Origin of the sequence: Diplocloster hominis (assembly GCF_032380655.1) — a bacterium.
Classification (GTDB): domain Bacteria; phylum Bacillota; class Clostridia; order Lachnospirales; family Lachnospiraceae; genus Diplocloster; species Diplocloster hominis.
On record NZ_JAWDIY010000013.1, the window covers coordinates 1 to 115,343 of the forward strand.

Below are 115,343 nucleotides of genomic sequence, written 5' to 3' on the forward strand. Positions count from 1 at the left end.
TACGCAGAAGGCTGGAGAACCTCGCAGGGCCTGGAACACTGTCCGAGCCGTCCTCTGGCGAGTTTGTTCCGGGCCCTGCCAATAAGAGGTTCTCCAGCCTTCGGAGTTAGCCATTCTTATGTCCGGCCGAAGTGATTTGGCCCCACGGGATTCGCCGCCCGGTTCCAAAGGCCGGACCGCCTCCCTCCCTTCCCGGACCTTCGTCCACAAAATCCCCATTTACCAAAGTTGGCCGTAAATCGTAAAAAATTTACCAAAAAAATAAAAAAATACTTGCAATCCTCAGATCTTTCCTATATACTTAAACGTGCTGTGACATTGATAGCGTTGAAGCGTGAGGTTGCTGCCCAAATGTGGCAGGTTTTCCGTGGAGCGAATGTCAAGTTAGGAAACTGGCGACAAGTCACTGTACCGAATAAGATCCGGATCAGCAGGATCGAGTATCTGAACGGTTTTCGAGCCGGGCAGAGCACACCGTGTAAGAATGTAGCAAACGCGACACACACGGAAGAGTGTACAGTCACCGCTTGTCGTACTGGTATGAAAAGTACGAAAAGGAGGCGACTTTTTTTATGGCAAGTCAAGTAATGAGAATCACATTGAAAGCGTATGATCATCAATTGGTGGATGCATCCGCGAAAAAAATCATCGAAACTGTGAAGAAGAATGGTGCTCAGGTGAGCGGACCGGTGCCGCTGCCCACGAAGAAAGAGGTAGTTACCATCTTGAGAGCGGTACACAAGTACAAAGACTCCAGAGAGCAGTTCGAGCAGAGAACTCATAAAAGACTGATCGACATTATCACACCTACCCCGAAGACGGTAGATGCATTGTCCAGACTGGAAATGCCCGCAGGTGTGTACATCGACATCAAAATGAAACAAAAATAAACAGCAATCGATACGGTATCCCCGTGTCGTTAAGGAAACTTGTTTTCCCGAACTAGTATGAACGCAGCTAAATAAGCATGGCCGCGTTCCGCTGTAGATTTAGGAGGTAAAGGAAAGAATGAAAAAAGCGATCTTAGCTACAAAGGTTGGAATGACCCAGATCTTCAACGAAGATGGCACGTTAGTTCCGGTAACCGTATTACAGGCTGGTCCCTGTGTGGTTACACAGGTGAAAACCGCTGACAATGACGGATATGACGCCGTACAGGTCGGATTCATGGACAAACGTGAGAATTTGGTGAACAAGCCTATGAAGGGCCAGTTCGACAAAGCAGGCGTATCCTGCAAGAGATTCGTAAAAGAATTCAAGTTTGAAAATGCAAGTGAATATCAGCTGGCACAGGAAATCAAAGCAGATGTTTTTGAGAGCGGCGAGAAAGTTGATGTTACTGCCATTTCCAAAGGAAAAGGATTCCAGGGCGCGATCAAGAGACATGGCCAGCACAGAGGACCCATGACCCACGGTTCCAAATATCACCGCCATGCCGGATCCAATGGTTCCGCATCCGATCCCAGTAAAGTATTCAAAGGCAAGAAGATGCCCGGACACATGGGAGCGAAGAAAGTTACGGTACAGAACCTGGAAGTTGTCCGCGCAGACGCAGAGAAGAACCTGCTGCTGGTAAAAGGCGCAGTACCCGGACCCAGGAAAGCATTGGTTATTATCAAAGAAACCGTGAAGACGGCGAAATAAGAGGCTTTGAGAAAGGAGGAACTTACAGATGGCAAACGTATCTGTTTATAATATGGAAGGCAAAGAAGTTGGTACGATGGAATTAAACGATGCCGTATTCGGTGTGGAAGTAAACGAGCACCTGGTACACATGGCAGTCGTAAACCAGCTTGCAAATAAGCGTCAGGGAACTCAGAAAGCGAAAACCCGTTCTGAAGTATCCGGCGGTGGAAAGAAACCCTGGAGACAGAAAGGAACCGGTCACGCGAGACAGGGTTCGATCAGAGCTCCTCAGTGGACGGGCGGCGGAGTTGTATTCGCACCGGTACCGAGAGACTACTCCTTTAAGATGAACAAAAAGGAAAAGAGAGCGGCACTTAAGTCTGCTTTGACTTCCAGAGTAATGGAAAGCAAATTCATCGTGCTGGATGATCTGAAATTCGATGAAATCAAAACCAAGAAGTTCCAGGAAGTTCTGAACAACTTAAAAGTGAACAAAGCTTTGGTTGTACTGAATGACAATGATGAGAAAGTGGTATTATCCGCGAGAAACATTCCGGAAGTCCGGACGGTTCTTACCAACACCATCAATGTATACGACATCTTAAAATACAACACAGTCATCACAACGAAGGCAGCTGTTGCAACCATCGAGGAGGTGTATGCATAATGGCAAGCATTCAATACTATGATGTAATCTTAAAACCGATTATCACGGAAAAAAGTATGAACGCGATGAGCGAGAAGAAATACACATTCTTAGTCCATCCGGAAGCAAACAAGACGATGATCAAGGAAGCGGTTGAGAAAATGTTCTCCGGAACAAAAGTAGCCAGTGTCAATACCATGAATCTGGAAGGCAAGACGAAGAGACGTGGAATGACCTACGGAAAAACCGCAAAGACCAAGAAGGCCATCGTAAAACTGACCGAGGACAGTGCAGAAATCGAAATTTTCGAAGGGCTGTAGGGCTGGCTGTGAACACTTGGCGATGAGGAGCTTGCGACGAAGAGCCTAGTGAGAACGCCGTTACCGAGACTCAGCGAGAGCGCGCCTTTTGCGGTCGAGCGCTAGTCGAGCGTAACAGTCCAGCTGCAAACCTACTCATACCGGCAGAGTACTCTGCCAACAACAGCCAAGCAAGAACGCCACTCCCAAACCCATCGAGAATACACATTTTTCAATTAAAGCACTAACCTCAGCTTCATATTAACGCAGCAACAAACAATAACCAGAACTTGAAAGGAGTGAAAAAAATGGGTATCAAAACCTATAACCCATATACACCTTCCAGAAGACATATGACCGGTTCTGATTTCTCCGAAATCACAAAAACTACCCCGGAAAAATCCCTGGTAGTATCTCTGAGCAAAAACTCCGGCCGTAATAATCAGGGAAAGATCACAGTCAGACACCGCGGAGGCGGTTCCAGACGAAAATACAGAATCGTGGATTTCAAGAGAAAGAAAGACGGAATCCCGGCAAAAGTAATCGGTATCGAGTACGATCCGAACAGAAGCGCCAATATCGCGCTGATCTGCTACGCAGACGGCGAGAAAGCATATATCCTGGCTCCGGAAGGCTTAAAGGACGGCATGAAGATCATGAACGGACCGGAAGCCGAAGTGAGAATCGGAAACTGCCTGCCGTTATCTGATATCCCGGTAGGTACCCAGGTACACAACATCGAGCTGTATCCCGGCCGCGGCGGCCAGATGGTCCGTTCCGCAGGAACCAGCGCACAGCTGATGGCTAAAGAAGGAAAATACGCAACCTTACGTCTTCCCTCCGGTGAAATGAGAATGGTTCCCATCATCTGCCGTGCTTCCGTAGGTGTGGTGGGAAACGGTGAGCACAACCTGATCAACGTAGGTAAGGCAGGACGGAAACGTCACATGGGTATCCGCCCGACCGTACGTGGTTCCGTCATGAACCCCAACGACCATCCCCACGGTGGTGGTGAAGGTAAAACTGGTATCGGACGTCCCGGTCCTTGCACCCCTTGGGGCAAGCCTGCTCTGGGCCTGAAGACCAGAAAGAAGAACAAACAGTCCAATAAGCTGATTGTAAGAAGAAGAGACGGAAAGGCTATGAAATAAGGAGGTTAGAACCTATGGCTCGTTCATTAAAAAAAGGACCGTTCGCAGATGAGAGTTTATTAAAAAAGATCGACTCCATGAACGCATCCGGTGATAAATCGGTCATCAAGACCTGGTCCCGCCGTTCTACGATTTTCCCGCAGATGGTCGGACATACAATTGCAGTTCATGATGGAAGAAAACATGTTCCGGTATATGTAACGGAAGACATGGTAGGCCACAAGCTGGGTGAGTTTGTCGCCACCAGAACCTATCGTGGACATGGCAAAGATGAGAAGAAATCGAAAGTAAGATAGGAGGTATTCTAAACCATGGCAAAAGGACATAGAAGCCAGATAAAAAGAGAGAGAAATGCCAATAAAGATACCAGACCTTCCGCAAAGTTATCTTATGCCAGAATGTCTGTCCAGAAGGCATGCTTCGTATTAGATGCCATCAGAGGGAAAGACGTGACTGCGGCTCTTGGTATTTTAGCTTATAACCCCAGATATGCTTCCGGCGTGATCGAAAAATTATTGAAATCCGCTATTGCAAACGCAGAAAACAATAATGGAATGAATCCGGAGAATCTTTACATTGCAGAGTGCTATGCAAACAAGGGACCTACAATGAAGAGAATCAGACCGAGAGCTCAGGGAAGAGCTTACCGGATTGAAAAAAGAATCAGTCACATTACCATTGTGTTGGATGAAAGATAAGGAGGGCAATCATGGGACAAAAAGTTAATCCGCATGGCTTAAGAGTCGGTATCATCAAAGATTGGGACTCTAAGTGGTATGCAGAAGATGAATTTGCTGATTATCTGGTAGAAGACTACAAAATCAGAAAATTCCTGAAAAATAAATTATTCAGTGCCGGGATTTCCAAAATCGAAATCGAACGTACTGCAGACCGTGTGAAAATCGTGATCTACACCGCAAAACCGGGCGTAGTCATCGGTAAAGGCGGATCTGAAATCGAAAAAGTAAAAGCAGAGCTTCAAAGATTTACTGACAAGAAATTGGTAGTAGATATCAAAGAAGTGAAAAGACCTGATAAAGATGCACAGTTAGTGGCTGAAAATATTGCGCAGCAGTTAGTGAACCGTATTTCCTTCCGCCGTGCGATGAAATCCTCCATGGGCAGAAGCTTAAAAGCAGGTGCTCTTGGAATCAAAACTTCCGTATCCGGCCGTTTAGGCGGTGCTGATATGGCCCGTACCGAGTTCTACAGCGAGGGTACGATTCCGCTTCAGACACTTCGTGCTGATATTGATTATGGATTCGCTGAGGCAGATACCACCTACGGCAAAGTCGGAGTTAAGGTGTGGATCTACAAAGGCGAAATACTTCCAACGAAAGCTGATAAGGAAGGGAGCGATAAATAATGTTAATGCCGAAAAGAGTAAAACGTCGGAAACAGTTCCGTGGCTCCATGAAAGGGAAAGCTTTAAGGGGCAATACCATCAGCAATGGTGAGTATGGTATCATTGCCATGGAACCCGGATGGATCAAATCGAACCAGATCGAGGCAGCCCGTGTTGCTATGACCCGTTACATCAAGCGTGGTGGCCAGGTTTGGATTAAAATATTCCCCGATAAACCAGTAACCACGAAACCGGCAGAAACACGTATGGGTTCCGGTAAAGGTTCCTTAGAGTACTGGGTAGCCGTAGTAAAACCCGGCCGTGTGATGTTCGAGATCTCAGGTGTACCGGAGGAAACGGCGAAAGAGGCACTGCGTCTTGCAACCCATAAGTTGCCTGTGAAATGTAAAGTCGTTTCTCGCGCAGACTTAGAAGGCGGTGATAAACAGTGAAAACGAATAAATTTGTAGAAGAATTAAAATCGAAATCTGTTGTGGAATTAAAGGAAGAGTTAGTAGCTGCGAAAAAAGAGCTTTTTAACTTAAGATTCCAGAATGCGACAAATCAGTTGGATAACACAAGCAGAATCAAAGAAGTTCGCAAAAACATTGCCAGAATCCAGACCGTTCTGACTGAAGCTGCGAAAGCTGCTGAGTAATAGAGAGGAGCTACACAGATGGAAAGAAATCTGAGAAAAACCCGTACGGGCAAAGTTGTCAGCAATAAAATGGATAAAACCATCGTTGTTGCCGTAGAAGACCATGTAAGACATCCTCTTTACAAAAAGATCGTAAAGAGAACGTATAAATTGAAAGCTCATGATGAGAACAACGTGTGCAATATCGGCGATACCGTAAAAGTTATGGAAACAAGACCCATTTCCAAAGACAAGAGATGGAGACTTGTGGAAGTCGTAGAAAAAGTGAAATAATTTCTTCGGGTTAAATTTTAAGGAGGTTAAAGGCATGATACAACAAGAAACAAGGCTTAAAGTTGCCGACAATACCGGTGCCAAAGAATTACTTTGTATCAGAGTTATGGGCGGTTCCACCAGAAGATATGCCAATATCGGTGACATCATTACAGCCACGGTCAAAGATGCAACGCCAGGCGGTGTTGTTAAAAAAGGCGATGTTGTAAAAGCTGTCGTGGTACGTACCGTAAAAGGCGCTCGTCGTAAAGACGGCTCTTATATAAAATTTGATGAAAATGCAGCAGTCATCATCAAAGATGACAAGACTCCCAGAGGAACACGTATTTTTGGGCCGGTAGCCAGAGAGCTTCGTGAGAAACAGTTTATGAAGATCGTATCCTTGGCTCCGGAAGTATTATAAGGAGGTGTTCTAAGAAGATGTCAGCGATCAAAATTAAAAAAGGCGACACGGTAAAAGTGATTGCCGGTAAAGATAAAGACAAAGAAGGAAAAGTCCTTTCCGTAGATCAGAAAAACGGCAGAGTCCTGGTAGAAGGCGTAAACATGGTAACCAAACATGCGAAACCCTCCGCAGCAAACCAGAACGGCGGTATTATGCATAAAGAAGGACCGATCGATGTTTCCAACGTCATGTACCTGCACAAAGGTAAAGTAACCAGAATCGGATACAAAATGGATGGAGACAAAAAAGTACGTGTAGCCAAAGCTACCGGCGATGTAATTGATTAATTCTAAGGAAGGAGGTCCGGAAAGTTGAGTAGATTAAAAGAGATTTACAAAAGTGAAATCGTGGAAGCGATGACGAAAAAGTTTGGATATAAAAACGTGATGGAAGTACCGAAACTTGACAAGGTAGTTATCAACATGGGTGTTGGTGAAGCCAAGGAAAACGCAAAGCTTTTGGAAGCGGCGGTCAAGGATATGGAAACAATCACCGGCCAGAAGGCAGTGATCACCAGAGCGAAGAATTCCATCGCTAACTTCAAGATCAGAGAAGGAATGCCGATCGGATGTAAAGTAACACTTCGGGGCGAAAGAATGTATGATTTCGTAGACCGCCTCATCAACCTGGCACTTCCCCGTGTGCGTGACTTCAGAGGTGTGAACCCGAACGCATTTGACGGAAGAGGAAACTACGCGCTGGGTATTAAAGAACAGTTGATTTTCCCGGAAATCGAATATGATAAGGTTGACAAAGTACGAGGCATGGATGTCATTTTCGTTACAACCGCGAAAACCGACGAAGAAGCCCGTGAATTATTGACACAGTTCAATATGCCGTTTACCAAATAATTAGGAGGGAAAATTTCATGGCTAAGACATCAATGAAAATTAAGCAACAGCGTCCGGCGAAGTATTCTACCAGAGAATACAACCGTTGCAGAATCTGTGGCCGTCCGCATGCTTATTTGAGAAAATACGGAATTTGCAGAATCTGCTTCCGTGAATTAGCTTATAAAGGTCAGATACCGGGCGTTAAAAAGGCTAGCTGGTGAGGCTGTGAACACTTGGTGATGAGGAGCTTGCGACGAAGAGCCTAGTGAGAACGCCGTTACCGAGACTTAAGCGAGAGCGCGCCTTTTGCGGTCGAGCGCTAGTCGAGCGTAACAGTCCAGCTGCAAACCAGCCCCGCAGATTCTAAAAAAAAGGAGGTAAAACCCAAATGACAATGAGCGATCCGATTGCAGATATGCTTACAAGAATCCGTAATGCAAATACTGCAAAACATGATACCGTAGATGTACCCGCTTCAAAGATGAAAATCGCGATAGCTAATATCCTGGTAAACGAAGGATATATCGCAAAATACGATCTTGTAGAAGACGGCAGCTTTAAAACAATCCGTATTACTCTGAAATACGGTAAAGATAAAAATGAGAAAATCATTACCGGACTTAAGAGGATTTCCAAACCCGGACTTCGCGTATACGCAGGAAAAGATGAATTACCGAAGGTTTTAGGAGGACTTGGAATCGCAATTATTTCCACCAATAGTGGTGTTGTAACTGATAAAGAAGCGCGTAAACTTCAGGTAGGCGGAGAAGTTTTAGCGTTTGTATGGTAAGGAGGTACGGGCATGTCACGTATAGGAAGAATGCCAATCGCGGTACCCGCAGGCGTAACTGTGGATATTGCAGAAAATAATAAAGTGACTGTAAAAGGGCCGAAAGGTACTCTCGAGAGAGTATTGCCCTCTGAGATGGAAATCAAGATGGAAGATGGTCAGGTAGTTGTTACCAGACCCAACGACCTGAAGAAGATGAAATCCCTGCATGGTCTGACCAGAACGTTGATCAACAACATGGTTGTTGGTGTAACCAATGGATATGAAAAGGTACTGGAAATCAACGGTGTTGGTTACCGTGCCGCAAAATCCGGTAAGAAATTAACCCTCTCTTTGGGATATTCTCATCCGGTTGAGATGGAAGATCCGGAAGGACTGGAATCCAAGGTAGATGGTAACAAGATTACCGTCTCCGGTATTGATAAAGAAAAAGTTGGCCAATACGCTGCTGAGATCAGAGATAAGAGAAGACCGGAACCTTACAAGGGCAAAGGTATCAAATATGCTGACGAAGTCATCAGACGTAAAGTTGGTAAGACTGGTAAGAAATAATAAAGGAGGGTTAGAGAAATGGTTAGTAAGAAATCAAGAGCCGAAGTCCGGCAGAATAAACATAGAAGAATGCGCAACCGTTTCAGTGGCACAGCTGCTCGTCCGCGTCTGGCTGTGTTTCGGAGCAACAATCATATGTATGCGCAGATCATCGACGATACCGTGGGAAACACTTTAGTTTCTGCATCAACCCTTCAGAAGGATGTAAAAGCAGAGCTTAAGAAAACCAACGACGTTGAAGCAGCTGCATATCTTGGTACGGTTATCGCGAAGAAAGCCCTGGAAAAGGGTATTGATGAGGTAGTCTTTGACCGCGGCGGCTTCATATATCAAGGAAAGATCCAGGCACTGGCTGACGCAGCCAGAGAAGCCGGATTAAAATTCTAGGCAGGAAGGAGAAGAACACATGAAACGTACAATCGTTGACGCTAGTCAGTTAGAATTAACCGAAAAAGTAGTTTCCATCAAGCGTGTAACTAAGGTTGTTAAAGGTGGTCGTAACTTCCGCTTCACAGCTTTAGTCGTAGTAGGCGATGGCAATGGCCATGTCGGCGCAGGTCTTGGAAAAGCAACCGAAATTCCGGAAGCGATCCGCAAAGGAAAAGAAGACGCAGCCAAGAAGCTGATCACCGTTGCAATGGATGAAAATAACAGTATTACTCATGATTTCATCGGAAAATTCGGAAGTGCTTCCGTGCTGTTAAAGAGAGCTCCTGATGGTACTGGTATCATCGCAGGCGGCCCGGCCCGTAGCGTGCTGGAGCTTGCAGGTATCAAAAATATCCGTACCAAATCCCTGGGCTCCAACAACAAGCAGAACGTGGTAATCGCTACCATCGAAGGCTTGAGACAGTTGAAAACTCCGGAAGAAGTAGCTAAGAATCGCGGCAAAGCCGTCGAAGAAATTCTGGCTTAATTAAGGAGGCAATGAAAATGGCAGAGAAATTAAAAATCACATTGGTGAAATCCACCATCGGCGCGGTTCCGAAGCATAAAAAAACAGTTGAGGCCCTTGGCCTTCGCAAGTTAAACAAAACTGTGGAAATGCCGGATAACGCAGCGGTTCGTGGCATGATCCAGCAGGTGAAACACTTAGTGAAAGTAGAAGAAATCTAATAGAAACAGCAGTTAAGGAGGTGTAACGATGGACTTATCGACGTTAAGACCAGCAGAAGGATCCAAACACAGCGATAACTTCAGAAGAGGCCGCGGCCATGCATCTGGTAACGGTAAAACTGCAGGTAAAGGACACAAGGGGCAGAAAGCCCGTTCCGGAGCTCCAAGAGCCGGATTTGAAGGTGGACAGATGCCTTTATACAGACGTATCCCTAAGAGGGGATTCACCTGCAGAAACTCAAAAGAAATCGTAGCAATAAATCTCGACGCTCTTGAAGTGTTTGACAATGATGCAGTAGTTTCCATTGAAGCTTTGTTGGAAAAAGGTATTATCAAAAACCCCAGAGATGGTGTTAAAATTCTTGGAAATGGAGAATTAACTAAGAAGCTTACCGTACAGGCAAATGCTTTCAGTGCAAATGCTGCAGCTAAAATCGAAGCTCTTGGTGGAAAAACAGAGGTGATCTAATTGCTCGAAACACTTCGTAATGCATTTAGAATAAAAGACATAAGAAATAAGCTCTTATTCACATTTGCCATGTTGGTAGTCGTACGTATCGGTTCCCAGCTCCCGATTCCGGGAGTGAACCGGTTGTACTTCCAGCAGTGGTTCCAGCAGCATTCCGGAGATGCCTTCAATTTCTTTGACGCATTTACCGGCGGTTCTTTTACTTCGATGTCGATCTTCGCCCTTAGTATTACCCCGTACATCACATCTTCCATTATCATGCAGTTGCTGACCATCGCGATTCCGAAGCTGGAAGAGATGCACAAGGAAGAGGACGGCAGAAAGAAAATCGTGGCCATCACCCGTTATGTAACGGTAGCTCTTGCGCTGATCGAATCGATCGCAATGGCAGTTGGCTTTGGACGTCAGGGATTATTACTGGACTACAATTTCGTAAGCGTGGCAATGACAGTTGTTACGATGACGGCAGGTAGTGCATTCCTTATGTGGATTGGTGAACGTATTACGGAAAACGGTGTGGGAAATGGTATCTCTATCGTATTGTTGATCAACATTATTTCCCGGCTTCCTCAGGATATCGGTACTTTATTCCAGCGGTTTGTACAGGGAAAAAGTGTTGCGAAAGCCGGCTTAGCGATAGTCATTATCCTGGCAGTTATCCTGTTTACAGTAGTATTTGTTATCGTGTTGCAGAATGGAGAACGCAGAATTCCAGTGCAGTATGCCAAAAAGATGCAGGGGCGTAAGATGGTAGGCGGACAGTCTACGCATATTCCGCTGAGAGTGAATACAGCCGGTGTTATTCCGGTTATCTTCGCATCCTCCCTGATGCAGTTTCCGATCGTGATTGCAACTTTTATCGGAAAAGGGCAGGACAGTACGATTTTGGCAGTACTGAATTCCGGAAATTGGTGTAATCCTCAAAAACCGGCGTATTCCGTAGGTTTGCTGGTATATATTATATTAATCGTATTCTTTGCATATTTCTATACTTCCATCACCTTCAATCCGATGGAAATTGCGAACAACATGAAAAAACAGGGTGGATTCGTACCTGGTATCCGTCCCGGAAAACCTACTACGGAGTATTTGACAAGAATTCTGAACTATATTATCTTTATCGGAGCTGTCGGCCTGACGGTTGTATCTGTCATCCCGATTATCTTCAGCGGAGTATTCGGAGCACATGTTTCCTTTGGAGGAACATCACTGATTATTATCGTCGGTGTAATTCTGGAGACATTAAAGCAAATCGAATCACAGATGCTGGTTCGCTCCTACAAAGGTTTCCTGAACGACTAATGCGATTGACCCGATAAGGGGCGGACTTTGATTGGTTCGCCCTTTTAGGGCATAAGCATGGTAACACCCTTCGGGTATACCTGTATGCCGTTAAAAACACGGCATAAACATGGTAAATACTGGTAATACTTCATAATGGAGGAGGAATCACTATGAAAATAATTATGCTTGGAGCACCCGGCGCTGGTAAAGGAACACAGGCGGAAAAGATTGCAGAGAAATATCAGATTCCCCACATCTCCACCGGAGACATTTTCAGAGCTAATATAAAAAATGGTACGGAATTAGGAAAGAAAGCAAAAACCTATATGGACCAGGGACTTCTGGTTCCCGACGAACTGGTTGTAGATCTGGTTGTAGACCGTGTACAGCAGGAAGACTGCAAAAAGGGTTATATTCTGGATGGATTTCCCAGAACGATTCCCCAGGCAGAGGCGCTGGATGCCGCGTTATCTGCAAACGGTGAAAAAATAGACTACGCCGTCAACGTAGAAGTAGCAGATGAAAACATCATCAATCGTATGGCCGGCAGAAGAGCCTGCTTAAACTGCGGAGCTACATATCATGTAGTTACAATTCCTCCGAAGGAAGAAGGCGTCTGCGACAAGTGCGGAAATGAACTCGTATTAAGAGAAGATGATAAACCGGAAACGGTAAAGAAGCGTCTGGATGTGTATCATGACCAGACACAGCCCTTGATTGAATATTATACCGCGGAGAAAATTCTCGTGGAAGTAGACGGAACCAAGGACATGGCTGAAGTTTTCGGTGACATTGTAAAGGTTTTGGGAGCGTAAAAATATGGCTGTGACAATAAAATCTGCCAGAGAAATTGAGCTGATGAGAGAAGCTGGCAAGATACTTGAAAAAGTACACAATGAAATGGAGAAAGCGGTTCGTCCCGGTATCTCAACAAAGGATATCGATCTATTCGGCGAGGAGCTGATCCGAAGCTTTGGTTGTATCCCGTCCTTTTTGGGATATAACGGGTATCCGGCTTCTATCTGTGTTTCCGTAAATGATGAGGTGGTGCATGGGATTCCCGATCGGCATCACATAATCCAGGAGGGCGATATCGTGAGCCTGGATGCAGGAGTCATTTACAAGGGGTATCAATCCGATGCAGCTAGAACACATGCGGTCGGGGAGATCAGCCAGGAGGCCAGGCAGCTCATTGACGTGACAAAACAGAGTTTCTTTGAAGGAATCAAGTTTGCCAGAGCAGGACATCATCTCCATGAGATATCCGCTGCGATTGCCGATTATGCCGAGAGCTTTGGCTATGGTGTAGTTCGGGATCTGGTAGGCCACGGCATAGGGAAAGAAATGCATGAGGACCCTCAGATACCTAATTTCCGGCAGAAGAGAAGAGGATTACTCCTGCAACCCGGTATGACACTTGCTATTGAGCCTATGATCAATGCAGGCCGTTATGATGTGGCTTGGCTTGACGATGACTGGACAGTAGTAACAGATGACGGTTCTTTGTCCGCCCATTACGAAAATACGGTTCTGATCACAGATGGGGATCCGGAAATTTTCACCCTTTCGAAGTAGAGGTTTTGCTATGGAAGAATGGAAAGCAGGAATGCTGGCGAAGGCAAAGGCAGGTCATGATAAAGACCAGTTATATGTCATAATAAAAGTAGAACCGGAATATGTATATCTGGCGGACGGTAAAAAAAGGACGCTGGACCGGCCCAAAAAGAAGAACCGGAGACATGTCCAGATCATCAAGCGGGCATCCGGTGAGCTGCAGACGAAATTTGAAAACGGAAGTAAAATCATAGACGAAGAAATCAAATATATATTGAAAGCCTATCAGGCGACAATGGTGAGTGAGGAGGTCTAAACTATGTCAAAAGCCGATGTTATCGAGATCGAAGGAACAGTCGTAGAGAAGTTGCCGAATGCCATGTTTCAGGTGGAATTGGAAAACGGCCATAAGGTACTGGCCCATATCAGCGGAAAGCTGCGTATGAATTTTATCCGTATTCTGCCGGGCGATAAAGTAACGATTGAACTGTCTCCCTACGATTTATCCAAAGGCAGAATCATCTGGAGAGATAAATAGACATAATTAGTCAGAAATGTCCATAAAACGCAGAGAATTTATGGAAGATTTGTCTTGCATTATAATATGGTTGATGTTATAATATAAAACGGACGTTTTTTGGGGCCCTTTTGTAGTTATGCCCTGAAAATAGATAAGAAAAGCCCGCGGACATACCGAGATGTCCGGGTTTCATGGGCAAAAATAAGGAATCGCCTTATGGCAGGAAAGGAGGGTTTTCCGTGAAGGTAAGATCATCTGTAAAACCTATTTGCGAAAAGTGCAAAGTTATCAAGAGAAAAGGAAGTATCAGAGTTATCTGTGAAAATCCGAAACACAAACAGAGACAGGGCTGATTTGTCTTGTCAGGTTCCATTCTATTCGTGCGGCTGCAGTATGAACCACGAGGCTGCGTTGTTCATGCTGGTTTAAATAATTCAATAGATTCTGTTTTTCAATACCGAGGGAAAACGGAATTGACTTTTGAAACGTAATATGTCTTAAAAGACAGACAAGAACAATGAAATGTAGTGATTAACTAATGGAGGTGTAATGCGCACATGGCTCGTATCGCTGGTGTAGACTTACCGAGAGAAAAACGTGTAGAGATTGGCTTGACTTACATCTACGGAATTGGAAGAACGAGTTCCAACCGTATTTTGGCAGAAGCGAAAGTAAACCCTGACACCCGTGTCCGGGATTTGACGGATGAAGAAGTTGGTAGAATCCGTGACGTCATCGATGCAACCCAGATGGTTGAAGGTGATTTGAGACGTGAAATTGCCATGAATATCAAGAGATTACAGGAAATCGGCTGCTATCGTGGTATCCGTCATAGAAAAGGACTCCCGGTTCGCGGTCAGAAGACTAAGACAAACGCAAGAACCAGAAAAGGTCCGAAGAGAACAGTAGCGAATAAGAAGAAATAATCTTCTGCTGTAAATCTTGATAAAAACTATTATTTGTCTTTAAAAGACGGGTATACCTAAATGTCTTTAAAAGACAGACAAATTTAATGAAAGGAAAATAGTTTAAAATGGCTAAAAAAGTTACCAAAAAAGTGACAAAAAAGCGTGTAAAGAAGAACATTGAGCGCGGACAAGCGCATATCCAGTCTTCTTTTAACAATACGATTGTAACCTTGACGGATACGGAAGGGAATGCAATTTCCTGGGCAAGTGCGGGAGGATTAGGTTTCCGCGGTTCCAGAAAATCCACTCCTTATGCAGCACAGATGGCAGCAGAGACTGCAACGAAGGCAGCATTAGTACACGGCCTTAAGACTGTAGACGTTATGGTAAAGGGTCCCGGATCAGGTAGAGAAGCAGCGATCCGCGCGCTTCAGGCCTGTGGTTTGGAAGTTACCAGTATCAGGGATTGCACTCCGGTTCCTCATAACGGATGTCGTCCGCCAAAACGTAGAAGAGTCTAATAGGAGGTGTAGTTGACATGGCAGTTAATAGAGTACCCGTCCTGAAAAGATGCAGATCCCTTGGACTGGATCCGATCTACTTAGGATATGATAAAAAATCCAGAAGAGAATTAAAAAGAGCAAACCGGAAAATGAGTGAGTATGCTCTGCAGCTTCGCGAAAAACAGAAAGCGAAATTTATTTACGGAGTATTGGAAAAACCTTTCCGTAACTACTATGCAAAAGCGGATAAAATGCGCGGCATGACCGGTGAAAACCTGATGATCTTATTAGAGAGACGTCTGGACAGCGTGATCTACCGTATGGGCTTTGCCAGAACCAGAAGAGAGGCCAGACAGGTCGTGGATCACAAGCACATCACCGTAAACGGAAAGTGTGTAAACATTCCTTCCTACTTAATCAAAGCCGGGGATGTTATTGAAATCAAAGAAAAATGCAAAGGATACCAAAGATATAAAGATATCTTGGAAGTAGCAGGCGGAAGACTGGTTCCCGAATGGCTGGATGTGGATCAGGAGAATCTGAAAGGTACCGTAAAGGAACTCCCGAACAGAGAAGCAATCGATGTTCCGGTAGATGAGATGCTTATCGTCGAATTATATTCCAAATAATCCTTAAAGGCTTGTGGTATATAATCACCCTCAGAACAATGATAACCCAAAAGGAGGGGCTTTGTAGTGTTCGATTTTAATAAACCCAAAATTGATATTACGGAAATCTCAGAAGATAAAAAGTATGGCAGATTTGTCGTAGAGCCTTTGGAGCGAGGATATGGAACAACTCTTGGTAATTCCCTCAGAAGAATTATGCTTTCATCTCTTCCCGGCGCAGCAGTAAGCCAGGTAAAGATCGAAGGTGTTCTGCATGAATTCAGCACGATACCTGGTGTTAAGGAAGATGTGACAGAAGTCATCATGAACATCAAGAGCTTGGCCATCAAGAACAACAGTGATACCAATGAGCCTAAAGTGGCCTATATCGAGTTCGAAGGTGAAGGGGTTGTAACAGCGGCAGATATCCAGGTTGATCCGGATATTGAAATCATGAATCCTGATCTGGTAATCGCGACCTTGAACGGCGGAGCGGACAGCAAGCTGTATATGGAGCTGACCATAACCAAAGGCAGAGGTTACGTAAGCGCTGACAAGAATAAGGATGAAGAACTTCCCATTGGCGTGATCGCCGTGGACTCCATCTATACTCCGGTTGAGCGTGTGAACATGGCGGTAGAAAATACCCGTGTCGGCCAGGTGACGGACTTTGACAAACTGACGCTGGATGTATATACGAACGGAACATTAGCTCCGGACGAGGCAGTAAGTCTGGCTGCTAAGGTACTGAGTGAGCATCTGAGTTTATTTATAGATTTGTCCGAAAATGCAAAGACAGCAGAGGTAATGATCGAAAAAGAGGACAATGAAAAAGAAAAAGTACTGGAAATGAACATTGATGAACTGGAATTATCCGTTCGTTCCTACAATTGTCTGAAGAGAGCCGGTATCAATACGGTCGAAGAGCTGTGTAACCGGACTTCCGAGGATATGATGAAGGTCCGTAACCTGGGACGCAAATCCCTGGAAGAGGTACTGGCGAAATTAAAAGAACTTGGTTTAGAGTTAAACCATACGGAAGAATAGTAGTAGGAGGTAAGGCGTAAAATGGCAGGATATAGAAAGCTTGGCAGAACATCAAGCCAGAGAAAAGCTTTGATCAGAAACCAGGTGACCAGCCTGATCAATAACGGCAAGATCATCACCACGGAAGCGAAAGCAAAAGAAATCCGCAAAGTGGCTGAAGGCTTGATCGCCATGGCAGTAAAAGAAAAAGATAATTACGAAACCGTTACGGTAACCGCTAAGGTTCCCCGTAAGGATAAAGACGGCAAGAGAATCAAAGAAGTACAGGATGGCAAGAAAGTACAGCTCTTCGACGAAGTGGAGAAGACGGTTACCAAAGACGCTCCGTCCAGACTTCATGCCAGAAGACAGATGTTAAAAGTTCTCTACCCCGTAAAAGAAGTACCTGCAAAAGCTGCAGGGAAAAAGAAAAACACCAAGAATGTGGATCTCACTGAGAAGTTATTCAAAGAGATCGCTCCCAAGTATGAGAACCGCAACGGCGGCTACACCAGAATCGTGAAAATCGGCCCGAGAAAAGGTGATGCAGCGATGGAGGTTGTACTGGAGTTAGTATAATTCATTGGGAATCAGGATTTAAGTAGTTGGATTTAAAATAGTCAGAATCAGGCTGTACGTTTGACCGATGAGGATCGGTGAAGGGTGCAGCCTTTTTTCTCTTATATAAGTCATGGTTAGAGGAAGTTTTAAATAACAATATTTCAACAATTATTAACGTACGTATAAACGTAGGTTATAATGAAAGCATAAGAACGGCGATAAATGTAACAAAAGCCAGGGATAATATATATCAAATATTAGCGGATGTTAATTTGAATAGTCAACCTATCACCATTCAAGGAATAATTCAGTAGTCTGCATTATAATAGTTGTTAACCGGCAGGATATGGTCTATAATTAATTCCAAAAAGCAAAATTCGGAAGGAGCCTTACATTGGATAAAGCGGTTGGGGGATCAATGAGTATGGTACTGGACGCCTTCTATAGGCCGTCAGGATTTCAGGTGGAACTGCTGGAAGTGCCCGGCAGGCGCGGCAGAAAAAAAGAAGCGGCGGACAGCATGGGCCCTGCGGACAGGAAAAGGGCGGGCGCGGAAAAAACGGGTCAGGAAGAGGCCGGCTTGGAGACATCGGGTCTGCATATTGAGAATCAATACTTGGGAGAACCGCAGGTCTGGTTTGACCGGCTGAGGGAGGATCCGTGGAAGGGGCTGTACCATCTGGGGTTCCTGCTGCCGGAGAGCTGGATGAGGCCCTCCGTGTGGTATTTGCACCGTATAGCAGCGTATTTGATCCGGCGGCTCTCCACAAGTCCGGAACTGGAATTGGAACGGGACGGGCTGGAGGCGGAGCTGTCTTCGGGGGAGGCAGGAACACTTCTGGAGGCGCTGCCTTTTGTAAATGGGGCGGAGTTCGTGGATGAGGCCTGGATCGGGAACATCTGGCAGAAGCTTTTGGAGTGTTTCAGAAGTGAGATTCGTGAATATGACGGCACGGCGGCCGCCTATTTTGCGGAATACAATTCCAGGATCAGTGTGGCGGGCAGAGTCTTTTTCCATCTGGTGGAGAGCCATCAGGAGGATTATCCCTTTGCTTTTATGGCTACTTATTCCACTAAGCCGGTGAAAAGTAAGAAGGCCATCCATACGCCATTAAAGAATGCTCTGCTCGAATTCAAGGATGACCAGAAGAAACTGCTCTCCCTTCTGTCCGCTGTGGCGAAGGCGGCGGATGCCAGTCCTCTGATCGGGGATCTGATGGAGAGCGGCGAGCTGTTTTCCCCTCTGCGGTTCACCGCGCAGGAAGCCTATACATTTTTGTCGGAAATACCCATCTATGAGGAAGCGGGGATCATGTGCCGGGTTCCGGATTGGTGGAGACGGCATACCAACGCGGTCAGCTTGTCTCTCACCGTGGGGAACAAGAAACAGTCGCTGGTGGGACTGGACGCTATCGTGGATTTTTCCCCGTCTTTGATGATCGACGGGGAGAAGCTTACGGAAAAGCAGCTGAAGGAATTCCTGGCGATGGCGGAGGGGCTGGCGCTGTACAAAGGGAAATGGGTAGAAATCAATAAAAAGAAGCTGGAAGCTGCGCTCACGGCACTGCAGAAGGCCAAGGAGCTGGCCAAAGACGGGAATTTCACTCTGGCGGAAGCTATGAGGCTGGAATTAAGCGCGGCGCCACAGAGCACGGAGGGAGAAGAGATCTCTGTCACAGTATCGAATGGTAAATGGATGAAGAAGATCCGGGAAATGATGGTCAAGCCGGCATCCATTGACCCGGTGCCTCTGGAGCCCACGTTCCATGCCGATCTGCGAACCTACCAGGAGGAGGGATACCGATGGCTCAATCTGATGGCCGAGCTGGGACTTGGAGCCTGCCTGGCGGATGACATGGGGCTGGGCAAGACAGTGCAGGTGATCGCGTGGCTGGAACATTACCGGCAGACTCACGCAGGACAAGAGCTGCAAGGAGAGCAAGCACGGTATGGCGGACAGGCACTGCTGGTGATCCCGGCGTCCCTGATCGGCAACTGGCAGAAGGAGATAGACCGTTTCGCCCCTGAGATGCCCTATGAGATCCTGCACGGGAGCCAGGCCGGGGCGGCTCTGGAGACGGAGGAAACGAAATCAGAGCATACTTTCTTATACATTACCACTTATGGGATGGTGCAAAGACTGGAAGGGCTGCTGGTCAAAAGCTGGGATATCGTGATTCTGGATGAAGCCCAGGCTGTAAAAAATGCAGGTACAAAGCAGACGAAAGCGGTAAAAGCGATCCCGTCGCGTCTTCGGATCGCTATGACCGGAACGCCGATCGAAAATAATCTGGGCGACCTGTGGTCTCTCTTTGATTTTCTGAACAAAGGCCTGCTGGGCAGCGCGAAAGAATTCCAGGGCCTTGTGAAGGAGATGGAGTCCGAAGAAGTTGGTTTTCTGCCGCTGAAAAAAATGGTTACGCCTTTTATTCTGCGCCGGCTTAAAACAGATCGCTCCATTATCTCCGATCTGCCCGATAAGGTGGAAGTGAAGGAGTATGCGGGGCTTTCCAAAAAGCAGATCGGACTCTACACGAAGCTGGTAAAAGAGATCGAGAGAAAGCTGGCGGAATCAGAAGGGATCGAGCGCAAAGGCCTGGTACTGGCCGGCATCATGAAGTTCAAGCAGATCTGCAATCATCCGGACCAATATCTGGGGCTGGAAGATTATAAGAAGGAGAACAGCGGGAAATTCGAGTGCCTGGAACAGATTTGCCAGACTATTTATGAAAAGCGGGAACGGGTGCTGGTATTTACCCAGTTTAAGGAAATGACAGAGCCGTTGGCGGAATTTTTGGAATCGATTTTCAACAGAAAAGGATTGATCCTCCATGGGGGAACCCCGGTAAAAAAGAGAAGTGAGTTGGTGGAACAGTTCAATGGGGAGGAGTATGTACCCTATATGGTATTATCTCTAAAGGCCGGTGGTGTTGGACTGAATCTGACCGCTGCCAATCATGTGGTACATTTTGACCGGTGGTGGAATCCGGCGGTGGAGAACCAGGCCACGGACCGGGCCTTCCGGATCGGACAGACAAAGAATGTGATCGTGCATAAGTTCGTCACACAGGGGACCATAGAGGAAAAGATCGACGCGATGATCGAAGAAAAACAGAAGCTGGCCGGCGATATCCTGGGATCGGCCGGGGAACAGTGGATCACGGAGCTCAATAATGAGGAGCTGATGAATCTGTTCCGGCTGGGAGGTGTGAAAGCATGAGCTATTACGGATTTGCGCCCTATGTATCCGTGGCGGAAAAGAGGGCGAAGGCTGACCGGCAGATCGCGAAGCTGAGAAAGAAAAACCCGGATCTGGCGCCGGTTCTGATCGAGGGCAACACCATCGCCCGGAGCTGGTGGGGCAAGGCCTGGAATAAGAACCTGGAGAGCTACGCCGATTATGCCAACCGGATCTCCCGGGGAAAGAGTTATGTGCGAAATCACGCGGTCCTGGACTTACAGATCAGGGAGGGAAGCGTGGAGGCCTTGGTACAGGGTACCGGATCCAAGCCGTATGTGATAGAGGTGGACATCGATGTGCTGGGAGACGAGCGCTGGCGGCAGGTGGTGAAGCTGTGTAATCACCGGATCGATTCCGTGGAAAAACTGGTGGAGGGAAAGTTTCCCAGGGAGCTGGAAGTGATTTTCACGGAGAAGGAGTACGGGATGTTTCCTTCCCCGAAGGAGATACATTTTTCCTGTTCCTGCCCGGACTATGCTTATATGTGTAAGCATGTGGCCGCCGTTCTCTATGGTGTGGGCGCCAGGCTGGATGAAGACCCGATGCTGTTTTTCACACTGCGCAGGGTGGATATCCAGGATCTGATCCGACGTTCGGTGGAAAGCCGGATGGATGCTATGCTGAAAAACGCGGGGAAGAAGAGCGGCCGGGCGATGTCTGAGACGGAGATGCATGATGTGTTTGGGATATAGAGAACTGTGTTTATATGTGAATTACATATAGACTATATTTTTAGTATGAGTTTTTCTGATATGGACGTATAAAGAAGAATATGCATTTAGGTGTAATCAAATTATTTGTATGAAAATAGCACTGCTCAATAACTGATATCCAGTTATTGAGCAGTGCTATTAATTAATCGAGAATATATCCCGAATGTTGTTATTTTTTAAATCCACAGAGAATTAATTTCTGACCTCAAAAGTATATCAAGAAAAAATTAGAAAAGCAATAATTCTATTAAAAAATAATAATCAAATAATAAGTTGATTAAAGTCAATAAATAACTTCAATAAAAAAATGCGGGAACATATTATAGATTATACTATAAAAAACTTGACATAGATGGGCTAGTATGATAGTCTTTACTTGTGAATAAAAAACGCATCTGATATTTTTACCATAATATACCGGTATTCTACCAGATGCGTAATAGTTGACAAATCTACTTTTAAAGTAGATAATGCCCAGACAACATTATTTTAATTTATAAGTAGCATTCTGTCAACTGTTCTGTCAATCTGTGTAGGCGAAGGAGATATAAGAAATATGATTTTAAAGCTGACCGACAGGTTTTATTCCGTAAAATATTGCAGAACAGAAAGGAATAAAAAACATGTATGCTACAAAAATCAAAATGAAATCAGGCTGTAATGGTTCAATGAGTTTAACAGAAATCGATGAGATCTACATTATGGGAAATGCATTAACCGGATATTACAAGAAAGAATATCTACATAGTTATTTACAAATGTATCCGAATTCCATCCAGGTTTATATTTATCCATATCCCTATCTGGTACCAGCTGAAAGTAAGTATGAGGAAAAGTATGTTCGTTCACAGCCGAATAATATCCAAAATGACAATCTTTTAAATTTACCAAGAGAATAACTCTAAATGACAGAAGAAACCTCAAAATAAGGTTTCTTCTGTTACAAATACAATAAATTCAGTTTCCTTAGTAGGGATAGCTTGACGATACATGAGATAAGGAGAGCATATGATAGCTCATATAAACAAGGATACTAAAGAAGAACAAAGTGTATCCGCACATCTGAAAGAAACCGGTGAGTTGGCCTGGAAAATAGGAATTCCCTTACGTATTCCTCATCTCGCAAAATTAACGGCATATTTCCACGATATGGGGAAATGGCGCATTCGGTTTGAAAATTATTTGCGTACCGTGATAGAAAATCCACAATCAATCAAAAAGGGCAGCGTCAATCACAGCTCGGCCGGAGCGATCTATATTTATCGACGCTTTTATAAGAAGGGAGAACATGAAAAGTTAACTGCGCAGTTAATCTGTACCGCGATCATGTCACATCATGGCTTAGCTGATTGTCTATCTGTGGATGGCAAGGATATCTTTCACCGAAGGTTGGAGGAAAACACGGATGAACTAGAATACGAGGAGGTCCTGGATAATTTTGAAAATGATGATATATCAGAATTGCCTTTTGATGATTGGTTTCAGGAATCGGTAAATGAAGTAAGACTCTATTTAAAAGAAAGGGAAATAGCAAACATATCCAAAGATTTTGCACTGGCAATGCTTGAGCGTATCCTGTTATCCGTTTTAATAGATGTTGACAGGCTGAATACAGCGATTTTCGCCGGAAATCGTCAGGAAAAAGAGATCAGGGACGATGTTCCGAATTGGAAGGATCCCCTTCATAATCTGGATCTCTATATGAAAAGCCTGCCTAAATCCGGGAAGATTAATATTTACCGGAATCTGATTTCAGATGAGTGTTATAGTTTCGCAGAAAACGGAACAGGCATTTATACCTTACAGGTACCCACCGGCGGGGGAAAGACACTCAGCAGTATGCGGTATGCTCTGAAACATGCCCAGGAGACCCGCAAGAAAAGGATATTTTATATCGCACCGTATATATCTGTGTTGGAACAAAACAGTAAGGAATATAGAGATATCCTGAAAAAAAAGGAGTGGATACTGGAACATCATTCCAATGTGATTCCTGAAAATAGAGAACAAGAAAAAAAGACGGAATTAAACATTTATAAACATATGACAGAAAATTGGGATCAAAAGATTGTATTAACCACCTTTATCCAATTTCTGAACACACTGTTTTCAGGAAGTACCCAGGCGGTACGGCGCTTCCATAATTTATCCGACGCGGTCATTATTATTGATGAGATTCAGTCACTTCCACTGCACATGACAGCTCTATTTAACATGGCTATGAATGTACTAAATCAGCTATTTCACACAACGATCGTTCTGTGTTCTGCTACTCAGCCTTTATTAGGCAAAGTCAGTAATCCGATCCATCTGAGTGATCCGGCTTCTATCATCTCATCTTCGGAAACTTTATTCCGGGATCTGAAACGTACCGTGATCGAACCGAAAAAGGGACCATATGACGCTGAACGTACAGCAGAATTGGTGGAAGAGATCTTACAAAGAAAAAGAAATGTGCTGGTCATTCTGAATACAAAGGCGGCGGTCAGACGTGTTTATCAGGCAGTATGCGCCAGGTGCAAGACTTCAGATTGTCCGATTGCGGTTATGCATTTGAGTAACAATATGGTGCCGGAACATCGTATTGATTCTATTCAGAAAATGAAAAAGAAACTTCTGAGTGAAGAGCTTTTTGTCTGTATCAGTACTTCGCTGATTGAGGCGGGGGTGGATGTCTCATTTCAAAGTGTCGTCCGCTCTTACGCCGGTCTTGATAGTATCGCACAGGCGGCGGGACGCTGTAACCGCAATGCTGAGGATGAAGACGGCGCAGGAATCGTATACGTGATCCGGTGTACAGAAGAGAACTTAGGACGGATGGAGGAGATAGAGGCGGGAGGTAATATCAGCAAAGTACTTATCCCTGAATTTGTGAAGAGAGAGATAGAGCCGCTGGCTCCCCAGGCTATGGATGAATACTATATCCGGTATTTTGGCAGAACCGATGCCGCACGGAAAATGAACTATCCTATTGAGGAGTGTGGAACGAACCTGGTAGAATTATTGGAAGGGAATCCGCAGGGCTGCAGGGCTTACAGTACAAAGCAGGGGGTAATTCCAGACTTGGTTATGAAACAGGCATTTGGGACAGCAGGTGATAAATTCGAGGCGATTAAAAGCAACACTACAGGTGTATTAGTACCCTACAAAAAGGGAGAGGAACTAATCAAAACACTAGATAAAGAGGTATCTCCGAATCAGCTGCCGGGCTTATTAAAGGATGCTCAGCGTTATACGGTAAATCTGTTTCCGCATCAGATAGATAAGCTAATGAAAGAGAAGGCTCTAATGATACTAAAAAATGGAAATATACTTGCACTCAAAGAAAAATTTTATGACCTGTCACTTGGTATCGTTACGGATGGGAGGTGCGAATTATCGGAAGAGTAGGTATATGTAGCAGAGACAATCAGAGAGAGATTCCAATGAGTAGAGAGAGGAAACAGAACGAGCAGAGGGGATAGGAGGGAACAGCATGGAAAAAGAAAATAGTATTGAGTTCAAAGTGTATGGCAGGAGGGCGTTGTTTTCTGACCCGCTTACCAGGATCGGCGGAGAAAAATTTACTTATCCGATACCAACTTATCAGGCAATAAAGGGGATCACGGAGAGCATCTATTGGAAGCCGACCTTTATCTGGTATATTGACAGCGTGCGGGTTATGAAACAGATACAGACGGAATCTCAGGGAGTCAGACCGATCGACTACGGCGGTGGTAATACCCTTTCCATATATACCTATCTGAAAGATGTGGAATATCGGGTCAGAGCCCATTTCGAGTGGAATGAGAATCGGCCGGATATGGCGGATGACAGAAATGAAAATAAACACTATTTTATTGCACAGAGAATGCTGAAGCGGGGAGGCCGTAGGGATATCTTCCTGGGAACCAGAGAGTGCCAGGGATATGTGGAACCCTGCAGTTTCGAGGAAGGGGGAGGAGCTTATGATAATATTTCGGAGTTGGCTTTTGGTCTGATGGTTCATGGATTTACTTATCCGGATGAAGTGGTCAGAGAGGAAGAAAAGGGGAGTCTGACGGCGCGATTCTGGAGTCCTGTGATGAAAAGGGGAGTCATCCAATTCGTAAGGCCGGAACAGTGCCTGAAACAACGGATTCTTCGGCAAATGGATATGAAGCAATTCGACGACGGTCATTTTTCAAGCGTGGAGGAACTGTATGAGGAGGTGAGATAGTTGGGATGGATACAGGAACTATATGAGACATATGAGAACAGCAGAGAACTCGTCGGACTTGTGGATGATACCGGAAATGTACTTCTGCCGATCGGGCATTCCACACAAAACGCGCAGGTGGAAGTGGCGATTGACCTGGACGGAGAATTCCAGGAAGCAGGAAAGATAGAAGATAAAAGCAAAGCTGTGACTATTATTCCGGTGACGGAGAATTCCGGAGCCAGGTCCAGCGGTATCGCACCGCATCCTCTGTGCGATAAATTGTGTTATGTGGCAGGAGATTTCGCCGATCATTCTGATAAGAAAAAGGCAGCGGAGTACTATGAGGCTTATATTGAACAACTGGCCCGGTGGTGTGAAACAGAGAATTGTCACAGATATGTGACGGCAGTTTATCAATATCTCAGGAAAAAAACACTGATCGATGATCTGGTCGAAGAAGGGATACTGAGTCTGGATGAAAATGGATTCGTTCAGGATAAGAACCGGATTCAGCAGATATCCCCTTCTGAATATTTTATCCGATTCAGAATACAGGATTTTAATGCGCCATTAGGAGGCGAACTTTGGAACAATAAAGAAGTGTATGAATGTTATGTGAACTACTATCTGAGTACATTGAAAAAGAGGGAAATAGATTATGTCACTGGGGAAATTCTTCCGTGCACAGACAAACATCCCGCGAAGATACGGAACAGCGCGGACAAAGCAAAGCTGATTTCAGCCAATGATGAGACAGGTTTTACTTATCGGGGACGGTTTAAAAAGAAAGAGGAAGCCTTGTCTATTGGTTACGCGCAGTCGCAGGAAGCCCACAATGTGCTGCGCTGGTTGCTCCAACGCCAGGGATATCGTAAGTTTGGAACCGCCATTGTAGCCTGGAACGTGGAGGGCAGAAAGGTTCCGGATTTCCTTTCTGATACGGAGGAGGTTGCCGGTGTAATTCCCGGAGATATCGGGTATTCCTATGCGGTGGAATTAAGAAAAGCTATCTTGGGATTATATGGTAATCTGAATAATCATAATTCCCATATGGTGATTATGGCTATGGATGCAGCCACCAAGGGGAGATTATCGATTACTTATTATCAGTCCACCAGCGGCTCAGATTTTCTGGAGCGTCTGGCTTTCTGGCACACTTCCTGCGCCTGGAAGATAGCCTATAAAAAGGACAATATGGATAAATACTTCGTATTCATAGGGGCCCCCAGGCCGGAAGATATGGTTTTGGCAGCATACGGAGCTGAAAGAAACGGGAACGTTAGCGTGGACGATAAATTGATGAAAGCCTCAATAGAACGGCTGCTTCCATGCATACTGGACAAGCATCCGCTGCCCAGGGATATGGTAAGGGCTGCGGTTGCCAATGCTTCCAGACCATTGGCTTACAACCGCGCAAACAGACGGAAATATCTGGAGATTACCTGCGCTATGATCAGTAAACAGCATATTGATGAATCCCAGGATGAGAAGGAGGAAGCAAAATTGGCTTTAGAGAAAGATAACAAAAAGGGTGATTATCTGTATGGAAGGCTGCTGGCAGTAGCTCACGCTATGGAGGCGATCACCTTTGCTCCCGGAGAAAACCGGGAGACGAATGCCACCAGATATACAAATATGTTTGCCAAACGGCCATTTAAGACCTGGCAGATCATTTGGGAGAAAACATTACCATATAAACGGAAATTGACCATTGGACAGAGGATCTATTTTGACCAGCTGCTGTCAGAGATTGAAGGTATGTTCCCGGATGAAGCTTCCAGACATTTGAGCAGACTGGATGGAGATTACATTCATGGTTACTATCACCAATTACAGGAGATTTATCAAAAAAATAAGAATGCTAAAGGAGAGGAATAAGAATGGGAGAATTTACAAGTAAAATTGATTTTGCGGTGTTGGCTACTGTAAGAAATGCGAATCCCAATGGGGATCCTCTGAATGGAAATCGGCCCAGAGAAGATTATGACGGCTTCGGGGAAATATCAGATGTGTGTGTTAAAAGAAAAATCAGGAACCGTCTGCAGGATATGGGGGAAGAGATATTTGTCCAAGCGAATGATCGGATTCAGGATGGTTTTAAAAGCTTAAGCGAACGTGCGAAGAATTGTGCAGAACTTGCAGCCGCCTTAAAAGAAAAAAACAGTGATAGTTATGCGCAGGCCGCATGCAAAAAATGGATCGATGTCCGCAGCTTTGGACAGGTATTTGCATTTAAAGACAACAATGTGTCGATCGGAGTAAGAGGACCTGTTTCTATACATCCTGGAATCAGTATATCTCCTGTAGATATCGTTGATCTGCAGATTACGAAGAGTACCAACAGTGAACCAAGCGCTGAGGGAAAGAAATCTTCCGATACGATGGGAATGAAGCATCGGGTAGAGTTTGGTCTGTATGTGATTAAAGGAAGTATCAATCACCAGCTGGCGGAAAAGACCGGATTTTCCGATGAAGATGCGGAAAAGATTAAAGAAGCGTTAAAGACCTTGTTTGAGAATGATTGTTCTTCAGCCAGACCCGATGGCAGTATGGAAGTTTATCGGCTGTATTGGTGGAAGCATAATTGTCCTGGCGGTCAGTATTCGTCGGCTAAGGTTCACCGGTCGCTGAAGATTCAGCAGAAAGATACGGAAAGCAGTCCGAGGAATATAGAGGATTATGAGATTACACTGGAATCCTTGCAGGGGCTGGAGCCGGAGGTTTATGAAGGCTTATAAGGAAAATTATAGACATTAAATAGTAGTTCCTGTATATTCGAGAAGACGTGACGGAGTTTTTGGTGGAATTTAGAGTTATGAGTCAGAGGTAAAAAACACTTGTAATGAACTTGTCGCTGACAGCAGGTTTCTATTTTTTATATAGGAAATGCCAGTGCTTCATCCGACCCGAAATGTTGTAAAAGTGCTGATACGATTATTTCTGGCTGGATGGAGCCTGGGGCTAGATAGAAACAATGAAGGATTTTGGACACTTAAGGAAGAGGTCTAATGGTCATTTGAATATAAGAGAGCATTTGTAGGTGCGAACATGAAGTGAACATGAAAATACAGGGGGATTCGCACCAAAATTTTTGGGTAAAAATAGCCAAATAGCAAAATAAAGAAATTTATTATGATCTTGATTAAGAATTTGTTGTTGGTTGTGTATAATGAAACATGAAATTGTGGACAAAATATGGCTATTTTTGCAGTTGCCAAGCCCACGCGGCTTGCGGATATAAATTATCCTCCTGGTTTCCTTTTCTGTTGACAGCAAAGTTGCCAAGCCCACGCGGCTTGCGGATATAAATTGCATCGTCAGTTGTCCACCACTCCTTTTTACTGTTGCCAAGCCCACGCGGCTTGCGGATATAAATTATTTTCCCTATGTCCCTGACACCCTTGCAGAAGTTGCCAAGCCCACGCGGCTTGCGGATATAAATTTCTGGACTTTTTATGGCATACAGAACGGCATGGTTGCCAAGCCCACGCGGCTTGCGGATATAAATCTGTCACCGATCAAGGCCCTGACAATCCCGCTTAAGTTGCCAAGCCCACGCGGCTTGCGGATATAAATTAATATAAATGATTCAGACAGTTGTTGGTGTATTGTTGCCAAGCCCACGCGGCTTGCGGATATAAATCTTATATTCCTGTTTTGCCGAATATGGTAACGGCGTTGCCAAGCCCACGCGGCTTGCGGATATAAATCTGAGTACAAAAGAATATGATGCGGAGCGGAAGCGTTGCCAAGCCCACGCGGCTTGCGGATATAAATAATGCGCCACTGGACGGATCCAGTATACCCTTAAGTTGCCAAGCCCACGCGGCTTGCGGATATAAATTGGTACGGGCTGTAAAGAGAGCGACCATAATTACGGTTGCCAAGCCCACGCGGCTTGCGGATATAAATGAATGCGACCCGGATCCGTGCCGGTAAGGTGGTGAATCTGATCCCACGCGGCTTGCGGATATAAATGAATGCGACGGTGATCGGTTACAACACACAGGAAAGTTGCCAAGCCCACGCGGCTTGCGGATATAAATCGGTACCGGTCACAATGTGGAGATCTGGACACCGAGTTGCCAAGCCCACGCGGCTTGCGGATATAAATTAAATCCATTGTGATCTTTCTTTTTTTGTCCTACGTTGCCAAGCCCACGCGGCTTGCGGATATAAATATTGTCTACCGCAATACGAGTTAGACAATTTATCGTTGCCAAGCCCACGCGGCTTGCGGATATAAATGTCTGCATATGTTCAAATCCGCTGTAGAGTGTGTTGCCAAGCCCACGCGGCTTGCGGATATAAATCTGCAGCTCCCTTAACTCCGCCTTGAGACTTAAAGTTGCCAAGCCCACGCGGCTTGCGGATATAAATTTTTAATTTATATATATAAAACCATCGAGGATATCGTTGCCAAGCCCACGCGGCTTGCGGATATAAATAGGTCCATACCCAAAGTCTTTCTAAGCTTATGCGGTTGCCAAGCCCACGCGGCTTGCGGATATAAATATCTATCTTTGTATCAAAATTCAGGCTGCCATCTGGTTGCCAAGCCCACGCGGCTTGCGGATATAAATTTACCAGATTATGACTGAATGAATTGTAGTTTACGTTGCCAAGCCCACGCGGCTTGTGGATATAAATACTGACAGATATAATACGATATAATATTGCTTACCCGACAAACTCATTCCTCTCGAATTCAAGGATAGGAAACAGGCAGGAGCAAATAATTTGCAGAAGGGTTACAGGAGAATAGAGGTAGTTGAAAATAGCCAATTATCATTGAGTTTAAATAGATAAATATCTAAATTACATAATATATATACGGAGGAATATCATGCCCAAAAAGACATATGAAATAACGTTTCATAGTTCAGCAGCAGAATACTTGACTTATGTTGCAGCAGTTGGTGACAATGCTGATAGTATTGAAATGCGCTATGAAGATGAAAATATATGGCTCACACAAATAATGATGGCACAGCTTTAGAATGTATCGGTTCAAAACATAGGACAACATATTAAAAAATATATGGAGACGGTGAATTGATTCAGGAAGCAACTATAAAGAAATTTTTTATAATTCAAAACGAGGGCGGCGTAAAGTCTCGCGGGAAATGGTTCACTATAATCTCCAGATGATCATTGCTATCGGTTTTAAGGTCAATAATGATCGCGCAGTTCATTTTCGTAAATGGTCCGGTCAAATAGTCAAAGATTACACCATCCAAGGCTGGTCGATGGACAAGGAACGTCTCAAAAAAGGGTATATGGGATTGAACACATGGGAATCAGCTTCTAACGGAAAAATTGTAAAGACAGATGTGTCGATTGCAAAGAACAATCTGAGCGACAAAGAAATGTCTTACATGGAAAGAATTGTATCTCTTTATCTTGATTATGCAGAACTACAGACAGAATGACAAATTTCTATGAGTATGGAAGACTGGGCAAAACGGCTGGATAGCTTTCTGGAATTCAATGGAAATGAGATACTGCCTGGTGCTGGTAAGATTAGTGCAGAACAGGCAAAACTTCATGCAGAGACAAAATTTAAACAGTATCGAATTGTACAGGATAGGATATTTATGTCCGACTATGATAGATTTTTATTAGACTGGAAGAAGAAATTAAGAATAAATCCGATTAATCACTAACGATGAAGAAAATAGTTATTTAAGGAGTTCATATATAAAATCTTTATCCCTCCACAAGTAGAAAGAGGTACGATTTTAGTTGACAGATAAGGAAGAGAATTGTTGTAAAAAGCAAGTTAAGCTGCCGCACTTTTGATTTTAAATCTTTGTGCGGCAGCTCCGGTTAAAATTCGAATAATGTAAAAGGTGCAGCCTACTGCCGTGTCTCATATTCCCGGATGCGGTCGATCTTGGGCTGGGAGGAACATCCGTCCTCGAATTCGGAGGAGAGATAGATATCGGCCAGCTTCTCGACATTCCGGATTCCCAGAGTGAAAGCTCCGAAACAGGCAATATTTGCCTTATTGCTTTTACGGGCCCGTTCCGCGGAATAGGCGTCCGTAATCAGGGCGGCATAAGCCCCTTTGACCTTGTTAGCGGCGATGGAGACGCCGATGCCTGTACCGCAGAGCAGGATACCCCGGTCAAATTCCCGGCGGGCGATGGCATCTGCCAGACGGAAGGCAGTATTGGCATATATGGGATCATCGGAGCCATAATCGGTGACCGGATATCCTTTTCTTTGCAGATAGGCGGTCAGCTGTATTTTCATCCCGCGGGCATTAGGGTCGCAGGCAATCACGATACGGTGCATAGGCTCAATCCTCCTTTAGCATTACTTCCAACATTCCGTCAGCCATGGCGGACAGAAGAATACAGCAGGATACGGCGCCTGCGTCCAGGACTCCCCGGGAACGCTCGCCCAGCCGGGAGGCACGGCCATATTTTGCGGTCAGATTCCGGGTCAAAACCATACCGGATGCCGCTGCGGCTTTCATGGCGTCCAGGGCGGCGGTGAAACTCAACTGCTGGTCGGAGGATTCCTTGATAGAGCGGCAGGCCGGATACAGAGTATCTACCAGCGTTTTATCTCCCGGGCGGGCATCCACGATATCGTACAGACTGCGCAGGCCATTTTCCATCATGGAGGAAAAGGTCTGCAGGGTGATTTCATCCGCATTGTCGGCGGATTCGGACATACTGAGAAAAATCGTGCCGTAGATCGGTCCCATAGAGCCTCCGATCTGGTTTAAGAGCAGCAGACCGAGATCTGCCAGGCCGTCCGTGAATCGTACCGGCTTCTCTGCAAGCTGCTCCTGGTACATCGTAAAGCCTTTGTTCATATTTATTCCATGATCCCCATCTCCGATCATTCCGTCTATTTCACTGAGATAATCTTTGTTTTCCTGGATGGCCCGGACCATTTTCAATAAAATGACCCGTCCATCCTGATTTTTTATCAGCATGAGATACTCCCTTTCTATGCTCTCTTATCAGTTGGCTTTTAATTCCTTATGGGCTGGCCTATCATTTGTTTTTGGCTGGCTTATAATTTCTTAGTTGTTGGCATAGCCTATCATTTCTTGTCGGTTCTTTTATGTACTCTTATGCGTTCCACGGTTTACTGCCGGAACCCGGCACAGTCGGCTTCCATATCAATGAGAGTGCGGAGCTCTTCATCCGTATTCATGATAGTCAGGGTGGCTCCTTTCATATCCAGCGAAGTAAAATAATTTCCTACATATGCCCGGTGGATCATAAGACCCTTTTGGGACAGCAGATTCTCAATCTCATGAAACAGGATGTAGAGTTCCATGAGAGGCGTAGCACCGAGACCGGATAACAGGACAACAACCTGATCCTCCTGGCGGAACGGCTCATCCGGTAGAACGGCGCTTACCATACGCTTTGCCATGCCAGCCGCGTCTTCCAGCGGACAGACTTCGATTCCCGGTTCTCCATGATGGCCGATTCCCACCTCCATGGTTTTGTCCTGAATCGTAAAATTGGGGTGATTGGAGCCGGGCAGGGTACAGGGGGTCAGTCCGATCCCGATGCTGTGCGTGTGGCGAAGCGCCTTTTGGGCAGTCTGAATTACCTCGTCCAGGCTGGCGCCTGCTGCCGCTTTGGCGCCGGCACATTTCCACATCAATATTTCGCCGGCGACTCCCCGCCTTTTATCCGCCTGATTACGGGGGGCGCTGGCTACGTCATCGTTGGCCACTACGGTCTTGACCTGGATGCCTTCGCGCTGTGCCGCCCGCACCGCCATTTTGACATTCATATTGTCACCGGAGTAATTTCCATAGAGACAGGCTACGCCGGCTCCCCCGTCGGCCGCACGGAATGCTTCCAGGAAGGCCAGAGCGGTGGGGGAAGAGAAAATCTCGCCTACCGCGGCGGCGTCGCACATATTTTTTCCCACGTAGCCGATGAAGGCCGGTTTATGGCCGGACCCTCCTCCGGTAACGATTCCCACCTTGCCCGGGATCGGAGCGTATTTGGCGGCGACGACTCCGCGGGTGTTTGCTGATTCGTATGTGACCCGCTTCACCAGATGACTGTTTGCCTTAACAAAGCCGTCCAGCATATCGTCGATCATTGTGTCCGGGTTGCTGATTATTCTCTGCATGAATATACCTCCTACTATTTGTTTCTATGATGATCTGACGGTCTCCTTTCACCATGTACATGAAAACGGTCCGCCTGCTATAGGGCTGATTACGGATCTTCTTCCAAGGTATAGTTCATGATACGGATTTCACTTGCCTCAGCGTGATCCAGGATACCCCGGAGCCGGCCGTGATGCATGACCAGGATCCGGTCGCATAAGCCCAGTACCTCATACATTTCCGAAGACAGCAGTATAATGGAATAGCCCTGGGAAGCCAGTGAACGAATCAGTTTATAGATCTCGGATTTGGTTCCGATGTCTATGCCATGGGTGGGCTCATCCAGAAACAAAATTCTGGGATTGTTAGCCAGCCAGCGGGCAATGATACATTTTTGCTGGTTTCCGCCCGAGAGATTAGAGATGAGCTGTCTGCCCGACGGAGTCTTGATACTTAGCATACCACAATATTTTTGGCCCAGACTGCGGCTTTTATTGGGACGGATAATGCCCAGGCGGTTTGCCAGCGCCTTGATGTGTACGGCTGTGATATTATCGTCCACTGACATTTTGGGATAGATCCCCTGAGTCTTACGGTCCTCTGCCACGAAGCCGATCCCGTAACGGATGGCGTCCTCCGGCTTCCGGATATTGACCGGTTCTCCATACAGGAGGATCTCTCCGCTCTCTTTTCGCATACTTCCGAAAATGCCGTGAAGGAGTTCACTGCGTCCGGCGCCTACCAGTCCGGTGAGCCCCAGAACTTCCCCCTCATAGAGAGAAAAGCTGACATCTGAGACATAGTTTTTTACAGTGAGGTTCCGGACTTCCAGTGCTTTTGCCCGCGTGCTATAGTCCTGCAGGAAATCCGAACGTTCCTCCAGCTTAAAGTCCCTGCCGACCATGTAGGAGATCAGCTGCTTCAAAGAAATCTCTTCTGTGTTGTCCAGGGTGATAACCTTGCATCCGTCCTTTAGGACAGTGATCCGGTCCGCCGTCTCCTTTACCTCTTCCAATTTATGAGTGATGAAAAGGATGGAGACGCCGTCATCCCGGAGTCCCTGCATAATTTTCAGAACTTCCCTGATTTCCCCTTTTGTCAGCGCTGCGGTGGGTTCGTCCATGATCAGGACTTTTGGATCCTCCGAAATGGCTTTTGCGATTTCGACCAGCTGTCTTTGCGATACGTTGATGTCCCGGATCAGATCGTTGGGATGGATACTGGACACATGCAGCCGGTCCAGAAGTTTCTGGGCGTTTCGGTTCATGGCGGACCGGTTGGTGATACCCAAGCGATTGGATATAAGCCGGCCGGCATGGATATTTTCGGCTACGGTCAGGGCAGGTGCCAGAGACAGCTCCTGGTGCACCATGGCGATTCCGCGGCTCCGGGCTTCCAGAGGACTATGCAGGTGTACCGGCTGATCCTGGATGAGATAGTCTCCGGATGTAGGGGGGAATACGCCGTCCAGGATATTCATTAGAGTGGATTTGCCGGCGCCGTTTTCTCCGATCACTGCGTGGATCTCACCAGGACGGATATCAAGCGATACATCCTGCAGGGCTTTGACACCGCCAAAATGTTTACAGATATGATTTAAACTGCAAATAGTATTCATAGCGTTTCTCCATTTTTGTTTCCTTTACACCGATTTACATTAGTTTCAGTCCGCTATTTTATTGATCCGATTTCATTTTTCTGGCGCAGTCCAGGGCTACGGAGCAGATGATGACGATACCCAGACAGAAGGTCTGCCAATAGGCGGGGATTCTCAACAGCGTGAAGGCGTTGTTCAATACCCCCATAATGGCGGCGCCGACGATGATACCGATGATATTACCTTCGCCGCCTGCCATACTGATTCCGCCGATGACAGCCGCAGCGATAGCATCCAGCTCGTTACCGTCACCGTAGCCGGCATCCGCGGTGGACATCTGGCCCAGCAGGATCAGTCCCACCACTGCGGCCAGAAGTCCGTTCATAATATAAGGGATGACTCGGGTGAATTTTACATTAATCCCTGATAATTTGGCGGCTTTCTCACTATTGCCGATGATATAGATATTGCGTCCATATACGGTATATTTGGATATCAGAAATCCCACTATGATGATGAGCAGCATGATCAGAATAGAGAGGGGAATATTTCCCAGCTTACCTCCGCCAAAGACCGTGATCCATGATTTATCCACACGAATCGGCATACCCAGCGAGATCATCAGCGCGATCCCGTAACTGACATTGGACATTCCAAGGGTGGCGATAAACGGCGGAATACCCAGTCTGGTCACCAATAGACCGTTAACCAGTCCGCAGGCGCATCCGGCCAGCAGCATTCCAAGGAAGCCGAGGATGGGACTTAAGCCCAGGCCGGTTCCGGAGACGATAAATGCACCAATGACAGCCGTCATTCCGACCAGGCGTCCTATGGAGAGGTCGATCCCGCCGGAGATAATTGTAAAGGACATAGCTACGGCAAGAATCGCGATTCTGGAGATCTGTCGCAGGATATTAATCATATTGGCGGTAGTCAGAAAAATATTGGAACCGAAACTGATGCCGATACATAGGACGATCAGAAAAATAAAGGCGCTGACCTCCGGTTTTTTTAACAATTCTTTCAGATTAGACTTCATATTATGTATTCCTCCAGTACCGCTTCGGGGCGGCAGTATTAGAACGCAGGTTCCGACAAGGATCAGGCCGACCGGGACGTTATGTACAGTCGGATCCTTCCGGGCCGGCCAGTCCTCCGGCTCAGACGAGCCGGCCTGCCAGATCACAGATTAATCGGGATAGTACTCGGTCACATTATCCGGTGTCAGAATCTCACCGCTGAAGTAATTCACGTCCTTGATCGGTTCGCCGGCGACCAAATAGTTGTAAGTGCAGATCAGCGGAGCCGCGCCCTGGTTAAAGGGATCCTGGTCCAGACAGCCGTAGACCTCTCCGGATTTTGTGTAACGGACGGTCTCGGCGGTCCAGTCGTGGCAGAATAATTTGACCTGCCCGGTTTTCCCGGTATCCTGGATTGCCTTGGCGGCACCTTCCGGACCACCGGCAGATACATAGATGAATTTTAAATCGGGATAGGCCAGGATCGCATTCGATGCCTGATCATAGGCCAGATCTGTCTTGTCGTCATTCTCCGTCTCGGCGACGCACTCGAAAGCGGCATTGTCTTTTAAGGCATCTTTGAAACCATTCCGGCGCTGTTCGTGGCTGTATACACTGAAGGAGCCTGTGATAACCGCGTATTCCCCGCCGTCCTCGCCGATCACCACACGGGCGTACTGGCCCAGACGGTTGGCCCCCGCGTAACCGTCCTCTCCGAAGAAGCCCATCCTGGCGGAATCCTCCCCAGCGTCGGTATTCCAGGTGGTAACTATGATACCGGCGTCCACCGCTTCCTGGATAACCGGCTGAAGTGTCTCGGAGAAACCGAAAGTGGCGATGCCGTCATAGCCCATGGTGATACAGTCCCGGATCGCTTCTTCCACTTTTACAGTATTGAACTCCGTCAAGGCTACGAAGTCTACCTGGCAGTTCCGGTCCTTCAGTGCTTCGGTAGCCCACAGAACGCCGTCTTTTACCAGGAGGGAGAACTCATTCAGCTCCAGTCCGATGGCAGCCAGGCGGAGCGGTTTTTCAGATACCTGGTCCACAGGCAGTGCATAGGCTTTTTTTCCCAGGGGAAGTTCGATCTCAGCGGCGGGTGTGAAGGATGCGTTATCTGAAGCGGCGTCCGAATTGCCGTTGTCGTCTGAAGGGGCTGCAGCATCTGGAGCTGCGGTGGAAGCCGGGCTGCCGGAAGCATTTTCCGGGCTGCCGCCGGTATCGGCAGCTTTCTGACCGCAGCCTGAAGCGGCGGCAATAAGGAAAGAGAGGGCCAGGAACAAACAGAATATCTTTTTCATACGAAATACCTCCATAATTTCATACTATCAGGCTCTTTATTTGGTTGATTGATGGCTGTGTCAGGTGTCCAGCAGGGAATAGACAGTGTTACGAAGTCTGGGATGGCAGTATTCCTGCAGATTAGCCGCAGACGGCATGAGCTGGTGTGTATAACAGGCGCACAGCTTACGGTCCGGATCGATCATTGTCCAGGAACCGGCAGCGCCGCTCCACCCGAACTCTCCTGCGGAGCTGCTGCTGCCTCCCGCAGCCGGATCTACCATCGTGCGTACGCCCAGGCCGTATCCATATCCAAGCATATTGGGCCAGGTAAGGCGCTGTACTTTCTGAAAATCTGCCATTTGACAGGGTTCCAGATGATTCCGGCGTATCAGGTCGATGGTCCGGGGGCTCAGAATGCGGGCATCCCGGTAAGTTCCCCCCAGCGACAGCATTGTGGTGAAGACGGACATGTCCTCCAGAGTAGATAAAAGGCCGCCTCCGCCGCTCTCATACAGATATTCCGTTCGGTAGAGATGCTCCGCCTCCGTAAACAGGGCTTTCGTCCCTTCCCGGATCGTAATCACATCTGCCAGCCTATTTGCCTTATCTGCGCGCAGGACAAAGGAAGTGTCTTCCATTCCCAGAGGTTTAAAGAGTTTTTCGGTTAAAAATTCCCCCAGAGTCCGTCCGGACCAAACCTCGATCAGAGCGCCCAGCACGTCCATGCCGTAACCATAGCTCCAGTGTGTGCCAGGATCATAAGCCAGAGGAACTCGAGCCAGTTTTTTCACAAAATCCTGGAGCGTGATCGGTTCTTCGGGCCAGAAGGAGCCAAATGCGGCGATGTCTCTTCCCGTAAGGCTGGATTCGCCGCCGTAAGGGATACCAGAAGTCATCCGCATAAGATCCTGAATGGTGACAGGATGGCTGACCGGCAGAATGTGCGGCGTATCGCTGCCGTCATTCTGGTAATAGGTTCCACCGGAAAAACACGGAAGATATTCCTCTACAGGATCAGTTAGCAGGAAGCATCCCTGTTCGAACAGCATCATGGCGGCAGTGACCGTAAACAGTTTAGTGTCGGAAAAGATCCGGTAAATCGTCCGGGAGTCAAAGGGAACACTGGCATTCAGATCGGCATATCCTGCACATTCCTGAAATAGCAGTTCTCCCTGATAGGACACGGATAATCCGCATCCGATGGGGCCGTCGGGTCGGAGAAAATGGTTAAGCAAGTGTTTGAGCGGGCCGGTATCTGCCGAAATGGTGTGTGTCGGGGCAATGTCTGTCCTCATAAGGCCTCACATTCCTTTCTCAGCCAATTTTTTCTTCATGAAAGCGACGCTGGGCGCCAGTTCTTCCTCATTATGAGCGCCATGAAGGATGATACCGTCATGGTATCCGAGTTTTTTCAGTTCATCCAGCATCAGGTCAAAATCAACGATCCCGTTTCCCGCATAGGTAAAGTCCAGCCCCTCCCCCTCTTTGATGTCTTTACCGTGGACCATCATAACATCATTGCCAAGCAGATCAAACGCATGTTTCATGATTTCTGAGGCATTTTTCCGATAAGCATTGCCCCTGGAAAACAGATTCGCTCCATCCAGTACAACCTTCAGCCAGGGCGACTGCATGTCGTCGATCAGCCTGCGGGCCTTTTCCGGACTGTTGATTACGTTGGTATATTCCACTTCCAGTCCCAGATATACCTGATAGTGTTCGGCGATGGTAAGGGCCTGTTCCACAGCCCGGCAGATATCGTTCCAGGCCATGACTGTGTCATTTTCTTCGTGGCGGTCCCACATGGCTTTATGGGAACGGCTTCCGGTGCAGAGATTAATCTTATTGCAGCCGAGTATCGGGCAGACGGCCGCCAGCTTTTCCAGGCGGTACAGGGCATCATGCCGCTGGTCCGCGATGGGGGAGATCAGGTTGACGAAACCGTTGGCGATGGGGATCTCGATCCCATGCCGGTCCGCCGCTTCCCGGGTTTGTTTTGCCAGCTCGGGAGTAAAGTTATCCGGAAGGGTACCCCAATTGTCATTTTCATATCCTTCGCACCAGGGATGGAAGGCAAACTGTGCCTGATCGAAGCCGATCTCTGCCGCGGCGGCAAACATTTCATCCAGGGTGTGGCGTGTCAGTTCCCAGGTTATCAAACCTATTTTCATTGCGATCACCTCATATTCATATGATTTATTCAACCTATCATTTATCACTAATCAATCTTATCCATTCCAAGTCCGACCGGGACGGCGGCAGGACGGTCACAGGTACTCTGGAGCTTATATACGGAACCGGAGGAGGAAGCCTTCTCAAATGCCAGCAGGATCTCCAGCACATGATAGAGGAACGTATGGGAAATACGGGGAGCTCGGCCGCTTCGAATGGCGTGAGCAAGATCCAGTATTCCCAGTCCTCTGGTCTTTTTCAGGGGATCGTGGTGCCGCAGTGGCATTTCCCTGACGAATCCGGAGAAATCAAAAATATTCCCTTTTGACCCCATATCTTCCGTATCCAGATCCGCCACGGAATCCAGGATACTCTCTTTTCTCAGCACGGATACCGGGCCGCAGAACAGATCCGGGTTCGGACAGAACAGGGAACCTTCAGTTCCGTAAATCTCCATATCGGGCAGATGAGCGTGCCAGACGTCAAAGCTGAAATTAACGCTCAGAACCGTTCCGTTTACGAACTCCATAGCTCCGCAGTAGTGGGTGGGAACTTCAACATCCATGGTTTTTCCCCGAAGAGGTTTGCTGTGGATGACCCGCTGCCTGGTGGTAGTCTTGGCAAAACAGGTGATTTTGGAAACCGGTCCCAGTATACTCACCAGAGAGGATATGTAATAGGGGCCCATATCCATCATTGGCCCGCCGCCATACTTATAGTAGAATTCCGGGGACGGATGCCAGATCTCATGTCCCGGCCATACAAAATTAGCCGATCCGCCCAGCGGTTTCCCGATCCATCCCTCATCCAGCAGCTGCCGGCAGGTCTGGATACCGGCTCCCAGAAACGTATCCGGCGCGCAGGCACAGTACAGTCCCTTTTCTTCCGCCTTCTGAAGCACTTTGGCCGCACTGTCCAGATCCAGTGCGAAAGGCTTTTCGCAGTAGACATGTTTACCGGCGTCCAGAATATCCAGATTGACCTGTGTGTGGGCGCCGGGCACAGTGAGATTCACCACAATGGCGATCTCAGGATCTTGCAGCAGCTCCTCCGCGCTCAGATGCCGTGGAATACCAAACTTTTCGGCAGAAGCCTTTGCCTTTTCCGGGAGGATGTCAGCTACGGCAGTTACCTCCAGTTCCTTGCCATAGCGCTGCGTCAGATTGGTCAGATACAGATCACTGATATTCCCGCAGCCAATGACGCCAACTTTTACTCGATCCATTTGCATTACCTCCTTTTTTGTGTTTTTTATATTAAAAATGGATGAATAGGAAGCGATTTCTATGTGAAAATATATTTTTGAAAAAGTTTAGGTTGCTTTAATTGTAAAAAATAGATAAAATAATTAATAATTTTGAAAAATAATTATGCTTTTTTCTAAATATATCATATAGGACTGCTACAATGTTTTCACGCCAAAAGGGTTCTGATGCTGGTCACTTTTTGTCCTGATCAGAAAATGGCTGAACGGAAAGGAGAGTATGGACAGCAAAACCATAAGTATCAGTATGCCGTGATAGGATCCGGTTTGTGTACGGATCATACCCGCAGCTCCGGGGCCCAACAGGGAGGAGGGGATGGCGGTGGTTAGGATCACTGACAGATTCACGGAATAATGTCTGGCACCGTAACGTTCCCGTATGAATGTGGCGGAGCACATGAGTGTGAGTCCGTAAGTGATACCCATACACAGGAAGGTTATGACCAGGAATATTACACTATTAAGATACAGAGCGGCGGCCATAGTGATGCAGGAACTAAAAAAAAGAACGTCTGTGATCCAAAGGATCCTGCGGTATCCGAGCTTGTCGTAGAGAAAGCCTCCTCCGACGCGGCCGAAAGCATTGGCCAGGGCCAGGAAGCTGGTGAGAAAACCTGCCAGTGCCGTGCCGGTTCCCATAGATAAGGCGATCGGAGCCGCATTGCTCAAAGCGACCATACCACCGGTCATGAGAAGTGCTGCCCATATAAATAAAAACCAAAAAGAGCGTGTCCGAAGCATCCTGTCCGTTGGGAGATCGCTGTCATTTTCATTAGCCAAATCAGCCTGAGATGGTGGAGGATTGAGGAGAAAGGACAGAGTCACTGAGATGCAGCCAAACAAAATACCAAAAGTGAAAAAGAGGAAACGCCAGCCGACCTGATCCAGTCCGAAGGAGATAATCAGACCCAGAACAAAAGAGCCGACTCCGAAAAACGCAAGCATGGTACCGTTGGCGAATCCCGGCTTGTCCGGAAACCATTTGGAACCGTTTGAAAGCACCGTGTTATTCATCACACCGGATCCCAGCCCCCAGATTATACCGTAAGACAGGAAAAGAAACAGCAGATTGCTGCACAGTGAGGTCAGGAGAAGTCCGCCGCTGACGGCTGCTGCGCTGGCCAGCAGCATTCGGCGCAGTCTGGTTCTTTGGTTCAGCCAACCGCCCAGCAGATTACCCAGGCTGTAGCAGACAGACTGGAGCGAGAAAATAAGGGAAGTCTCCCGGCGTGTACACTGCAAAGCCAGCTCGATTGGTACTGAAAAATTGGACCAGCAATAAGTAAAGCCCAGTTGAAAAATCATAAGACAGGAACCGAAAAGAATAAGATTCCGTTTCCTATGAAGCATAATGACCACTCCTTTCTTTTGTCCATATTTTACTCGCACGGACACGGTACTTGCTCGCCAAAATCACTCTGGAGATAGACAGTATTTGTGGCAGTGTCGGAATATCCGAAAATAGAGACACCGATCCGGCAGAACCGGAAAAAAGTGGAAGCGAAATTTTAAAGGATCACGAAACAATGAATATAGGTATGTAATAGGAGGAACCGTATGGCTTACTTTGAAGAACGTTCGGATCTGCTGATCAATGGAATAAAATGTAGTGCCGGCATAAGAAAAGATTACAATTACAGCGCCCACTGGCATAGGGAATGCGAGATCACCTGCGTGGTAAACGGCCAGATCGACCTGTGGATCAATTCTTATCTATATCACTTACAGCCTGGGGATATTGTTTTTTGCCCCGGCGGTTACATCCATTATGGGCATTCGATTTCAGAAAAGAGCACTATGCTCATTATGCTATTTCATCCCGACCTGATCGAACCTCTTTATAAAAGTGATGAACTCAGGACCATGTATATCGATGCGGGTATGCGATTAAACTCTAAGGAAAATCAGAATGCGGTCAATGAAATCGAGAGCTGCATCTTTTTAATATTAAATGAGCTGATCGGGAAGAAGGCGGAGTATATCGGGGTAATACAGGGAAAGGTATTGGTGATGACCAGCCTGCTCAAAAGGCTGTTTCCGGTGGCAGTGCGTAAAGAGGGCAGCGAACTGCCCTACACTTCATTGGTGATGATGCAGAAGGCGCTGTCCTATATCGATTCCCGCTTTCGGGATGATATCTCCTTGGAAGAGGTGGCAGGGCGCCTGGCTGTAAGCTCTTGTTATCTGTCCAGAATGTTTCCGAGGATCACAGGGCAGACCTTCAAGGATTATCTGGCCCAGAAGAGAATCGAATACGCGGTTAATCTCATACACAATACGGATATGACGATCCTGGATATCGCGCTGGACAGCGGGTTCAACAGCATTCGGACGTTCAACCGCTGTTTCAAAGCGGTAACCGGGGAGATTCCCACAGCAGAGCGCAGGCATGGAAAGAAAGAGAGGAACTGACATATAGTTTAAACCGATAACCAACTGCACTTGTAACTATTTTACTTTTAAGTTAGCAGAGCTTACACTTAAAGTACGAGGATCGTTAAAAAAACATCAAGTAAATCATCAAGTGCAAATGGAGGTGTTTAAAGTGTCGCAGTTTAAATGTGTGCAGGCCGCGGAACATGTGATCGTGAACCGTGAAAAGCTGGCTCGGGAAGCCAGGCAGAATGGTCGGATCGTTATCGGACACTACTGCTGTACCTTTCCCAGAGAGCTGATTACGGCTGTAGGGGCGGTGCCTTATCGGATTACCGGCGATGTAGAGGAGACGCCGTCCGAAGTCGACCGGGTATTGGAGACCACCATGTGTCCGTTTATCCGAAGCAGTATCGATCTGGCGCTGAAGGGACGGTATGATTTCCTGAGTGCAATTGTCGTTCCCCATGCATGTGAGTGCCTGGAGAAAATGTATGACATCTGGGACTACTACGTAAAAGAAGTGAAACATGTGATCTTTCTCGAAGTACCGCATATGACCTATGACACTTCTTATGTCTTCTATGCGGAATCCATCCGGGCCGTAGTATGCGAGATGGCAAAACAGATGGGACTTGAGGTGACGGATGAGAACCTGAAGAAGGCAATCAGGCTGCATAATGAAAACCGAACATTGCTCAATGAATTATACGAACTGCGGAAAGCGGATATCCCGCCGGTATCGGCGACGGATATCCACAAACTCGTGTTTGCGGGCTCCTTTATGGAAGTGGAAGCCCATAATCAGCTGCTGAGAGATGCGATCGCTGAGATCGGCGCATGTAAGCCGGAAGGCCCTGCCAGACCGAGAGTAATGTTACATATGGCTCAACTGGACGATTGGGCGCTGCTGGAGCTGATCGATGAGTGCGGTGCGGATCTGGTGGTGGATGATATGTGTATCGGCACCCGGGCTTTTAACTTCCAGGTTGATGAGGCGAAGGATCCCTATGATGCGCTGGCATATGCCTATCTGCATGATATTAATTGTCCGCGAACCTACCGCACAGAGTCCCGGGAGGAGCGGTTTGCCCATATTACGCATTATGCGAAGGAATACCGGGTCAGCGGTTTGATTATTTTCATAACCAGATACTGCGATACCCATGCGTACGACGTGCCGATACTGCGCCGGTTTGCGGAGGATGCAGGATTGAGTGTGCTGACGCTGGAGGACGACTACAGCATAATCAATTCTAAAGGACAATTAAAGACGCGGATTCAGGCATTTGTGGAAATGCTTTGACGAAGGGAGGGAATGAGAAATGTCAGAACAAGCAAAACCTGTGAAAAAAACAACGGCTACGAAATATACTCAGGCTCCCCGGATCGCCAGGCGACTGTCAAAGGACGAATATGCGAAAGCGCATCAGGCGAAAGCTGAGGGACGCCCGGTCGCTTATGTTATGGTGGGAGTTAACGGCGTTATCTTAAAAGCTTTGGATATCACGCCGGTCTATACGGAGAATTTCTCCGGAGTCTGTTCGGCTATGAAAGCGGAAGGCCCTTTTATCGATAAGGCAGAGAGTGACGGATTCTCGAATCTGGTGTGCAGCTACGCCAGAATCGGACTGGGTATCTGTGGCTGCAGGAATGAGGGAATGCCGGTGGAGGCTCTCCCGGCGGGCGGAATCCCGGACCCCGACCTGCTGCTCGGTACCGGATATTGCTGTGATACCCGGTTTAAATGGTATGATTCCGTTTCTTATTATTTACCGGATGTACCGGCTTTTAATTATGAAATTCCGCTGATTCAGTCCCCCTATATTGATACGGATAACCTGAGACTGAAACAGGCCTATATTGACTATGAGGTGGAACAGCAGCACCGTTTTGTAGAGTTTCTGGAAAATGCGACGCATCAGAAGATGGATTGGGACTATTACCGCCAGTGTCAGAAGTATCAGTACGAGGCTCAGTGCTACTGGTACGAGGCCAACCGCCTGCGTGCCCAGGGCAAATGTGTCATGCCGGCGTCGGATAACTTCAGCTGTATTAACCCGTATCTGTTCAATCAGGGGGACGTGACCACCAGGGATTTCTACCGGGATATGTGCGAGGAGATCAAAACCAAGATCGCGAACAAAGAATATGTCCTGGAGGACGAAAAATACAGAATCTGCTGGGGGATGGGAATTCCGCCGTGGCATCAGATGAACCTCTTTGACTATATCGTATCCAAAGGCGGCGTCGTGGTCGGTGAGACTACTTATAATCCTTCGGAACCCTACGATCTGATCAAAGTGGATACGGATGATCCCATTCGGGAAGAGGTTACCAGGCGCTGGGAGAAGGATTGGGAAAAATTCCGCAAGGCCAGAGAAAAGAATATGAATCTGACGATGATGTCCATCGCCGATCTGCTCGAGGAAAACAGAAGCGACGGAATCATGTGTCATGCGACCAAGAGCTGCCGTGCCGTCACCGTGGGACAGATTCATCAGATGAACGTCATCAACGAACAGTTTAATTTACCGACCCTGTTCATGGAAAGCGATATGGCCGACTCCAGAGAATTCTCCGAGGCGCAGATCTTTTCACAGATCGACGCGTTCATAGAGACGATAGATGCCAGGAAGAGAAGCGGTAAATAAGAAATGCAGATAAAAATGGCAGAAGTGAGTGATTAACAGAAGGGAGTGTGGCAACAGGGCTGCTGTGTGAGGAGAGAAAACTGTCCGGTCGATGGATGTGTGGACTGTCATTCACATGGCAGCTTTACCGTATCATGCAAAAAGAAAGGATGGGAATGACAATGTATGTGGCGGGCATGGATATGGGGTCCTATATGTCAAAACTGTTGATCCTGGATCAAGACGGGAAAGAGATGGTCCGGGAGAAGGAAAACAGCGGCGTTCTTTATGGGGATACCGCAAAAAAACTGCTGGAGCGAGGCTGCGCGAAACTGGGAATCCGGCCGGAAGAACTGGGCAGAGTCGTGCTCACCGGAATCGGTTCCAAATCCGTGGATCAAAACGCCAGGGTGGTGACAGACGTCACCTGTCAGAGCACCGCATGCAGGAAGCTGGTGCCCGGCTGTCATACGGTGGTGGATGTGGGCGGCTCCCTCACGAAGGTGATCCGCCTGGACGAGGATGGACATGTGGCGCAATTTGTATTCAGTGAGAAATGCGCGGCTGGCAGCGGCCGCTTCATGCAGGTGATCGCGCGGATTCTGGAAATCGATGTGGAGGAGATCGGGCCGCTGTCGATGAAGGGGACGGAGCCGATCACCTTTTCTACAGGGTGCGCGGTGTTCGCGGAGTCGGATGTGATCACGAAGATCGGCGAAGGGGAGACAAAAGAGAATATCCTGGCGGGAATGAATCTGGCTGTCAGCGGGAAGATCGTGAATCTGGTGAAGCGGGTGGGCTATGCGCCTGAATGCGTGCTCACCGGAGGAGCCGCCCAGAACGAGGGGCTGGTGGCAGCGGTATCCGACCGGCTGCAGGACAGAGTGTCCCAGGCGCCGGAACCGCAGTTTTCCTGCGCGTACGGAGCTGCGCTGGTTGCTTTGGAAGAGCTTCACTACAGCGAGGCGGATGGGTCGATGCCAGATGGAGATCTGGATGCAAAGTTGGGAGGTGGGGAACTGTGATATTTGCCGGAGTAGATGTGGGTTCCACTACGACCAAGATCGTACTGATGGACGAAAACGGTGAGATCCGGGGTTCCCTGCTGGGACCTACCGGTGCGGAGCACCGAAGCCGGTCCAAAGAGGTGCTGGAAAAAGCGTGTCTGCAGGCGGGGATCGGGCCGGATCAGGTAGACTATACGGTCGCCACCGGTTATGGGAGGATCAATGTTCCCTATGCGGACCGTCAGATAACCGAGATCACCTGTCATGCCCAGGGGGTACTCCATTTCTTCCCGGAGGCCAAGTCCGTCATCGATATCGGAGGCCAGGACTGCAAAGGGATTAAAATACGAAATGGGAAAGTGGATAATTTCGTTATGAATGACAAATGCGCTGCCGGGACAGGGCGCTATCTGGAGGTGACGGCACAGACTTTGGGGATACCTCTGGAAAAATTAGGGGAGGTCTCTCTGACTTCCAGCCATCCCGCGCAGATCAGCAACACCTGTACCGTCTTTGCGGAGCAGGAGATGATCGGAAAGATCGCGTCCGGTACCCCGGTGGAAGATGTGGTGGCCGGTATTCACGAAGCCATCGCCAGGCGGGTGTTTGGTCTGCTGGAGAAGATCAAGATCCAACCGGAGATTGTTTTTACAGGAGGAGGAGCAAAGAATATCGGAATCCGCAATGCACTGGAAAGGCTGCTGAAGACAACGCTCTCCATTCCTCCTATAGATCCTCAATTAGTGGGAGCGGCAGGAGCAGCATTGCTGGCAATTAAGTTTAAGGCAAAAAATCATGAATAAAGGTCATCGGATAAGGGGTAAACGATACCCTGAGAGTTGGATACCGGATTTGTGTATCTAATTTTCGGAGTGTCGTTTACCCCTTATTCATGTGATGCAGATCGCTTATTGAACGGCTATGTGGTGGACTTGAGGGTGAATACTGGTTTTCAGGCAACGGTGACACAGGCAACGGGTAACACAGGCTACGTGGATCATTTGACTTTAGGATAGTCATGGACTAAACTAAAAGTATGGAATACGTTAAAAAATATAGTAATGGTTACGATAAAGGACATAGTAAAAAATTGTAATCTAAGAAGTTATATCAGTAAAATAGAAGATAATCCTATGGAACTTTTCATATACGGGGTTGATGGCAGTAGTAAAACTTAAAAATTAAATAAAACAGCGTGGGAATGCATTTTTTTCAGGGGGGGAAATACGATGCGGTTAGAACAGTTGCAGTATATTCTTGAGGTGGAGCGGCAGCGTTCTTTTAGTAAAGCAGCTCATAAGCTATATATCGCGCAGTCATCCTTAAGCAGCGCCATTGCAAATCTGGAAAAAGAATTGGGAGTAAAGATTTTTGAGCGCAGCCGCAGCAGCAAGGAAGTCGTACCGACGGACGCGGGACTGGTAGTTCTGGGGCAGGCAACGGAAATTGTGGAAAAGGTGAACCAGCTGGGCTCGGGAACGGGAACCGACCGTCTGGGCGGACATCTCGAATTTATGGCAATGCCCTTTATCTGTAATGGATTTATTTATGAGGGTTTGATGAAATTCTGCCGTACCTATCAGAATCTGGAATTGATTGTCCACGAAAAGCAGAGCGGGGATATTGTAAATGAACTGTTTCACTCGCAGGTGGGGATTGGGCTGATCTCCATGATCGACATGGATTGTGAGAAGAATATCTATACGCGCATTATCGAGAGCCGGGAATTTTGCTATCAGCCGCTGTTTTCATCACCGATCTGCGCTTTTGTCAGGAAGGATAATCCTCTGTATGTAAAGAAAACCACGGATGTGGCCAGTGTCCGACGCTACGAGGTCGCGACTTTTCAAACATACAGTTACCACAAAGCTTCGTCGAATTATATGATGACCCATATGCACGTGAAAGAGTTTTCCGATTATATCTATACGTTCGATTCGATGGATAATTTTATCCGTATCCTGAACCGGCCGGATGTGGTGTTGATTTTACCGCAGATGTTTATTGGAGAGCTGCAACGGATGGGGATTACGTATGTCAGGGCGATTCCGCTGACGGATTTTCAGAAGCCTTTGGAAGTCGGATTTTTGTACTGTGCCAGATACCGGTGTTCTGCGTTTGAGGAACGGTTTGTCCGGCATATGGTGAAGCTGTCGGACGAGAAGATACATACGACGGTGGGATATGATGCGTCTTTGAGCCAGAGGACGCTATAATTTAGGAAGTATTACAAGCGATACAGGGGCTGTCGGATATCACTATATAGCGGAGTCCGGCTCTTAGGAAGAAATGGCGGTTTTCAGGCTGATGATTGAAAATCTTTCCGTTTCACAGAAAGATTTGTGCAAAAATACCTTTGCAATTCCCATAATTCAATGCTATATTTTTATTAAGAACGTGTGGCTTAACTGCGTAAATCCAGTTGTACGCCACACGTTTTTTATTTCCTCTGCGGGATCCTGCGGAAGCAGCAGGCGCAAAGGAGGCGGTTCTGACACAACCGCAATGCACACTGTGCGTTAAAAAATATATTTTATGGAAAGCGTGTAGCCAGACGGCGTAAAACCAGCTCGTTGGCACGCGCTTTTTTTGTTGAAAAAAGGAGGTTTATCGAAATGACAGAATCAAACGCCAACGCGTTTCTGGAAAAAGAAAAGCTAGGCACACTCATGCGCAAATATGCGATTCCCTGTATCATCTCACTGCTGGTGGCAGCGCTTTACAACATTGTAGACCAGATCTTCATAGCCAACGCGGATTACCTGGGTTCCTACGGAAACGCCGCCAACACGGTCGTATTCCCCCTGACGGTGGTAGCCCTGGCGGTGGCCGTTATGATCGGTGACGGTTGCTGTGCCTTTGTGAGCATCAGCCTGGGGGCGAAGAATAAGGAAAACGCCCACAGGAGCATTGGAAACTCGGTCCTGCTCTGCCTGATCAGCAGCCTGCTGCTCACGGCCCTCTACCTTTTGTTTCAAAATCAGATTCTGACGGCCTTCGGGGGTAAGGTGAACGAGGAAACCTTTGCCTATTCCAAAGAATATTTTACTTACATTACAATCGGAATCCCTTTCTATATGTTCGGGCAGGCCATGAACCCCGTCATCCGTTCCGATGGGAGTCCCAGGTTTGCCATGGTCTCCACACTGGCCGGCGCGGTTGTGAACATCATCCTGGATCCGATCTTCATCTTTATCTTCAAATGGGGCATGATGGGAGCCGCGGTGGCAACCGTCATCGGGCAGGTATTGACGGCCGTCCTGGCTGTCTGGTATCTGTGCCATATGAAGGCGGTAGAACTGGATAAAAGCAGTTTCCGTTTCCACGCGGAGGTGATCACCAAATTCATCCCGCTGGGAATCTGCAGCTTTCTCTCACAGATATCCCTGGTAGCAGCCATGGCGGCCATCAACAACATGATCCGCAAATACGGGGCCATAGACCCCATATTCGGCCAGACACAGTACGCACAGATCCCGATGGCCGTGGTGGGAATCGTGATGAAGTTCTTCCAGATCGTCATATCGGTAGTGGTCGGAATGGCAGCGGGCTGTATCCCCATAGTAGGCTACAATATAGGCGCAGGGCGGAAAGACAGGGCAAAAAAGCTCTTCACCTATCTGCTGATCGCCGAGGGATGCGTCGGAGCCGTGGCCCTCTTCATCGCAGAGATCCTGCCGGGGCAGCTGATCCGGATCTTCGGCGCTTCCAACGAGAGTGTCTATTATACCCAGTTCGCGCTGAAAGCCTTCCGGATCTATCTGTGTATGCTCATCTTGGCCTGCATCAATAAAGCTACCTTTATCTACCTGCAGTCGCTGGGGAAAGCCCTGCTGTCCACGGCTCTTTCCATGATCAGGGAGGTCGTATTCGGCGTAGGATTTGCCCTGTTGCTTCCGCAGTTCTTCGGATTGGACGGCGTATTATATTCTATGCCGGTATCCGATATCCTGACATTTATCATATCTGTGACAGCGATTATCTACACATACCGGTCGTTGAGTCTGTTGAAATCTGCATCAGCCTTAGACTAGATTGGGCCTGATCAAAAAATATTCCACCTTTCCGCCAAAGAGTGATAAATGCTCGGGTTACGAAACCATGTCTTACGCGCTAAAATACAAATGCAGACAGAGAAATACGCCGGTGAAAGGACAGATGCAGGTACCGCGTCAAAAACCGGAAACGGGCGGCTTTCCTGGACGCAAACAAGCCGGACAAAGTTATCCAGGCACAAAAGACAAGACAAAAGTAAACCCGAAACATCAAGAACAGAAAGTATTGGGAGGAAAGGTATGTTTAAGAAAACGAGAAAATTACTGGCACTTGTATTAAGCATCACAATGATTCTCACGGCAGCCGCGGGCTGCGGCTCTACGGGCGGGGAACCAGCCGCCGCGGATTCGCCGAAGGCCACGGGACAGAATCAGGAAAACACAGAGAACCCCACCGCGCAGCCGGACACAGAGCCAACCGGTGACAGCAAAGAAAGCAGCGAAGAAGGGCTCCACAAATTAACCCAGGAAGACGTCCTGGAAATCTACGACCCGGTGGTAAAAGCCGAATACAAGGACGACAGCATGACAGAAGCGGTAAAATCCGGCAGCGGAAAAGATCTGGAGCTGACGGAAGAAGAAAAAGAAAAAATCCGCTCCATGAACCTGACGGTCGCTCTGGAACAGGATCATCTGGATGATTCCATGAAATTAGTCCAGCAGGCTTTCCGTGATCAATGCGCGGATTTGAACATCGAGCTTAAGGATATCTGGGTGGCACCGGCCCAGGACGGCTCATCCCAGATGGAAGACTACCAGAGAATCGAAGCCATCGCCCAGGATTATGACGCGATCTTCACCTGCCCTTCCGATGCCGCCATGCAGACAGAGATTTTGAAAAAAATAATGAAAAAGACGAAAGTCGGATTCATGCTGGCGGTTCCCTTTGACCAGGACTGGAACGATCCCAATTTTATCGGAATCACCGATATCGATGCTTATCAGGCCGGCGTCTACTCTGCGAAGGCGGCGGTAAAGATTAACAACGGCAAAGGAAAGATTGGAACCATCGGTTATATCAATGGGAAAAACGGAACCATTAACACTTGTTATCAAAGATATGTGGGATGGGATGATGTATTTGCGGAAAATCCCGACGTGGAGGTCGTACAGGAGTGGTACGATGACCCTGCTGAGTCAAAATCCGTCATCACCGGACTGCTGGCTTCCAACCCGGATATCAGTGTGCTGCTGATCGACTGGGCGAACCCTCCGGCCGACAGTGCCCAGACCGCGTTCAAAGAGCTGGGATATGAACCCTGGAAAGATATCTCCATGGTTACGATCGATATCGACAATACCATCACGATCCCCATGGCGACAGACGGACCCGACAATAATTATACCGGCGCGTTTGTGGCGCAGACCTGGTATACCGCAGGAGCGAACCTGATCAAGATGTACGCGAAGCATCTGCTGGCGGAAGAGACAGGGGCGGAATATCCCCGCTTTGTGGTCAGTTCTCCGCTGCCGGTAACTGTGTATGATAATCTGAAAACAAACTTTACCTATTGTATGCCGGAGACCGTGACGGAGATACCGATGCCGCCGGAAATCGATGCACTTGAGAACCAGTGGGATCTCGGCGTCGAAGATATCTGGACGAAACAGTAAAAAGGGCGTGAACATATGGACGCAATACAGGCGGTTCAAACAAATCATTTACCTGACCCGCAGCAGAAGACGGAACATGTGAACCGGGAGGGGACAGAATTAGTGCGTGTGGAGGATATACGGAAATCCTTTGGCGGCACGGAGGTGCTTCACGGGGTATCGTTAAGCCTCAAAAGCGGAGAAATCATGGGGCTGGCAGGGCACAACGGAGCAGGTAAAAGCGTATTGATTAAAATTATGGGGGGAATCCACAGACCGACCACTGGGAAGATCTTCTACGAGGGGCGGGAAGTCAGGCTGCATTCAGCGAAAGATGCGCAGCAGGCCGGATTCTACATTGTACCACAGGAACTCAATCTTGCCCGGCAGCTTTCAGTTGCTGAAAATATCTTCATAGGCCGTGACGAATTTTCCAAAAAGTCAGGCCTGGTAAACAAAAAATACATCCAGGCTGAGGCAAGAAGGCTGCTGAAGGAATACTTTGATGTGGATATTGACCCAGCCGTACTGGTGGGTGACGTTGACACCGTCACCCAGCGTCTGGTACAGGTAGTGCGCTGCCTGCATGGCGGGGCGAAGGTGATCGTGTTCGATGAGACCACGGCGGGCCTTGCGAAACACGAGCGCGACATTTTGTTTGATCATATGAGAGTATTAGCCGGCAAAGGGCTTGGAATCATATTTATCTCCCATATGATCCCGGAAATGCTGGGTATCTGCCATACAGTGACCGCTCTGCGGGGCGGGGAACTGGTGGATGTGCAGCCGATCGAAACGCTGGATCACAACAAAATCGTGGAGATGATCGTTGGAAAGGAGTTCGCGAAAAGCGAATTCCATAAGCCCCGGCCGGGACAGGAGAACCTGCTGTCGGTAAAGGAACTGTCCTCCGACAACAAGGTGCTGCAGAATATTTCATTTGATATAAGAAAAGGAGAAATCCTGGGAATATACGGACTTCGCAATCAGGGACAGAATCTGATGCTGGATATTCTCTACGGCACGTATAAGCGGGGCGGCGCCCGGGTCACACTGAAAGACAGACCGGTTAAGCTTGGGAATCCAAAAACATCGATAGAAAATGGTATCACTCTGCTGACGGAAAGAGGCCCGCGGTCGGTATTTTATGAAAAATCTATCGTTGAGAATCTGGCGGTACAGGTCTCTAACATAAGACAGCCCGGCCTGTTTGTAAACAAAAAGGAAGAACAGAACCTGGCCGCATCGGCGGTTGAAAAGTTCAGGATACGTGGTTTTCATTCTCTGAGCCACAGGATCACCAGTTTAAGCGGCGGCAATATGCAGAAAGTGCTGATCGCCAGGACCATGATGGTGAACCCGGATATTCTGATGTTCGTGGAGCCAACCCAGGGTATTGATATCGGTGCCAAGGAGGAGGTCAAGAAACTGTTGCTGGAAGCAGCCGGACAGGGAAAAGGCATCCTGATCGTCACCGCGGAGATAGACGATATCATTGATATCTGTAACCGGGCGGTCATCATAAAAGAGGGCAGGATCCGTGCGGTAATAGAGTCAAACGAGGAAAACCGGGAACGGATTATCGAGGAGAGTACAAAATAGGAAAACCACCCGAACATACGGAATGGAGGTTGACAAAATGACACAAGCCAGAATCACAGGCAGAAAAACTAGAAGGAATAACTGGATTCTCTATCTGGCGATTCTGATTCTGGTACTTATATTTTCATTGACGACAAAAAATTTTTTCAGCGTCAATAACTTTAAGGCAATCCTGCAGTCCATGGCTACGCTTAGCGTACTGGCATTCGGGGAGACGTTTATCCTGTCCCTGGGTGAAACAGATATCTCCAACGGAGCGATGCTGTCGCTTTCCCCAGTGATCTTTGCGGCGCTGTTTATGCGGCAAATCCCTTTCCCGGTGGCGCTGGTCATAAGTATCCTGGGAACTTTAAGCCTGGGACTGCTGAACGCGGTCGTCATCGTAAAGGCGGGACTGCCAAGTTTTATCGGTACGCTGGGAGTCAGCGGCGTGGCCATGGGGCTGACCAGGATTATCACCAATAACAAACCGCTTCTTATGGAGCACAGCGGAATGCTGAATCTGTTCGGAGGGGAGATCTTCGGAATCCCCTGCACCGTGATCTGGATGGCGGTCATGCTGCTGCTCGGTGACTTCATAATCAGCAGAACCCGTTTCGGAAGGAATTTGCTGTGTATCGGCGATAACCGGGAAGCGGCCGCGATCTACGGGATTTCCGTCAACCGGCATGTGATGCTGGCATTCCTTCTGACTGCGGTGTTTGTCATCATTGCGGGATTTATGGAGTGCAACCGGTCCACCTATGTGACTGCAGGTGCCGGAGAAGCGCTGGTACTGAATTCCATCGTGGCATCGGTGATCGGGGGAACCGCGGTGTCCGGAGGGAGAGCGAACATGTTTGGAACTTTTATAGGTGCATTGTTTATCACGATCGTATCCAACGGGCTGTTCATGTTCGCCATATCCCCTTACCTGACAAATATTATTATAGGTTTCGTCATTATCCTGGTACTGACGGGAAATGCATACCTGTCAAACCGGGAACAGGAATTAAAGCGGACCTGATCTGCCGCGGAAAGGAGTTAGATACATATGGAGACATCGGGAGTAAAGCGGGGGCTTGAGCGCTTTTTCGCCCATGGGGGACTGATCGTGTTGGTAACCATCGCAGTATTTATCCTGTTTTCGGTTACAGCGAACGGTTTCCTGACAGCTAAGAATTTTTTCACCATATTAAGATCCATGAGTATTGTTACCGTATTAGCGGCAGGAATCACCTTTGTCCTGACACTGGGGGAGATCGATCTGTCGATCCAGAGCCTACCGGCGCTGGCGGCCACTGTCCTGTGTGTACTGGTCACCAAAGGACTGCCGGTGGCCGCCGCATTCTTCCTATCCCTGGTGGTATGCCTGGGATTCGGCCTGCTAAGCGGAATTATCATTGTGAAAACCAGACTGCCCAGCATCATTATCACCCTGGCAACCAATATGATTGCCAACGGATTATCCTATATCCTTACGAAGCAGCGGGCGGTAGTGATATCCCAAAAAGCGTTCACGAATCTGTTTGCAGGGAACGCGGGGCGGATACCGCTGATGTTCCTTTGGATGCTGCTTCTGGTTCTGGCCGGCTACATCCTGTTACAGAGGACGAAATTCGGAAGGAATATCGCGTTTATCGGAGATAACCGGGAGGCAGCGCTGTTCGCGGGAATCAATATACGAAGGACAATTATCTGTGCTTTTATCCTGTGTTCCGTATTTTCCTTTATGGCTGGAATACTCGGCTGCGCGCAGTCATCCAACGCGGTATCCGGTATGCTGTCTGAAAATATGATGACCGCCATTGCGGTGACGCTGATCGGAGGTACTACCATGGCCGGAGGAAAGGGGAATATGCCCGGAACCATACTCGGCGCGTTTTTCCTGACTCTGATCACCAACGGGTTCCTGATCATGGGAATTGCACAGTGGGTTTTGTATCTGGTAAATGGAGCCATTATACTGGCCACCTTATCTTTCCGTTATATGCTGCAGAGAGCGTGAGATGTGAAGAATATAAAATCCTGAAACCAGGAGAGCAAAGGGAAATGAAAAATATGATCACGGAGGAATGTGTATGAAAGCAGATCAGGAAAAAACAATCCAGGCATTAGAAGCAGTGGAACGGATCTGTGCCAAATGCGAAACACATACAGATACCTGCTATGTGGCGGTGGCAAAACGTTCGCTGTTTACCCTGCTGGGAAAACGGGAATCCCAGGGGATCAAAAAAGAATTTGTATAAACATCAAAGGAACCGAAAAAAGGAGTGAATAAGTCATGAAACTGGTTATTGATGGAGACATCAAGGAGTTTGACAACGCACTGGTAGAAGACGCCAGTGAAAAATGTAAGGCGCTCTGTGAGGGATGTGATATACAGCTGGAGGAATGCCTGCTGGGGCCAAGAGACTGTCCGGTAAAAAACGCGGTGGAAGCAGTAAACTCCATACAGCGCATGGGCCGGGGAATCAAACGCTATACAGATTTGAAAGGGATTCAATAATCTGAAACATAGTAAGAAAGGAGTATAAGATATGCATAAGGAGCAGGTTACCGGATATGTGAATGATTTTATGCAGATGAAAACAGAAGATATGTGCCGCACCGAACGGCTGAAAAAGCAGCTTTTGGATACGGTGCCGGAGGTAGATGCTGAGCGGATGCGTCTGATCACGGAATCCTATAAGCAGACGGAGGGGGAGGAGATCCAGATCCGCCGGGCGAAGGCCTTCCGGTATATCGTGAGAAATATGACCCTGCGGATTATGCCGGGCGAGCTGATCGTGGGGAACAACGGCCGTTTTATCAAGGGCGGAGTGCTTTACCCGGAAAATAATGTGGACTGGATTGAAAGAGACTTGGAATTGTTCGAGATCCGCCCCCAGGACCCTTACCGCTGTACCGATGAGACGAAGGAGGAGATCCGGGCCTGCATCCCCTACTGGAAGCAGTACCGGAAGATGACCCGGTTCCTGTCGATGATCCCGGATGAAACAAAGGCGGTCTATGAGACCGGTATCTATAATGCCGCTCTGCCGCTTAACTACGGAATCGGTCATACGAATGCCGCCTATGGCAAGGTGCTGAATAAGGGCTTCCGGCAGATGTTAAAAGAGATCGATGAGAAGCTTGAGGAAGCCGATCTGGGCCATGACCCGGAATCCTACGAAGCCTTCAGCTTTTACCAGGCAGCCAGGATCTGTATGGAAGGCGCCATTGACTATTGTAAGAGGTACGCAGCCTATGCAGCCGAGCTGGCGCAAACAGAGGCTGATCCGGTCAGGAAAAAGGAACTGGAGGAGATCGCAGAGCGCAGCAGTTATGTGGCGGAGCATCCGGCCAGAGACTTTAGGGATGCCTGTCAGCTGTTCTTCTTTGCCCATGTGATGCAGTGGATCGAACAGGACGGTTATTCCTACTGCCCCGGACGGTTTGACCAGTACATGTATCCATTTTATGAAAAAGACATAAAAGCCGGGACACTGACCAGAGAGGAAGCAGTGGAGCTGGTAGAGTGCCTGTATGTGAAATTAAGTGAAATCAATCAGTTCGTAGACACCAACAGCGCCAAATACTGGGCCGGCGACCCCACCGGCCAGGACTTGAATGTGGGCGGAGTGGATGCGGCCGGACGGGATGTGACCAACGAAATGTCCTATATATGCCTGGACGCGATGGAACACATCAAGGTAATACAACCCAACCTTTCTGTCTGCTATCACGACGGTACGCCGGAAAAATTAAGGCTGCGTGCGGCAGAGGTCATCAAGACCGGTATCGGAATGCCTCAGAACTTCAACATTGAGGTCGCGAAGGATGCCCTGATGAACCGGGGAGTCTCCCTGAAAGATGCCAGAAACCTGTGCATTATCGGCTGCGTGGAGCTGGTAGTGGGCGAGGACAGCTGGGGCAATGGCGGCGCCGCATGGGTAACGGTCCCGAAAATGCTGGAGCTGGCGTTAAACGGTGGTGTCAGCTATTACGGAAAAGACAAAGGAAAGCAGATCGGAGTTAAGACACAGGATCCCAGGACTTTCCAATCCTATGAAGAGGTGTGGAATGCCTTTTTGACACAAATGAAATATTTCGTATACCACGGCGCTATTATTATGAATATGGCGGACTGGATCCACGGGGAACTGACCCCGCAGCCCTATCTGTCCTGTTTAATGCGAAGCCCGCTGGAAAACGGCACGGATATTACCAGAGGAGGCGGCATTTATAACTGTCTGTGCCCGCAGGCGGTGGGAGCCGTGAATGTAGGTGACGCACTGGCCGCTCTGAAAAAGCTTGTGTTCGAGGAAAAGGTATTTACCATGGAAGAAATGACCGAAATGCTGCTTAGCGACTTCGAAGGGAAAGAGACGGAACGCCAGATGCTGCTGAACCGTGCGCCGAAATACGGCAATGATGACGACTATGTGGATGAGATCGTATCCGAAGTGGGCCGCGCATGGTGCGAAGAGGTAGCTGCCTATACGATCCCCAGAAGGAAAGGCGTGCATTCGCCAGGTATCTATACCGTTATATCAAACGTTCCCTTCGGCGCTTTGGTCGGCGCACTTCCGTCAGGAAGACTGGCCGGTTTCCCGTTAGCCGACGGAGGATTGTCCCCGCAGGTTGGTTCTGACAAGAAAGGGCCGTCCGCTGTGATCAATTCCGCGGCCAAGGTAGATCAAAGATTGGCGTCCAACGGAACGCTGCTGAATCAGCGGTTCCATCCGTCCGCCCTTGAGGGAGAGGCGGGGACGAAGAACCTGGCGTCTCTGATCAAAACTTATCAGCAGAAGGGCGGTTATCATATCCAGTTTAACGTCGTCTCCAGTAAGACTTTGCGGGATGCCCAGGAGAATCCTGAGAAATACCAGGATCTGCTGGTACGGGTGGCCGGATACAGCGCTTACTTTACAAGCCTGTCCCCTGAGGTGCAGGATAACATCATCAGAAGGGCGGAGATCGGAAGCTTTTAGGCGGGAACGGAGTCATCTATACGGAATATGGCAAAACAAGCGGCAAAAGCAGGAGGAGACAAAAAGACACATGAATAGACAGGGAACCATATTTAACATCCAGCGGTTTTCCGTTCAGGACGGACCAGGAGTCCGAACGTTGGTATTTTTCAAGGGATGTCCGTTAAAATGTAAGTGGTGCTGTAACCCCGAGTCCCGGGACCCAAAGCCCGATATTCTGTTTCATGGGACAAAATGCCTGGAATGCGGCAGATGCATAGCCAACTGTCCAAACGGCGCGATCCGTACGGAAACTAAGGCGAAGGTGATCGACCGGCAGGCGTGTACACTGTGCATGGAGTGCGTGAAAAAATGTTACGCCGGCGCTCTCGAATCGGTAGGGGAGGAGAAAAACGCCGAAGAAATCATGGAGGAAATCTTAAAAGACCAGCTCATCTATGAAAATTCTCACGGAGGCGTAACCGTAAGCGGAGGGGAACCGGCTATGCAGGCGGATTTTGCCGCAGCTATTTTAAAAGCGTGCAAAGAAAACGGAATCCATACTGCCATGGAAACCTGCGGGTACGCAAAGTACAGTGAATATGAGAAGCTGCTGCCCTGGCTGGATCTGGCTCTTTTTGATCTGAAACATATGGATCCTGATGTGCACAAAAAGGTGACCGGCGTTTCCAATGAACAGATTCTGGATAATATGGAGCGTCTGTGCCGCGCAAACGTGGAAGTCATAGCCAGGCTGCCGTTAATACCCGGAATCAACACCGGAAAAGAGAATATCCACAAGGTGGGTACATTCTGTCAAAAATTACATATTGCACAGGCACATATGTTACCGTATCATAAATTAGGGGTAAATAAATATGAATCACTGGGGATCGCGTATCCGCTTCCGGAAACGGGGGCGGTAAGCGACGGCGAATTGGAGGAGATCCAGGAAATATTGGAGAGCTATGGACTGAAGATTACAGTCTACAACCACTCGTAACCGGATGATTTTGCAGGGAAGCCTGGTGCTCCATCCGGCAGGAAACCATACTATTAGCAATGATACTATGGTTTCCTGCCGGATGGAGCGCCAGAAAACGGGAGAGTATGAAAATGGTGCGTAATATGGCAAACAGCATGAAGCTTAGAACGAAGATATTTTTGTATCTGACGGTTTGCATATTCGTTACCATTCTGATACTCTCTCTTTCTGTCTTTGACAAATCCGAATCCGTTCTGAACAGTGAATATGGGGAGACAACCCTGCAGGTTCTAAAACAGATCAACAACAATATCGATTACCGGATCAGCAATCTGGAACTGTCCTTTAACTCCTTCTATGCCGGAGACCGGTTCGAGGATCTGCTGTTGGAGGGGGATTACGACTACGAGGAGATGCTGGTCTACTTCGAGGCGGTAAAAAACCAGATCGCCACGTTCCGGACGGTGAACGAGGACATCCGCGATATAAGGATATTTTCTTACGACGACCATATTCCCTGGGACAATCTGTCCCTGTACAGCGCGGGAGAGATCACGAATGAGGACTGGGCAAAAAACCTGCTGCGCAAAAGAGGGACGGACGGCTTCTACTGGACGGACCGGCCTGACGATACCGGCTATCTTTTGGGCCACGAATCGAACTTATACTGCTACACCGCTGTATTTAACAATGTCAGGAACAATCCGCTTGCCATATTGCGGATGGATGTGGACAAGAATAAGATTTTCCAGGCTCTGGATACGGTTACCCTGGGAAAAGAGGGGGTCGTATTCGTCGTCAAGGATGACGGAAGCCTGATCTACCGGAATAAGGACAGCGGGGACCAGGAGCTTAATTCCCGGGAAAAATTAGAGGCGGTAAAGGCGCTGGGGCAGACGGAAGGTGTGCTGAAAACCAAGCTGAACGGGAAGAAGGAATTCCTGGTATTCAGCTGTGACAACGCCCTGAACTGGTATGTGATCGGATCGCTCCCCAGCAGTGAATTTGTGCATAAGACCAATCAGGTGCGTAACTTTATTCTGATCGTCTCCAGCTTTCTGTGGGTGCTGGGACTGACTTTCAGCTATTTTTTTGCGGAAAGCGTCACGGAACGGATTACCTCGTTAGGGAATGTGATGGATGAGATCGCAGAGGGGAACCTAAACGCAAAGATCGGGATCAAAGGCAATGACGAGGTGGGACAGGTGGCCCAGCATCTGCGGGAAATGATCCAGCAGATTCAGGGGCTGATCCGTCAGCTGGAAGAACAGCACCGGATCGAACAGGATCTGCAGAATGAAAAATACAGCCTGGAGATCATGAAAAAGGAGGCCGAGCTGTACGCGCTGCAGACCCAGATCAACCCCCATTTCTTATACAATACGCTTGAGATGATCAAGGGCCTTTTGTACTCGGAAAATCCGGAGAAGAATATTATCCGGGCCATCAGCGCGCTGTCCAGCATGTTCCGCTATAACCTGAACACGGAGTATATGGTACGGTTAAAGGAGGAGCTTCTTCATATCAGGAATTACCTGGCTATCCATAACCTGCGGTTCGATGAAAAGGTCCTGCTGGTCAATCATTTGGAAGAGCAGTATCTGGACTATCCCATCATACGGTTTACCTTTGAACCGATTGTGGAAAATGCCATTGTGCACGGCTTCCGGGACAGCACCACGGACAACACCATTGAGATCGCCTCAGAGCGCTCGGGTAAATTCCTGCTTCTTCATTTTACGGATGACGGGGCCGGGATCGAACCGGACCGGCTGGCACAGATCAGGGACAGGCTGCGGTTAAATGAGACCAATATCAAAGGCCGCAGAAGAGGCGGTATCGGAATTCATAATGTGAATGAAAGAATCAAAAAGAAATATGGAACAGAGTACGGGATTGCGCTGGAAAGCGAACCGGGTAAGGGCACGAGAGTGACGATTCTCTTACCGGTAAATCCGGCAGACGGGCAGGAGTGAGGAGAAATGTATCGGGTATTGACGGTAGATGATGAACGCTATGTGCGTTTGTGGCTTAAGAACTGCGTGAACTGGGAGGAGCTGGGATTTACGATTATCGGAGAAGCTGCTAACGGAAAAGATGCGCTGGCGCTGATCCAGGATGTCAGACCGGAGCTGGTGGTCACGGATATGGAGATGAAGGGAATGGACGGGATCGAACTGATGCGCCGGACCAGAGAGCGGTATCCGGATACGGAATTCCTGATACTCAGCGGCTATAATACCTTTGAATATGTCAAAAGCGCGGTGACGTTTCAGGCTATGGATTACCTGCTCAAACCGGTGGAGAGTGAGGTTATGGAGCAGGCCCTGACAAAAGTGGCCTGCCGTCTGCGCGCAAAGGAGAGTATGAAGAAGACCATAGAGACGGCACTGGATGAAAACAGGCGGTATAAGACGGAAAAATTCATTTTTACGCTGGTGGATTCGGAGCAGTATGCCATCGATTCCATCATGGAGCTGATGAATGCCCTTGACATCTGTGTGCCGGAGGACGGATGCCTGGCGCTTATGCTGTCACTGCGGCCGGAGGAGGGGAAGCAGTATGGGGAGCGGTACGCAGAGCATGTCGGAAAACAGGGAGAGGAGAAGAGCGGGATTCAGGGCGAAGGTCAGGCCGGGCGCTCCTTTGAAGGTATACATTTGGAACAGGTGAAAGAAACAGGAATGCCGGATGGTTACCGGGATATCAATGCGATGTTAGCAGACCTGGGTGATGCGGTTTCGGATCATCTGCAGAAAAGCCATTTAACGGCCCACTGGGCTGTGAGGGATGCAAAGCTCTACGTGCTGTTGTACGCAGATAACAAAGGGAGCCTGACAAACGGCATCCGGAGGATCTGTGAAGAGCTTCAGTCTTATCTTCAGGTCCGGTTCCATATCCCGGTCATGATCGGGATCGGGAGAAATGTGCCCGACCTGCTCTGCATGGAGAAATCCTTCCGGGAGGCTGGGCGGGCGCTGGAAGTCTGCGCGGTGCAGCCGGGAACCGGGGTTTATCAGTATATGGACATGCCCTGTGACATTCAAAAAGATGTCATCCGCAAATATGACGAGGCCTTATTGAGCACCGCCATGGCGAAATTAGACGGGCAGGCTGCAGCAGGATGTGTGGAGGAGATCTTCTCCCGGGTGAGCGCTCTTCGGGAAGCGGATATAGAGACAGTGCGCATGGTTTATTGCCGGCTTTTGACGATCCTCATCCGATCGGTATATAACAGCGGGATCTCACCATCCATGCTGGGCCTGCGGCTGGATAAATTTTTCCGGCTGGTAAATGAGCCGCTGACAATCGGACAGATGAAGGGTTCTCTTCTGGATATCATGGGACAATATATAGAAACCTGCGGCCGGTTGAAAAAACTGGGAAATACGACTATCGAGCAGGCCCGGCACTATATGGATCAGCATTACAGGGAAGAGATCAGTTTAAGAGATATCGCGGAGGAGGTTCATATGTCGGCCAGCTACTTGTCCACTACCTTCAAAGCGCAGGCCGGGATCCATGTTATGGACTATATAACGAAAAAGCGGATGGATGAGGTCGTCTGTCTGATGAAAGATCCGGGTCTTAAAATTTACGAAATAGCAAAAACGGTCGGTTACCAGGACACGAAATATTTCAGCAAGGTGTTCCGTAAAACCTATGGCTGTGCGCCGTCGGAATACCGCCGCCTGATCAGAGAGGAGCTGCAGACTGATGTGGAATAAGCCGGATAAGCGGAAAAGCCCGCTGGACAGGAATTCGCCGGATAACCGCAATCGCTTGATGTTTGCTGCGTTGTCACTGCTTCTCTTTCTGGTCGTCATTTTCCTTTTCTTTGATTTCGCGCATATGGATGGTTATAAAGAAATTACGAGTGTTCCCAGGACGGATCAGGAAAAAGGGGAGGAACTGACCAGCGAGATGGGCGGATTCAAGGAACCGGATTTCAGTTTTGAGGACAATGAAACGGTAACGCTTAAGAACAGGGAAGAAGCGCCCCGGGAGAAAAAATACGAGGGGGTTACGCTGACGGTGGCCGCGCCGATGGACCGGATGGCAGATTTTCTGCATAAGGACGGGATGGAGTGGGCCAGACAAAATGGGGTTCATCTGATTGTGGAGGAAATCCCATTTTCACAGATTTTCGAGAATGCCGCATATGATATTATCAAAGGGGAAAACAAGTATGATATCATCCTGTATCCCTCTTATCTTATGGGAGATCTGGTGGAGACCGGGAAGCTGGTACCTTTTGATTCCTTTATCGATCTTAAGACGGTAAATGGTTCTTACAGTGAGAACGGATTAGAATGGGACAGCTACTATCCCCATTACAGTCAGATCTATAACTGGTACGGCGACCATATCTATGCTTTGAACGTGGACGGAGATGTCTTTATCACCGCGTACCGGAAAGACCTTTGGGTGACTTACGGGAAAGAATTTGAGCAGAGCTACGGCTATGCCCTGCGGCCGGATGACCCGCTGTTCCCGGAGACCTGGGAGGAATATTACGACATCGCAGAGTTTTTTAACAAAAAAGGTTTGTCCGGAACAGCCGAGGTCAACGCCAGGAGCCGCGGCTCGGCCTGGCATTTTTTAGTTCGTTATGTATCCTATATGAAAAAAGACGGGATGTATAACGGGGACGCCTATTTTGAGCTGGAAACGATGAAGCCCCTGATTAACAGCGAGGCCGGAGTACGGGCGATGGAGGACATCGTCTCCAGTGTACAGGGAAACTATTCATCGGAAGAGATGCGTAATCTCAACTGGACCGATATGCAGAACAACTGGGGAGCGGGGAAGATTGCGCTGCTGTTTACCTGGCCGGCGACCTATGACATCGCGCGCAGAGACGTGTCCGTACTGCCGGGAAAAGCGGCTTCTACCGGATATGCCATGATCCCCGGCAGCAGGGAAGTATTTAATGTCCAGACGAATTCCTGGGAGAGCGGTGAGGAGATCCATCGGGCAACTATGCTGGGCCATGGATGGCAGTTCTCGATCATTAACACCTGCCAAAATCAGGAAGCCGCCTACGACCTGGTCCGCTTTATGACCACCGGAGACCGGTTGATCCACAATGTACAGAAAGTATATTGGGAATATGAACCTCTGAAGACCTGGGAGTGGCAGGATGAGACGATCCTGGCAGAATACAGCGATGCGCCCAGCTTTCTTCCGGCCCTGGATCTCGGGCACCGGTACGGCGTTCCGGATCTGCGGATTCCGGGAGCGATCCAGATGTACGATGCCATTGAGATTTATAAAAGGCAGGCGATCGAGGGGAAAATGACGCCCAGGGAGGCGGTGAACGCCATTGCCGCTGATTGGGAGAAGATCGTAAAGCAAAGAGGGGTCGGCAAGATGCAGAAAAGCTATCTGGATACGGTAACGCCAAGAGATATCTATGAGGTGCTGGGAAAGCCGGACGCCTGAGATCTATTGCCATTCATTTATATTATGGCAGTGCTTTTTCAAAATGCTGATAATCTTTACGGGTATTCCAGTCGCCGCCCCAGGTGAACCCATGTTCCGTAAACAGGAGATAGGCGAGATCCTCATGATCTATTTTGCTTATAAATTCCGCTGAACGGTCGGCAAAGGGCCTGCTGCCGGATGGACTGACGGCTGCCGCCGTGACATACGGATTATAGAGCGGATTCAAGTCCACCGCCAGTCCGTAGCTGTGGTTGGACAGTTTATCAGAACCAGCGATTTTACGGTAATTAAAGCAGGAGGTGTTGTTGGCCTGCATGGATGCCTCATCATCCGCGCCATAGTCATCAATGAGGGAAACCCGGGCAAGGGGATAGCCGGCCTGGTACAGTTCGTAGAAGATTTCGATCAGATCCTGGGCGATGGCTTTGTTGCAGATTATTTCACCCTGCTGTGTCTGGCCGGAATAGTCCGTGTACAGCAGACGCAGATAGCGAAGCTCCGAATAAGGGAGAGAACAGTCTGCAGGATAGGAGCAGCCGGTAATCCGCTGGATGACGGAGTCGGGGAGGGATTCATAGGTAAATTCAGGGGCGAATATCACTCGATCATCCGCAGGAGCGGAAGCGGATTGCGGTACGGAAGCGTTCGATTCTGCCGCTATGGCTGAGTCATATGTATGATTCTCAGGGACGGCCTGGGTACGGTCTGCGGCCATGGCCTGGTCAGAGGACTGGCAGCCCTGCTGGTCCAGGTAGAAGCATCCGGCGGCCAGTACGGTGATAAATAAATATTTTATATAGGGTTTCATATACAAAATCCTTTACCAACTATGATGTAATCTATTATATTCCATCAGAGGACAAAAAGTGAAGAAAAAATACTTCTGTTGTTTTTCCGCATATTTTCGCCAGATTTTGCCAAAACTAACGAGGAGTTGATGGCTGGAAAGGATTTATAACCTTTTCCTTACAATACAATATATGGCATAAAGAATATGCTGATGGAGGTATCGTATGATGAATGATGTAGAATTACTGCGTGATATCTGTGAAAATGCGGAAATGGGCCGCGACGGTATCATGCATATACTCAAACAGACGGAGGATTCCAACTTAAGCCAGGTGCTGACCAGACAGCTGTCGGAGTATCAGAAAACTTACGACACGGCGGATAAAATGCTGCATGAGAAAAACCAGGAACCCACGAGTGCGAATCCTATGGCAAAAATGATGTCTTATGTCTCATCCAGTGCCAAGACGATGATGGATCACTCCGCCTCCAAAATTGCCGAGATTATGATCCAGGGAAGTACGATGGGGATAACGAACATGACAAAAAGCCTGCATGACTACGACGGCTCTGACACAGATGTCAAAAGACTGGCAGAAAAACATATCAAGACGGAACAGGCAAATGTGGATGAGATGAAGAAATTTCTGTAACTACACGATATAATTTTCCGTTATGCAAGCAAATCACACATTAGCTTATTAAATCTCTCGCTTTCACTCCATTGCGGAAAATGACAGGATTTCTCAAACCAATAAAACTGTTTTTTCGTCTCAATCCGGTCAAAGTATTCCTTCGCCAGAGCAGAGGACACATGACTGTCATATCTGCCCTCGACAAAGATGATCGGAGCGCCATAATGTGTTTGGGCTTCAAAGTCTGTTTGCATGACCTCCTGCCACAAATATTGAATGGCTTGCAGACTGCCTTTTTGACGTCGAATCAAATCGGGGAGCGTGTAAGAGCGGGAGAACAAAAAGGGAACAACCAAATCACTATAATTTGTTTTTCCATAGAGAGAACCCTTGTGTTTGACAACCTGCTTTGTAACAAAAAGCAGGTCGTTCAGCCAACTGTCCGCTTGATAAGAACAGTCAATCCCCTTCAATTTTTCCAGGCTCTTTTTATCAGCGTGTGCCAGCGCATATTCATAGGCTGCCTTACTGGATTTTTTCATATTGACGACTTGCCCACAGCCAATATAGATACGCACCAATTCTGGATATGCCTTGACAAAGCGCAGCCCCAAAATGCTTCCCCATGAATGACCTATCAAATACAATGAGCTTTGATGAAACCGGGATAACAGCTGCTCTACAAGGGAGTGGAGGTCATTCAGAAAAACGTCAATCGTGATGGGAGCGTCAAATTTATAATAGGACTTTCCCGCGCCGCGCTGCTCCCATACAATGAGCGTGAACCGCTGTGACAGCATTTTGTTGTACTTCATCACCAAAGGGAGTGCGGCGTCGCCGGGGCCGCCATGCAGATAGATCAGCAAAGGAGCGTTTTCTTTTTCTGCGCGTATGGAAACATACTGCGGCACACCATTCAGGTTCATTTTTAACTGTTCATCTATAAACATTTCTGCCACACACCCCTTTTCCGTTATATAGAATCAGCAGAGTACGCCTTATCCGCCTAAGGCGTACTACATATAACTCTTTGATTCATTCTAATATTTGCACGTGGAAATGTCAAACTGCTCATTTCGTTTCCTTACTTCCCTTACTTCATACGACTGTTCATAACCCTGTTTGTTTACTTAGGCATCAATTTACCCATTTCACGATGGTATCGCACACAACGGAAATGCTGTTTTTATGGGCTTTTCCGGATGAAAAAAGGATATTTTTGCTTTCCCTTATGTATGCGTTTTCGAAATACCTGATTATTGCAGAATTTATGAAAATTATGTATAATCAAATTCAGATCATCACAGATCTTTGCGGGTATTAACCGCAGAACAACTCTTTTTGTCACATATGTGACACTCTCAAGTGCTGTACAGCACGTTATTGGCCGAATCGGCCGCAGATTCAGCGTGGTAACACAATCAGAGAATCGAAGAACCGGAGGAATGCCTATGGAATGACCATTGAAGAATCGGAGAAATTCTATTATAATGGATAGGAGAAATAATATGGGTAAAAGAATATTGCAGTGGCATCCGGCATTCCAGGCAGCTCTGCAGATTGAATTGTCTAACGAAGAATGTATTCTTCAATTCGAGCGGGAATATAACCTCTCTGATAAACCGCTTCAGATCGACACCTTGATCATTAAAAAAGAACCCGGCCGCCAGATCAGGAAAAGCATCGGCAGGATCTTTCGTCAGTATAATATTGTAGAATATAAAGGGCCGGAAGACTATATCAGTATCAACAGTTTTTTTAAAGTTAACGGATACACCTGTATTTATCAGGCTGACACAGAACATGAGATGGAGATTCCCCCAGAGGAATTAACCATAACACTGGTAGGGTACCATTATCCAAGAAAGCTGCTCATGTTTTTACGAGAGTCTTATCATGCAGAAGTAGATAGACCATATCCGGGGATTTATTATATATCCGGTTTTTTGTTCCCGATACAGATTCTGGTAATCGGGGAGCTGTCGAAGGAAGAGAATGTCTGGCTCGGCCGTCTTCGGAATGACCTGCAGCTGAAGGAGGATATTGAGCCGTTGGCTAAGGCTTATAGGGGAATGGAAAAGAACCCGCTGTACGTGGCTGCGATGGATCTGATTGTGCGGGCGAACTGGAAGAAATATCAGGAGGGTAGAAAAATGTGCGAAGCATTACGGGAATTATTTGCAGATGAATTGAAAGAACGTGAGAATATGGGGATAGAACAAGGTAAGGCAGATTCGGTATTGGAACTGTTGGGTGAGCTGGGACCTGTGCCGGAACAGCTTCGCGTACGAATTACTTCACAGTCGGATGGAAGTGTTTTATCGGCTTGGTTAAAGTTAGCAGCGAGAGCAAACAGCATCGAAGAATTCGTTGAACGTATAACACAATAAGAAGTAGCTAATAAGCGGCAGTTTATATACCGGTGTTCAAAACATACTAGTTTAGACGCCGGTATTTTATTATGCTAAAGGCTATAGATTGATCATACCCAGGCTTTTATATTAAGTGTATAATTATAGAATACCATTAACTATATTAAAGTTTTATAACGTGTAAGATGTTTTAACTGGAGATTCGGTTTAGATTATATACAATCAATTCTTGAAAAAATAGAAGATCTCAAACAAAGATTCATCTTTAATTAAGTTCTACTTAAGCTCTGGTATTGTCGGTTATCCCCACAGTTTAGTAATTATACAAATAGTACATTAAAATAATTAAAAGTGTTAATTATATATGTGTATATGTTACAAAATTTTAACGATTTAAGTATTTTAATTGACATTTTGTATACCGATTCGTATAATATTAAATGATTAAAAGATTTAATTAATAAATAAGGAGGTGCACACAACAATAATATGACAGGTAATTTATAAAACAAAAAAACACGGAGGGAGAAGGTATTACAGATGAAAAGACGTACACAGATCAGGAAATTAGTTACTTTATTTTTGGTGGTTATCCTATTAATACCCGCGGTAAATGTCAAGGTAAATGCCACAGAAAATAAAGCATCAAAATTTGTGGAATTTGAAGGAGAATGGAATTTTAAATTATATCGGACTTATGACAAAATGTTCCAATATTTACCATATAATATGGTAAATGTGACCTGGGAAGATGCTGATATCGCTTCACTTCCAAATGAGTCGGAATGGAAAAACTGGGAAAAGGTAGATATGCCGTGGGCAGATGTCTCGACCGGAGGGCTGCTGCCTCTGGAAAGGCCCGGGCAGCCAAGCGTAACAAGCTATAGCGAGAGTGCAGAAGTACAGGAAGAATCTGTTGAACCAGAGGCAGCCACCCAAACCGTGCAGTCCGTTGTGCCTGCAGCTGGAACAAAATTAGAGCAGCCCGTCGAACCTGCGGCTGAAATACAAGAAAGTGATGCAGATGAAGTTACATCCCCAGCAGGAGAAAATCAATCCGAAGAATCGCAGTCACTGGAAGAAGCTATAATCGGAAACGAATCGGATGCACAAAAAACGTCAGTGCAATCTGACGGTCCGGCGGCTGTCTCAAATCAGTTACTTACGGCAGAACCGGTAACCACAACAGAGCCGATATCTGCAACGGATCCGGAGCCCGCAGCAGAGTCAATACCTACAACAGAGCCGGTACCAGCAACAGAGCCAATACCTGCAACAGAACCGGTACCAGCAACAGAGCCAGTACCAACGGTAGAACCGGAACCTACAACGGAACCGGAACAGGTGACCAGTTCGGAGGCAGAAGCAGATTCAATCCAGCCGCAGATGTCAATGGCAAACACATCTTCCGTATCTGACAGACAGAACCTCCTGGCATCTGTGTCTAATACCACTATGTTCCCTTCCTGGTCGGAGGCATGGATATGCAGAAGCTTTGATCTACCGGCTGATTTCACAGAGGATAGCCAGGTCACGCTGCTGATGGGTATCATCGACGATATGGATGTAATCTATATAAATGGTCAGCTGGTAGCATCCAGTGGCTTCGTAGATGGCAATGGCAATAAAACAGATAGAATACCGGCTAACGGGGGATTTGACTATAAGAACGCCAATAAGGAAGATCAGGTAAAATTTGAAAAGTCATACTGGGAGGTTAACAGGGAATATAAGATCCCAACCAATTGTCTGAATATCGGCGGGGAAAATGAGATCTGTATCCGGGTCTATAATAATAATGGAAACGGCGGTTTCTACAGCGGTAATCCCTACGCAATCTGTGGAAATGAGCTGGCGGTGCGAGCAGTAAAGGGGCTGCCTGCCGATCCGGTAACCTCATCAGAACTGGATCAGGTTGTACAGAGTCAGATCAGTGCTATGAATGCAGGGGATATGAGTGCTTATGCAGCCACTGTTTCTGACGACTATAAGAACGATGGACTTACAAAAGAAGATCGTCTTAAAGAGATTCAGGACATGCTGTTCCCCTATGAAGATATTAATGTACAGGATGAAAATGCGGGCTCCTACAAAGATGAGCAGGGCAGGTATTGGTATTCCGCGAAACGGATAATAACGGGTAAAGACAAAACCAGCGGTACTCTGACGACGATTTTCTCAGATACTGTGGAAATCTGTTATGCAGATGTTGGTGGCAATATACTGGAATATGGAAACTGGAACAGATGTTATGCGGTTTCCTATGATTCTGCGCTTTTTAACCAAAAATTGGGGTATGGCATCTATCTTCCTCCCGGATATTATGAAAATAAAGACCGGGATTACCCGGTGGTTTATCTGCTTCACGGAATCAACTCCAGCAGCAGCTCTTTCATCAACGTAGACCAAATAGGGGCATTTATGGATCAACAGATTGCCGATGGATTGGTGACGGAGATGATCGTGGTAATGCCGGACTCAGGAAAAAACAGTTTTTACCGGGATTCGGAGTATGATCCAACAAAACACGATTCAACGGGACCCTGGAGGACACATGTCACCACGGAGATCCGGTCTGAGATCCTGAAAAACTACCGGGCGCTCGGCGATGCGGAGTTCAGCGGAGTTACCGGAATATCCATGGGCGGTTTCGGAGCGATGTGCATCGGCACACTATACCCGGATCTATATTCCTCAGTGGCGAGTCATATGGGTGCTCTGAACCAGGAGAGCCTGAATTGTCTGAAGAGCCTGAATGAGAGCCAGCTGGAATCCTATGACTTTTATGTGGACTGCGGCCTTCAGGATACTATGGTGGATTACAGGGGCACCGTCAACACCCATGATTATCTGGAAACTATGGGAAAAGAACATGGCTATGATCTGAGGGACGGCGGCCATAACAGTGCCTTCTACATGGCAGGTATGCCCGCATCCATGAAAATGCACAGCGATCATTTCCTGAAAAACGGGCTGTTTGATGCGGAACTGACAGAGCCTGCAGGTACCTTTGATCAAAATACAAAAGGACCAAACCACAAAGAAATAATGATACCTCTGAAATTGAATGGCAATGTAATCACGGGAATAGAGAATCTTGAGGAAGGGAAAGATTATAGGATTGAGACAGACGGAATTGTTCTGCCTATGAATTATCTGAACAGACTGACTGGGGATACGGATCTGAAGATTATGCTGGCCAGCGGCAAATCCTGCACTTATCATCTGAAGGTGACGGATACCACGGAACAGGAACCGGAAGTTACGCCAGGTCCCACAGAATCACCGACACCTACTCCCACGCCTACGCCGGAACCTTCTCCGACTCCGTCGCCAACACCAAATCCCGGACAAGGAACGGATCAGAATTCTTCCGGTCAGTCAGACGGCAATGGTGGAAGTGGGAATGACAGTCAGAATATTCCTGCGGAGACGGGAGATTGTTCACAAACTGGATTATTGCTGATGCTGATGACATTCTCAGTGCTGGCAGCTTTCGTATCGAGTTATTGCATCAGAAAACGGACTGAAAGAGATAATTGATTCAACAGAATAGTAATATTTATAAATAGGGAGGGTGTGACTTGTACGAGTCGCACCCTCCCCTAAACCTTTCCCAATATGATCTGCTGGCCGCAGGTTGAATTATAACAAAGGGATTCAACACGGATCTAGATTCTGAAAAGTCAGAAGTGGTTCGCTTTGTCGGTTCAAAGGCAAATTATGAAGAAAACGCAATGCATCGAAGAATTCGTTGAACGTATAACACAATAAGAGAATGAAAAATAAAGGCTGCCTCCCTGCAGAAGAGAACTACCCGAATCTGGGTTAGAATCCCTCGAAAAACACAGGGAGTATGGCCTTTTTTGTTTCAATTAATGAACGGTATACCCCAAACGTATGGAGATTTTTTCCGTCATTTCCAGAAGCTTGGGCAGGATTATGCCCTGAATACGGGAGTCGGTCATCCGTTCGCTGTCATCGAAGGAGCTGATTGCGGCTACAATGTCATTTTTGTAATCACGCAGAGGAGCAGAGACACAGCGGATACCGATTTCACATTCTTCGTCATCATAGGCATATCCCTGCTGCCGGATTGTATCAAGCTCTTTTAAAAAACGGTTTTTTTCAGTGATCGTCTTCTCGGTGATTTTTTTCAATCCCATTACCTGGATAAAACCCTCTATCTCACGCTCAGACAACTGGGTCAGCAGGACTTTGCCGGAAGCTGTGGTATGCAGTGGGGCACGTTTTCCGATTCGCTGAAGGGAACGCATAAACGTATTGGTATTATCTACCAGATCCAGATAGATGGATTCATAATCCTTCATAACGGCCAGACAGACACCACTGCTCAGTTCGTAGGCCATATCGTTTAAATAAGGACCGCAGATACTGCGTATGCTGAGATAGCTGTTAATCTGCTGGCCGAGGCTGCATATTTTCCAGGTAAGGGAATAGCGCAGACTGTCCTCGTCCTGGTATAAATAATTGTGTTTTATAAGCGCATTGAAATAGCGCAAAAGCGTGGGTTCGGGGATTTTAAGATCCTCCGATGCGTCCTGCAGCCGGACGGGCAGACGTTTGGATGCCAGGTACTCCATAATCAGCAGTAATTTTTCTGCGGACAAACTCAAACGCTCTACATTTTTTGGGGTACTTTTTTTTCGTTCCATCGGCAAAGACTCCATTTATCAATTTTTCTATAATAATATAATTATACTTTGCTTTTTCCTATTAGAAAAGCGGAATTTAAGCAATGCGTGTCTCTTAATTATCAAAAACTAGTTATTAGGAAAGATTTTTGACTCTTTGGATATACTCCGTTAATTTCTTTTCTCCATCCGGATCACTTAGCAGAGGTTCTCCCTGGACTACCCAGGAGGCGCCGCGTTTAACTGCTTCGACTGCTTCTTCCACACAAAAAGTGGCGATTCCTACCGGTATATGGACTGCGCTGACCAGGTCATCTAACCCATCCAGTGCTTTTTTTGTGGTGGCATATTTGGATTCGTCAAAGCCCAGATGCAGCATCACATAATCGACACCCATGGCTTCGACCTCTCTGGCTCTTTGTCTTAAACGGTCGTGAGGGACGGAAAACATGTCCACTACAACTTCGATCCCGTGATCCCGCCCGGCCCGCACAGCTTCCAGGATACTCCCGTCTGCGGCCACTCCCAGGACTACGGCCTGGCCCGCTCCCAGTTCTGCGGCCCTGGCAAAATATTTGTATACTCCATCCTGTGCTTTAAAATCAGCCAGAACACTTCGGCCAGAGCTTATTTTGGCTAATTCACCGATGGAACGGATTCCCTCGAATACAATCAGAGGTGTGCCTGCTTCGATCCAATCGGCCCCGGCGCGGACAGCCATCTGTGCGTATTTTTGTCCCAGCTCCATATCTTTTACATCAATAGCGATCTGCACCCACGGTTTCCTCTTGTCATTCGTTTTCATTCTATCTTCCTCTCTTTCATTATATGATATCGTCTATTCGATCATTGATCCGTCCCAGGTGTCGATATGCTCCTGAGAAAATTCCGCTTCGTCAAACCACCTGGAGGTGACTGTCTTTGACTCAGTAAAGAATCGGACGAAGTCCTTTCCATGACAGTGCAGGTCTCCAAAGAAGGAGTGCTTGTGACCACTGAATGGAAAAATACCGATCGGTACCGGAATTCCCACATTGATCCCTACCATACCGCCGTCCGTATTTTTCATGAACTCCCGGGCATAGTATCCATTCTGAGTGAAGATTACGCTTCCGTTGGCATAGGGGTTCTGATTCATCATAGCGAGTCCCTCATCGAAATTCTTCACGCGCTTGATACATAGGACCGGGCCGAAGACTTCATGAGTGCCAATATCCATATCCTGGGTGACATGATCGAAGACGGTGTGTCCAATATAGTATCCGTTTTCATATCCAGAGACTCTGCAGCCGCGGCCATCCAACATGAGTTTCGCACCGGCATCTTTTCCCTTTTGTATCCAATCCTCTATGAAATCTCTGTGAGCAGAAGTGGCCACCGGGCCCAGATCTGATGATTTATCATAAGCGGGGCCAATCTTTTTCGTGCGGCATAGACGGATGATCTCCGCAGCCAGGCGGTCCGCGATCGCCTCCTCTGCTACAACCACCGGCAAAGCCATACAGCGCTCCCCGGCGCATCCAAATGCGGAGTTCATAATACCCGCGGCAGTACGGGTAAGCGGTGCATCGCGAAGTACCAATGCATGATTCTTCGCCTCACAGAGAGCCTGTATGCGTTTCCCGGCAGCAGCAGCGGTGGCGTAGATATGTCTCCCCACACTGGTGGAACCGACAAAAGTGATTCCGCGGATATCGGGGTGTGTTAACAGCTCTTCGGATTCCGTCCTGGAACAGGTAATGATATTCAACACTCCGTCAGGGAAACCGGCTTCCCGGTACAATTCTGCGAATTTGAAGCTGGTCAGGGGAGTAGAGCTGGCAGCCTTTAACACATAGGTGTTGCCACAGGCCAGCGCCAGCGGGGTCATCCACCCCATGGGGATCATGGCTGGAAAATTCCACGGAGCGATACCGGCGAATACCCCCAAAGGCTCCCGATAGAGAGTAGTGTCATAGCCCAGAGAGGTATCCATCAGAGATTCTCCCATCAGCAAAGAGGGGATGGAGCAGGCGAGCTCAGTCATCTCTTTGGCCTTCATGACATCTCCGTAAGCTTCACTCCAGACCTTTCCGTTTTCGCGGCAGACACAATCGGTCAACTCCTCCATATGGTTGACGATCAGTTCACGCAGGCGGAAGAAGAGTTGGGCGCGTTTGGCTGGAGGCGTGTTGCGCCAACCGGGATAGGCTGCTTTGGCCGAAGCGATGGCTGTCTCTAGCTCGGCTTTGGTGCAGCGGGGTGCCTGTGCCAGAAGTTCGCCGGTGGATGGATTATAGATGTCCATCCACTGGTTGGAAGTTGACGATACGAATTTACCGTTGATAAATAGTTGGCATTGTTTGACCTCATTCATTATTATCACCCTCATTTCTTTTCTTGTACTTTCTATGTAATTTGTTGATTCACAGACTGTTATTTTTGTGCACTGTCTTTTTTATATCAGATCTGACATTTGTTGTGATCATGATCTGTTATCGATGAATAACTGACGGACGGTTTTAATATCTTTTTGTACTAATTCCAGAGGATTCTGGAGATTGTTAAGAACCAGAGGAGGCGAAGCGTAGGAATTTTCCAGAATCAGATATCCGGAATAGGAGATTTCATTCAGTGCTCCCGCCGATTCCAGAAAGGAATTCTCACCTGTACCTAACAGGCAGGATCCGTTTCGTCTGTTTACTCCATCCTTTAAATGTACCATGACAATGTGATCACCCAATGCACGGATCATATTCGGAACATGATAGCCTTGTGCCTGACAGGGATTCTGAGTATCAAAGAAGATCCCAAAATTCCGACGGCCGATCGTTCGGCAGAGGCGCAGATTTTCCTGGATATCTAAAAGATTCTCCGATGCGATGGTAATCCCATAGTCCGCAGCCAGATCGCAGGCCTTTGTGAGCATCCGGCAGGTATTCTGAAAATGTTCTTCATTGCAGATCTCACCGTCCCTGGCGCTGCACAGCATCATCACTGGGATATGCATGTGACTGCAGATACGGATTCCCTCCTGTATCAGGGCAAGTGCAGTCTGGGCTTTGGGACTGTTCCAGGGATTGGAAAGCCCAAAAGCCATCAGCGGTGTCATGGAGAGAGAGGGGAATTCCATGGAAAGCCTGTTGGCCTGCTCGAGATAGGCATCCTGCAGCAGACGGTCTGTCAGGGGAAGACCTCTGGCATAGGAACCGATCGTCAGCTGATATCCAGTGATTCCCATGTCTCTGGCTTTTTCCATACCCCATATACCAGGCAGCGGGAATTCCCATTCGCAGATTCCGAGTTTTCTTTCGGGCATACCATTTACAACTCCTTTCGTATCAGATTCTTAAGACCGATGGTCTTGATTTGAGACATTTCTTCGAGAGTATATTCGATCCCTTCCCGTCCGATTCCGCTCTTTTTGTACCCGCCGAATGCCATATCCACAGTACGGCAGGTACTGCAGCTGTTGATACCCACACCACCTGCCTCCAGATGATCTGCTATGGTTAGTGCCCGGGAGATATCACGGGTCATGATGCCGGCCATCAGGCCGTATTGGGATTGATTGGCGATAGCCACCGCCTCCTTAACGGTATCGAATGGCAGGATAGGGCAGACAGGGGCGAATATTTCCATGTCTCTGGCGATCGGCATCTGACTTGAGATATCGGTCAAAACTGTGGGAAGGTAGAAACTTTCCTGTACTCGTTTTCCGCCACACAGGCATTTGGCCCCCAGAGAGAGCATCTCATTTACCTGTTCCTGCGCTGCCTTAGCAGCTTTTACGGATACCAGAGGCCCAATGTCTGTGGATTCTGAAAAAGGATCTCCCAGTACCTTGCTTTGTAACAGGTCTTTCAGCTTCTGGGCAAAGATATCCGCGACCTGGCGCTCGACGAGGAACCGCTTGGTTCCACAGCAGACCTGGCCTGCATTGATCGTACGGCCGAAGGCAGCTTCGGAGGCAGCCAGATCAAGATCAGCATCGGCGAAGATCAGCATCGCATCATTGCCTCCCAGCTCCAGATAGGTTCGGGTAAGATTGCTGGCTGCGTTGACCGCGATATCGATTCCGACTTCCGTGCTTCCAGTAAGACTTATGGCATTGATATCCGGGCTGGTGGACATTAGGGTGCCGATTCTGGCTCCGCTGCCCGTGATTACCTGCAGGACATCACCGGGTATTCCACATTCCAGTAGAAGCTCGGCAGTGCGCAGGACAGCCAGCGGGGCTTCACTGGCAGGTTTTACCAGCACAGAATTTCCCATGAGAAGGGCAGGGGCTACCTTGTGGGCAAATAGCTCTACCGGAAAATTAAAGGGTAGGACACAAGCGACAACACCTAACGGTTCCCGCTTGGTGAAGTACAGGGATTCGTCCTCTCCGGGATTTACTCCTCTGGGCAGTACAGAATCGGACAGGTGCAGGGCCTTTTCTGTGAATCCCAGAAAAAGTTTGGCAGCTGTCTGTATCTCTGCACGGCTCTGTGTGATAGGCTTTCCCATCTCACGGGTCAGAAGTGCGGCCAACTCTTCCACGTGTTCTGTGATACTTTTGGCGGCCTTTTTAAGATATTCCGCTCTCTGATACATGGAAAGACGCCCGAAGCTGCGTTTTCCGGTCTGCGCGTATCGAATGGCGGAACGGACATCCTCTTTTGTTGCTGCTGGAACTGTGTCGATTACTTCCAGGGTGTAAGGATCGGTTACCTCAATGACTCCGCCGTCCATTGCATCTGTCTGTTTCCCGTTCACTAGCATTTTCATGAATTTATCCTCCTTTTGATTTTTAAAGTCGGGCCCGACGGATGATCACATCCTGCTGTTCTCTGGTAAGCGTTGTAAAGTAGGCGGAGAAACCACCCAGCCGGACCCGCAGATTCCGATGGGAATCAGGATTTTCCTGCGCATCCCGCAGAGTCTCCTCACTGATTCCTGTGACGGTTAAAATGACTCCACCGAGATCCAGGAAGGAACGAATGATTCCTTCCATTCTTTTTATACCGGCTTGGCCTGCTACTTCATTGGCGTTGATCTGGAGATCGAGAGGGCAGCCGGTGGCGTAAGGCAGCAGATCAGGATGGGTGATCGAATGGATGACTGCGGTAGGCCCGCTCAACTTCACACCTAATGCAGGTGAATAGTTGGAACTCAGGGCGTCATGCGCCTTTCTCCCATCGGAGGATGCGCCCACCTGATATCCGTATTTTCCGTAATTTTCAAAGGTTCCGATGGCCAGGTTCAGAAGAAATGGATGATTGGTAACATGCGCCTTCAAACCCCTGAGCGACTGATCTGCATCCCTTAAGAGTTGGGCGGCCAGATCGTCCGCATAGGACTCATCGTTGCCAAACTTCGGGGCATGGTTCAACAACAGCTGTCGAAGGTATTCCTGTCCATGAAAATCCGTAAAAAGAGCATGTATCAGGTCCTCCATTAAAATCACACCGTCCTCATAGACCAGTTTTTTGACAGCAGCCAGGGAATCCACACAGTTGGCCAGGCCGGTCAGAACATAACAGTATTCATTATACCTGCAGCCCCCCTCAGTAAGATCGCAGCCCCTCGGGATACAGTCCTCCATCATGGCGGACAAAAGCGGAGATGGGGAGATACGCGATCTGGCTTTGTAGTAGATAAGCTTGTTGTCCAGAAGTTTTTTCATCTGATATCGCATCTGTTCCAGGAATGCTTGATAAAATTGCCGGAAATCAAAAAAGGAAAGGGGATCCCCGGTATCGATAGATTCCTGACCTCCCCGGACAAGACTCCTTCCGCGGAAGAATACATATTCCAGCAGCTGCAGGAGCTCCAGGTTTACCAGAGAAAAGTTGGTTTTACCTGGAACCAGAGTTTCCCAACAGCCATCATTGGAATAACAGCGTGCTTCCTTCAGGGGTAACCCCATCTCCACTAATCCGGGAATTATGACTTCATCGTTATAGATCGCCGGTTCACTGGATCCTTTCCGCAGGATGTCCGAGATTGTATCAAACAGACGGTCTGGTGTATGGCGGTTTAACCGCACGGACATAACAGGGGCGACCACTTCCAGATAGTTCCACCAATTCAGAATACGATAGGTAAGGTCATTGACGGCATCGTTCCCATGTTCGTCCAGGCCGCCCAGTATCATGTTAGCCAGCCAGTGGTTGGCAGAAATGCCGAAGTTATAGGATTCATCCGTATGGGGATGATACAGCATTGAGATCTCCGGCGACCCGCCATCACTCCAGGCCAGATCTGTCATGTGATTTTCCCAATCGGCAGAATTGGTCTGGACCCTCTCACTGAATTTGGCCAGCCAGCTGCAGATTAGTTCATCGGTCTTTGCGGACGTCAACTGACCACTGCGGATATCCGCCTGATAATAAGGATATAGAAATTGATCTGCCCGGCCGATCGGGACAAATTCCAGGGTACTCTGCAATGAAATATATACAAACCAAAAGCTTTGCAATGCTTCCTGCAGTGTCTTTGCCGGGTTTTCGGGTACCCTTGAGCAGATATCTGCAATGTGATGTAATTCATCCCGCCTGTTGGAATCTTCGGCGTCGTCAGCGGCCTGGCGGGCTAAAACGGCGTACCGGCCGGCCAGTGCGGCTACAGAATCCAGACAGATCAGGACGGCTTCATAAAAAGCCGATTTACGTTCATCCGTTAGATTACGGGCCTGATATTCCCGTACCTCGCGGCGGATACCGCAAAGGCCCAAACGCAATACCTTATCATAATCCGGCGGGTGATGTCCCCACACCGAATGTTCATCGAATCCAGACAGTGCTGCCTCTTTCAATTCCTCAGGGAGAGCATAATGGGTAAAGACCCGGCCAAATCCGATCGAGGACATGTTAGCGATTCCCACGATCAATTCGTCCTCTTTAAGCTCTATGGGCATATGTCTGAGTGTATGCGATATGGCAAGGGCTTTGCGGACGATCAGGGGCTTTCGGCATATCTGAGGGTCTGTCAGTATAGTCTCGTTTTCGCCCCACCAGACTTTTTTTGTGTGGTATTCCACCTCAAAAAGCCGTTTCTTAATTTTTTCCATACGGTTCATAAAATCACCTCCAGAGATTCATTGATCTGTAAGTTACTTACTGGTTACCTCCACCTCCTATACTTACCGGAATACCGGATCCCCCCAGAATCCTGCAGGCTTCCCTGATAGCTGCCTGTGTGGGAAGAGGATGAAAAGCAAAAGGGTAAGACCTTCCCAGTGCCTTCCATTTGCTGCTGCCGGCCTGATGAAATGGAAGAATATGGATCTCAAGCGGCCGGTATTTTTGAGCCAGCGACATCGTTCCATATAGGTTCTCATAGGTATCGTTGATACCAGGAATCAGCGGTAAACGAAGGATAAAAGGACGGGATAAATCGGCCAGTGTCTGTAAATTATGAAGTATCAGCCGGTTGTCTCTGCCCGTCATATCGAGGTGGGCCGCTGAGGACAAAAGCTTCACGTCATATAGGATCAGGTCTGCCAGTGACACGGCCCTTTGGAATGTCTCCGCTTTGCAATAACCGCAGGTCTCGATGGCGGTATGGATCCGCTCCTCATGGAGAGTCTCAAGAAAGGAGCAGACGAATTCCGGCTGATTTAGAGGTTCTCCGCCGGTCAGGGTGACACCTCCCTGGCTGTTTTGATAGAAGGGCAGATCTCTCATGACAAGATCTAACAGTTCTGTCTGTGAAGTCAGACGGCCACAGGATGTCAAGGCCATAGTACAGCAGACACGGCAGCACAATCCGCAGGAATCGCAGCGTTTTGGATCTATGTGAAGGTGTCCCTGAATCGGGGTGATCGCATGCTTGGGACAGATGCGTACACAACTGTGGCAATGAATGCATTGTTCTTCATAATATAATATTTCTGTCCGGCAATGCTGACTTTCCGGATTCTGACACCAACGGCAACGAAGAGGGCACCCTTTGAAGAACACATTCGTTCTGATCCCAGGGCCATCATGCACGGAAAAACGCTGGACGTCGAAAATCAGCGCATGTTCGGGTGAAACTTTTTTCAATTTAGGTTGCATCAGTGGTACCTCCCTGTGTCACAACCATCTCAGAAAAAACTAAGCGGTATTCTTTCGGGGTAACGCCTACGGTTTTTTTAAAGATCCGGCAAAAATAGCCGGGATCTTTATAACCTACCGCATAACAGATATCCTTAATAGACAGCTCATTTGCCTGCAGCATTTCTTTCGCCTTGTCCAGGCGGACATCGGTCAGATAATTGACGAAGTTGACGCCGGTAAACTGCTTGAACAGTTTGCTGAAATAATAGGGACTGATATGAGCGGTCCGGGCTACGGTCTTAAGAGTCAGTGGTTCTGCATAGTGCTCTTTGATATATTCTCTGGCCAGCGCGATGGAATCATCTGAGGTCGAAGCATGCTGCTTTAAAATTGTGATATCCCCCAGTAAATATTTTTTGCACAGATCGCGCAGTTTTTCCGGGTCCCGCACTGTGAGTATTGGGAAACGGTTCCTGCTGATATGGCCGGAGAATGTGCGGGCAGGCTCAGTGACCTGATACTTGAGAAACAGGCATACCGTGAGAAGTTCAATCATGGCGGCCTGGACCGGAAGCGGATCCGAACCGGATTGCAGGCGGTACCAGTCGAAGATCGCATCGAATTCCTCAAAGCACCTCTGGGTATCCATTCGTACAAATGCCTGGTACAATTGCTGTTCTGTGAATAGAGGATATTCCTGTACGGAGGAAGGTTGAATGTTTTTATTTTGATATTGTATGACCGGGGTATTTAAATCTGTTCCCAGGAGAGCTTCCTTCGCATGTTCATAAGCCAGGTTTATGTCATCCTTAAGGGTACACAGGCCGCTGATACCGATCAGGAGTTGATAGCCCAATTCATATGCCTGAGAGGCAATCGCAGCAGCAGTCTTATGTATGGATGAGAGGTCAGGATCTGAAGAAGGGATGTAAGTTACAAACTGACCGTTGGATTTTCTTATAATGGCGCAATCATGGGCAGCAGTAATGGCTGACAAGAGCCGGGTGAAATTTTCACTTGAACAGGAATGTTCATTGTTAGCAGCAGCTTTCGTCAGTTCAAACTTTATAAGCAATACGTAACCTTTATCTGGCCAGGATAATAAAGATTCACAGGCCCGCACCAATTCTCTGGTATCTATTTCATACAGACAGGAAGAAATCAGAATATTTTTTAGAAACTGAGTGATCTCTTTTCCCGATCGATGGCCGGATGCAGTTGTTTGTACGGTTGAATAGGTACCTTTTTCCATGGTGTCCTCCTTGTCATCAGGCTTAAATTATTCAATGTGTCTGGAAAGAAGAAATATAATTTTATTATTTGAAATAAAAAATCATTTTCTATTTTTATAAAGATATCTGAACGAGTTGCGATATGGTATATTCATAAAAATTAAAGCGTTGAACTGCTGTAAATGCATTTTTAAACAAATTCATTATATGCATAATAGACAATATAAGTAAATATATAAAAGGAAATTTCTATAAATAAAACAAAAAGAAAATAAAATAAACCTAAAAAGTTGTACAATATATCTTAAATTATTTTAAAAAATTGGACTATTTTGTCATAAATGTATGAAAATGGCAAAAAAATCCATGGTAATGGTAAAAATGATGATATATAATTTAAAAAATGGATCTGCAACATAGAATTTAATTTCAAAAATTGAAATTAGAACTTTAATAAAAAATAAATATGCACAGTGAGGAGGCTTTTATGGAAGATTACATTTTAGAGATGCGGGATATCGTCAAAGAGTTTTCCGGTGTAAAAGCGCTGGATCATGTGAACTTTCGCGTAAGGCGGGGCGAGATCCATGCTCTTGTAGGAGAAAACGGTGCGGGAAAGTCCACACTGATGAAAATCTTAAGCGGCGTCTACTACAGAGGAACCTATAAAGGTCAGCTGATTGTGAATGGGAAGGAACAGCATTTCAGTACCATAAAGGATGCCGAGAACTGTGGGATTGCGATTATTCATCAGGAATTGAACATGGTGAAAACTATGAATATCTGTGAAAATCTGTTCCTGGGCAGTGAACATATCTCTCATGGGAGGATCAAATGGAGTGAGCAGTATAAAATCGCAGGAGAATTGTTGAAGGAAGTGAAACTGGACATATCTCCCACAACGCTGGTTCAGGAATTGGGAGTGGGGAAACAACAGCTGATCGAGATTGCCAAAGCCCTTCATAAAAAGGCGGAAATACTTATACTGGATGAACCGACCTCAGCCCTGTCCGAGAAGAACACACAAGATCTGCTGGATCTGCTGAAAGAACTGAAAGCCAAGGGAGTGACCTGTATCTACATATCCCATAAGTTAAAAGAGGTTTTTTCTATAGCAGATACCGTGACGATCCTGAGGGATGGCCAGACGATCTGTTCAGCACCGATCTTCGAATATGATGAGGCTAAGATGATTTATCACATGGTCGGGCGTGAACTCACCCAAAGATTTCCGAAAAAACAACGGGAACCGGGTGATGTGGTACTGGAAATTTCAGATTGGTGTGTACAGGATCCGGATAATCCGGAGAGATACCTGATCGACCATGTCAGCCTGAAGGCAAGGAAGGGGGAAATCTTAGGAATCGCCGGACTTGTGGGAGCGGGACGAACGGAGTTTGCCATGAGCCTGTTCGGGGCTTTTGCGGTCAAAGGTACCGGCATCATACGGATCGGAGACAAAGAAGTGAAAATAAGCCGGCCGTCGGATGCCATCAGAGAAGGATTCAGCTATTTGTCAGAAGATAGAAAAAGATATGGCCTGGTGCTGATCAACGATCTAAAGACGAATATGACACTAGCGGCGCTGAAGACCGTCAGCAGATTCGGAGTGATCAATAACGCAAAGGAGATCTATGAGACCAATCGGTATAAAAAGGAACTGCGGATCAAGGCAGCATCCATGGCACAAAAGGCAGGAAGCTTAAGTGGCGGCAACCAGCAGAAAGTGGTATTGGCAAAATGGCTGCTGACACAGCCACAGATACTGATCCTGGACGAACCTACCAAAGGGATCGATGTAGGGGCCAAGTTTGAGATCTATGAAATTATGAATAAACTGGTGGAGCAGGGAGTGTGTGTCATCCTTATTTCCTCAGAATTGCCCGAGGTGATGGGAATGAGCGACCGGATCTATGTAATGAGTCAGGGCAGAATCACTGGTGAACTGGATAGCCGGGAAGCGACACAGGAAAAGATATTGACCCTGGCCGCAGGGAGGCAGGACTTATGAGAAAAGTGAAAGAGTATTTCAGGATAATTACAAAAAATAATATCACAAAATTTATGATCATCATTGAAATGCTGGTCATATTTATCGTGTTCCAGGTTCTGACCAATGGACTTTTTATGTCCAGCCGGAATCTTTCGAATCTGTTGGTACAAAGCTGCACGTATTCCCTTCTGGGTATCGGGATGACACTGATTATGGTTGCCGGACATATCGATCTGTCCGTGGGTTCGGTCGTGGGGTTCCTGGGAGCATTTGCCGCGATGTTGGAAGTTAAGCTTCAATGGCCTGCGATCGCAGTGATTTTAGCCACGATTGTCATGGGAATACTAATCTACTGCTGGCAGGGGTATTGGGTTGCATACCGGCATATACCGGCATTTATCGTTACCCTGTCCGGACAATTACTGTTCAAGGGCGGGACTTTGTGGATCACGAACGGGGCATCGATCGGTCCTATGAGTGAAGGATTTTCAAAAATGGGGCGGGATGTGCTGCCACAGCTCTTTTTCAAAGATGCGGCCTGGAACGACGCAAGTATTCTGTTTGCGTTACTGTTGGGCATAGTATATCTGGTTACTGTGCTGAATCAGAGGAAGGCAAATATAAAATTCCAGCTGGAAGTTCCTCCGGCCAGGAATGTGGTTCTTAAAACTATCCTGGTCTTTCTAATGATCGGCATTTTGACCTATATCCTGGTTTCCTACAAAGGAATTCCATATGCGGTCATCCTGCTGATCCTGATGGCGGCGCTGTTTTTCTTCCTGTCACAGAATACCCGTTTCGGACGGAATGTATACGCGATCGGAGGGAATAAGGATGCAGCCAAACTGTCCGGTGTCAATATAGAAAAGACAAATATGATGATTTTCATTGCCATGGGTTTTATTGCCTCGCTGGCCAGTATTACCTTCCTGGGCAGAGTGGGACAGGCCACTGCTGTCGCCGGCACGAACTTTGAATTCAGTGCCATTACCGGCTGTATCGTCGGCGGGACCAGTACACTGGGGGGCGTTGGAACCATACCCGGGGCGGTGATCGGAACGATCCTGATGGCGGGGATCGATAATGGCATGAGCCTTATGAACCTTCCCGCCACCTCGCAATATATTGTAAAAGCTCTGGTTTTACTCTTTGCTGTAGCCGTGGATGTGGCCAGCAAGCGGGAGAAATAGGGGGGCGTTTCTTCAGATAATTATGCCGTACCGGCAGATTATAAATTGCAACGCGACAAATAATCAACAGAGGAGGAAATGAAATGAGAAAGAATCTCAAGAAAAGTTTGGCCCTGCTGCTGGGACTGACACTGCTGACAGGTTTGAGCGCATGTGGAGATACTGCGGAAAAAGAGGCGTCGGCGGCTTCAACGCCGGCCGCTTCGCCCGTGCCTGCCACACCCGGATCAGCTGCAGCGGATGATTCACAGCAGACAGACAAATCCATCAGCGCAGAAGGCTCCACAGGACAGATTGACGGTAACGGTATTACCATAGGCTGGTCCGTACCGACTGCGCAGGAGGAGATCTGGGTCAAGGACACGGCAAATGTAGAGAAGTATGCCAGGGATGCCGGTTGTGAGATTATCACCCAGCAGGCAAACCTGGACGTAGATCGTCAGATCTCCCAGATCCAGAATCTGATCACCCAGGGTATCGATGTTCTGATCGTGGGCCCTGTGGACAACAGTTCCCTCGGCCCCGTGCTGACAGAGGTTCATGAGGCAGGGATACCGGTCGTGGCATTCGTCCGAAATGCTCTGAACTGCCCGCTGGATGCTATGATCACTTATGATTTCTTCGAAATGACAGAAGCGAACTCTGCCTACGCAGTGGAGAAAAAACCTACCGGAAATTATGTCATCGTGGGTGGGGATCTTGCCCAGGCTCCGGATACGAATGAACTGCAGGACGGAATGCTCAGCCATGTCACACCGCTGGTTGAAAAAGGAGACATTGAGATCGTCCTGGAACAAAATGTTGTTGGCTGGAAGGCGGAAACCGCAATGGCTATGGTGGAAAATGCCCTGGCCATGACGGACAATGATCTCAGTGCCGTCCTGTGTGCCAACGATGGTATGGCATACGGGGTTGTTCAGGCCCTGGAGGATGCAGGTTTGGATAAACAAGTCGTGGTAACCGGCCACGACGGGGAACTAAAAGCCCTTCAGCTGATCGCCCAGGGGAAAATGTCAGCAACCGCTTTTAAGAGCAGTGACATGTTTTGCTCCCAGGCGGTAGAGATCGCCATCAAGCTGGCCAAAGGGGAAACACTGGACCCGGACTATACATTTAATAATGGTTACATGGATGTCCCCTCCTTCAAGGCACCTTTTCTGACGGTCACCACGGAAAACATCGATGAACTTATTATTGACGGAGGTTTCTATACCAAGGATGAGATATACGCAGAGATAGCGGAATAAACGAAGCGTAACCACTGCTATTTATATGGAAAAGGCCACTGAACCAGGAATACATGATACGTTCCCGGTTCAGTGGCCTTTTCAGATGCGTTAAATTGATTATTCTATATCTGTTTTTTGAGCATCTTCCGGCCTTTCGGTTATTATTCCGCGGCAACGGTCCCCATGCGCACATTCAGATGCATAATTGAATGTTTGCTCACCAGAGTGAAAAACATCAGAACGACTCCGCATACACCGGGAATCTGAAGGGAAATCCTGTTCCGATGGAGTCCCGGACCTGGTCGGACATGCCGGAGGGCACGCAGGCATGGTCGGACATATAGAACTGGCCGGACGTGTAGGGCATGCCGGACACGAAGGTATGCCCGAACACGGAGGGACGATCGGGCAGGGAGGCTTAGGCGGGCAGGGAGGTACCGGCGGACAGGGAGGCTTAGGCGGGCACGGTGGTTCAGGCGGACACGGAGGCTTAGGCGGGCAGGGAGGCACCGGCGGCAGCGGAGGTACAGGCGGGCGCGGCGGCAGCGGAGGTACCGGAGGCTTAGGCGGTACCGGAGGCGCGGGATGAGGGGGATAGATGATATCCCGGATCCAGTCGAAGGCCGCATAGACACCCTTGGCATAGAGCGAATTTACAAACAGATCATATACCTCCGGCATCGCGGTTTTCAGGTACTCAAGCTTATCCAGTGTGTCGCTGTATCTGGCGGTAACTTTTTTGTATAGTCTGCAGTTGCTTTTATTCACCTTTTGTACGGTACCGGCCTGGAGTTTATTCCGGGAGGCGGGCTGGTCGGAATGGGGCCTGGTAAACCGGATATCCACCCGGTTTCCTCTTACCTTGTATTCTCGTCTCCGGTAGCCGGTTTCGATCAGGCCGCCGACAAACGAGGAACACATTTGGGCGTTGGGGAATTCGATCGAGGCGTCCATAGTCAGCGTTCTTAGTTTAGAAAACTGGCCCAGTTTAAAGGCTGTCAGCCACCAGTGCGTGGCCTCCCTTCTTAACAGCACGCGTCCCTTCCTGCGCAGGACGAAGGAGAGAGGCAGAAATTCACTGTCCTGGATGTTCTCATAGAAAGTACCCTGGAACCGTTCGGTGTCCAGATCCTGAAGAGAGGTATTGTATATTCCGATTTCTGCGCCTGTGGTGATGCCGTATTGGCCTTTCCACAGTTCGATCAGCCATCGTTTTCCGCCGTATGAAAAAGTGATCGGTTCCGCATCGAATATCATATTAAAAAAGGGTGCGCCTTCATCGTATAGCCGGCAGTACCCGACTTCTCTCTGCCAGCAGTCCATACGTGAGTAAAAGTAGTCATCCTGTAGGTGATAGGCAAACCCGGAATCTTTCAGATCGTTGTTTAACGCGTTTTGCTGCTGCGTTTTGTTGGGATTAGGGCGGAAATGTCTGGTCCGTATCAGCCATACGATCCCAAAGATAAGGATGAGCGCCAGCAAAATACACGAAATTACTATTATTACAGTTGTCATAGAGCTTCCTAACTTTCTTTTTATTATATTGTATTAGGTTCGTGACAGCCTGTGAATAAATGTTTAAAAATCGCTGGATTTCACGGCCTGACAGGCAGCTGGTCTGATCTGGCAGGCAGAGGGGCTAATCCCCACTATACGCACCGAAACAAATTGTGCTATAATGTCGATAACCGTCGAAGGGACAAAGCGGAATAAAAGTCCCCTATCTGAGGAAAATAAGAGATGTATATAAAATTCAAATACAAACTAATGCTGGTCCTCTGCGCAATCCTTGCGATCGCCGTGACGATCACCTCCGCCATCTGGTACACGAATTCCAGATCCATGGTGGTGGAGACCATGTTCCAGTCCATGAACGTACTGTTAGATGAGAGAGCAAGGGAGCTGGAAAGCCTCTTAAAAAATATCAGCAGCCAGACCAGAACCCTTACCTATAATAACAGTACGGTAGACCGCTATATCCATAACCGCTGGGAAAATGAATACCTGAACAATCAGGCCCGGAATAAGCTGGATGAAAACATCAACAGTATCTATGTGAACAATACGGTGATCCAGTCCATCGCCATCGGTAATTTCAAGGGAGATCTGGTCTATCGTGGCAACAAGTTCGACTATGCATTTGTAAAAGAAAACAGGCTGGATGAAATGCTGCCCCCGGACTCATCGGATGTGCTGGTATTTGCCCATGGAGATTCCAGCTATTCCCCGGAAGATATCATGCTGTACCGGAACATCCTTTACTATGGTAAACGGATTGGTTTCTGCCTGGTGAACCTGAACCGCACGGATATCAATGATATTTTCGATGATGTATTTCCCGGCAGCACAGCGATCCGGGTGCGTACCAAGGGGGATTCCTATCTCTACACTTCCTCCGGTTACGCGGCTGTGGAGAAAAGCCCGGAGATGTCCGCGCAGTTTGATGATATCGAAAAGGACAGGGAGGACAGCCACCGGATCATAAGAGACGGGGATAACAGTGAGTGGCTGGCGATGAGCCAGCAGCTGTTCGCGGACGAGATCGCGATCACGATTGCCATCCCTATGGATAACCTGTTGTCCGATATCCGGAGCAAATTCCAGAATATTTTTGTTATCACACTGCTGATGATGGGAATCATGCTCTGTGTCATCAGTATCCTTTCCAGGTGGATCAGCCGTAATGTGGATTCCCTGACCACAGCCCTGCAGAACTTCAGCGGGGGGACTCTGGATACGAAGGTAGAGCTGAACAGCCGGGACGAGTTCGGAAAGGTGGCGGAGGCGTTCAATCTGATGACCGGGGATATCCGTCAGCTGATGGAAGATATCAAAACCAAAGAAAAAGAAAAGACAGCGCTGGAGATCCGTTCCCTCCAGGGACAGATTAATATGCATTTCCTGTTTAACACCCTGAATACCATCAAGAACCTGTGCTACGTGCAGCGGGTTACCAATGTCGAGCGTCTGGTGAACGCACTGATGGACCTGCTCCACGTGAGCATGGAGAACGGAAACGACTATGTAACCCTACAGACCGAGCTGGATTATATCAACGATTATCTGGAAATATATAAATACAAATCCGTTCTGCCGGTTTCCTGTTATATGGACATTGAGCCGGGACTTGAGAATGCCAGGATTCTGAAATTTATGATCCAGCCCATTGTGGAAAATGCCATCATTCACGGGATTGAAGAAAATGATGACAGTGAAGAAGGGTTGATCTACATCAAAGCGGCCCGCATCGATGAGATCATTGAAATAGATGTGATAGATAACGGGCAGGGATTTGATACCAGCAGGATTTCCACGTTCAACGGAATCGGCCTGTCCAACACGGATCAGCGCATTAAGATCCATTTCGGGGATGAGTACGGCATTGAGGTGGAGAGTACCGTCGGTGTATCTACTGTGGTCAAGGTAAGGATCCCCTATAAGGAGTGGGAAGAGTGATAAATATAGTAATCGTGGACGATGATGTTCTGGCGCTGACGAAATTAAAAAGCCTGATTAATCTGAAAAATACAAAGGTGTCCGGCGAATATACCCAGCCGGAGGACGCCCTTTCTCATATCCGGAAGCATAGGACGGATATCCTGCTGACGGATATGCGGATGCCGAAGATTGACGGGATCGAGCTGATCCGCCGGGCCAGGGAGCTGAATCCGGCGATCCAGGTGATCGCCATCAGCAGTTATAAGGACTTTGATTATGTCAAAGAGAGCTTCAAAGAGGGCAGCCTGGACTATATCCTGAAACATATGCTTACCGAGGAAACTCTGACCCAGGCCCTGCTGCAGGCCTGCGGGAAGATCCGTCAGAAACGCTCAGAGGAAAACAGGCAGGATTCCAGGGAAATCCTCCAGGAAAGCAGGGAGGCGTTAAGAAGTAAGATCTTTACTAAGCTTCTGCGGGGGGAGACGGGGGCAAAGGAAGCTGCGGACAAATTCCGGAGACATGGGATACCCTTTGACTTGAGCAGCGCTTCCGTTCTGGTCTGTGAGATCGATGATTACCAGACTGTGACGGAACGTTTTGGAGAAGAGGACAAACGGATCTTCCTGAACGCCCTGTGGGATATCATGGAAAAGGTGGTCCAAAAAGCGCCGGAAAAGGAGATCCTGTCCATACAGGAGGGACGCTATGCCATCATCCTGTCTTTTACGGATGTGAAGAGCCAGCTCTATATCCTGTCCAGAACCCAGGAATACGCGAAACGGCTCAATGAGAATATTCAGAAACTGATGAATATCCAGGTGTCCGTCGGGATGGGCAGTGCGTGCAGCTCCATGGAGGATCTGGTCAGATCCTACCACAAGTGCCTGAAAATGCTGGAAAACAAATTTTTTGAGGGCAAGGGCCAGGTCTACAGCGGCTATGACCAGGGAACCGGCGGGGCCAGAAAATTATCAGGGACCACAGACAGCTCCGCTGGATTCGACCGGGACCAGATCCTGAAAAAGCTGGCGGAGGCGGATGAAAGCTACAGGGAAGATCTGAACAGCCTGTTTGAGCATTATAAAGAAATAAAACTGCCGATACGGATCGTTGAACTGTCCATCGTGGAGCTGCTGAATCTGGGCTATTCCGTTATTAAGGAAAAACAACTGGGAGAACCGGCGCCGGATCAGAGCTTTCCGGTGCTGTACCAGAAGATCAAAAAGACGGAGACGGTGGATGAGATCAAGGAAGTCCTGATGGATTTTTATGGGGATATTGTCCTGCGGGCTGCGAGACAGAGCCAGGCCCTTGATGAGAATTATTCGAAATACACGGCAAAGGCCGTCCGGTATATCCATCAGCACTATATGGAACCTATTTCCCAGCAGGATGTGGCCGAGGAGCTGGGAATCCACTACGCCTATCTAAGTAAGATCTTCCGGGAAGATACCGGTTGTAATTTTACAGAATACCTGAACCGGATACGGATTGAAAAGGCAAAACAGCTCATCGCGGCCCAGGAATATAAAATAAAAGAGATCTATTCCAGGGTGGGATACAACCAATACAACTACTTTTTTAAGGTATTTAAACAGCAGACCGGGTGCACACCGTCCGACTACGAAGAACAGATATTAAAAAAGTAGTGTATTTATTAAAAAAATGGAGTCTGCAAAGAGGCTCCGTTTTTTTATAATAAGATCAACAAGTACACAAGAAGGGAAGGAATAGAAGTATGAAAAACAGTTGGAATCGTCCGTCGGACAATCAGGGATGCAAAAAAAGCACAGGAAAATGGAAAAGGCTGACCGCCCTGGGAATGGGGGTTATGCTGTTAGCCGGAGCGCTGGCAGGCTGCGGCAGCCCGAAAGAAGAAAAACAGCCGGAAGCGGCAGGTGATACCGCGGTCCAGGAAACCGCAAAAGCGGGAGGAGAGAAAATACAGCTTAGGTATGCCACCGGTGACTCCGGACCGGCCGTTACCGTGCAGGAACAGATCGTAAAAGCATTTAACGAATCCCAGGACCAGATCGAGGTGAAGTTAGAGACCTACGGAACGGCATTTGATCAGAAACTGGCGGCGGCCATCGGTTCTGACAACGCGCCGGACATCGTGAAAATGTGGAATTTCCCGGCGTACTACGAAAGCCTGGTACCACTGCAGGATAAGATCGACAGCCTGGAGGACAAGGACGACTTCTACGCGACCTTATTCAACTACGCGGACATGAACGGAAATATCTACGGTATGCCGATCGGATTCTCCACCAGAGCCATCTATTATAACAAAGACTTAACGGATGCGGCAGGAGTTACCATCAGCGAAGACTGGACGATGGAGGATCTCAAAGCGGCGGCAGCGGCCACCACAAAAGACGGGGCCACCGGTTTATACTTCTACTACAACCCAGACCCCTATGCGTTAGAATCCATGCTCTGGTCCAACGGCGGGGAGTGGCTTGATGATTCCGGTAAGCCTGTGATCAACAGCGAGGCCAACAAGGAGACACTGCAGTTTTTACACGATATGATCTACAAAGATAAAATAGCCTATACCGGAAACAGAAATGATGATTTCGGCCAGGCGATGGGTTCCGGGAATTACGCATTCGGCGAGATGGGTAAATGGTTCGTCTCCGCCATAAATGACGCCGGAATCAACTTAGGGATCACCACGATGCCCAAATTCGAGGGCGGAGAGAGCATGAGCGTGGTTCACGCCTCCTTCCTGTCCGTGACTAACGGCTCCAAGAATCAGGATGCAGCCTGGGAATTTATCAAATATTACACCAACTATGAATCAGTAAAAACTCTGTGCGAAATCGAAATGCCGGTCCGCGAATCTGTCGCCAAAGACACCGGTTTACTGGATGACCCTCAGATGGCGCCGTTCTATACGATGCTGGAGCGCTCTGAAGCCAAGAGACCTTCTCTTGTAAAATCCGCTCAATGGCCGGAAGTGAACTCCGAGATTGATGCCGGACTGGAAGCGATCTTCGCTCAGGAAGATGCGGATGTAGCCGCAGTTCTGGATGAAGTACAGACCAAGGTGGAAGCCATTATCCAATAACGAAACTTGACAGAGGGTTGTCGTATCTAAGACAGATACGGCAGCCCTTTTATAAAGGGGAAATATATATTATGAAGTTAAAAGGAAAGAAAAAAATCATACCATATCTGTTCATCTCTCCGTGGATCGTGGGATTCCTGGTATTTACCCTGTTCCCGCTGGCCTTTTCCCTGTTCATGAGCCTGTTTGACTGGAAAATCACAGGGACCCGGGAGTTCATCGGAATCGCCAACTACCTGAAAATGTTCCAGGATTCGAATTTCTATCATTCCCTGGGCGTCACGTTCAAATATGCGGCCATGCTGGTACCCATCAATGTGGGTATTGCGCTCTTGCTGGCCGCCCTGGTCAATGTGATCAAAAAGGGGGCCGGGTTCTTCAAAACGGTATTCTACATCCCGACGATCATCTCCGGTGTGGCGCTGGCGCTGATCTGGTCCTGGATTCTGAAGGACAATGGGATTATGAACCAGCTGTTAAATGCGGTCGGGCTTCCTTCCGTGCCCTGGCTTCGAAGCCCGGATGCCGCTATGTGGGCGGTGGTCCTGACTACCATCTGGGCCCAGGGCTCCATGATGTTAGTATTCCTGACCGGGTTAAAAGAGATTCCTGTTTCGGTGACGGAGGCGGCTATGATCGACGGGGCCAGCGGATGGAAGAAATTTACCAGGATTACGCTGCCGTTAATCAGTCCCACCATCGTCTATAACCTGATTATGGCGATCATCGCTTCGTTCCAGCAGCTGACCGTGGTGATGAACCTGACTGCCGGAGGCCCCAGCAAGTCCACATACATATATTCCCTCTATGTATACGAGAACGCTTTTAAAAAATTCCAGTTGGGATACGCTGCGTCCAATGCCTGGGTAATGTTCCTGGTTGTGCTGGCTTTGACCGTCGCCGTGCTGTTCATTTCTAAAAAATGGACGTATTACGAAGTGTAGGGGGAGTGGAAATGGAGACGAAAATAAAAAAAACAGGTGTCTATGTAATATTGATTCTGCTGGCAGTCGTATTTTTATTCCCGTTAATCTGGGCATTGCTGACGGCTGTTCGGAATCCGGCGGAACTGGGCCAGTATCCGATCCGCTTTATCCCGTCGGAATTCCATCTGGAAAATTTTAAAGAAGCCTGGAATGCCCAGCCGTTTACCAGGTATCTCATAAACTCGCTGGTCGTAACCGTGCTGGCGGTGATCGGGATGACCCTTTCCAGCGCGCTGGTGGCCTATGGTTTTGCGAGATTTGATTTTAAAGGCAAAGGTTTCTTTTTCATACTGATGCTGTCAACCATGATGATCCCGTGGGATGTTCTGGTGATTCCGCTCTACATGGAATACAATGCGTTCCACTGGCTGGATACGCTAAAGCCTCTGATCGTGCCGGCCTGGTTCGGGGGAGCGTTCTATATATTCCTGATGAGGCAGTTCCTGCGGGGGATTCCCAGGGACTTCGAAGAATCCGCCATTATAGACGGAGCGAATTACCGCCAGATCTTTACCCGGATCTTTCTGCCGCTGATGAAGCCCCAGCTGGCCCTGTCCGCCATCATGTATATGATCGTGGTCTGGAACGATTATCTGGGGCCCCTGGTGTACATCTCGGATTCCGACAAATTTACGCTGCCCATCGGATTATCCCTCTTTAAGGGCGCTTATACCACAGATTATACGTCTATCATGGCGATCACCGTGCTGATGACGCTGCCCACCATGATCGCGTTCTTCCTGGGACAGAAGCAGATTCTGAATAGTAATGTATCGGCCGGTATCAAAGGATAGGAGGGAGGAGAAGTATGCAGACGATTGATTTAAACGGCGCATGGAGCGTAGAGTATGACAACAGGATTCAGGAAATTCAGATCCCCTGCGCGGTGGAAACGATTATGGAAAACAGGGATTTTTACGGTCCCTTCCTGTTCCGGAAATGTTTTTTGCTGGGAGAGATAAGCCCGGTCAACACGTACCGCCTGGTCTTTGAGGGAGTCAGCTATTCCTGTGAGGTGACCCTGAACGGGCGGAAGATAGGGGAACATGAGGGGATCTGGGATTCCTTTGCAATAGAAGCGGCTCAGACCGTCCAGACAGGGGAAAATGTACTGGAAGTCCGGGTTATGAAGCCGGATTTTGACAAAAACAGCCCGTATTTTTTCCGGTCGGTTCTGTTTGGATTCATCCCGGATATTATGCTGCCCTTCGGCGGAATCTGGAAAGGGGTATCCCTGGAAGTGCGGGAATACGGCGCATTTGACAGGCTGGTTCCGGTATTCAGTATGGAGAACCGCGCGATTGAGCTGGAAGCGGCTTTCAGCATGGAGAACCGTGGGATTGAGCCGGAAGCGGCATTTGACATGGAGAATTGTGCGATGGCAAAGCACTGCGGGATGGATGCTGATGACAGGAGGCAGGAATCCGCCGACTGGTCCGTGGAAACCGTGGTAGAAAACCCGGATCGCAGTAAGAGTGTAGTCCGAATGCCCTGCCAAAATAAAATGCGGGTTCCCGTCACAGATGTAAGACCCTGGTCGCCGGATCAGCCAAATGTGTACCGGTGCACGGTGACCCTATATTACAAGACAGTGGCGTGCGACACACGCGTGTTTACGGGAGGGTTCCGGGACATCCGTATCGAGGACGGAGAAATTCTGCTCAATGGAAATCCGTTCTATATGCGGGGAGCCCTGCACTGGGGATGTTATCCGGACCGGATGCTGCCGGCCCCCACATACGATGAAGTGAAGGAAGAACTGTTAAGTCTGAAAGAACTGGGATTTAATACCGTGAAACACTGCCTGTATTTTCCTCCGGCCTGTTACTATGAGCTTTGCGATGAGCTGGGAATCGTGACGTGGCAGGAACTGCCGCTGTGGCTGCCTTTTGCCAATGAATGTCTCAGCAGCCGGATTTACCGCCAATATCCGAAGATGCTGGATGATTTTATGCGGTATCCCACCGTCTGCGTCGTAAGTCTTGGCTGTGAACTGGATGCGACAGTGCCGGAAACCGTCTTGAACGACCTCTACCGGATGGTAAAAGAACGGGAACCACAGATGATCCTGTGTGACAACAGCGGTTCCGGTGAGTGCTTTGACGGAGTCTGCGGTGCGGATTCGGATATCTATGATTATCATTTTTATCCGGAGCTGCCCAGGTTTGATGCGCTGCTGCATGAATTCACAGCCGGTTATCGGAAGAAGAAGCCCTGGCTTTTCGGGGAATACAACGATGCCGACACCTTCCGGCCGGTGGCAGGAACGAAGTATGAAGCTGTCTGGTGGACGAATCCCAGCGAGCGGAAGAATCTGCTGCGGAAAGTCCATAAGGGCTTCGGTTCCGATCAGCCCGTATACCGCCAGAGGGAAATCCTGGAATCCTATGGTGTGTCAGATGAAATCGGCGGGCTTGAGGAATTGAGCAGAAGGCAGATGATGGACACCAGGAAATATCTGCTGGAGATGACCAGGAGTTTCCCGGAAATCAAAGGATATAACATTACTACGATCCGGGATGTCCCACTTACCACCTCCGGTATCTTTGACGGGGAAGGGAACAGTAAATGCGATGCCCGGATTATGAAGAGGATCAACGGTGACGTGGTAATCGCGCTGCAAAAAGACCTGGGCAGAATCTGGGAACACGGGGGAGACCGGTTTCGGAATGCAGATCCATTTAATTATTATGCAGGAAGCAGTATCAAGGGGCGGCTGGTAATCTCCAACCGCAGCAACAGGGAGCTGGAAGGCTTTGTCCGGTTACGCTTAAGAAGCGGGGACAGGCTGATCCTTGAACAGGCAGAAAGCTGCCGGATCAGGCGGAATGAGACAGCACAGCTGTTGCAGCTGGCGGTTCGGCTTCCGGAACTGGTTTGCCCGATGCTGTACACGCTGGAGGCAGAAGTATCCGGAGATGATTTTAGCTATTCGAACAGCTGGGAAGTGTGGAGTTACCCCAGAGTACAAAATATTCAACCCCTGTATCTGCTGGATGATTCCGGCAGCTTCAGCGGTATAGAAAACTTTTTTACAGTAGAGAGAATCAAGGATATGCGCGATATCCGGAAACTCCGTGCGGGGGACATCCTGCTGACTACCCGTCAGGATGAGGAAGTGTCAGACTGTCTCCCGAAAGGGGTTCCGATGATTGTCTGTGTGAAAGGAGAAGGCGGGATACCGGTCCGGTATGTTCCCTTTTACCGGGAAGGAGTAAAACGTATTTTCCCCCATCCGGTCACAGACCGGCTGAAGCATAAGGGGTACGCTGCCCTCCAATTCTTTGGAATCTCCACAGACCGCGCTTTTGACAAGAAGGAAATGGAAAGCTACGCGGGTACTTACAAAAGTCTGATCCGAAGATATGACGCCAGAACCTATGAGGTCCATGATTATCTGGTGGAGTATCAGAAAAACAACCGCCGTATCCTGGCTACTACGCTTCAGCTTGACGGCGGACAGGGAAGCCAGCCGGCAGATTTCGCTTCGAATCCGCTGGCGGTATGGCTGCTGAATGGTATGCTGGAATATCTGCGGGAAAGGGTAACGGTATGACGCTATTAACGAGAAAGGGAAAATGGAACGCCGAAAAGAATAAATATTACGAAGGAGCATGGGCCCAGGGCAACGGCTATATTCAGATGCGGGCCTCCTTTGAGGAGGATCTGTCGGGCGCTTCGCAAGAGGAACATTACTGGCGCCTGCCTGCGAATGTGACGCTGGAAGAAGCCAGGAATCCGGTCAGCAAATGGGGTGTTTATGTCCCGGGTATCTATGGGAACCATCCGATTTTAGGGGAGGAAATTGTTAATCTGCCGTATCCGGTCGGTATCCAGCTTTATCAGGACGAGGAACGATTCGATATGGGCCTCTCATCCTATTCGGATTTTACGCAATCCCTGAATTTGAAAAACGGGTTATTGACAAGACATTTTGTTTGGAATACTGCAGCCGGATCTCTGGAAGCGGAGTACACAAGATATGCGAGTCTTCAGAACCCGCATTATATCATTCAGAGAATCGGGCTGACAGCCCGTCAGGATATGGAGATCAGGGTGGAAAGCTTCGTAGACGCGTCGGTCACCACGAATGGGTACAGTCATTTCACGGACACGAAACTCTTTCACCAGGAGGGGCTTTGGGCGGAAGTTACGCTGGACAGCGGACAGATGGTCTGTATGAAATGCTTCTGCAAATTTGAGGACGGAGATTATTATAAGGAAGAGAGCTCCCGCACGGAACAGAGGCTGCGGGAGATATGGAAACTTCGTTTGAAAAAAGGGGAACCGTTTGTCTTTTACAAATACAGTGTGATCGTGACCAGCCTGGATTGGAGCGATGATACTGATCCGATGGGGGTATCAGGGCCCTTCGGGGATCTGCTCCGTCTGCGGGAACGCATGGTGGCGCTTGAACTGGACGCGGAACGGCTGACACTGGAAGCCCATGAGAAGATCTGGGCAGAACGGTGGAGCGAATCGGACGTACAGATCGTTGGGGATCAGCGGCTGCAGGAAAGCCTGAGATTCAGTATCTATCATCTGCTCCGCGCTTTTCCCTGGTCCTCCCGGGCCGCGGTCGATGCGAAAGGCTTCGCAGGAGAGGCATATTTCGGCCACTATTTCTGGGATACGGAAGTTTACCTTTTGCCGTTCTATCTTTACACTGCGCCTGAAAAAGCCAGGGCTTTGGTAGAATTCCGGTACCGGATGCTGGATGGTGCCAGAGAGAATGCCGCCCGGTATGGATATGCCGGGGCCAGATATCCATGGGAATGCTGCCAGTCAGGCCTGGAACAATGCTCGAACTGGCAGTATGGGGATTTGGAAGTACATGTAACCGCAGATGTGATTTATGGCCTGTGGCATTACTGCCAGGCCACGGGAGATACCGGGTTCCTGCTGAATGAGGGACTGGAAATGATGGTGGAAACCGCAAGATACTGGTGCGCCAGGGCAGACTGGACGAAAGATACCTGCCATCTGCTGGGAGTGATGGGCCCCGATGAATATCTGGCCTTTACCAATGACAATGCCTATACCAACTATATGGTGAAATTTTCGCTGGATCAGACTTTGAAAACCCTCGAAATGGCCGGGGAAGAGCGGAGGAAGGAACTGGGCGTGACGGTACCGGAGATGGAAGAATTTCAGAAAGTACGTGATGGTCTGGTATTTTTATATGACGAGGATGCTCATTTTATCTGGCAGTGCCAGAATTTTGACCAGTTCGCGGACGTGGACTTTGACAAAGTCTGGAAGGACCGCAGCAAGCCGTTCGGACATTTTATATCCCAGGAGAAAAATTACCGGAGCAAAGCTTTAAAACAGGCGGATACCGTGAGCTTGTTCAGCCTGTTTCCGGATGCGTTCGATGAGGAGACCAAAAAGAACTGCCTGGAATACTATGAGAAGCTTACGACACATGATTCCTCCCTTTCCTATGTGATCCACGCGCTGGTTCACGCAGGCGTGAAGGATGCGCGGCGCAGCTATGAATTTTTGCAGAAAAGCATGGAGATCGATCTGGCGCAGCGCGGGGCGGCAGAAGGCATCCATATAGCAAACGCGGGAGGACTCTGGCAGGCAGTGGTCTGCGGACTGGCCGGGTTTTCCGGACAGGGGGAGGATGGACAGCCTGTGTTCCGTCCGGCTCTCCCGGAACATATACACGCCATCCGGTTTGCCCTCTGCCTGAAAGGCCGGCGGTATCAGGTGGAGGTAACGGCTGACCAGGTTACGGTGACAAAGGAGGAAGGATAAATGTTTGATCCGATGAACCATATATTTGAACTATCCGGTGCCAGATCCCGTTCGATCACAGCGGAGAATCCAACGGGAGGGAAAGGCATGGGCGCCATGGCGAAGATCGCCGAAGGGGATACGGACCATCCGGCCAGAGAACTGGGCACGGGCTGGAAGGTCAGGCCTTATGTGGAAATTGAAGCGGGAGAAGTATATGAGATCGCGTCTATTCCTGAGAGCGGTAAAATCACCCATATATGGATGACCGCATATGAGCAGAGCGTCAGGTCTTTGATCCTTCGGATGTACTGGGATGGTGAAAAGACCCCCTCGGTGGAAGTGCCGCTGGGTGATTTCTTCTGCAATGGCTGGTGTGAGCGGGCGAATATTTCTTCGGCTCCGATCAGCGTGAATCCGGCGGGCGGTTATAACTGCTATTTCCCTATGCCGTTTCGGCAGGGGGCCAGAATTACGGTGGAAAACATAGGGGCGGAGAAGAGAATCTTCTTCTACCAGATCGATTATCTGCTGGAGGCGGTGAGTGGCCGGGCGGCATACTTTCACGCGTCATACCGGCGGGAGAATCCGGTAAAGTATCAGGTACCCTATACGATCATCGACGGAATCCGCGGAAAAGGACAGTATGTGGGAACCTACGCGGCCTGGCAGGTGAACAGTAACCGGTGGTGGGGGGAAGGGGAAGTGAAATTTTACCTGGACCACGATACCGAATTCCCCACGATCTGCGGGACCGGCACGGAGGATTATTTCGGGGGGGCCTGGAATTTTGAGCAGCCGGCAGGAGAGTACGGCAGCTTCAGCAGCCTGTACCAGGGGCTTCCCCAGGTGATAAAGCCTGACGGGCTGTACCGGGCGAATACCCGGTTCGGCATGTACCGTTTCCATATTCCGGATCCCATCTATTTTGAGGAAGAGCTTCGTGTGACCATGCAGGCACTGGGATGGAGGAGTGACAACCGGTTCCTGCCGCTGCAGGATGATATTGCCACTGTAGCTTACTGGTACCAGACGGAACCACATCAGACTTTTCAGCCGCTTCCAGACCGGAACGGGTTGGAAGTAAATTAGGAGGAACGCATGGAAATAAGAGCTTGTATCTTTGATCTGGATGGTGTGCTGTGCGACACGGCCAGATATCACTACCTGGCCTGGAAGAGACTGGCAGGTGAACTGGGATTCCCCTTTACAGAAGAACAAAATGAAAGGCTCAAGGGGGTCAGCCGTATGGATTCCCTGGACATCCTTCTGCAGATCGGCCATGTGGAGTGCACCGGGAAAGGAAAGGAAGAACTGGCGGAGAAGAAAAACCGCTGGTATGTGGAATATATCAGCCGCATGGATCAAAAAGAGCTGCTTCCCGGAGCTTTGGAATTCTTAAGGGAATGCAGAAAATGCGGACTGAAAACAGCCCTGGGTTCTGTCAGTAAAAACGCAGGGATCATCATAAACCGGCTGAACCTCAGTGAATACCTGGATGCTGTCGTAGACGGAAGCCAGGTTTCCCGGGCAAAACCGGACCCGGAAGTATTTCTGACGGGGGCAATGCGTCTGCAGACGGATCCGGCCGCCTGTGTGGTGTTCGAGGACGCGGCCGCCGGGGTGGAGGCCGCAGGAAGAGCCGGGATGAAGTGTGTGGGGATCGGAGATCCCCAAATCCTGCGCCAGGCGGACCATGTGATTCCGGGCTTTGAGGATGTGCATGTGGAGATGCTGAGACGATGGTTTTAGAGGAAAAGGTCTCCGGGGAGCAGGTATTCGGGAACCCGCTGTTTTACTATAATATAGCCACTTTTCTCTATTTTTGTGTGGCGGGGGTCATCTCCACCTTTTATTATCCGTTTCTGACCCAGCAGGTCGGGCTGAACCTGGTACAGGTCAGCCGGGTGACTTCGTTTGGAGCCGGGTTTTCCCTGATCGTTCAGCCGCTGCTGAGTCATCTGTTCTCCAGATCCAAGAACAAAAAAAGGTTTATCATTTCCTATCTGGGGAGCCTGCTTGTATTGTGTGTGTTGTTTTTGCTAGTGAGACAGGAGTGGATCTACTGGTTTGCGGTGGCCTACGGCTGCGTCGGAGTACCGCTGATCGGGACATATGAAATATATATTGAGAAAATAGCAGACCACCGGGGATTTTCCTATGCGAAGATCCGAAAATGGGGCTCTGTGGGAATGGGGTGCCTGACGCTTACAGGCGGGACGATTCTCAGTTTGTTTTCCTTTCAGGGGCTGCACCTGCTGGGGATATTTCTGCTGTGTGTCTGTATCCTGATTATCTGGAGGAAATTCGCAGATGTGCGGACAGCGGACAGAAATAAGAAGATCCGGTTTTCCGAGAATTTTAAAAATAAGAACGTCTGCGTACTCTACCTGATGAGCTTCTTAGGGATCGGCAGTTATGTGGGGTGTGATTTCGCATTTTCCTCGTATCTGACCCAGATCGTGGGAGATGTGAACCTGTCCAATCAGTTATTCAGTTTCAGTACCGGGATGAAGATTTTCTCTGAATTCCTTTGTTTTCTTGTCATTGGGAAGTTCTTTCAGAATTATAATGTGAAGAAGACATTTCTGATGGTATTTGTGTTTTCCGGGCTCCGCTTTCTGTGCATCTCCACCGGTATCGTGCCGATTGTGATTCTGGGGGATCTGCTGCACGCTATTGTATTTCCGCTGTTCCTTACTGTGATCTTTCAGTATCTGCACCTGATGACACAGAGCAGGCTGGTATCCGGCTGCTATGGGATCGTGTCTATGCTGATGTTCGGGTTTTCGAATTTTATATTCCCACCGATATTTTCGGGTATCCAGGCGGCATTTGGATATGAGATGATCTATCGGGTGAATGTGGGGATAGCGCTTGTTACCGTATTAATTGGCGGGAAATTTCTTCCGTCAACTACTGGAAAATCTGAATCAGATTCAAAATGACGTTTACAAGGAACAAATCTTTTGCTTATAACCATATAGAGGGCAGCCGCCCACAGGGGTGGCTAGCCTTCCCGGTGGAAAAATACCTACCTGTACTGGCTAAGTGACAAGGCAGGTATTTTAATTTGTGCCTTGATGGGAATCCCTTCAGGATGCCAGTATCAGATTTACATTGGCCTCCAGCACCTCCCGGTCGATCCCGCCGCCCAAGGAATCGGTAATCAGATAATCGATCGTACCACAGAAATCAGCAAATTTACCAATATAAGATTCGTTGAATTTTGTATGGTCTGCCAGTACAAATTTTTGCTTGGAGGCATTCAACATATGTTCTTTAATGGCACAATCATCCAGATTGGGGTCGGAATAGCCATACTCCGGGTCAATACCGGAAGTGCCGATAAAACATTTGTCTACCTTGATGCCATCTACCATTTTTACAGCGATGGTTCCATAAGCGCATTGCAAACGGCTTTTTACCTGGCCGCCGGTATGGATCAGCTGAATATCCTGCCGGTCAATCAGCAGAAAGATCGCTTTGAACGAATTTGTGATCACTGATAAGCCCTTCTTATTTCCGGATGCGATCAGCCGGATCAGCTCCAAACAGGTTGTTGACGAATCTATAATAACCGCATCGTTGTCATCTATAAATTCATATGCCTTTTGGGCAATTAATTTTTTCTCTTCCGGACATAACACAGACAATTCCTGATCTGACATATCTTTCCCAGCAGGTTTATATAAAATGGCTCCGCCGTGAATACGGCGGATTTTTTTGTTTTCCTGCAATTCGTCCAGATCCCGCCGGATAGTTGCTTCAGTAGCTTTCAGTAAATGACTCAATTCACTGACCTTTGCCACTTTATTTTTGGAAATAATCTCTATAATACGGTCTTTGCGTTCTTGTGCCAGCATGGATACCACTCACCTTCCTTATAAATAATTTTATCAGGATTTTGTACTTTTGTTTATTATACCAGAAAAATCCAAAAAGAAAATGATAAAGTTTGAAAATTATCGATTTATTTTTTAAATTTACAATAAATGATAAAATTCGATAAAATATATTGACAAAATATAATAAAGTGATAAAATACAAATAAATAAGATAAAAAACAAACATAAATGCTAAGAAAAGAGGTATAGAAACCATGGCGCTTGAGAAGGTACATAAGATTCTGGAAATGGCAGAGCAGGCACATACGTCTGTAATGGCCTATATCTGCATCGACTATAATATGGTGTATTCAGCCATAACGATTGCGGAAGAACTACAGAAGCCGGTTATCATCATGCTACTGCCGGAACACTGTATTACTTATAATGTGGCAGGGGTAGCGGGATTTGCCGCGATGGTCAGAGAACTGGCCCTCGGCGTCAAGGTACCGGTCGGCTTACATCTTGATCATAGCAGTGATTACGCTTATATCATCCGTGCGGTGCAGCAGGGATTCCCTTCCGTCATGATCGACGGATCGATGTTCCCCTATGAGGAAAATATCAGGCTGACAAAAAAGGTGTGTGAGGCGGCTCATGTTCTGGGCGCGGATGTGGAAGCAGAATTAGGACATGTGGGGCTTGCAATGGACGATGCGGCCTGTCAGGAGGAGTTTTATACGAATCCCGAGACAGCAGCGTCCTTTTGTACGGAGACAGGAGTAGACTCCCTGACCGTTGCGATCGGAAATGCCCACGGCACCTATAAGAAATCTCCTCGGCTGGATATAGAACGGTTGGTGGAAATTGACAGGGCGACAGACGTTCCACTGGTACTGCACGGAGGAAGTGGGATTCCAGACGACCAGCTCAAGCAGGCCTTTGCGAAAGGAATAAACAAATTCAACGTGGGTACCGAATATTTGGCCTGTTACTATAAGAGTATGGAGGAATATGTAAAAATGCATGAAGGGGAAGAAGATCCCCTTTGTATGCTCGGATTTTCCGGCTATGCGCAAGAACGGCTGATGGAATATCTCCGGAAGAAAATGAGTCTGTCCGGGTTATAGGTAGAATACTGCAGTATATAATATCGGCCGCTAGGTTTTACGAAAGAAATGTCCTGGCTGATATTTATAGAAGGAAATGAAAAAAAGGCAAAGAAAACCAAGAGGCAAAGAAAACCCAAAACAATGAAGGAGGATGACACATGAAAATGAAAAGATTGCCGGCATTCCTGACCGCCGTTGTTCTGACTGCCGTTTGTCTGTTTGGATGCGGCGAAAATACGCAGACACAGAGTGCGGAAGAGGAACCGAGTACCCAGGAAACGCAAAAGGAACAGCAAGGAAAAACGACGGAAAATGCAGACACAGACACGCAGGAAAGTACAGAGGTCACGCAGGGAAAAGAAGTGGATGACAAATTGTTGATTGGAGTCTCCATCAGAAGCCTGGACAATCCCTACTTTGTATCCGTTGTGGACGGGATCAATATGTTTGCCGACCAACTAAAAGAAAAAATAGGCGAAGATAATGTGGAAGTACAGGTATCGCTCTGTGAATACAGCGATGACCAGCAGGTGAATGACATCAAGGCTATGATAGCCAAAGGCGGCAAAAACACCATCATTTACTGTGACCCCAATGATGCGCCTGTCGCTGCTTCCATAGCGGAGATCTGTGAGGAGGCGGGCGTTTACTGGGGAACTACCTGGTCCTACGCGGAGGGGGTACTGCCGATGGATTATGAATATTATGTCTATTATCAGACACCCGGGATCGTGGACAGCTTAAAACAACTTTGTCTGGATATGTTTGCAGACTTCAAAACACCGAACCAGGGAAAAATACTGGCGGTTCAGGGAAATCTGTCCAGCACGGCTGCGATTGACCGTTTTGCAGGTCTTCAGGCGGCGCTTGAACAAACGCCGGGAGTCGAACTTTTGGATGCCCAGGCCTGCGATTTTGAGGTGAGCAAGACGCAGGCCTGCGTGACCACCTGGTGCAGTAAGTATGATATGAATACGATAGACGCCATCTGGGTGGACAACGATGAAAACGCGCTGGCGGCACTCGAAGTGTTGACAGCAAAGGGATTCAACGGCAAAGTGATGCTTACGGGATTTGATGGAATTGAAAATGCGGTAAACGCAATCCGGAACAAAGAAATGTACGGAACGATAGGTTCGAATCCATGGCTTCAAGGAGGTCTGGGATGTTCATATCTGTATGCGGTGTACAGCGGACAAGTAGATTTAAAATCATCACCCCAGAGTCAGCGGATGTTCTATACCCCAACGATTCTGATTGAACCCGATAATGTGGAAGAGTACAAAGCGGACTACATAGACAGTGTTCCCGAAATGGATATGATGGATTATACAAAATTATTTTATAAGGCTTTTGAACCGTAATATGACCTGGTAAACTGCAGGGAGTCAATCAAAGATCCATATGGGGCTGTGGCAAATTAGGACAGGATTGCAGCAGCCCCCATTCTAAAATAAGGTGAATTTATGGCAAAACATACATCTATGAAATTGACGGTTGCGCAGGAATTCGAACTGGAACAGGAGCGGGTCAGAAGAAGAGTATTTTTGTTTAAATTCGTTCCGCTGGCGATTCTGGCTTTACTGGTTATTTCCTTTGGTATTCTGACGCCTCAGTTTCTGCAGTTCGAAAATATTTATACAAATATCTTGGATATCGCAGCGGTTTCCATTATATTGGGCGTCGGTATCACCCCGGTGGTTCTGACCGGCGCCATAGATTTATCCCTGGAGGGATTTCTGGGATTCGGTGCATGCTTTTTTGCCGTTTTTATACAGAACAGCCGGACAGGATATGATTGGGGAATCGGGGCGGTACTGTTGACACTGATCGTTGTAACGGTGATCGGGGGTATTTCAGGGGCGATTCATGTTTATTTGAAACTGCCTTCCTTCATGGTGACATTTGCGATCGGCTATATATTAAAAGGAGTGGGATTGCTTACCTATATGGGAGTTCCTGGAACCATTACCGACGAAGGTTTCCGCAATCTGTATTTCCATACCTTTTTAAAGCTGCCCATTACGACCTGGATCGCGTTCGGCATATTCCTGATCGGATTATTCCTGGAAAAAAGGACGGCCTTCGGAAGATATGTATATGCGATTGGAGACAATGAGCAGATCCCGCTCATGTCGGGTATCCATACCTCACGGGTTAAAATCCTGGTATTTATGTGGAGCGGGTTCTGCTGCGGAGCGGCTGGGCTGGTCGCGGCCGCGAAGCTTGGATACTGTATCATGTCCATGGGATCGGGGACCCTGTTTCCGACCCTGACAGCGGTCGTCGTGGGCGGGACGCTGCTGACCGGTGGAGTGGGGGGAGTCGTGCAGACAATAATCGGGGTTTTTATTGTAACCGTGATCAATAACGGTATGGTGATGTTGGGAGTGGATTCCACACTACAGAGCGCAGTACAGGGGATAATTCTGCTGTTGGCTGTCGTGATTGCTTCCATGAATTCCAGAGACAAAGTAGTGAAATGACAGGGAGCGGATGCCTGGGAGGTACGAATATGGTAGAAGAAAACAGGAAAATACCGGTATTGGAATGTATCAAAATAAGAAAAGAATATCCGGGGACACAGGCGCTTCATGATGTGGATCTGCAGGTGAATCAGGGTGAGATCTTGGGCCTGATCGGTGAAAATGGAGCAGGGAAATCCACACTGTTAAAGATTATCATGGGATTTGAAAAGCATACATCGGGAAATATGCGAAAAGAGGGAAAAGAATACGTACCTTCGAATACGTTGGAGGCAAATGCCTGTGGTATCGGTATGGTGTTTCAGGAACAGTCGCTGGTGAGCAACCTGACCGTAGCACAAAATATCTTTCTGGGCAGGGAGAAACGTTTTAAGACCTGCGGTACAGCGGTTCGCTGGAGGGAAATGAACCGGGAAGCGGAAAAAATATTGGGGGATATCGGAATATCGGATATACAGCCGCAAAAACTGGTGTTGGATTACAATTTTTCCGTCAGACAAATGGTGGAAGTGGCGAAGGTATTGAGCACGATACGGGATTCCAAAGCCGGCCGCTGCCTGGTTCTGTTTGACGAACCTACTTCTCTTTTAAATGAGGAGGAGGTCAAGAGGCTGTTCGGACATATCCGCCGGCTGAAAGAAAAGGGGCACTCAGTCATTTTTGTATCACACAGACTGGATGAAGTATTGGAGATCAGTGACCGCATCTGCGTATTCAAGGACGGAAAAAATGCAGGGTCCGTCATCACGAAGGATGCGGATGAACATCTCCTCTATGAAATGATGGTAGGACGAAGCACGACAGGAGAATATTTCCGAATAGAGGAACAGTCGGCGCCGGGAAAGCGGGTTTTGCTGGAGGCGGAAAAGATATCGCTGCGCAGTTCCTTTAAGGACGTGAGCCTTACACTGCACGAGGGAGAGATACTGGGAATCTGTGGCGTGGTCGGATCTGGAAAAGAAGAAGTCTGTAATGTCCTGTGTGGGGACAAACGTATGGACACGGGTATCCTGCGCGTAAAAGGGGAGGAAGTCCGGTTTACCACCCCCGGGGCAGCTCAAAAACGGGGAATCCTCTGTGTCCCCAAAGAGAGAAGGATCGAAGGAATCGTGGGTTTGCTGCCCGTGGAGGAGAACATCGCCTTGTCCTCTTTAAACAGGTTGAAAACCGGTCCATTTTTAAAAAGAAAAGCTGTGCGCTCACTCTATGAGAAATGGCACCGTCAACTGTCGATTAAATGTTCCTCGCCAAGGACAGCGGTACAGGACTTGAGCGGAGGCAATGCGCAGAAAGTGGTTTTTTCCAGAGTGCTGGCAAGTGACGCAGACATTCTGATCCTGAATCATCCTACCCGTGGAGTTGATATCGGAGCAAAGGAAGAAATTTATGGATTGATCCGGGAAATGTCCAAAGTAGGGAAAGGGATCATCCTGCTGTGTGATACGCTGGATGAAGCCATCGGCTTAAGCCACCGTATTCTGATCATGAAGGATGGGCTTATTACCGGTGAATTGGAGGCGAACAAATATCATAAACCGGACAAAGTGCAGATTGTTGAGTACATGATGTAGGAGGATGCCTTATGAAACATCGAACGGTCCAGAAGATGCAATCGTCCGCATTTCTATCATTCGCGGCATTGGCAGTGCTGGTCATCATATTTACCATAATCAATCATTCCTTTCTGTCGCCAGACAACGTGGAAAACCTGTTGGAGAGCTTAAGCCCAATGCTGATCATGGCCATGGGAACTACGCCTGTGATTCTGCTGGGCTCCACGGACCTGTCCATAGGAGCTGTAGTTTCTCTGGGAACGGTGATATTTGCCAAATTTGCCCCGGATCTGGGCATCTATACCTATCTGCTCGTTTTGGGTGTGGGAATTGCTTCTGGCTGCATGGTTGGCATCCTGAATGCAAAACTAAAAGTCCCATCCTTCATCGCCAGCCTGGCATTTATGAGTATATGGTCCAGTGCTGCGCTGATACTGACTGACAGTGGAGGACCGATCGCATTTCCAAAGAAATACTGGCCGATTGTGGCATGGGCGAGAACACAGATCGGCAGGCTTCCCTCTTCTTTTCTTCTGGCAGGGGTAGTATTTATCAGCTACTGGATACTCATCCATCACACCGTGTTGGGCAGCCGGATCTATGCGATCGGAGCAAACGAAAAAGCGGCCCGGCTGGCGGGGGTCCCTTGTGTATCGACGAAAGTTATAGTGTTTACGATGGCCGGATTCCTGTATGCGGTCGCAGGAATTTTGTACCTGGCAAAGATCCTAAGCGGCAATCCTGGAATCGGAGATGATTTTACCCTGTTGACTATAGCAGCGGTTGCTCTGGGTGGGATATCTCTATCAGGAGGGAAAGGTACGGTATTCGGTACTCTTCTGGGAACCGCTTTTGCGGCGGTCATAACCAACGGACTTACTGTGATCGGGGTAGATTCCTGGTGGCAGAAGGTTGTCTTTGGCGCGGTTATCATTATTACCGCCTATATGACCTCAGATAAGAAAAATACGGCAGCGGTAAAATAAAGGAGGTATCCGAATGGAAAACAGGAATTTATCAATACAGGAATTTAAAGAGCCTGGGGTGGAATACCGCCCGGTTCCCTTCTGGGGACTGACCAAGACCCTGAAAGAGGAGGAATTACTGGCACAGATCCGGGAGATGAAGGATAAGGGATGGGGCGGTTTTTTTATGCACGCCAGATACCCCCTGATTACTCCCTATTTATCGGATGAATACATGGATCTGATGAAAAAATGTGTTTTGGAAGCAAAGAAATTAGGGCTGAAGGCCTGGATCTATGATGATTCTCCCTGGTGTTCGGGGAGTGCGGGAGGACTTACAGCTGCTGGAAAAAAAGAATACAGGAGTAAGGCACTGGTTTTGAACCTGTATCACCGGCTGACACCCATTGACGAGGAGGAGGCCATCGCCTATTTCGGCATGGAACTTAATGATAAGGGGTTGCCCGGCAGAATTCGCCGGATACAGGATCCAAAGCAGGATAAGGGGAAGGAACACTATTTCCTTCACTTTTATTTATTTACCGAGCCGCTTCACTCTTCCTACGAGCCCGGATTCTATGATGACTGCGTAGTACACGGGTTTGCTGCGTCGGATAATCTGAATCCGGATGCGGTAAAACGGTATATCGATATTACCTACGACCGATTTTACCAGGAAATGCCGGAAGAAGCAGGTGAGACCTTGATGGGCGGTTTTTCAGATATGCCGGTATATAATTGGAACTACAGCACCCCCCATCCCAGCATTCCATGGACCAACGGGTTTGATCAATATTTCCGGCAGCAATATGGATATGATCTGATTCCTCATCTGCCATCTCTATTTTTCGATGTAGGTGAGAATGACGATAAAATCCGATGTGATTACTGGAAGGCGGCTTCAACTTTATTTTCTGAGACCTATACCCGGCAGTTGTATGAATGGTGCGACGAACATGGTATGCTCTATTCCGGCCACTATTGGGGAGAGGAGACTCTGCATTGGCAGATTCCCTGGTGCGGGGATGTGATGCAGCACTTCCAATATCAACATTATGTGGGGATGGATCACAGTATCAAAAGCATCGAGGACCCGATCGGGATTAAACAGGCATCCACAGCAGCCGAACAGCTTGGCAAGCCCAGGATGATGGCGGAGAGCTATGGACTGTCGGGAAATGGATTGAGCTATGAGCAGAGAAAGTGGATTGCGGATTGGGAATATGCCCTGGGTGCTGATTTTCTTATTCCCTATATTGCCCAAAGCTCCTTGAAAGGGAGGGCGAAACGAGATGAACCCGCAAGCATATTTATCCAACAGCCCTACTGGCAGCATGAGAAATTCCTGTATGATTATTATGGAAGACTGAGCTATGCCCTGACCAGGGGGCATAGGGTGGTGAATCTTTTGGTACTTCAACCATTAGAGACTGCAAGAACCCTGTACACGGCATCGAAATATGTAAGCCACTGTTACCGACCGGATGATACACGGTTCGAGGCGGCAAATGCCGGGCTATTCGCCTATAATCAGGACTGGATGGAGCTGTGTGATCAGCTTCTGGCCTGGCACCGGGATTTCCACATCGGGAATGAAGAATTGATGGAGAAGTTCGGAAATACGGAAAAAGGGCTGCTTCGGATCGGAGAATACCGGTATCCGGTCGTGCTTGTTCCACCCAGCAGATCCTGGTCGTCCCACACTGTAAACATGCTGGAAAACTTTGCGGCAAACGGAGGTACCATTATTGCCGTGGAACCTGTACCTTTTCAGATCGGCGGTGTTCCCGATGAACAGGTCCTTCCGGCAGCCACTAAAATTGTGAGTGATTTCCATGGGTCCCTGGAGCGGGAACTGGATCTCTGCCTGGATAAGGATATTCAAATGCCGGAGTGTGCGGATATTCTGTATCAGCATAGGGAGACTGGGGAGGAGGATATATATTTTCTCGCCAACACCAGCATGGAACACACTTATCTGAATATGGAATGCTGGATAGAGGGAACCGGTCATATAGAGGTTTGGGATTCCATTACGGGGGAGCGCTTCGAACTAGCGGGCAGGCATGAAAAAGGTGGCCTTTCCTTCCATCTGGATTTCTATCCGGTATCCAGCTATCTGCTGGTGCGAACGAACAGGGAAACAGGGAAGCTTAAGCAATATAAGGCGCTGCCCACCACTTTTTCAAATGAAATTCCTCTAAACGCGGAGTGGCAAATCAAGACGGATGATCCAAATGTACTTGTTCTCGACTACTGTGATCTGCAGGTGGGAGATACCGGATGGGTCATGGGAATTCCGATTTTTAAAGCACAGCAGACGGCACAACAGGGAGGCGCTGGCAGTCCCTACCGGCAGCGTTTTCATTTTGTACTTGGCGAGGATTGCGGCCCCCTTTATGTGGTATTGGAAGATCCGGAGCGGATATCTATGCAGATCAATGATCAACAGGTGTTGCTGTCGGGGCACGAATGGTGGGTAGATCCGTCATTCCACGTATTTGAAATCACTGAATATGTAAAATCCGGAAGAAACCAACTGGAGGTATCCGGAATTGTGGGAATCGATACGGAACTGGAAAATTATATGATACTGGGACAGTTCTCTGTGGTGGACAAAGATGGAGAGTTAGTGATCAAAAAAAGGATCTGCCTCGGAAAAGGAGAGGATCTGACGCGGGAGGGATACCCCTTTTTTACAGGCCACATTTCCCTGGAACAGGAGGTGGAGGTCACAGACATAACGGGCCCCGCTTATCTGAAAATAGAAAATGTAAAGGCAGTGATGGCACGGATATTTGTAAACGAAGAGTATCTGGGAAATCTTCCCTGGAAACCATATATAGTGGAGATTACCGGACATCTACGTCCCGGATTAAATAAAATCCGGATTGAACTAGTTACCACGCGGCGGAATCTTTTCGGACCACATCATTACAAATTCAAAGAAGAAGAGACTTTCAGCGTGCCGGCCAGATGGGTGAACGAGGCTTATTGGATGGATGAATATTATTTCTCGCCGCTGGGGGTGAGCGGGGTAAGCGTATGCTTCCGGCGGGCGCAGTGACGGGAGGCATCTATGCCATATATTGGTTTGGATATCGGAACTTCAGGCTGCAAAGCGGCAGCTTTGTCGGAAGAGGGTACCGTTCTGGCAATAGCCGGTGAATCGTATCCGCTGGTCAGTGAGAGGCCGGGATGGGCGGAGTTGGATCCTCGCCGGGTCTGGTCAGCGGTTCAGAGGGTACTGGCACGCATCGGTGAACAGGTACAGGATATACGGGCCCTCTCCATCGCTTCCCTGGGAGAATCCTTTGTACTGCTGGATGAGAGGGACCGTCCGCTTGCGAATAGTATGACCTATCTGGACATCCGGGGAGAAGAAGAACTGTACAGACTTAAGGCTTATGCTTCCCCGGCAGAATTCCAAAGGCGTTCTGGCACGCCAATCGAAGCTATGTACACTCTTCCTAAATATCTTTGGCTTCAAAGTCATGAGCCTGAAATTATAAAAAAATCGCGGAAGCTTTTCCTCTATCAGGATTATATCGGCTATCTGCTGACAGGGAACAGAATGATAGATGCCTCTCTCGCCTCCCGCACTATGCTGCTCGACCTTAGGAAGCTGAATTGGAACCTTGAACTTACAAAACATTTTGCTATACCGTCCGGATATCTGTCCTCTGTATGCATAACAGGGGAATATCTGGGGGTTATAAGAGGAGAATCAGCAAAGCAGCTGGGGCTGCCGGCCACGGTAAAAGTATTCGCCGGCTGTCACGACCAGTGTAGTGCAATGCTGGGAGCTGGTGTGCTTGGGGAAGGACAGATCATGGACGGAATGGGTTCATCGGAAAGCCTTCAGATCCTGATCGGCCGGGGGTTGATTCCAAATGTGGGAGAAGAACTGGCAATACAGAATATTAGCGTTGAGCCCTTTGTTCTGCCGCAGCTATATGCCATGACACTGGGACAGCCGGCATACGGGACCTGTATCCGCTGGTTTGCCAATACGTTTCTAGACGGTGACTTTCCGCCTTCTTACGATAAACTGGAGCAGATCTGTGCCGATGATTCGAAAGGCTGCTTCTTCCTTCCGTATCTATCGGGACAGTACATAAGGGATTCAGGCGAGGAACCTTATTATGGGGCATTCCTGGGGCTAAAACTGCCAGTGGGAAAGGCGGAAATGTATCGCGCGGTTCTGGAGGGAATCTGCATGGAGACAAAAATCAATTGTGAGATTCTGGAGAAGCTGGGAATACTGTCAGAGGAGGTGACGGCAGCCGGAGGCTGCAGCAGATCACCTGCACATATGCAGATCAAAGCAGATATTTTGGAGTGTAAGGTCAGGACTCTTCAGGCGGAACAGGCCGGGATTGTAGGGTTGGCCATGATATGCGCCGTGGCCTTAGGGGACTGTAAAGATTACCAGGAGGCTGCGGGAAAATATGTGCGGCTGGGAAGATGTTACCTGCCGAAACGCAGCTATCATGATAAAATAGAGCAGTATAAAATGCTGAGGGATATAGGAAGCAGATTGAAGACAGGGTAAAGACTCTGCAGGAATTCTGCTATACACAGCTGACCACCGGTGTCATGCAGGAAGCCAACGGCCTGCTGAATTCGATAGGGACATTTAAGAGTCTGATATATAGCGATAAGCAATAATAGAAAGCAATAATAGTAAGC

Annotated in this window: 103 protein-coding genes, 1 pseudogene and 1 CRISPR repeat array; of the genes and pseudogenes, 82 read left to right on the forward strand and 22 right to left on the reverse strand. The window is 48.1% G+C overall.

Annotated features, from left to right (window positions below; genetic code table 11):
• Positions 1–572: 572 nt before the first annotated feature.
• The 41 genes and pseudogenes from rpsJ to rhuM all read left to right on the forward strand — a co-directional run bounded on the left by rpsJ (position 573) and on the right by rhuM (position 30,967).
• A complete protein-coding gene (gene rpsJ, locus ABC831_RS13170; protein ID WP_158343542.1) occupies positions 573–890 on the forward strand; it encodes a 30S ribosomal protein S10 in 318 nt (105 codons plus the stop codon).
• A gap of 118 nt (positions 891–1,008) precedes the next feature.
• Entirely contained in the window at positions 1,009–1,644 is a 636-nt protein-coding gene (gene rplC / locus ABC831_RS13175) for a 50S ribosomal protein L3 (protein WP_343248590.1), read from the forward strand.
• A 28-nt stretch (positions 1,645–1,672) separates the two neighbouring features.
• Positions 1,673–2,293: a 50S ribosomal protein L4 gene (gene rplD / locus ABC831_RS13180; RefSeq protein ID WP_158350158.1), complete on the forward strand. Its 621-nt coding sequence runs from the start codon at positions 1,673–1,675 to the stop codon at positions 2,291–2,293.
• Positions 2,293–2,592 carry a 50S ribosomal protein L23 gene (rplW, locus tag ABC831_RS13185; RefSeq protein ID WP_158350157.1) on the forward strand — a complete coding sequence of 100 codons (300 nt, stop codon included), beginning with the start codon at positions 2,293–2,295 and terminating at the stop codon, positions 2,590–2,592. The genes rplD and rplW overlap by 1 nt, the downstream gene beginning before the upstream one ends.
• Before the next feature lie 287 nt (positions 2,593–2,879).
• A complete protein-coding gene (gene rplB, locus ABC831_RS13190; protein ID WP_158343534.1) occupies positions 2,880–3,722 on the forward strand; it encodes a 50S ribosomal protein L2 in 843 nt (280 codons plus the stop codon).
• 14 nt (positions 3,723–3,736) lie between these two features.
• Positions 3,737–4,018, forward strand: coding sequence for a 30S ribosomal protein S19 (gene rpsS, locus ABC831_RS13195; protein ID WP_158343531.1), 282 nt, complete (start codon positions 3,737–3,739; stop codon positions 4,016–4,018).
• Positions 4,019–4,033: 15 nt separating this feature from the next.
• The gene (rplV, locus tag ABC831_RS13200) at positions 4,034–4,420 is read left to right on the forward strand and encodes a 50S ribosomal protein L22 (protein WP_158343529.1); all 387 of its coding nucleotides are present in this window, start codon (positions 4,034–4,036) and stop codon (positions 4,418–4,420) included.
• A gap of 11 nt (positions 4,421–4,431) precedes the next feature.
• A complete protein-coding gene (gene rpsC / locus ABC831_RS13205) occupies positions 4,432–5,088 on the forward strand; it encodes a 30S ribosomal protein S3 (protein WP_343248591.1) in 657 nt (218 codons plus the stop codon).
• Positions 5,088–5,519, forward strand: a complete 432-nt coding sequence (gene rplP / locus ABC831_RS13210; protein WP_158343524.1) for a 50S ribosomal protein L16 — start codon at positions 5,088–5,090, stop codon at positions 5,517–5,519. Before rpsC ends, rplP begins: the two co-directional genes overlap by 1 nt.
• A complete protein-coding gene (gene rpmC / locus ABC831_RS13215) occupies positions 5,516–5,725 on the forward strand; it encodes a 50S ribosomal protein L29 (protein ID WP_158350155.1) in 210 nt (69 codons plus the stop codon). Before rplP ends, rpmC begins: the two co-directional genes overlap by 4 nt.
• A gap of 18 nt (positions 5,726–5,743) precedes the next feature.
• Positions 5,744–5,998: a 30S ribosomal protein S17 gene (gene rpsQ / locus ABC831_RS13220; RefSeq protein ID WP_158343520.1), complete on the forward strand. Its 255-nt coding sequence runs from the start codon at positions 5,744–5,746 to the stop codon at positions 5,996–5,998.
• Positions 5,999–6,032: 34 nt separating this feature from the next.
• Positions 6,033–6,401 carry a 50S ribosomal protein L14 gene (rplN, locus tag ABC831_RS13225; RefSeq protein ID WP_158343517.1) on the forward strand — a complete coding sequence of 123 codons (369 nt, stop codon included), beginning with the start codon at positions 6,033–6,035 and terminating at the stop codon, positions 6,399–6,401.
• 17 nt (positions 6,402–6,418) lie between these two features.
• Positions 6,419–6,730, forward strand: a complete 312-nt coding sequence (rplX, locus tag ABC831_RS13230; protein ID WP_158343515.1) for a 50S ribosomal protein L24 — start codon at positions 6,419–6,421, stop codon at positions 6,728–6,730.
• A gap of 24 nt (positions 6,731–6,754) precedes the next feature.
• Positions 6,755–7,294 carry a 50S ribosomal protein L5 gene (gene rplE, locus ABC831_RS13235; RefSeq protein WP_158343513.1) on the forward strand — a complete coding sequence of 180 codons (540 nt, stop codon included), beginning with the start codon at positions 6,755–6,757 and terminating at the stop codon, positions 7,292–7,294.
• 17 nt (positions 7,295–7,311) lie between these two features.
• Complete coding sequence (locus ABC831_RS13240; protein WP_158350152.1) at positions 7,312–7,497, forward strand: type Z 30S ribosomal protein S14; 186 nt, start codon at positions 7,312–7,314, stop codon at positions 7,495–7,497.
• 167 nt (positions 7,498–7,664) lie between these two features.
• On the forward strand, positions 7,665–8,066 hold the full coding sequence (gene rpsH / locus ABC831_RS13245) for a 30S ribosomal protein S8 (RefSeq protein WP_158350151.1): 402 nt from the start codon (positions 7,665–7,667) through the stop codon (positions 8,064–8,066).
• Between the two features lie 12 nt (positions 8,067–8,078).
• Positions 8,079–8,618, forward strand: coding sequence for a 50S ribosomal protein L6 (gene rplF / locus ABC831_RS13250; RefSeq protein ID WP_343248592.1), 540 nt, complete (start codon positions 8,079–8,081; stop codon positions 8,616–8,618).
• Positions 8,619–8,636: 18 nt separating this feature from the next.
• Positions 8,637–9,005 (forward strand): 50S ribosomal protein L18, encoded by a 369-nt coding sequence (rplR, locus tag ABC831_RS13255; RefSeq protein WP_158343506.1) that lies wholly within the window; start codon positions 8,637–8,639, stop codon positions 9,003–9,005.
• Positions 9,006–9,024: 19 nt separating this feature from the next.
• A complete protein-coding gene (rpsE, locus tag ABC831_RS13260; protein WP_158343504.1) occupies positions 9,025–9,534 on the forward strand; it encodes a 30S ribosomal protein S5 in 510 nt (169 codons plus the stop codon).
• A gap of 17 nt (positions 9,535–9,551) precedes the next feature.
• The gene (gene rpmD / locus ABC831_RS13265; RefSeq protein WP_158350148.1) at positions 9,552–9,734 is read left to right on the forward strand and encodes a 50S ribosomal protein L30; all 183 of its coding nucleotides are present in this window, start codon (positions 9,552–9,554) and stop codon (positions 9,732–9,734) included.
• A 28-nt stretch (positions 9,735–9,762) separates the two neighbouring features.
• A complete protein-coding gene (gene rplO, locus ABC831_RS13270) occupies positions 9,763–10,203 on the forward strand; it encodes a 50S ribosomal protein L15 (protein WP_343248593.1) in 441 nt (146 codons plus the stop codon).
• Positions 10,204–11,505 carry a preprotein translocase subunit SecY gene (gene secY / locus ABC831_RS13275; protein ID WP_343248594.1) on the forward strand — a complete coding sequence of 434 codons (1,302 nt, stop codon included), beginning with the start codon at positions 10,204–10,206 and terminating at the stop codon, positions 11,503–11,505.
• Between the two features lie 152 nt (positions 11,506–11,657).
• Positions 11,658–12,302, forward strand: a complete 645-nt coding sequence (locus ABC831_RS13280; RefSeq protein ID WP_343248595.1) for an adenylate kinase — start codon at positions 11,658–11,660, stop codon at positions 12,300–12,302.
• A 4-nt stretch (positions 12,303–12,306) separates the two neighbouring features.
• A complete protein-coding gene (map, locus tag ABC831_RS13285) occupies positions 12,307–13,062 on the forward strand; it encodes a type I methionyl aminopeptidase (protein WP_343248596.1) in 756 nt (251 codons plus the stop codon).
• A 10-nt stretch (positions 13,063–13,072) separates the two neighbouring features.
• Positions 13,073–13,357: a KOW domain-containing RNA-binding protein gene (locus ABC831_RS13290; RefSeq protein ID WP_343248597.1), complete on the forward strand. Its 285-nt coding sequence runs from the start codon at positions 13,073–13,075 to the stop codon at positions 13,355–13,357.
• Positions 13,358–13,360: 3 nt separating this feature from the next.
• Positions 13,361–13,579, forward strand: a complete 219-nt coding sequence (infA, locus tag ABC831_RS13295) for a translation initiation factor IF-1 (RefSeq protein ID WP_158343490.1) — start codon at positions 13,361–13,363, stop codon at positions 13,577–13,579.
• A gap of 221 nt (positions 13,580–13,800) precedes the next feature.
• A complete protein-coding gene (rpmJ, locus tag ABC831_RS13300; protein ID WP_073992704.1) occupies positions 13,801–13,914 on the forward strand; it encodes a 50S ribosomal protein L36 in 114 nt (37 codons plus the stop codon).
• A gap of 204 nt (positions 13,915–14,118) precedes the next feature.
• Positions 14,119–14,487: a 30S ribosomal protein S13 gene (gene rpsM / locus ABC831_RS13305; protein WP_158343488.1), complete on the forward strand. Its 369-nt coding sequence runs from the start codon at positions 14,119–14,121 to the stop codon at positions 14,485–14,487.
• A 107-nt stretch (positions 14,488–14,594) separates the two neighbouring features.
• Positions 14,595–14,990 (forward strand): 30S ribosomal protein S11, encoded by a 396-nt coding sequence (gene rpsK / locus ABC831_RS13310; protein ID WP_158343486.1) that lies wholly within the window; start codon positions 14,595–14,597, stop codon positions 14,988–14,990.
• A 17-nt stretch (positions 14,991–15,007) separates the two neighbouring features.
• On the forward strand, positions 15,008–15,601 hold the full coding sequence (rpsD, locus tag ABC831_RS13315) for a 30S ribosomal protein S4 (protein ID WP_343248598.1): 594 nt from the start codon (positions 15,008–15,010) through the stop codon (positions 15,599–15,601).
• A 66-nt stretch (positions 15,602–15,667) separates the two neighbouring features.
• Positions 15,668–16,627: a DNA-directed RNA polymerase subunit alpha gene (locus tag ABC831_RS13320; protein ID WP_158343482.1), complete on the forward strand. Its 960-nt coding sequence runs from the start codon at positions 15,668–15,670 to the stop codon at positions 16,625–16,627.
• Positions 16,628–16,648: 21 nt separating this feature from the next.
• The gene (locus tag ABC831_RS13325) at positions 16,649–17,185 is read left to right on the forward strand and encodes a bL17 family ribosomal protein (protein WP_158350141.1); all 537 of its coding nucleotides are present in this window, start codon (positions 16,649–16,651) and stop codon (positions 17,183–17,185) included.
• A 400-nt stretch (positions 17,186–17,585) separates the two neighbouring features.
• Positions 17,586–20,387, forward strand: coding sequence for a DEAD/DEAH box helicase (locus tag ABC831_RS13330; protein ID WP_343248599.1), 2,802 nt, complete (start codon positions 17,586–17,588; stop codon positions 20,385–20,387).
• Positions 20,384–21,100: an SWIM zinc finger family protein gene (locus tag ABC831_RS13335; protein ID WP_343248600.1), complete on the forward strand. Its 717-nt coding sequence runs from the start codon at positions 20,384–20,386 to the stop codon at positions 21,098–21,100. Before ABC831_RS13330 ends, ABC831_RS13335 begins: the two co-directional genes overlap by 4 nt.
• Positions 21,101–21,744: 644 nt before the next feature.
• Entirely contained in the window at positions 21,745–22,020 is a 276-nt protein-coding gene (locus tag ABC831_RS13340; RefSeq protein ID WP_343248601.1) for a DUF3892 domain-containing protein, read from the forward strand.
• 109 nt (positions 22,021–22,129) lie between these two features.
• Complete coding sequence (gene cas3 / locus ABC831_RS13345; RefSeq protein WP_343248602.1) at positions 22,130–24,511, forward strand: CRISPR-associated helicase Cas3'; 2,382 nt, start codon at positions 22,130–22,132, stop codon at positions 24,509–24,511.
• Positions 24,512–24,596: 85 nt separating this feature from the next.
• Positions 24,597–25,319 (forward strand): type I-C CRISPR-associated protein Cas5c, encoded by a 723-nt coding sequence (gene cas5c, locus ABC831_RS13350; RefSeq protein ID WP_343248603.1) that lies wholly within the window; start codon positions 24,597–24,599, stop codon positions 25,317–25,319.
• Positions 25,320–27,179 (forward strand): type I-C CRISPR-associated protein Cas8c/Csd1, encoded by a 1,860-nt coding sequence (gene cas8c / locus ABC831_RS13355; RefSeq protein WP_343248604.1) that lies wholly within the window; start codon positions 25,320–25,322, stop codon positions 27,177–27,179. It begins immediately after the preceding gene.
• 2 nt (positions 27,180–27,181) lie between these two features.
• Positions 27,182–28,039, forward strand: a complete 858-nt coding sequence (gene cas7c / locus ABC831_RS13360) for a type I-C CRISPR-associated protein Cas7/Csd2 (RefSeq protein WP_343248605.1) — start codon at positions 27,182–27,184, stop codon at positions 28,037–28,039.
• Positions 28,040–28,511: 472 nt separating this feature from the next.
• Positions 28,512–29,951: direct repeats of the CRISPR family, unit length 33 nt; unit sequence GTTGCCAAGCCCACGCGGCTTGCGGATATAAAT.
• A 196-nt stretch (positions 29,952–30,147) separates the two neighbouring features.
• Positions 30,148–30,300: a virulence RhuM family protein gene (locus ABC831_RS26530; protein ID WP_425524588.1), complete on the forward strand. Its 153-nt coding sequence runs from the start codon at positions 30,148–30,150 to the stop codon at positions 30,298–30,300.
• A gap of 127 nt (positions 30,301–30,427) precedes the next feature.
• Positions 30,428–30,967 (forward strand): annotated as a pseudogene (gene rhuM / locus ABC831_RS13365) (RhuM family protein).
• Positions 30,968–31,160: 193 nt separating this feature from the next.
• On the opposite strand, the gene ABC831_RS13370 reads toward rhuM, so the two are convergent.
• The 10 genes from ABC831_RS13370 to ABC831_RS13415 form a co-directional block, all read right to left on the reverse strand.
• Entirely contained in the window at positions 31,161–31,601 is a 441-nt protein-coding gene (locus tag ABC831_RS13370) for an RpiB/LacA/LacB family sugar-phosphate isomerase (protein WP_343248606.1), read from the reverse strand.
• A 4-nt stretch (positions 31,602–31,605) separates the two neighbouring features.
• Positions 31,606–32,253 carry a dihydroxyacetone kinase subunit DhaL gene (dhaL, locus tag ABC831_RS13375; RefSeq protein WP_343248607.1) on the reverse strand — a complete coding sequence of 216 codons (648 nt, stop codon included), beginning with the start codon at positions 32,251–32,253 and terminating at the stop codon, positions 31,606–31,608.
• A gap of 155 nt (positions 32,254–32,408) precedes the next feature.
• The gene (locus tag ABC831_RS13380) at positions 32,409–33,419 is read right to left on the reverse strand and encodes a dihydroxyacetone kinase subunit DhaK (protein ID WP_343248608.1); all 1,011 of its coding nucleotides are present in this window, start codon (positions 33,417–33,419) and stop codon (positions 32,409–32,411) included.
• Positions 33,420–33,508: 89 nt separating this feature from the next.
• Entirely contained in the window at positions 33,509–35,017 is a 1,509-nt protein-coding gene (locus tag ABC831_RS13385; protein ID WP_343248609.1) for a sugar ABC transporter ATP-binding protein, read from the reverse strand.
• Between the two features lie 58 nt (positions 35,018–35,075).
• Positions 35,076–36,035, reverse strand: a complete 960-nt coding sequence (locus ABC831_RS13390) for an ABC transporter permease (protein ID WP_343248610.1) — start codon at positions 36,033–36,035, stop codon at positions 35,076–35,078.
• A gap of 150 nt (positions 36,036–36,185) precedes the next feature.
• Complete coding sequence (locus ABC831_RS13395) at positions 36,186–37,316, reverse strand: substrate-binding domain-containing protein (RefSeq protein WP_343248611.1); 1,131 nt, start codon at positions 37,314–37,316, stop codon at positions 36,186–36,188.
• Positions 37,317–37,376: 60 nt separating this feature from the next.
• Positions 37,377–38,594, reverse strand: coding sequence for a serine hydrolase domain-containing protein (locus ABC831_RS13400; RefSeq protein ID WP_343248612.1), 1,218 nt, complete (start codon positions 38,592–38,594; stop codon positions 37,377–37,379).
• A gap of 6 nt (positions 38,595–38,600) precedes the next feature.
• On the reverse strand, positions 38,601–39,503 hold the full coding sequence (locus ABC831_RS13405; protein ID WP_343248613.1) for a sugar phosphate isomerase/epimerase family protein: 903 nt from the start codon (positions 39,501–39,503) through the stop codon (positions 38,601–38,603).
• A gap of 14 nt (positions 39,504–39,517) precedes the next feature.
• The gene (locus tag ABC831_RS13410) at positions 39,518–40,696 is read right to left on the reverse strand and encodes a Gfo/Idh/MocA family protein (protein WP_343248614.1); all 1,179 of its coding nucleotides are present in this window, start codon (positions 40,694–40,696) and stop codon (positions 39,518–39,520) included.
• Between the two features lie 177 nt (positions 40,697–40,873).
• The gene (locus tag ABC831_RS13415) at positions 40,874–42,040 is read right to left on the reverse strand and encodes an MFS transporter (RefSeq protein ID WP_343248615.1); all 1,167 of its coding nucleotides are present in this window, start codon (positions 42,038–42,040) and stop codon (positions 40,874–40,876) included.
• A 252-nt stretch (positions 42,041–42,292) separates the two neighbouring features.
• On the opposite strand from ABC831_RS13415, the gene ABC831_RS13420 reads away from it, so the two are divergent.
• The 18 genes from ABC831_RS13420 (at position 42,293) to ABC831_RS13505 (ending at position 65,362) form a co-directional block, all read left to right on the forward strand.
• On the forward strand, positions 42,293–43,147 hold the full coding sequence (locus ABC831_RS13420) for a helix-turn-helix domain-containing protein (protein WP_343248616.1): 855 nt from the start codon (positions 42,293–42,295) through the stop codon (positions 43,145–43,147).
• Between the two features lie 133 nt (positions 43,148–43,280).
• Positions 43,281–44,414, forward strand: a complete 1,134-nt coding sequence (locus ABC831_RS13425; RefSeq protein ID WP_343248617.1) for a 2-hydroxyacyl-CoA dehydratase subunit D — start codon at positions 43,281–43,283, stop codon at positions 44,412–44,414.
• Between the two features lie 19 nt (positions 44,415–44,433).
• On the forward strand, positions 44,434–45,762 hold the full coding sequence (locus ABC831_RS13430) for a 2-hydroxyacyl-CoA dehydratase subunit D (RefSeq protein WP_343248618.1): 1,329 nt from the start codon (positions 44,434–44,436) through the stop codon (positions 45,760–45,762).
• Between the two features lie 47 nt (positions 45,763–45,809).
• Positions 45,810–46,766 (forward strand): acyl-CoA dehydratase activase, encoded by a 957-nt coding sequence (locus ABC831_RS13435; protein WP_343248619.1) that lies wholly within the window; start codon positions 45,810–45,812, stop codon positions 46,764–46,766.
• Complete coding sequence (locus ABC831_RS13440) at positions 46,763–47,551, forward strand: acyl-CoA dehydratase activase (protein ID WP_343248620.1); 789 nt, start codon at positions 46,763–46,765, stop codon at positions 47,549–47,551. Before ABC831_RS13435 ends, ABC831_RS13440 begins: the two co-directional genes overlap by 4 nt.
• Positions 47,552–47,977: 426 nt before the next feature.
• Positions 47,978–48,964 carry a LysR family transcriptional regulator gene (locus tag ABC831_RS13445; protein WP_343248621.1) on the forward strand — a complete coding sequence of 329 codons (987 nt, stop codon included), beginning with the start codon at positions 47,978–47,980 and terminating at the stop codon, positions 48,962–48,964.
• Positions 48,965–49,363: 399 nt separating this feature from the next.
• Entirely contained in the window at positions 49,364–50,782 is a 1,419-nt protein-coding gene (locus ABC831_RS13450; protein WP_343248622.1) for an MATE family efflux transporter, read from the forward strand.
• A 261-nt stretch (positions 50,783–51,043) separates the two neighbouring features.
• Positions 51,044–52,417 (forward strand): substrate-binding domain-containing protein, encoded by a 1,374-nt coding sequence (locus tag ABC831_RS13455; protein ID WP_343248623.1) that lies wholly within the window; start codon positions 51,044–51,046, stop codon positions 52,415–52,417.
• 15 nt (positions 52,418–52,432) lie between these two features.
• Positions 52,433–53,998, forward strand: a complete 1,566-nt coding sequence (locus tag ABC831_RS13460) for a sugar ABC transporter ATP-binding protein (protein ID WP_343248624.1) — start codon at positions 52,433–52,435, stop codon at positions 53,996–53,998.
• Positions 53,999–54,035: 37 nt separating this feature from the next.
• On the forward strand, positions 54,036–55,004 hold the full coding sequence (locus ABC831_RS13465) for an ABC transporter permease (RefSeq protein WP_343248625.1): 969 nt from the start codon (positions 54,036–54,038) through the stop codon (positions 55,002–55,004).
• A 27-nt stretch (positions 55,005–55,031) separates the two neighbouring features.
• Positions 55,032–55,985, forward strand: a complete 954-nt coding sequence (locus ABC831_RS13470; RefSeq protein WP_343248626.1) for an ABC transporter permease — start codon at positions 55,032–55,034, stop codon at positions 55,983–55,985.
• Positions 55,986–56,058: 73 nt separating this feature from the next.
• Entirely contained in the window at positions 56,059–56,226 is a 168-nt protein-coding gene (locus ABC831_RS13475) for a hypothetical protein (protein WP_343248627.1), read from the forward strand.
• 35 nt (positions 56,227–56,261) lie between these two features.
• A complete protein-coding gene (locus ABC831_RS13480; protein ID WP_343248628.1) occupies positions 56,262–56,486 on the forward strand; it encodes a hypothetical protein in 225 nt (74 codons plus the stop codon).
• Positions 56,487–56,517: 31 nt separating this feature from the next.
• Positions 56,518–58,953, forward strand: coding sequence for a glycyl radical protein (locus ABC831_RS13485; RefSeq protein WP_343248629.1), 2,436 nt, complete (start codon positions 56,518–56,520; stop codon positions 58,951–58,953).
• A 70-nt stretch (positions 58,954–59,023) separates the two neighbouring features.
• On the forward strand, positions 59,024–59,935 hold the full coding sequence (locus ABC831_RS13490; RefSeq protein ID WP_343248630.1) for a glycyl-radical enzyme activating protein: 912 nt from the start codon (positions 59,024–59,026) through the stop codon (positions 59,933–59,935).
• A gap of 113 nt (positions 59,936–60,048) precedes the next feature.
• Positions 60,049–61,893: a cache domain-containing sensor histidine kinase gene (locus ABC831_RS13495; protein ID WP_343248631.1), complete on the forward strand. Its 1,845-nt coding sequence runs from the start codon at positions 60,049–60,051 to the stop codon at positions 61,891–61,893.
• A gap of 6 nt (positions 61,894–61,899) precedes the next feature.
• Positions 61,900–63,645 carry a response regulator gene (locus ABC831_RS13500; protein ID WP_343248632.1) on the forward strand — a complete coding sequence of 582 codons (1,746 nt, stop codon included), beginning with the start codon at positions 61,900–61,902 and terminating at the stop codon, positions 63,643–63,645.
• On the forward strand, positions 63,635–65,362 hold the full coding sequence (locus ABC831_RS13505; RefSeq protein ID WP_343248633.1) for an ABC transporter substrate-binding protein: 1,728 nt from the start codon (positions 63,635–63,637) through the stop codon (positions 65,360–65,362). The genes ABC831_RS13500 and ABC831_RS13505 overlap by 11 nt, the downstream gene beginning before the upstream one ends.
• A gap of 22 nt (positions 65,363–65,384) precedes the next feature.
• Here ABC831_RS13505 and ABC831_RS13510 read toward each other — a convergent pair whose 3' ends face one another.
• The gene (locus ABC831_RS13510; protein WP_343248634.1) at positions 65,385–66,173 is read right to left on the reverse strand and encodes a M15 family metallopeptidase; all 789 of its coding nucleotides are present in this window, start codon (positions 66,171–66,173) and stop codon (positions 65,385–65,387) included.
• Positions 66,174–66,378: 205 nt separating this feature from the next.
• Here ABC831_RS13510 and ABC831_RS13515 point away from each other — a divergent pair, with 205 nt between their 5' ends.
• On the forward strand, positions 66,379–66,807 hold the full coding sequence (locus tag ABC831_RS13515; RefSeq protein WP_343248635.1) for a hypothetical protein: 429 nt from the start codon (positions 66,379–66,381) through the stop codon (positions 66,805–66,807).
• A 20-nt stretch (positions 66,808–66,827) separates the two neighbouring features.
• Here the strand turns inward: ABC831_RS13515 and ABC831_RS13520 are convergent, their stop codons facing one another.
• Positions 66,828–67,739, reverse strand: a complete 912-nt coding sequence (locus ABC831_RS13520; RefSeq protein ID WP_343248698.1) for an alpha/beta fold hydrolase — start codon at positions 67,737–67,739, stop codon at positions 66,828–66,830.
• Between the two features lie 558 nt (positions 67,740–68,297).
• On the opposite strand from ABC831_RS13520, the gene ABC831_RS13525 reads away from it, so the two are divergent.
• Both ABC831_RS13525 and ABC831_RS13530 read left to right on the forward strand, forming a co-directional pair.
• Positions 68,298–69,179 carry a 3-isopropylmalate dehydrogenase gene (locus ABC831_RS13525; RefSeq protein ID WP_343248636.1) on the forward strand — a complete coding sequence of 294 codons (882 nt, stop codon included), beginning with the start codon at positions 68,298–68,300 and terminating at the stop codon, positions 69,177–69,179.
• A gap of 522 nt (positions 69,180–69,701) precedes the next feature.
• The gene (locus ABC831_RS13530; protein ID WP_343248637.1) at positions 69,702–72,704 is read left to right on the forward strand and encodes an alpha/beta hydrolase-fold protein; all 3,003 of its coding nucleotides are present in this window, start codon (positions 69,702–69,704) and stop codon (positions 72,702–72,704) included.
• A gap of 332 nt (positions 72,705–73,036) precedes the next feature.
• On the opposite strand, the gene ABC831_RS13535 is transcribed toward ABC831_RS13530, so the two are convergent.
• From ABC831_RS13535 to ABC831_RS13570, 8 genes are all read right to left on the reverse strand, one after another.
• On the reverse strand, positions 73,037–73,837 hold the full coding sequence (locus tag ABC831_RS13535) for an IclR family transcriptional regulator (protein ID WP_343248638.1): 801 nt from the start codon (positions 73,835–73,837) through the stop codon (positions 73,037–73,039).
• 115 nt (positions 73,838–73,952) lie between these two features.
• Positions 73,953–74,621: an orotidine 5'-phosphate decarboxylase / HUMPS family protein gene (locus tag ABC831_RS13540; protein ID WP_343248639.1), complete on the reverse strand. Its 669-nt coding sequence runs from the start codon at positions 74,619–74,621 to the stop codon at positions 73,953–73,955.
• 33 nt (positions 74,622–74,654) lie between these two features.
• Positions 74,655–76,172, reverse strand: coding sequence for a CoA-acylating methylmalonate-semialdehyde dehydrogenase (locus ABC831_RS13545; protein WP_343248640.1), 1,518 nt, complete (start codon positions 76,170–76,172; stop codon positions 74,655–74,657).
• A gap of 108 nt (positions 76,173–76,280) precedes the next feature.
• A complete protein-coding gene (locus ABC831_RS13550) occupies positions 76,281–77,114 on the reverse strand; it encodes a sugar phosphate isomerase/epimerase family protein (protein ID WP_343248641.1) in 834 nt (277 codons plus the stop codon).
• A gap of 5 nt (positions 77,115–77,119) precedes the next feature.
• Positions 77,120–78,568 carry an aldehyde dehydrogenase family protein gene (locus ABC831_RS13555; protein ID WP_343248642.1) on the reverse strand — a complete coding sequence of 483 codons (1,449 nt, stop codon included), beginning with the start codon at positions 78,566–78,568 and terminating at the stop codon, positions 77,120–77,122.
• A 22-nt stretch (positions 78,569–78,590) separates the two neighbouring features.
• A complete protein-coding gene (locus ABC831_RS13560; protein WP_343248643.1) occupies positions 78,591–80,861 on the reverse strand; it encodes a pyruvate formate lyase family protein in 2,271 nt (756 codons plus the stop codon).
• A 37-nt stretch (positions 80,862–80,898) separates the two neighbouring features.
• Entirely contained in the window at positions 80,899–81,840 is a 942-nt protein-coding gene (locus ABC831_RS13565; RefSeq protein ID WP_343248644.1) for a glycyl-radical enzyme activating protein, read from the reverse strand.
• The gene (locus ABC831_RS13570; protein WP_343248645.1) at positions 81,830–83,074 is read right to left on the reverse strand and encodes a helix-turn-helix transcriptional regulator; all 1,245 of its coding nucleotides are present in this window, start codon (positions 83,072–83,074) and stop codon (positions 81,830–81,832) included. Before ABC831_RS13570 ends, ABC831_RS13565 begins: the two co-directional genes overlap by 11 nt.
• A gap of 467 nt (positions 83,075–83,541) precedes the next feature.
• Here ABC831_RS13570 and ABC831_RS13575 point away from each other — a divergent pair, with 467 nt between their 5' ends.
• The 3 genes from ABC831_RS13575 to ABC831_RS13585 all read left to right on the forward strand — a co-directional run bounded on the left by ABC831_RS13575 (position 83,542) and on the right by ABC831_RS13585 (position 87,484).
• On the forward strand, positions 83,542–85,065 hold the full coding sequence (locus ABC831_RS13575) for a xylose ABC transporter ATP-binding protein (RefSeq protein WP_343248646.1): 1,524 nt from the start codon (positions 83,542–83,544) through the stop codon (positions 85,063–85,065).
• Positions 85,062–86,237: a sugar ABC transporter permease gene (locus ABC831_RS13580; protein WP_343248647.1), complete on the forward strand. Its 1,176-nt coding sequence runs from the start codon at positions 85,062–85,064 to the stop codon at positions 86,235–86,237. Before ABC831_RS13575 ends, ABC831_RS13580 begins: the two co-directional genes overlap by 4 nt.
• An 83-nt stretch (positions 86,238–86,320) precedes the next feature.
• Positions 86,321–87,484: a sugar ABC transporter substrate-binding protein gene (locus ABC831_RS13585; RefSeq protein ID WP_343248648.1), complete on the forward strand. Its 1,164-nt coding sequence runs from the start codon at positions 86,321–86,323 to the stop codon at positions 87,482–87,484.
• 99 nt (positions 87,485–87,583) lie between these two features.
• Here ABC831_RS13585 and ABC831_RS13590 read toward each other — a convergent pair whose 3' ends face one another.
• Positions 87,584–88,981: a DUF4474 domain-containing protein gene (locus ABC831_RS13590; RefSeq protein ID WP_343248649.1), complete on the reverse strand. Its 1,398-nt coding sequence runs from the start codon at positions 88,979–88,981 to the stop codon at positions 87,584–87,586.
• Between the two features lie 225 nt (positions 88,982–89,206).
• On the opposite strand from ABC831_RS13590, the gene ABC831_RS13595 reads away from it, so the two are divergent.
• The 10 genes from ABC831_RS13595 (at position 89,207) to ABC831_RS13640 (ending at position 103,656) form a co-directional block, all read left to right on the forward strand.
• Positions 89,207–90,922: a sensor histidine kinase gene (locus tag ABC831_RS13595; RefSeq protein ID WP_343248650.1), complete on the forward strand. Its 1,716-nt coding sequence runs from the start codon at positions 89,207–89,209 to the stop codon at positions 90,920–90,922.
• The gene (locus ABC831_RS13600; RefSeq protein WP_343248651.1) at positions 90,919–92,556 is read left to right on the forward strand and encodes a response regulator; all 1,638 of its coding nucleotides are present in this window, start codon (positions 90,919–90,921) and stop codon (positions 92,554–92,556) included. Before ABC831_RS13595 ends, ABC831_RS13600 begins: the two co-directional genes overlap by 4 nt.
• A gap of 89 nt (positions 92,557–92,645) precedes the next feature.
• The gene (locus tag ABC831_RS13605; protein WP_343248652.1) at positions 92,646–93,980 is read left to right on the forward strand and encodes an ABC transporter substrate-binding protein; all 1,335 of its coding nucleotides are present in this window, start codon (positions 92,646–92,648) and stop codon (positions 93,978–93,980) included.
• Positions 93,981–94,051: 71 nt separating this feature from the next.
• Positions 94,052–94,924 carry a carbohydrate ABC transporter permease gene (locus ABC831_RS13610; protein ID WP_343248653.1) on the forward strand — a complete coding sequence of 291 codons (873 nt, stop codon included), beginning with the start codon at positions 94,052–94,054 and terminating at the stop codon, positions 94,922–94,924.
• A gap of 11 nt (positions 94,925–94,935) precedes the next feature.
• On the forward strand, positions 94,936–95,760 hold the full coding sequence (locus tag ABC831_RS13615) for a carbohydrate ABC transporter permease (RefSeq protein ID WP_343248654.1): 825 nt from the start codon (positions 94,936–94,938) through the stop codon (positions 95,758–95,760).
• 14 nt (positions 95,761–95,774) lie between these two features.
• Positions 95,775–98,522 carry a glycoside hydrolase family 2 TIM barrel-domain containing protein gene (locus ABC831_RS13620; RefSeq protein WP_343248655.1) on the forward strand — a complete coding sequence of 916 codons (2,748 nt, stop codon included), beginning with the start codon at positions 95,775–95,777 and terminating at the stop codon, positions 98,520–98,522.
• A complete protein-coding gene (locus tag ABC831_RS13625) occupies positions 98,519–100,729 on the forward strand; it encodes a glycosyl hydrolase family 65 domain-containing protein (protein ID WP_343248656.1) in 2,211 nt (736 codons plus the stop codon). Before ABC831_RS13620 ends, ABC831_RS13625 begins: the two co-directional genes overlap by 4 nt.
• Positions 100,730–101,800, forward strand: a complete 1,071-nt coding sequence (locus tag ABC831_RS13630) for a glycoside hydrolase family 172 protein (protein WP_343248657.1) — start codon at positions 100,730–100,732, stop codon at positions 101,798–101,800. It begins immediately after the preceding gene.
• A gap of 9 nt (positions 101,801–101,809) precedes the next feature.
• Positions 101,810–102,460 carry a beta-phosphoglucomutase gene (gene pgmB, locus ABC831_RS13635; RefSeq protein WP_343248658.1) on the forward strand — a complete coding sequence of 217 codons (651 nt, stop codon included), beginning with the start codon at positions 101,810–101,812 and terminating at the stop codon, positions 102,458–102,460.
• Positions 102,451–103,656, forward strand: coding sequence for an MFS transporter (locus ABC831_RS13640; RefSeq protein ID WP_343248659.1), 1,206 nt, complete (start codon positions 102,451–102,453; stop codon positions 103,654–103,656). Before pgmB ends, ABC831_RS13640 begins: the two co-directional genes overlap by 10 nt.
• A 147-nt stretch (positions 103,657–103,803) precedes the next feature.
• On the opposite strand, the gene ABC831_RS13645 is transcribed toward ABC831_RS13640, so the two are convergent.
• Complete coding sequence (locus ABC831_RS13645; protein WP_343248660.1) at positions 103,804–104,574, reverse strand: DeoR/GlpR family DNA-binding transcription regulator; 771 nt, start codon at positions 104,572–104,574, stop codon at positions 103,804–103,806.
• Positions 104,575–104,810: 236 nt separating this feature from the next.
• On the opposite strand from ABC831_RS13645, the gene ABC831_RS13650 reads away from it, so the two are divergent.
• The 7 genes from ABC831_RS13650 to ABC831_RS13680 all read left to right on the forward strand — a co-directional run bounded on the left by ABC831_RS13650 (position 104,811) and on the right by ABC831_RS13680 (position 115,206).
• Positions 104,811–105,665: a class II fructose-bisphosphate aldolase gene (locus ABC831_RS13650; RefSeq protein WP_343248661.1), complete on the forward strand. Its 855-nt coding sequence runs from the start codon at positions 104,811–104,813 to the stop codon at positions 105,663–105,665.
• 140 nt (positions 105,666–105,805) lie between these two features.
• Positions 105,806–107,011: a sugar ABC transporter substrate-binding protein gene (locus ABC831_RS13655; RefSeq protein ID WP_343248662.1), complete on the forward strand. Its 1,206-nt coding sequence runs from the start codon at positions 105,806–105,808 to the stop codon at positions 107,009–107,011.
• Positions 107,012–107,113: 102 nt separating this feature from the next.
• Positions 107,114–108,133 (forward strand): ABC transporter permease, encoded by a 1,020-nt coding sequence (locus ABC831_RS13660; protein WP_343248663.1) that lies wholly within the window; start codon positions 107,114–107,116, stop codon positions 108,131–108,133.
• A 29-nt stretch (positions 108,134–108,162) separates the two neighbouring features.
• Positions 108,163–109,704, forward strand: a complete 1,542-nt coding sequence (locus ABC831_RS13665; protein WP_343248664.1) for a sugar ABC transporter ATP-binding protein — start codon at positions 108,163–108,165, stop codon at positions 109,702–109,704.
• An 11-nt stretch (positions 109,705–109,715) separates the two neighbouring features.
• Complete coding sequence (locus tag ABC831_RS13670) at positions 109,716–110,672, forward strand: ABC transporter permease (RefSeq protein WP_343248665.1); 957 nt, start codon at positions 109,716–109,718, stop codon at positions 110,670–110,672.
• Between the two features lie 13 nt (positions 110,673–110,685).
• Positions 110,686–113,718 carry a glycosyl hydrolase gene (locus ABC831_RS13675; RefSeq protein ID WP_343248666.1) on the forward strand — a complete coding sequence of 1,011 codons (3,033 nt, stop codon included), beginning with the start codon at positions 110,686–110,688 and terminating at the stop codon, positions 113,716–113,718.
• A 12-nt stretch (positions 113,719–113,730) separates the two neighbouring features.
• Complete coding sequence (locus tag ABC831_RS13680) at positions 113,731–115,206, forward strand: FGGY-family carbohydrate kinase (protein WP_343248667.1); 1,476 nt, start codon at positions 113,731–113,733, stop codon at positions 115,204–115,206.
• Positions 115,207–115,343 lie beyond the last annotated feature (137 nt).

Excerpts from the sequence above, each read along its gene's own strand:
- ABC831_RS13455 (WP_343248623.1), top strand. The coding sequence starts at position 51,044 with ATGTTTAAGAAAACGAGAAAATTACTGGCACTTGTATTAAGCATCACA.
- ABC831_RS13480 (WP_343248628.1), top strand. The coding sequence starts at position 56,262 with ATGAAACTGGTTATTGATGGAGACATCAAGGAGTTTGACAACGCACTG.
- ABC831_RS13655 (WP_343248662.1), top strand. The coding sequence starts at position 105,806 with ATGAAAATGAAAAGATTGCCGGCATTCCTGACCGCCGTTGTTCTGACT.
- rplF (WP_343248592.1), top strand. The coding sequence starts at position 8,079 with ATGTCACGTATAGGAAGAATGCCAATCGCGGTACCCGCAGGCGTAACT.
- ABC831_RS13605 (WP_343248652.1), top strand. The coding sequence starts at position 92,646 with ATGAAAAACAGTTGGAATCGTCCGTCGGACAATCAGGGATGCAAAAAA.
- ABC831_RS13445 (WP_343248621.1), top strand. The coding sequence starts at position 47,978 with ATGCGGTTAGAACAGTTGCAGTATATTCTTGAGGTGGAGCGGCAGCGT.
- ABC831_RS13330 (WP_343248599.1), top strand. The coding sequence starts at position 17,586 with ATGAGTATGGTACTGGACGCCTTCTATAGGCCGTCAGGATTTCAGGTG.
- ABC831_RS13515 (WP_343248635.1), top strand. The coding sequence starts at position 66,379 with ATGATGAATGATGTAGAATTACTGCGTGATATCTGTGAAAATGCGGAA.
- rpsE (WP_158343504.1), top strand. The coding sequence starts at position 9,025 with ATGAAACGTACAATCGTTGACGCTAGTCAGTTAGAATTAACCGAAAAA.
- ABC831_RS13575 (WP_343248646.1), top strand. The coding sequence starts at position 83,542 with ATGGAAGATTACATTTTAGAGATGCGGGATATCGTCAAAGAGTTTTCC.
- rpsD (WP_343248598.1), top strand. The coding sequence starts at position 15,008 with ATGGCAGTTAATAGAGTACCCGTCCTGAAAAGATGCAGATCCCTTGGA.
- pgmB (WP_343248658.1), top strand. The coding sequence starts at position 101,810 with ATGGAAATAAGAGCTTGTATCTTTGATCTGGATGGTGTGCTGTGCGAC.
- ABC831_RS13380 (WP_343248608.1), bottom strand. The coding sequence starts at position 33,419 with ATGCAGAGAATAATCAGCAACCCGGACACAATGATCGACGATATGCTG.
- ABC831_RS13595 (WP_343248650.1), top strand. The coding sequence starts at position 89,207 with ATGTATATAAAATTCAAATACAAACTAATGCTGGTCCTCTGCGCAATC.
- rplD (WP_158350158.1), top strand. The coding sequence starts at position 1,673 with ATGGCAAACGTATCTGTTTATAATATGGAAGGCAAAGAAGTTGGTACG.
- ABC831_RS13585 (WP_343248648.1), top strand. The coding sequence starts at position 86,321 with ATGAGAAAGAATCTCAAGAAAAGTTTGGCCCTGCTGCTGGGACTGACA.
- ABC831_RS13645 (WP_343248660.1), bottom strand. The coding sequence starts at position 104,574 with ATGCTGGCACAAGAACGCAAAGACCGTATTATAGAGATTATTTCCAAA.
- ABC831_RS13420 (WP_343248616.1), top strand. The coding sequence starts at position 42,293 with ATGGCTTACTTTGAAGAACGTTCGGATCTGCTGATCAATGGAATAAAA.
- ABC831_RS13485 (WP_343248629.1), top strand. The coding sequence starts at position 56,518 with ATGCATAAGGAGCAGGTTACCGGATATGTGAATGATTTTATGCAGATG.
- ABC831_RS13465 (WP_343248625.1), top strand. The coding sequence starts at position 54,036 with ATGACACAAGCCAGAATCACAGGCAGAAAAACTAGAAGGAATAACTGG.
- ABC831_RS13325 (WP_158350141.1), top strand. The coding sequence starts at position 16,649 with ATGGCAGGATATAGAAAGCTTGGCAGAACATCAAGCCAGAGAAAAGCT.
- rplP (WP_158343524.1), top strand. The coding sequence starts at position 5,088 with ATGTTAATGCCGAAAAGAGTAAAACGTCGGAAACAGTTCCGTGGCTCC.
- ABC831_RS13400 (WP_343248612.1), bottom strand. The coding sequence starts at position 38,594 with ATGAGGACAGACATTGCCCCGACACACACCATTTCGGCAGATACCGGC.
- ABC831_RS13675 (WP_343248666.1), top strand. The coding sequence starts at position 110,686 with ATGGAAAACAGGAATTTATCAATACAGGAATTTAAAGAGCCTGGGGTG.
- ABC831_RS13625 (WP_343248656.1), top strand. The coding sequence starts at position 98,519 with ATGACGCTATTAACGAGAAAGGGAAAATGGAACGCCGAAAAGAATAAA.
- ABC831_RS26530 (WP_425524588.1), top strand. The coding sequence starts at position 30,148 with ATGCCCAAAAAGACATATGAAATAACGTTTCATAGTTCAGCAGCAGAA.
- rpmD (WP_158350148.1), top strand. The coding sequence starts at position 9,552 with ATGGCAGAGAAATTAAAAATCACATTGGTGAAATCCACCATCGGCGCG.
- ABC831_RS13430 (WP_343248618.1), top strand. The coding sequence starts at position 44,434 with ATGTCAGAACAAGCAAAACCTGTGAAAAAAACAACGGCTACGAAATAT.
- ABC831_RS13460 (WP_343248624.1), top strand. The coding sequence starts at position 52,433 with ATGGACGCAATACAGGCGGTTCAAACAAATCATTTACCTGACCCGCAG.
- ABC831_RS13450 (WP_343248622.1), top strand. The coding sequence starts at position 49,364 with ATGACAGAATCAAACGCCAACGCGTTTCTGGAAAAAGAAAAGCTAGGC.
- ABC831_RS13580 (WP_343248647.1), top strand. The coding sequence starts at position 85,062 with ATGAGAAAAGTGAAAGAGTATTTCAGGATAATTACAAAAAATAATATC.
- ABC831_RS13535 (WP_343248638.1), bottom strand. The coding sequence starts at position 73,837 with ATGGAACGAAAAAAAAGTACCCCAAAAAATGTAGAGCGTTTGAGTTTG.
- rplX (WP_158343515.1), top strand. The coding sequence starts at position 6,419 with ATGTCAGCGATCAAAATTAAAAAAGGCGACACGGTAAAAGTGATTGCC.
- ABC831_RS13280 (WP_343248595.1), top strand. The coding sequence starts at position 11,658 with ATGAAAATAATTATGCTTGGAGCACCCGGCGCTGGTAAAGGAACACAG.
- ABC831_RS13545 (WP_343248640.1), bottom strand. The coding sequence starts at position 76,172 with ATGAATGAGGTCAAACAATGCCAACTATTTATCAACGGTAAATTCGTA.
- ABC831_RS13415 (WP_343248615.1), bottom strand. The coding sequence starts at position 42,040 with ATGATTTTTCAACTGGGCTTTACTTATTGCTGGTCCAATTTTTCAGTA.
- ABC831_RS13630 (WP_343248657.1), top strand. The coding sequence starts at position 100,730 with ATGTTTGATCCGATGAACCATATATTTGAACTATCCGGTGCCAGATCC.
- dhaL (WP_343248607.1), bottom strand. The coding sequence starts at position 32,253 with ATGCTGATAAAAAATCAGGATGGACGGGTCATTTTATTGAAAATGGTC.
- ABC831_RS13340 (WP_343248601.1), top strand. The coding sequence starts at position 21,745 with ATGTATGCTACAAAAATCAAAATGAAATCAGGCTGTAATGGTTCAATG.
- rplO (WP_343248593.1), top strand. The coding sequence starts at position 9,763 with ATGGACTTATCGACGTTAAGACCAGCAGAAGGATCCAAACACAGCGAT.
- ABC831_RS13540 (WP_343248639.1), bottom strand. The coding sequence starts at position 74,621 with ATGAAAACGAATGACAAGAGGAAACCGTGGGTGCAGATCGCTATTGAT.
- ABC831_RS13290 (WP_343248597.1), top strand. The coding sequence starts at position 13,073 with ATGGAAGAATGGAAAGCAGGAATGCTGGCGAAGGCAAAGGCAGGTCAT.
- ABC831_RS13660 (WP_343248663.1), top strand. The coding sequence starts at position 107,114 with ATGGCAAAACATACATCTATGAAATTGACGGTTGCGCAGGAATTCGAA.
- ABC831_RS13520 (WP_343248698.1), bottom strand. The coding sequence starts at position 67,739 with ATGTTTATAGATGAACAGTTAAAAATGAACCTGAATGGTGTGCCGCAG.
- ABC831_RS13550 (WP_343248641.1), bottom strand. The coding sequence starts at position 77,114 with ATGCCCGAAAGAAAACTCGGAATCTGCGAATGGGAATTCCCGCTGCCT.
- ABC831_RS13590 (WP_343248649.1), bottom strand. The coding sequence starts at position 88,981 with ATGACAACTGTAATAATAGTAATTTCGTGTATTTTGCTGGCGCTCATC.
- ABC831_RS13395 (WP_343248611.1), bottom strand. The coding sequence starts at position 37,316 with ATGAAAAAGATATTCTGTTTGTTCCTGGCCCTCTCTTTCCTTATTGCC.
- ABC831_RS13620 (WP_343248655.1), top strand. The coding sequence starts at position 95,775 with ATGCAGACGATTGATTTAAACGGCGCATGGAGCGTAGAGTATGACAAC.
- ABC831_RS13560 (WP_343248643.1), bottom strand. The coding sequence starts at position 80,861 with ATGAACCGTATGGAAAAAATTAAGAAACGGCTTTTTGAGGTGGAATAC.
- map (WP_343248596.1), top strand. The coding sequence starts at position 12,307 with ATGGCTGTGACAATAAAATCTGCCAGAGAAATTGAGCTGATGAGAGAA.
- ABC831_RS13475 (WP_343248627.1), top strand. The coding sequence starts at position 56,059 with ATGAAAGCAGATCAGGAAAAAACAATCCAGGCATTAGAAGCAGTGGAA.
- ABC831_RS13495 (WP_343248631.1), top strand. The coding sequence starts at position 60,049 with ATGGTGCGTAATATGGCAAACAGCATGAAGCTTAGAACGAAGATATTT.
- rpsH (WP_158350151.1), top strand. The coding sequence starts at position 7,665 with ATGACAATGAGCGATCCGATTGCAGATATGCTTACAAGAATCCGTAAT.
- ABC831_RS13640 (WP_343248659.1), top strand. The coding sequence starts at position 102,451 with ATGGTTTTAGAGGAAAAGGTCTCCGGGGAGCAGGTATTCGGGAACCCG.
- cas7c (WP_343248605.1), top strand. The coding sequence starts at position 27,182 with ATGGGAGAATTTACAAGTAAAATTGATTTTGCGGTGTTGGCTACTGTA.
- ABC831_RS13615 (WP_343248654.1), top strand. The coding sequence starts at position 94,936 with ATGGAGACGAAAATAAAAAAAACAGGTGTCTATGTAATATTGATTCTG.
- ABC831_RS13335 (WP_343248600.1), top strand. The coding sequence starts at position 20,384 with ATGAGCTATTACGGATTTGCGCCCTATGTATCCGTGGCGGAAAAGAGG.
- ABC831_RS13470 (WP_343248626.1), top strand. The coding sequence starts at position 55,032 with ATGGAGACATCGGGAGTAAAGCGGGGGCTTGAGCGCTTTTTCGCCCAT.
- rpsS (WP_158343531.1), top strand. The coding sequence starts at position 3,737 with ATGGCTCGTTCATTAAAAAAAGGACCGTTCGCAGATGAGAGTTTATTA.
- ABC831_RS13490 (WP_343248630.1), top strand. The coding sequence starts at position 59,024 with ATGAATAGACAGGGAACCATATTTAACATCCAGCGGTTTTCCGTTCAG.
- cas3 (WP_343248602.1), top strand. The coding sequence starts at position 22,130 with ATGATAGCTCATATAAACAAGGATACTAAAGAAGAACAAAGTGTATCC.
- ABC831_RS13510 (WP_343248634.1), bottom strand. The coding sequence starts at position 66,173 with ATGAAACCCTATATAAAATATTTATTTATCACCGTACTGGCCGCCGGA.
- ABC831_RS13530 (WP_343248637.1), top strand. The coding sequence starts at position 69,702 with ATGAAAAGACGTACACAGATCAGGAAATTAGTTACTTTATTTTTGGTG.
- rplW (WP_158350157.1), top strand. The coding sequence starts at position 2,293 with ATGGCAAGCATTCAATACTATGATGTAATCTTAAAACCGATTATCACG.
- cas5c (WP_343248603.1), top strand. The coding sequence starts at position 24,597 with ATGGAAAAAGAAAATAGTATTGAGTTCAAAGTGTATGGCAGGAGGGCG.
- rplV (WP_158343529.1), top strand. The coding sequence starts at position 4,034 with ATGGCAAAAGGACATAGAAGCCAGATAAAAAGAGAGAGAAATGCCAAT.
- rplR (WP_158343506.1), top strand. The coding sequence starts at position 8,637 with ATGGTTAGTAAGAAATCAAGAGCCGAAGTCCGGCAGAATAAACATAGA.
- rpsM (WP_158343488.1), top strand. The coding sequence starts at position 14,119 with ATGGCTCGTATCGCTGGTGTAGACTTACCGAGAGAAAAACGTGTAGAG.
- ABC831_RS13680 (WP_343248667.1), top strand. The coding sequence starts at position 113,731 with ATGCCATATATTGGTTTGGATATCGGAACTTCAGGCTGCAAAGCGGCA.
- ABC831_RS13670 (WP_343248665.1), top strand. The coding sequence starts at position 109,716 with ATGAAACATCGAACGGTCCAGAAGATGCAATCGTCCGCATTTCTATCA.
- ABC831_RS13500 (WP_343248632.1), top strand. The coding sequence starts at position 61,900 with ATGTATCGGGTATTGACGGTAGATGATGAACGCTATGTGCGTTTGTGG.
- ABC831_RS13240 (WP_158350152.1), top strand. The coding sequence starts at position 7,312 with ATGGCTAAGACATCAATGAAAATTAAGCAACAGCGTCCGGCGAAGTAT.
- ABC831_RS13390 (WP_343248610.1), bottom strand. The coding sequence starts at position 36,035 with ATGAAGTCTAATCTGAAAGAATTGTTAAAAAAACCGGAGGTCAGCGCC.
- ABC831_RS13570 (WP_343248645.1), bottom strand. The coding sequence starts at position 83,074 with ATGGAAAAAGGTACCTATTCAACCGTACAAACAACTGCATCCGGCCAT.
- rplB (WP_158343534.1), top strand. The coding sequence starts at position 2,880 with ATGGGTATCAAAACCTATAACCCATATACACCTTCCAGAAGACATATG.
- ABC831_RS13665 (WP_343248664.1), top strand. The coding sequence starts at position 108,163 with ATGGTAGAAGAAAACAGGAAAATACCGGTATTGGAATGTATCAAAATA.
- infA (WP_158343490.1), top strand. The coding sequence starts at position 13,361 with ATGTCAAAAGCCGATGTTATCGAGATCGAAGGAACAGTCGTAGAGAAG.
- ABC831_RS13370 (WP_343248606.1), bottom strand. The coding sequence starts at position 31,601 with ATGCACCGTATCGTGATTGCCTGCGACCCTAATGCCCGCGGGATGAAA.
- rpsC (WP_343248591.1), top strand. The coding sequence starts at position 4,432 with ATGGGACAAAAAGTTAATCCGCATGGCTTAAGAGTCGGTATCATCAAA.
- ABC831_RS13565 (WP_343248644.1), bottom strand. The coding sequence starts at position 81,840 with ATGCAACCTAAATTGAAAAAAGTTTCACCCGAACATGCGCTGATTTTC.
- ABC831_RS13650 (WP_343248661.1), top strand. The coding sequence starts at position 104,811 with ATGGCGCTTGAGAAGGTACATAAGATTCTGGAAATGGCAGAGCAGGCA.
- rplC (WP_343248590.1), top strand. The coding sequence starts at position 1,009 with ATGAAAAAAGCGATCTTAGCTACAAAGGTTGGAATGACCCAGATCTTC.
- ABC831_RS13505 (WP_343248633.1), top strand. The coding sequence starts at position 63,635 with ATGTGGAATAAGCCGGATAAGCGGAAAAGCCCGCTGGACAGGAATTCG.
- ABC831_RS13555 (WP_343248642.1), bottom strand. The coding sequence starts at position 78,568 with ATGAAAATGCTAGTGAACGGGAAACAGACAGATGCAATGGACGGCGGA.
- rpsK (WP_158343486.1), top strand. The coding sequence starts at position 14,595 with ATGGCTAAAAAAGTTACCAAAAAAGTGACAAAAAAGCGTGTAAAGAAG.
- rpsQ (WP_158343520.1), top strand. The coding sequence starts at position 5,744 with ATGGAAAGAAATCTGAGAAAAACCCGTACGGGCAAAGTTGTCAGCAAT.
- ABC831_RS13385 (WP_343248609.1), bottom strand. The coding sequence starts at position 35,017 with ATGAATACTATTTGCAGTTTAAATCATATCTGTAAACATTTTGGCGGT.
- rpsJ (WP_158343542.1), top strand. The coding sequence starts at position 573 with ATGGCAAGTCAAGTAATGAGAATCACATTGAAAGCGTATGATCATCAA.
- rplN (WP_158343517.1), top strand. The coding sequence starts at position 6,033 with ATGATACAACAAGAAACAAGGCTTAAAGTTGCCGACAATACCGGTGCC.
- ABC831_RS13410 (WP_343248614.1), bottom strand. The coding sequence starts at position 40,696 with ATGGATCGAGTAAAAGTTGGCGTCATTGGCTGCGGGAATATCAGTGAT.
- ABC831_RS13610 (WP_343248653.1), top strand. The coding sequence starts at position 94,052 with ATGAAGTTAAAAGGAAAGAAAAAAATCATACCATATCTGTTCATCTCT.
- ABC831_RS13525 (WP_343248636.1), top strand. The coding sequence starts at position 68,298 with ATGGGTAAAAGAATATTGCAGTGGCATCCGGCATTCCAGGCAGCTCTG.